General features: G+C 39.1%; 81 protein-coding genes, 1 tRNA gene and 2 pseudogenes (2 of these 84 cut by a window edge). 48 read left to right on the top strand and 36 right to left on the bottom strand.

Features of this window, described 5'->3' with window-relative positions:
- Nucleotides 1-1,079 carry the 5' portion of an aconitate hydratase AcnA gene (gene acnA / locus MCO_RS02335; protein WP_007552365.1) on the bottom strand. Its footprint begins 1,609 nt before the window's first position, so 1,079 of the gene's 2,688 nt are visible here — the first part of the coding sequence; the start codon lies at nt 1,077-1,079; the stop codon falls past the left edge of the window.
- A gap of 298 nt (nt 1,080-1,377) precedes the next feature.
- On the opposite strand from acnA, the gene ccmA reads away from it, so the two are divergent.
- The 5 genes from ccmA to MCO_RS02310 are packed head-to-tail and all read left to right on the top strand — an operon-like array spanning nt 1,378 to nt 4,353.
- Nucleotides 1,378-2,004, top strand: coding sequence for a heme ABC exporter ATP-binding protein CcmA (gene ccmA / locus MCO_RS02330; protein ID WP_007552364.1), 627 nt, complete (start codon nt 1,378-1,380; stop codon nt 2,002-2,004).
- Nucleotides 2,001-2,666 (top strand): heme exporter protein CcmB, encoded by a 666-nt coding sequence (ccmB, locus tag MCO_RS02325; RefSeq protein ID WP_007552363.1) that lies wholly within the window; start codon nt 2,001-2,003, stop codon nt 2,664-2,666. Before ccmA ends, ccmB begins: the two co-directional genes overlap by 4 nt.
- 46 nt (nt 2,667-2,712) lie before the next feature.
- A complete protein-coding gene (locus MCO_RS02320; protein WP_040298636.1) occupies nt 2,713-3,492 on the top strand; it encodes a heme ABC transporter permease in 780 nt (259 codons plus the stop codon).
- On the top strand, nt 3,480-3,704 hold the full coding sequence (locus MCO_RS11020; protein WP_007552361.1) for a hypothetical protein: 225 nt from the start codon (nt 3,480-3,482) through the stop codon (nt 3,702-3,704). Before MCO_RS02320 ends, MCO_RS11020 begins: the two co-directional genes overlap by 13 nt.
- Before the next feature lies 1 nt (nt 3,705).
- Nucleotides 3,706-4,353 (top strand): DsbE family thiol:disulfide interchange protein, encoded by a 648-nt coding sequence (locus MCO_RS02310; protein ID WP_007552360.1) that lies wholly within the window; start codon nt 3,706-3,708, stop codon nt 4,351-4,353.
- A gap of 589 nt (nt 4,354-4,942) precedes the next feature.
- Here the strand turns inward: MCO_RS02310 and MCO_RS02295 are convergent.
- Complete coding sequence (locus tag MCO_RS02295; RefSeq protein ID WP_007552359.1) at nt 4,943-5,470, bottom strand: GcrA family cell cycle regulator; 528 nt, start codon at nt 5,468-5,470, stop codon at nt 4,943-4,945.
- A 483-nt stretch (nt 5,471-5,953) separates the two neighbouring features.
- Between MCO_RS02295 and MCO_RS02290 the strand changes: the two genes are divergently transcribed.
- From MCO_RS02290 to MCO_RS02280, 3 genes and pseudogenes are all read left to right on the top strand, one after another.
- A complete protein-coding gene (locus MCO_RS02290; protein WP_007552357.1) occupies nt 5,954-7,162 on the top strand; it encodes an aspartate aminotransferase family protein in 1,209 nt (402 codons plus the stop codon).
- Between the two features lie 2 nt (nt 7,163-7,164).
- Nucleotides 7,165-8,068, top strand: a pseudogene (locus tag MCO_RS02285) (ornithine carbamoyltransferase).
- Between the two features lie 33 nt (nt 8,069-8,101).
- Nucleotides 8,102-9,112, top strand: coding sequence for an Hsp33 family molecular chaperone (locus tag MCO_RS02280; protein ID WP_007552354.1), 1,011 nt, complete (start codon nt 8,102-8,104; stop codon nt 9,110-9,112).
- A 701-nt stretch (nt 9,113-9,813) separates the two neighbouring features.
- On the opposite strand, the gene MCO_RS02275 is transcribed toward MCO_RS02280, so the two are convergent.
- The gene (locus MCO_RS02275) at nt 9,814-10,404 is read right to left on the bottom strand and encodes a Smr/MutS family protein (protein ID WP_007552353.1); all 591 of its coding nucleotides are present in this window, start codon (nt 10,402-10,404) and stop codon (nt 9,814-9,816) included.
- A 57-nt stretch (nt 10,405-10,461) separates the two neighbouring features.
- Nucleotides 10,462-11,154: a Tim44/TimA family putative adaptor protein gene (locus MCO_RS02270; protein WP_007552352.1), complete on the bottom strand. Its 693-nt coding sequence runs from the start codon at nt 11,152-11,154 to the stop codon at nt 10,462-10,464.
- A gap of 203 nt (nt 11,155-11,357) precedes the next feature.
- On the opposite strand from MCO_RS02270, the gene MCO_RS02265 reads away from it, so the two are divergent.
- Both MCO_RS02265 and secB read left to right on the top strand, forming a co-directional pair.
- Nucleotides 11,358-11,864 carry an FxsA family protein gene (locus tag MCO_RS02265; RefSeq protein ID WP_007552351.1) on the top strand — a complete coding sequence of 169 codons (507 nt, stop codon included), beginning with the start codon at nt 11,358-11,360 and terminating at the stop codon, nt 11,862-11,864.
- A 146-nt stretch (nt 11,865-12,010) separates the two neighbouring features.
- Nucleotides 12,011-12,493: a protein-export chaperone SecB gene (gene secB, locus MCO_RS02260; protein WP_007552350.1), complete on the top strand. Its 483-nt coding sequence runs from the start codon at nt 12,011-12,013 to the stop codon at nt 12,491-12,493.
- A 52-nt stretch (nt 12,494-12,545) separates the two neighbouring features.
- On the opposite strand, the gene MCO_RS02255 is transcribed toward secB, so the two are convergent.
- Nucleotides 12,546-14,843, bottom strand: coding sequence for an NADP-dependent malic enzyme (locus MCO_RS02255; protein ID WP_040298629.1), 2,298 nt, complete (start codon nt 14,841-14,843; stop codon nt 12,546-12,548).
- 206 nt (nt 14,844-15,049) lie between these two features.
- On the opposite strand from MCO_RS02255, the gene mutS reads away from it, so the two are divergent.
- Nucleotides 15,050-17,794, top strand: coding sequence for a DNA mismatch repair protein MutS (mutS, locus tag MCO_RS02250; RefSeq protein ID WP_007552348.1), 2,745 nt, complete (start codon nt 15,050-15,052; stop codon nt 17,792-17,794).
- Between the two features lie 216 nt (nt 17,795-18,010).
- Here mutS and ilvD read toward each other — a convergent pair whose 3' ends face one another.
- The 3 genes from ilvD to MCO_RS02235 all read right to left on the bottom strand — a co-directional run bounded on the left by ilvD (nt 18,011) and on the right by MCO_RS02235 (nt 21,076).
- Entirely contained in the window at nt 18,011-19,849 is a 1,839-nt protein-coding gene (gene ilvD / locus MCO_RS02245; protein WP_007552347.1) for a dihydroxy-acid dehydratase, read from the bottom strand.
- A 647-nt stretch (nt 19,850-20,496) separates the two neighbouring features.
- Nucleotides 20,497-20,572, bottom strand: a tRNA-Ala gene (locus tag MCO_RS02240).
- A gap of 123 nt (nt 20,573-20,695) precedes the next feature.
- Nucleotides 20,696-21,076: a TIGR02300 family protein gene (locus tag MCO_RS02235; protein ID WP_007552344.1), complete on the bottom strand. Its 381-nt coding sequence runs from the start codon at nt 21,074-21,076 to the stop codon at nt 20,696-20,698.
- A gap of 187 nt (nt 21,077-21,263) precedes the next feature.
- Here MCO_RS02235 and aroA point away from each other — a divergent pair, with 187 nt between their 5' ends.
- The 5 genes and pseudogenes from aroA (at nt 21,264) to pncB (ending at nt 35,308) form a co-directional block, all read left to right on the top strand.
- Nucleotides 21,264-22,592, top strand: coding sequence for a 3-phosphoshikimate 1-carboxyvinyltransferase (gene aroA, locus MCO_RS02230; RefSeq protein WP_007552343.1), 1,329 nt, complete (start codon nt 21,264-21,266; stop codon nt 22,590-22,592).
- Nucleotides 22,589-23,236 (top strand): (d)CMP kinase, encoded by a 648-nt coding sequence (cmk, locus tag MCO_RS02225; RefSeq protein ID WP_007552342.1) that lies wholly within the window; start codon nt 22,589-22,591, stop codon nt 23,234-23,236. Before aroA ends, cmk begins: the two co-directional genes overlap by 4 nt.
- A 133-nt stretch (nt 23,237-23,369) precedes the next feature.
- Nucleotides 23,370-25,069 (top strand): annotated as a pseudogene (gene rpsA, locus MCO_RS02220) (30S ribosomal protein S1).
- A gap of 235 nt (nt 25,070-25,304) precedes the next feature.
- Nucleotides 25,305-33,881 (top strand): GH36-type glycosyl hydrolase domain-containing protein, encoded by an 8,577-nt coding sequence (locus MCO_RS02215; RefSeq protein ID WP_007552340.1) that lies wholly within the window; start codon nt 25,305-25,307, stop codon nt 33,879-33,881.
- 122 nt (nt 33,882-34,003) lie between these two features.
- Entirely contained in the window at nt 34,004-35,308 is a 1,305-nt protein-coding gene (gene pncB / locus MCO_RS02210) for a nicotinate phosphoribosyltransferase (protein ID WP_007552339.1), read from the top strand.
- A 385-nt stretch (nt 35,309-35,693) separates the two neighbouring features.
- On the opposite strand, the gene MCO_RS02205 is transcribed toward pncB, so the two are convergent.
- From MCO_RS02205 to nth, 10 genes are all read right to left on the bottom strand, one after another.
- Nucleotides 35,694-36,080, bottom strand: a complete 387-nt coding sequence (locus tag MCO_RS02205) for a YbaN family protein (protein ID WP_007552337.1) — start codon at nt 36,078-36,080, stop codon at nt 35,694-35,696.
- Between the two features lie 397 nt (nt 36,081-36,477).
- Nucleotides 36,478-37,383 carry a metal ABC transporter permease gene (locus MCO_RS02200; protein ID WP_007552335.1) on the bottom strand — a complete coding sequence of 302 codons (906 nt, stop codon included), beginning with the start codon at nt 37,381-37,383 and terminating at the stop codon, nt 36,478-36,480.
- The gene (locus MCO_RS02195; RefSeq protein ID WP_007552334.1) at nt 37,380-38,246 is read right to left on the bottom strand and encodes a metal ABC transporter permease; all 867 of its coding nucleotides are present in this window, start codon (nt 38,244-38,246) and stop codon (nt 37,380-37,382) included. The genes MCO_RS02200 and MCO_RS02195 overlap by 4 nt, the downstream gene beginning before the upstream one ends.
- Nucleotides 38,243-39,073 (bottom strand): manganese/iron ABC transporter ATP-binding protein, encoded by an 831-nt coding sequence (locus MCO_RS02190; protein WP_007552333.1) that lies wholly within the window; start codon nt 39,071-39,073, stop codon nt 38,243-38,245. Before MCO_RS02190 ends, MCO_RS02195 begins: the two co-directional genes overlap by 4 nt.
- Nucleotides 39,070-39,978, bottom strand: coding sequence for a metal ABC transporter substrate-binding protein (locus tag MCO_RS02185; RefSeq protein ID WP_007552332.1), 909 nt, complete (start codon nt 39,976-39,978; stop codon nt 39,070-39,072). The genes MCO_RS02190 and MCO_RS02185 overlap by 4 nt, the downstream gene beginning before the upstream one ends.
- A 270-nt stretch (nt 39,979-40,248) precedes the next feature.
- Complete coding sequence (pheT, locus tag MCO_RS02180; protein ID WP_007552331.1) at nt 40,249-42,663, bottom strand: phenylalanine--tRNA ligase subunit beta; 2,415 nt, start codon at nt 42,661-42,663, stop codon at nt 40,249-40,251.
- Nucleotides 42,664-42,705: 42 nt separating this feature from the next.
- Nucleotides 42,706-43,779, bottom strand: a complete 1,074-nt coding sequence (gene pheS, locus MCO_RS02175; RefSeq protein WP_007552330.1) for a phenylalanine--tRNA ligase subunit alpha — start codon at nt 43,777-43,779, stop codon at nt 42,706-42,708.
- Nucleotides 43,780-43,873: 94 nt separating this feature from the next.
- Entirely contained in the window at nt 43,874-44,275 is a 402-nt protein-coding gene (gene rplT, locus MCO_RS02170; protein ID WP_007552329.1) for a 50S ribosomal protein L20, read from the bottom strand.
- A 33-nt stretch (nt 44,276-44,308) separates the two neighbouring features.
- On the bottom strand, nt 44,309-44,512 hold the full coding sequence (gene rpmI / locus MCO_RS02165) for a 50S ribosomal protein L35 (protein ID WP_007552328.1): 204 nt from the start codon (nt 44,510-44,512) through the stop codon (nt 44,309-44,311).
- Between the two features lie 164 nt (nt 44,513-44,676).
- Entirely contained in the window at nt 44,677-45,417 is a 741-nt protein-coding gene (gene nth / locus MCO_RS02160) for an endonuclease III (RefSeq protein ID WP_007552327.1), read from the bottom strand.
- A gap of 121 nt (nt 45,418-45,538) precedes the next feature.
- On the opposite strand from nth, the gene MCO_RS02155 reads away from it, so the two are divergent.
- Entirely contained in the window at nt 45,539-45,967 is a 429-nt protein-coding gene (locus MCO_RS02155; protein WP_007552325.1) for an Hsp20 family protein, read from the top strand.
- A 29-nt stretch (nt 45,968-45,996) separates the two neighbouring features.
- The gene (locus MCO_RS02150; protein WP_007552323.1) at nt 45,997-46,248 is read left to right on the top strand and encodes a DUF1150 family protein; all 252 of its coding nucleotides are present in this window, start codon (nt 45,997-45,999) and stop codon (nt 46,246-46,248) included.
- Between the two features lie 513 nt (nt 46,249-46,761).
- Here MCO_RS02150 and MCO_RS02145 read toward each other — a convergent pair.
- Both MCO_RS02145 and MCO_RS02140 read right to left on the bottom strand, forming a co-directional pair.
- Nucleotides 46,762-47,346, bottom strand: a complete 585-nt coding sequence (locus tag MCO_RS02145; protein WP_007552321.1) for a hypothetical protein — start codon at nt 47,344-47,346, stop codon at nt 46,762-46,764.
- 97 nt (nt 47,347-47,443) lie between these two features.
- Nucleotides 47,444-48,628 carry a DNA recombination protein RmuC gene (locus MCO_RS02140; protein ID WP_007552320.1) on the bottom strand — a complete coding sequence of 395 codons (1,185 nt, stop codon included), beginning with the start codon at nt 48,626-48,628 and terminating at the stop codon, nt 47,444-47,446.
- A 90-nt stretch (nt 48,629-48,718) separates the two neighbouring features.
- Here MCO_RS02140 and def point away from each other — a divergent pair, with 90 nt between their 5' ends.
- Genes def through truA form a run of 3 tightly spaced genes read left to right on the top strand, consistent with a single transcriptional unit; the run spans nt 48,719 to nt 50,923 of the window.
- Nucleotides 48,719-49,249: a peptide deformylase gene (def, locus tag MCO_RS02135; protein ID WP_007552319.1), complete on the top strand. Its 531-nt coding sequence runs from the start codon at nt 48,719-48,721 to the stop codon at nt 49,247-49,249.
- A complete protein-coding gene (gene fmt, locus MCO_RS02130; protein ID WP_007552318.1) occupies nt 49,249-50,178 on the top strand; it encodes a methionyl-tRNA formyltransferase in 930 nt (309 codons plus the stop codon). Before def ends, fmt begins: the two co-directional genes overlap by 1 nt.
- A 1-nt stretch (nt 50,179) precedes the next feature.
- Nucleotides 50,180-50,923 (top strand): tRNA pseudouridine(38-40) synthase TruA, encoded by a 744-nt coding sequence (gene truA / locus MCO_RS02125; RefSeq protein ID WP_007552317.1) that lies wholly within the window; start codon nt 50,180-50,182, stop codon nt 50,921-50,923.
- A 32-nt stretch (nt 50,924-50,955) separates the two neighbouring features.
- On the opposite strand, the gene MCO_RS02120 is transcribed toward truA, so the two are convergent.
- On the bottom strand, nt 50,956-51,819 hold the full coding sequence (locus tag MCO_RS02120; RefSeq protein WP_007552316.1) for an LOG family protein: 864 nt from the start codon (nt 51,817-51,819) through the stop codon (nt 50,956-50,958).
- Nucleotides 51,820-51,923: 104 nt separating this feature from the next.
- Here MCO_RS02120 and dapD point away from each other — a divergent pair, with 104 nt between their 5' ends.
- A complete protein-coding gene (gene dapD, locus MCO_RS02115; protein ID WP_007552315.1) occupies nt 51,924-52,772 on the top strand; it encodes a 2,3,4,5-tetrahydropyridine-2,6-dicarboxylate N-succinyltransferase in 849 nt (282 codons plus the stop codon).
- Nucleotides 52,773-52,848: 76 nt separating this feature from the next.
- Here the strand turns inward: dapD and lepA are convergent, their stop codons facing one another.
- From lepA to dnaK, 5 genes are all read right to left on the bottom strand, one after another.
- A complete protein-coding gene (gene lepA, locus MCO_RS02110) occupies nt 52,849-54,654 on the bottom strand; it encodes a translation elongation factor 4 (RefSeq protein WP_007552314.1) in 1,806 nt (601 codons plus the stop codon).
- 437 nt (nt 54,655-55,091) lie between these two features.
- Entirely contained in the window at nt 55,092-56,000 is a 909-nt protein-coding gene (locus MCO_RS02105; protein ID WP_007552312.1) for a DMT family transporter, read from the bottom strand.
- A gap of 34 nt (nt 56,001-56,034) precedes the next feature.
- On the bottom strand, nt 56,035-56,940 hold the full coding sequence (gene argB / locus MCO_RS02100; RefSeq protein WP_007552310.1) for an acetylglutamate kinase: 906 nt from the start codon (nt 56,938-56,940) through the stop codon (nt 56,035-56,037).
- 925 nt (nt 56,941-57,865) lie between these two features.
- Nucleotides 57,866-59,014: a molecular chaperone DnaJ gene (gene dnaJ / locus MCO_RS02095; RefSeq protein ID WP_007552309.1), complete on the bottom strand. Its 1,149-nt coding sequence runs from the start codon at nt 59,012-59,014 to the stop codon at nt 57,866-57,868.
- A 159-nt stretch (nt 59,015-59,173) separates the two neighbouring features.
- Complete coding sequence (gene dnaK, locus MCO_RS02090; RefSeq protein ID WP_007552308.1) at nt 59,174-61,066, bottom strand: molecular chaperone DnaK; 1,893 nt, start codon at nt 61,064-61,066, stop codon at nt 59,174-59,176.
- Nucleotides 61,067-61,755: 689 nt separating this feature from the next.
- Between dnaK and MCO_RS02085 the strand changes: the two genes are divergently transcribed.
- Nucleotides 61,756-62,310 (top strand): copper chaperone PCu(A)C, encoded by a 555-nt coding sequence (locus MCO_RS02085; RefSeq protein WP_007552307.1) that lies wholly within the window; start codon nt 61,756-61,758, stop codon nt 62,308-62,310.
- A 150-nt stretch (nt 62,311-62,460) separates the two neighbouring features.
- On the opposite strand, the gene lysM is transcribed toward MCO_RS02085, so the two are convergent.
- The gene (lysM, locus tag MCO_RS02080) at nt 62,461-62,916 is read right to left on the bottom strand and encodes a peptidoglycan-binding protein LysM (protein ID WP_007552306.1); all 456 of its coding nucleotides are present in this window, start codon (nt 62,914-62,916) and stop codon (nt 62,461-62,463) included.
- 374 nt (nt 62,917-63,290) lie between these two features.
- On the opposite strand from lysM, the gene MCO_RS02070 reads away from it, so the two are divergent.
- From MCO_RS02070 to thpR, 6 genes are all read left to right on the top strand, one after another.
- Nucleotides 63,291-64,013: a response regulator transcription factor gene (locus MCO_RS02070; protein WP_007552305.1), complete on the top strand. Its 723-nt coding sequence runs from the start codon at nt 63,291-63,293 to the stop codon at nt 64,011-64,013.
- 39 nt (nt 64,014-64,052) lie between these two features.
- Nucleotides 64,053-65,837 carry a sensor histidine kinase gene (locus MCO_RS02065; protein WP_007552304.1) on the top strand — a complete coding sequence of 595 codons (1,785 nt, stop codon included), beginning with the start codon at nt 64,053-64,055 and terminating at the stop codon, nt 65,835-65,837.
- 23 nt (nt 65,838-65,860) lie between these two features.
- Nucleotides 65,861-66,325 (top strand): HPr kinase/phosphatase C-terminal domain-containing protein, encoded by a 465-nt coding sequence (locus MCO_RS02060; RefSeq protein ID WP_007552303.1) that lies wholly within the window; start codon nt 65,861-65,863, stop codon nt 66,323-66,325.
- A 132-nt stretch (nt 66,326-66,457) separates the two neighbouring features.
- Nucleotides 66,458-66,847: a PTS sugar transporter subunit IIA gene (locus tag MCO_RS02055; protein WP_007552302.1), complete on the top strand. Its 390-nt coding sequence runs from the start codon at nt 66,458-66,460 to the stop codon at nt 66,845-66,847.
- A gap of 25 nt (nt 66,848-66,872) precedes the next feature.
- Nucleotides 66,873-67,166 carry an HPr family phosphocarrier protein gene (locus MCO_RS02050; RefSeq protein ID WP_040298666.1) on the top strand — a complete coding sequence of 98 codons (294 nt, stop codon included), beginning with the start codon at nt 66,873-66,875 and terminating at the stop codon, nt 67,164-67,166.
- Between the two features lie 637 nt (nt 67,167-67,803).
- Nucleotides 67,804-68,343 (top strand): RNA 2',3'-cyclic phosphodiesterase, encoded by a 540-nt coding sequence (thpR, locus tag MCO_RS02045; protein WP_007552298.1) that lies wholly within the window; start codon nt 67,804-67,806, stop codon nt 68,341-68,343.
- A 108-nt stretch (nt 68,344-68,451) separates the two neighbouring features.
- Here the strand turns inward: thpR and grpE are convergent, their stop codons facing one another.
- Nucleotides 68,452-69,114, bottom strand: a complete 663-nt coding sequence (grpE, locus tag MCO_RS02040) for a nucleotide exchange factor GrpE (RefSeq protein ID WP_007552297.1) — start codon at nt 69,112-69,114, stop codon at nt 68,452-68,454.
- Between the two features lie 124 nt (nt 69,115-69,238).
- A complete protein-coding gene (hrcA, locus tag MCO_RS02035) occupies nt 69,239-70,309 on the bottom strand; it encodes a heat-inducible transcriptional repressor HrcA (RefSeq protein ID WP_007552296.1) in 1,071 nt (356 codons plus the stop codon).
- A 314-nt stretch (nt 70,310-70,623) separates the two neighbouring features.
- Here hrcA and MCO_RS02030 point away from each other — a divergent pair, with 314 nt between their 5' ends.
- Nucleotides 70,624-71,271, top strand: coding sequence for a non-canonical purine NTP pyrophosphatase (locus tag MCO_RS02030; RefSeq protein ID WP_007552295.1), 648 nt, complete (start codon nt 70,624-70,626; stop codon nt 71,269-71,271).
- Nucleotides 71,268-72,467 carry a radical SAM family heme chaperone HemW gene (gene hemW / locus MCO_RS02025; RefSeq protein ID WP_007552294.1) on the top strand — a complete coding sequence of 400 codons (1,200 nt, stop codon included), beginning with the start codon at nt 71,268-71,270 and terminating at the stop codon, nt 72,465-72,467. Before MCO_RS02030 ends, hemW begins: the two co-directional genes overlap by 4 nt.
- Before the next feature lie 101 nt (nt 72,468-72,568).
- Here hemW and dapE read toward each other — a convergent pair whose 3' ends face one another.
- The 3 genes from dapE to MCO_RS02010 all read right to left on the bottom strand — a co-directional run bounded on the left by dapE (nt 72,569) and on the right by MCO_RS02010 (nt 75,516).
- Nucleotides 72,569-73,741, bottom strand: a complete 1,173-nt coding sequence (gene dapE, locus MCO_RS02020) for a succinyl-diaminopimelate desuccinylase (RefSeq protein ID WP_007552293.1) — start codon at nt 73,739-73,741, stop codon at nt 72,569-72,571.
- 215 nt (nt 73,742-73,956) lie between these two features.
- On the bottom strand, nt 73,957-74,703 hold the full coding sequence (locus MCO_RS02015; protein WP_007552292.1) for a M48 family metallopeptidase: 747 nt from the start codon (nt 74,701-74,703) through the stop codon (nt 73,957-73,959).
- A 33-nt stretch (nt 74,704-74,736) separates the two neighbouring features.
- Nucleotides 74,737-75,516 carry a carboxylesterase gene (locus tag MCO_RS02010; protein WP_007552291.1) on the bottom strand — a complete coding sequence of 260 codons (780 nt, stop codon included), beginning with the start codon at nt 75,514-75,516 and terminating at the stop codon, nt 74,737-74,739.
- 193 nt (nt 75,517-75,709) lie between these two features.
- Here MCO_RS02010 and infC point away from each other — a divergent pair, with 193 nt between their 5' ends.
- Both infC and MCO_RS02000 read left to right on the top strand, forming a co-directional pair.
- Nucleotides 75,710-76,228 carry a translation initiation factor IF-3 gene (gene infC, locus MCO_RS02005; RefSeq protein WP_040298621.1) on the top strand — a complete coding sequence of 173 codons (519 nt, stop codon included), beginning with the start codon at nt 75,710-75,712 and terminating at the stop codon, nt 76,226-76,228.
- Between the two features lie 222 nt (nt 76,229-76,450).
- Nucleotides 76,451-78,217 carry an ABC transporter ATP-binding protein gene (locus MCO_RS02000; RefSeq protein WP_007552288.1) on the top strand — a complete coding sequence of 589 codons (1,767 nt, stop codon included), beginning with the start codon at nt 76,451-76,453 and terminating at the stop codon, nt 78,215-78,217.
- A gap of 1,279 nt (nt 78,218-79,496) precedes the next feature.
- On the opposite strand, the gene MCO_RS01995 is transcribed toward MCO_RS02000, so the two are convergent.
- Together MCO_RS01995 and MCO_RS01990 are read right to left on the bottom strand one after the other, a co-directional pair.
- A complete protein-coding gene (locus MCO_RS01995) occupies nt 79,497-84,146 on the bottom strand; it encodes a translocation/assembly module TamB domain-containing protein (protein ID WP_007552285.1) in 4,650 nt (1,549 codons plus the stop codon).
- Nucleotides 84,146-86,104, bottom strand: a complete 1,959-nt coding sequence (locus tag MCO_RS01990; protein ID WP_007552283.1) for an autotransporter assembly complex family protein — start codon at nt 86,102-86,104, stop codon at nt 84,146-84,148. Before MCO_RS01990 ends, MCO_RS01995 begins: the two co-directional genes overlap by 1 nt.
- A 410-nt stretch (nt 86,105-86,514) precedes the next feature.
- On the opposite strand from MCO_RS01990, the gene MCO_RS01985 reads away from it, so the two are divergent.
- Nucleotides 86,515-88,047: a YifB family Mg chelatase-like AAA ATPase gene (locus MCO_RS01985; RefSeq protein WP_007552282.1), complete on the top strand. Its 1,533-nt coding sequence runs from the start codon at nt 86,515-86,517 to the stop codon at nt 88,045-88,047.
- Between the two features lie 12 nt (nt 88,048-88,059).
- Here the strand turns inward: MCO_RS01985 and MCO_RS01980 are convergent, their stop codons facing one another.
- Nucleotides 88,060-89,022: a transporter substrate-binding domain-containing protein gene (locus MCO_RS01980; RefSeq protein ID WP_007552281.1), complete on the bottom strand. Its 963-nt coding sequence runs from the start codon at nt 89,020-89,022 to the stop codon at nt 88,060-88,062.
- Between the two features lie 532 nt (nt 89,023-89,554).
- On the opposite strand from MCO_RS01980, the gene gyrB reads away from it, so the two are divergent.
- The 14 genes from gyrB (at nt 89,555) to trxA (ending at nt 114,739) form a co-directional block, all read left to right on the top strand.
- On the top strand, nt 89,555-91,987 hold the full coding sequence (gene gyrB / locus MCO_RS01975) for a DNA topoisomerase (ATP-hydrolyzing) subunit B (protein WP_007552280.1): 2,433 nt from the start codon (nt 89,555-89,557) through the stop codon (nt 91,985-91,987).
- A gap of 121 nt (nt 91,988-92,108) precedes the next feature.
- Complete coding sequence (gene ubiE / locus MCO_RS01970; protein WP_040298662.1) at nt 92,109-92,891, top strand: bifunctional demethylmenaquinone methyltransferase/2-methoxy-6-polyprenyl-1,4-benzoquinol methylase UbiE; 783 nt, start codon at nt 92,109-92,111, stop codon at nt 92,889-92,891.
- Nucleotides 92,892-92,893: 2 nt separating this feature from the next.
- Nucleotides 92,894-94,480 (top strand): 2-polyprenylphenol 6-hydroxylase, encoded by a 1,587-nt coding sequence (gene ubiB, locus MCO_RS01965; protein WP_007552278.1) that lies wholly within the window; start codon nt 92,894-92,896, stop codon nt 94,478-94,480.
- 69 nt (nt 94,481-94,549) lie between these two features.
- Nucleotides 94,550-95,947, top strand: coding sequence for a bifunctional phosphopantothenoylcysteine decarboxylase/phosphopantothenate--cysteine ligase CoaBC (gene coaBC, locus MCO_RS01960; protein ID WP_007552277.1), 1,398 nt, complete (start codon nt 94,550-94,552; stop codon nt 95,945-95,947).
- A 706-nt stretch (nt 95,948-96,653) separates the two neighbouring features.
- Nucleotides 96,654-97,373, top strand: coding sequence for a sulfate transporter family protein (locus tag MCO_RS01955; protein WP_040298660.1), 720 nt, complete (start codon nt 96,654-96,656; stop codon nt 97,371-97,373).
- A gap of 564 nt (nt 97,374-97,937) precedes the next feature.
- A complete protein-coding gene (accD, locus tag MCO_RS01950; RefSeq protein ID WP_007552274.1) occupies nt 97,938-98,858 on the top strand; it encodes an acetyl-CoA carboxylase, carboxyltransferase subunit beta in 921 nt (306 codons plus the stop codon).
- Between the two features lie 4 nt (nt 98,859-98,862).
- On the top strand, nt 98,863-100,182 hold the full coding sequence (locus MCO_RS01945; RefSeq protein WP_007552272.1) for a folylpolyglutamate synthase/dihydrofolate synthase family protein: 1,320 nt from the start codon (nt 98,863-98,865) through the stop codon (nt 100,180-100,182).
- 43 nt (nt 100,183-100,225) lie between these two features.
- The gene (locus MCO_RS01940; protein WP_007552271.1) at nt 100,226-101,224 is read left to right on the top strand and encodes a complex I NDUFA9 subunit family protein; all 999 of its coding nucleotides are present in this window, start codon (nt 100,226-100,228) and stop codon (nt 101,222-101,224) included.
- A gap of 776 nt (nt 101,225-102,000) precedes the next feature.
- Nucleotides 102,001-103,398 carry an adenosylhomocysteinase gene (gene ahcY / locus MCO_RS01935; RefSeq protein ID WP_007552270.1) on the top strand — a complete coding sequence of 466 codons (1,398 nt, stop codon included), beginning with the start codon at nt 102,001-102,003 and terminating at the stop codon, nt 103,396-103,398.
- Between the two features lie 39 nt (nt 103,399-103,437).
- Nucleotides 103,438-105,903: an ATP-binding protein gene (locus MCO_RS01930; protein WP_007552269.1), complete on the top strand. Its 2,466-nt coding sequence runs from the start codon at nt 103,438-103,440 to the stop codon at nt 105,901-105,903.
- Nucleotides 105,904-105,956: 53 nt separating this feature from the next.
- The gene (locus MCO_RS01925) at nt 105,957-107,447 is read left to right on the top strand and encodes a bifunctional tRNA (adenosine(37)-N6)-threonylcarbamoyltransferase complex ATPase subunit type 1 TsaE/phosphotransferase (RefSeq protein WP_007552268.1); all 1,491 of its coding nucleotides are present in this window, start codon (nt 105,957-105,959) and stop codon (nt 107,445-107,447) included.
- Between the two features lie 279 nt (nt 107,448-107,726).
- A complete protein-coding gene (gene addB / locus MCO_RS01920) occupies nt 107,727-110,849 on the top strand; it encodes a double-strand break repair protein AddB (RefSeq protein ID WP_007552266.1) in 3,123 nt (1,040 codons plus the stop codon).
- On the top strand, nt 110,846-114,322 hold the full coding sequence (gene addA / locus MCO_RS01915) for a double-strand break repair helicase AddA (RefSeq protein WP_007552264.1): 3,477 nt from the start codon (nt 110,846-110,848) through the stop codon (nt 114,320-114,322). Before addB ends, addA begins: the two co-directional genes overlap by 4 nt.
- 93 nt (nt 114,323-114,415) lie before the next feature.
- Entirely contained in the window at nt 114,416-114,739 is a 324-nt protein-coding gene (gene trxA / locus MCO_RS01910) for a thioredoxin (RefSeq protein ID WP_007552262.1), read from the top strand.
- An 80-nt stretch (nt 114,740-114,819) separates the two neighbouring features.
- Here trxA and MCO_RS01905 read toward each other — a convergent pair whose 3' ends face one another.
- Nucleotides 114,820-115,343: the end of a peptide chain release factor 3 gene (locus tag MCO_RS01905; protein WP_007552261.1), read on the bottom strand. 1,054 nt of this gene lie beyond the right edge of the window; 524 of the gene's 1,578 nt are visible here — the last part of the coding sequence; the start codon falls outside the window, past its right edge — the gene reads right to left on this strand; it ends in the stop codon at nt 114,820-114,822.

The raw sequence follows: 115,343 nt of genomic DNA, 5'->3' as shown, positions 1-115,343 counted from the left end.
GGATTGGCTATTGCTTCATCATGCCACATCCCTTGTGCTTTGGAATAAGCTTCCACTAAAGCTATCCGATTTTCATCGCGCCCTGTCATATTGAGATAACGCACTGTTTCCTTATCAATTGGAAAAAAACCACATGTTGCACCATATTCAGGGGCCATATTAGCAATCGTCGCCCGATCAGCAAGCGTCATGTGCTCTAGACCAGGGCCAAAAAACTCAACAAATTTACCGACAACACCCTTCTTACGTAGAATTTGCGTCACCATCAATACTAAATCGGTAGCCGTTACACCTTCTTTAAGCTTACCTGTTAAACGGAAGCCAATCACTTCAGGCAACAACATAGAAACGGGCTGTCCTAACATTGCTGCTTCTGCTTCAATACCACCAACACCCCAACCTAAAACACCCAAACCATTCACCATAGTTGTATGCGAATCGGTTCCCACACAAGTATCAGGATAAGCCGTCTGATGTCCTCCTTCATTCTTTATCCACACGCACTGCGCTAAATATTCTAGGTTAACTTGGTGGCAAATCCCTGTTCCTGGAGGTACAACGCGAAAATTTTGAAACGCTTGCTGCCCCCACTTAAGGAAACGATAACGTTCACCATTGCGTTCATATTCATGCCTAACATTTTCTTTAAAAGCCATAGGACTGCCAAAATCATCAACGATAATTGAGTGGTCAATGATAAGATCAACGGGAATAAGAGGATTGATTTTTTCAGCGTTCCCTCCAAGTTTGACCATAGCATCGCGCATCGCAGAAAGATCAACAACCGCAGGGACACCAGTAAAATCTTGCATAAGAACGCGCGCAGGGCGGTAGGCAATTTCCGCACCAGCACTGCCTTTGTCATTTAACCACTTAGCAACGTTTAAAATATCCTCTTTCTTAACTGTACGACCATCTTCAAACCGTAATAAATTTTCAAGAATCACTTTCATCGAAAACGGCAAACGAGAAACACCTTGAAGTCCATTCTTCTCCGCCTCGATCAAACTATAATAAGTATATTCTTTGCCACCAACATCTAAAGCTCTGCGACAATTAAAGCTATCAATTTGAGTCACAACTGACCACCCTCATATTACAAACCATCCAATTTCCCAGAACGAATAATACAAACTACGAGTCAAGGTCGTAGCTTGAGTGCAAACGTAATCACCCCTGCCATCCATCTCCCTCTCTACCTTTTCATCGGCAAATTCGGAAATCGGTGCTAAAAACTATTCCACACCAGATCTTGATGTTCCACATGCCTTATAGAACTATTTCTAGAACTATTCTAGGTACAAATGCATAAAAAACGTGTTTTTTATCCTATAATGCAATAAAGATTATAGCAACAAAAGCAAAACAGGTAAGCACATGGTGTTATCGGGCAAAGATTTAGCGGCTCATCGAAACGAAGAAGTGCTATTCCAAGGTCTTTCTTTTTGTTTATTTCCACAGCAACTTATGACAATCACAGGCCCAAATGGAATCGGAAAATCTACATTACTGCGAATCATTGTCGGTCTTCTTGAAGCTGCCGAAGGTGTTGTAAGTCTTAAAGACCAAGAACAAACATACCCCGTAGCAACTGCATGCCATTATCTTGGTCCACAAAATGCTATGAAACCTCTGTTATCTGTCATAGATAATTTGCAATTTTGGTCAGCATTTTATGGACAACATCTACGCTATCCGCGTGAAGCTCTTGCCGACGTAGGTCTTTCTAATCTTGAACACTTACCCTTCAATGTTCTGTCAACCGGTCAAAAAAAACGTGTAGCCATTGCCCGTCTTTTACTCTCCTATCGTCCTATTTGGATTTTAGATGAACCAATATCGGGAGTTGATATTCATGCTCAAACTCTCCTTGCCAATATTTTTCAGCACCATCTAAATCAAGGAGGCATGATTATCGCTGCAACCCATAATCCTCTTGGCATTCCAGAAAACCATAAAATCGCCCTAGAAAAATTCTTACCTCCCTTGGAGATAAGTAAATGAAAGCACTATTCTGGCGTGATCTTAAATTAATCTTGGCACCACAAGCTTCTTCCTTAACAGGACTTTTGTTTTTCATTGCTGTTATTATGATAACTCCCTTTGCCATTGGGCCAAATCCTAAAATTCTTACACAAATAGGCCCAGGCATATTATGGTTTGGAGCCCTTTTCGCAGGACTGCTTAATCTTAATAAACTTTTTCAAACCGATCGTGATGATGGAAATCTTGATCAATTCATACTTTCCGGACAAAGGCAAAGTTTCACACTGATTGTCTTTACCAAATGCCTTGCCCATTGGGTAGGAACAATGCTGCCCCTTATTTTTGCTACTCCTATTTTAGGATTCATGCTCCATTTAAATGCAACAATAACTTTTACAACAACACTCACCCTCTTATGCGGAACACCTGCTATTATTTTTATCGGCGCTATAGGAGCTGCTCTTGCAACGTCATTGTTACACAGTACTCTTCTCATTTTTATCATCATCTTGCCGTGGGTCATTCCAATCATGATTTTTGGTGTTTCAGCTGCGACAGCCCCTACAAACCCAAATGTTTCTTTTCTCACTTCCTTGACTCTTCTTATCGCTTTTTCACTTCTTTTAAGTCTTTTTAGCTCTTTTGTTGCTGCTATAACGCTCAAGCTTTTATCAGAATAATAAAAGGTAATTGCCGCACAGTAAAACTCTGCCTATTATAAATCTCATGAATAAAACATCTCACATACATAAAACGAGGTCACTCTCAACAAGTTTAACCCGTTTCATGAAAATAAGCGGCACGGTTTTGCCTTGGTTAACCGGTATAACATTGTGCCTTCTTATCTTAGGGCTTATTTTGATTATGTATTCTCCTGATGACTATCAGCAGGGTAGCACCGTCAAGATTATGTATATTCATGTACCATTCGCGTGGTTGTCTACATTTTGTTATATCATAATAAGTACTGCTGCTTTAGGAAATCTGATTTGGAGATATCATCTTGCTAATGTAGCACTCAAATGTGGAGCACCTATTGGAGCAATTTTTACTGCCTTATCCCTAGTGACAGGCGCGCTTTGGGGGCGCCCGACATGGGGAACATGGTGGGTATGGGATGCACGGCTAACATCAGTTCTGATCTTGTTTTTTATTTACCTTGCTATTGTCATGCTCGCTCGCGCTTTTGATAACCACGAAAAAGCTGCACGCGCTACAGCAATTCTTACACTCGTTGGACTTGTGAATATCCCCATTATCAAATTTTCTGTTAATTGGTGGAATACACTGCACCAAAAAGCATCACTTTTACGTTCAGGAGGACCAACAATCGACCGTGCTATGTTATGGCCTCTCATAACAATGATATTTTGTTTTAGCTTTATGTTTATTTTGCTTTATTTGATGGCTATGCGCAACGAAATCAATAATCGCCATATACAAATACTTCAGATAAAAAGGGCCCGTGACGCACAACATAAGGACTCTTCATCATGCTCGACTTAGATAGCATTTACAGTGGATTTTTAGGAAATCTCTCTCAGCGAATTGATTTTTTCCTTGGTACTCTTCGCCACGAACAAATTGTTATTTTGAGCTACATGCTTTCCGCAATTTCCCTCCTCTGTTTTATTGGATACACACTTCTCAAAGGTATATACCAAAAAAAAATCCTACAACAGTTGAACAAAAAAGAGATCTTTCGAAAAGAAAAATAAAATGAAAATCACCCCGCAAAAATCTAAAAAAAACATATCTTTGTCCATCGTGTTTAGTCTTTTTGGACCATTTGTGTGTTTTCTTCTTCTCATTGTGCTCTTTTTCTATTTTATAGACAACAAACACCCTAATGATACTCTTCTTCTCCCAAACACATTTGAAAAGTCCGCTCCCCAAATCAGTCTTCCCCTCCTTGGTAATGAAAAGCATCTTCTCAACTCGGAACAATTTAAAGGGCGTGTAACACTGGTTAATTTTTGGGGATCTTGGTGCCACTCCTGTCGCGAAGAGCATCCACTTCTTATGAAGATTGCACAAGATCAACGTTTTGATCTTATTGGCATTAATTATAAGGATAGCAAAGAAAATGCCCGACGCTTTCTGAACAGTTTTGGTAATCCTTTTAAATTTATTGGCTTTGATGTTTCAGGGCATACAGCCATTAACTGGGGAGTGTATGGACCACCAGAAACCTTTCTTCTGAATACAGAAAGCATCATTATTGCTAAATATGTTGGCCCTTTAACATGGCAAATTTATCAGAAAAAAATCCTGCCAAAAATCGAACAAGCTATCATGACAAAAGAAACATCAAACGGCAATGCATTCATCCATAAAGACAATTTATCATTTTCCCATATTGAATGAAAATACTGTTAAATTTTCTCACTTCAACGCGTCTTATGATGAATCCTCAAAAATGTTTACTTGCACGTCACAAAATGCAAAAGTAAGTCCAACATTGGAAGTTAGTAGTATGGTGGTGCTAGCCCATACCTTCACAAGCATAAAAATGTTCGTATCCCATAGATCTTGCATTATCCCATTCTCACGACCAATGAGATTGAGGGAAAGAAAAAAGATCTCTTTAAAACAAGTACGTAAATAAATGAACAAGTGGTGCGCTATTCTTCATGAAGCCACAATCCTATTAAGGAACGCAAAAAACAAAAACGTGAAGCTCTATATAACCTCCATTAAGAATATCGTTCTGGATGCTTTGGAAATCCATAAAGTTAAATTAAAAAAGACAGTGAAAGTGGATAACTGTTGGCACCTTTACGGCACATAATCATGTAATGATACGAAAGAATAACACGTGAATGAGCGCTTTTACAGAAAGAATTTCTCACATTCATTCAAACCCCATCTTCACAAACTTCTCTCTCTCAGCAGCTTATATATTTAATGATAAAGCATAATAGAAGGCAATACGAGATTACATTGCAAACATTTATTATACTCTTATCCGCCGTCTTTCAGATATTGGCTGAAATGCTATTTTAGCATGAAAAGCACAATAAGGACTATTTTCACCAGAATCGGCACCACAAAAATGAAAATCCGCTGCCAAAGGATCACCAACTGGCCATCTACATGTATTTTCACTCAATTGCAAAAGATTAAGCTGACGTGATATAGGTACAACTACGCTTGACTTCGCGGACACATCAATCTCTGTCACATCCTCCGCTATAAACTCCGTCTTTAAAGCTGTTTCTCCCTCACTGCAAGATGTAACATCCGTTGGCAATATCGTCGGTGTAGTACGACGTACACGCGAAGATGATGGGGTAGCTGGTGTCTTTTGCGCACGCGTCACTCCTTGTGCTGTCTTACCGCGTCCCGGTAACTTTAACCGATGTACTTTACCGATTACAGCATTCCTACTAACCCCACCTAATTGAGCTGCAATCTGACTTGCACTTAAACCCTCACTCCAAAACTTCTTAAGAAGCTCAACGCGTTCACATGTCCAACCCATATCAGCACTCCATTCTGATCACCTCATTGAGAGGCCTCCATTGCATCTTCAAATGTTTGAAGAATATCTCCAACCAGTTGAATAAAAAAATTATAACTCTACTCGAGCACAAAAAAAATCCACTCAGCCTATGGAATTTACAAACCGAACCACAATCCCATTTGTTGATTTAAACTACAATACGCACTGACTCCCTGACAAGAGCCTTTTTCTCTTGAAGAGTCTATTTAGAATGTTTTCCCCAACTTGCGAATTCATCATAGATTAAATTATTGTATTTGCTTAAGACTTTTTCCTACAAATGTTTCTTGCAGAACCTTTATTGACTTTTTACCAATCCTTGCAACGGTGATCTATCATGTAGGAGTGGTAATTGATTGTAATGAAACGCTGAGCGCGCTATACTTTGAAGATACGACATTTTTTACTTGCAGCATTTTTTGTTTATTGTATAGCAACGTTTAAAATATAAAGGAAATCATGATGAGCGTTACTGCTATACAGTCACTTTATAAGTGTTTTGCTCGACGTAATTTGCATTTCAAACAAGGCAATGGTGTATGGCTTATTTCCGATAAAGGAGAGCGTTATCTTGATTTAACATCTGGCATTGCTGTCAATGCATTAGGGTATGCGCATCCAAAACTTGTCGAGACCCTTAAAATACAAGCTGAAAAACTTTGGCACATTTCCAACCTTTTTCAATCACCCGAACAAGAGGCTCTTGCTGCACGGCTTTGTGCAAATAGCTTTGCTGATAAGGTCTTTTTCTGCAATTCTGGCGCTGAAGCATTAGAATGTGCATTCAAAACTGCTCGTCGCACTCATTATGCATCTGGTCAACCAACACGCATTGAAATTATTACTTTTGAAGGTGCATTTCATGGACGCACACTTGCAACACTTGCTGCTACGGGGCACGAAAAATATCTTGAGGGTTTTGGTCCCAAAACTGGTGGATTTATTCAAGTTCCTTTTTGTGATAAAAGCGCTTTACGTAATGCTATCAATAAAAACACCGCAGCTATCCTTATTGAACCCATTCAGGGCGAAGGAGGAATACGAACGGTCTCTCATGAAACTTTAAGATTTTTGCGCAAAATATGCGATGATAATAATCTATTATTAATTTTGGATGAAGTTCAAACGGGTATTGGACGAACGGGAAAATTTTTTGCTTATGAGTGGAGTGATATCACACCTGATATTCTTACCCTTGCAAAAGGGCTAGGTGGTGGATTTCCATTGGGAGCTTGTCTTGCAACAGATAAAGCTGCAAAAAGTATGATACTAGGAACCCATGGCTCAACATTTGGCGGTAATCTTCTTGGGATGGCTGTAGGCAACAGTGTTCTTGATATCATATTAGAACCAGGCTTTCTTCATCATGTTCAACATATGGGGGATAAGCTAAAAAGTGGACTTTCGACCATTCTCAATGCCTATCCTGATATTATCTGTGCAATTCAGGGGGTGGGCCTTATGGTAGGCATTCAGTGCGTCGTTCCCTCAGATGTTGTCGTCAGTGCCTTGGAAAGGGAATATGTTCTAAGTGTTGCTGCCAATAACAATGTAGTGCGTTTATTGCCTCCCCTTATTATCAAGGAAGAAGAAATAGATGAAAGCTTGCAGCGTATTGAAAAAGCAATTGCCTATCTTTCGCAAACAAACCCAAAAAGGCAGATATCATAAACATGATAAATGCTCTTCGCCACTTTACCGACTCATCTGTTTTAATCCCACCAATAGCACGCACACTTATTGACCATGCTAAAACCCTCAAAGCATCTTTCAATACAGGAAAAATTCAAAACCTTTCGTTAGTAAAACACGAGCAATGATTTTTGAAAAACCGTCCACACGAACCCGTGTTTCATTTTATATCGGTATGCGTTAGCTTTGTGGGAACACGATCATGTTAACAAGCTCAGAAATGCAGTTCTGTTATAGCTAAACTATCACCGACACAGCATGTATATTATCACGTTTTATGAATATTATCATAATACGCACAACAGCACATTACCGGATGCTCGAATTAGCACAGTATGCCTAGATTCTTACTACTCATGCTCCCACAGATGATGCACATCTTTGCCAAATTCTAGCAGATATCCTAACCTATAAAGAACATCGTGGACCAATCACCGGCAAAACATTTGCTTGGATGAGAGATGACAATAACTCTCTTTAATTTTTACTTACACCTTGCTACATGAAAAGGCAATGAACCACAAGAAAAGTATGTTAACTTGGCACGCGAACGCAGAGCTAATATTACGTTCACAAACAATCCTCAAGAAGCTGCCAAAGATGTTGATTGCATTATAACCAACACATACTCTCCCATGGGGCGAGAATTTCGCGCCTGTAGTCATTTTATTTTCCAGCCTCCAAGTTAATGAAGCTTTAATGAAATTAGCTAAACCCTACGCCCTCTTTATGCATTGTCTATCTCCTCATCGTAGTGAAGAAGTCGTAGATTCTGTGACCAATGGACCGCTTTCTGTTGTTTTCGACGAAGCTGAAAATCGTCTTCATGCTCAAAAAGCAATTTTTTCTTGGTGTTTACAAGATGCATTTTTCTCTCCACAATAGCCTGCCAAAACAAATCATATAAAAGGCGAAGATATGAGTGAAGAAGGTAAAAAAACTAAAAATGAAGACTCTCTCAACAATATCTGCTTGAGTGGGGATGATGTTGTTATTCCCTTTCAAGTCGAAGAACTTGATATCCGTGGGCGTGCCGTACAACTTGGAGAAACTTTAAATTCTATTCTCACAAGACATCAATATCCTGAACCAGTTTCTTACCTTCTAGCAGAAGCTTTAATTTTAACCGTTCTTCTTGGAACCTCTCTGAAACTTAAGGGAAAATTTATTTTACAAACCCATACCAACGGGCCGGTTAATATGTTAGTGTGTGATTTCTCTCCTCCTTCTAGTCTACGCGGTTATGCTCGTTTTGATAAAGAACTGTTAGCACAAGCAATAGCTAATGATCAAATATCTTCAGAAACTCTCTTGGGAAGAGGTACTTTAGCCTTTACCATCAACCAAGGTGCACACACACAACCCTATCAGGGGATAGTTGCATTAGAGGGAGAAAATTTACAAGAAGCTTCCCATACCTATTTTGATCAATCGGAACAAATTCCTACCGATATTCATTTGGCAGTTGCTGTATTAATCAATCGAGACCAACAAGGAAAACCAAAGAAAAGCTGGCGGGCAGGAGGTATTTTGGCCCAACTTTTACCTCAAGAATCGTCTCATCATAAAGCATATGAACCCGATAAAAAACGAGAAGAAATCAAAACGTATGATCGGCTTGAAAACCAATGGCTAGAAGCCAAAGCACTGATGGCTACCATTGAGAGTGCAGAATTGACAGATCCCCAAGTCGGCAGTAAACAGCTATTGTTCCGTCTTTTTCATGAACAAGGTGTTAGAGTTTTTAATCCTTTTTCTCTTGTAGATCAGTGCTCTTGTTCACGCGAAAAAATTAAAGAAATACTGGAAGTCTTTCCCACTGATGAACATAACAAAATGGTTAAAAATAAATATATTTCAGTTACATGTGAGTTTTGTTCAACAACGTATCGTTTTAAACCGCAAGAATTTTCTGAAACAAAAATGTGACCCAATATTCCTTACAAAAAAGAAAATGTTGATTGCAGCTAAAACCCTTTTTATTATATAATTGAAACTTAGTAACAGTTAACATCAACCGTTAAAACATTTTGTGTATCTCGCTCTTTTATTGCCTACACAATCATACGCTTGTTCAAATCAGTATTCATACTATATGCTGTTTACAAAAATAGCTCTTATGAACTCGTCTTCATGCGATAACAGGTACAGTACCATAGATAGTAAATACAATGAGAACGCTAGTCTGTTATTTTATAAACAGAAGAATGGTAGTGATACATCTTTGTTATCGTACATACCCCAAAGAAAAAAGCGAAGACAAAATATTGTGATTTTGATGACATACATAACACCCTAAAATCCCAATATGCTGCTATGCTAGCCAAAATAATCAAAAATAAAGCTAGCAAACAAACGTTTAATTGCTTAAGAAAAAACGGAATCTTTCAAAACCCCTGTAGTACTTTGGATAATCTTGATACGATTATTTATTCTACAAATGTTTTCTGGTGATAACAGCAATCCTCTTATAAAATGACTTAAGTAGAATTGCTGTCTGTAAAAATTGGACGCAATGGCGCAAATATCATGATACAACTTTGCGCTCTCACATCCTCCTAAGACAATATAGCTTGCAAAATACTATAGCTGATAAAATCAATATTAAATCCGAAATGGACAAAATAATATCATCCCTCTTTTCTTGGTAAAAAACGGCGCAACCAAATATAAAGTGCACCTCCCCCACCATGCTGGCGAGCCGCTTGCTCAAATGCATGAACATAATACCGGAAAGCCGGTGTTGTTAACCAATGAGGAACAAACTTATACAAAGCACCATCGCTCCCAAGAGATTTTCCTTTTCCTGTAATTACAAGTACATAACGTAATCCACTCTGCTGAGATGATTGGAGAAACTTTTTTAAGAAAAAATAAGCTTCTTCTTGCCCATACCCATGAAGATCAAGACGCGCCTCAAGTGGATAATGACCTTTGGCAATTTTACGATGTACAATATGATCAAAGAAACGGATATTATGTGCTTGTGCAACCGTTCCCTTTTCTCTTTTAATCTCTGTCGATCCCTGTTGGTCTCTCTGCAACAATGAAAAGATTGGGGTTACTGGCTGTTTTTTACTGTCAATATTTACAATACCTTTTGCAGCAGAAGAATGAAGCTTATCATGAAGCGGAATTGTAGTACGACAAACCATCTCCCATAAAAGACGATCTTGTGAAATTAATAAATCCCTTTTTTGTCTCCATTCATCCGTAGACATTTCAATCTTCAATCTCTTGTAAATCTTATTTATATGATCTTATGAAAAAAAGAGATTTTAATTCTCATCTTCTGTTGCCAAAAGTTTCCAGTTTGGATCCGACGATAAGCTATTGCGGACAAAAGTCCAAACATCCCTAATTTCTACAATAGCATCAGGATCACCGTCTATACACTCTCCTTGCTCATTATAGGTTACAGAAATCATTTCACTGATAATCCGCACAGTCAAAAATTCGTCCTTGTCTTGTATTGCTGCTGAGACAAACTCGATCTTATTAATTCCAACAAAAGTAAATTGGATTCTTTCATTGTTGTTTTCGCGTTTTTCAATGGCAGCACAAAAACTCTCAAAAATATCCTGAGAAAGTAGCCTTTTAAGTTGGTCGCGATCACCTTTAGCAAAAGCTGTTACGATCATTTCATAAGCAATTTGAGCACCTTTTATAAAAAACTGAGGAGAAAAATGAGGATCAATTTTGTAAAGCGCCCGCAAACCTTCATTCAGTGCACTTCCTTCTGGTGAAATAGCGTCAATTTCGCTAAAATCGCTCTTCTGTGAAGAGCCTTGATGAGGGAACGAAACAATATTTTCAACCGTTTCTGTCTCAATCTGTTTTTTAGAACGACGTGAATAAGGATCAAGGGGAGGCTTTTCAAAACCAATCCGTTTTCCTAATACATTACGGAGTTGCACAAAAACGACAACCATAATAACAAGAGCTATGACAAATATGAAGTCAAATTCCATGGGAGCTGTCAATCTCCAAACTTAAACTGATCTGTAATAAACATCGCTGTCAATATCATTTATTAATAAACATGTAAAATAGGGAATCTACTATTCAAATATTTTTATAGCATCTTATGTATTTTTATAGCCTTTATTCAGGTATGTTTAAAAGAATAGCTCTTATAATTTTCTACCCTAAAAATTGAGAAGGGAATTTTTATGTGATAAACTCTTACCCTATAAATCCTCGCTTTTTTATCATTATTCTCCTCAGCGTTCTCTTGATTGAAATCGCTGGTTTTATCTTTGTCGGAAAAGAAATTGGAATTCTAGCAACTCTGAGTTTGGTTGTTTTCACAACAATCGCTGGAGTTATTTTGCTGCGAACTCAAGGCGTTAGCATTTTAAAAAATATACAACGTGAAATTATTCAAGGGCATACAGTAGAGAATAATATCATCAATGATGCCTTCATCATTCTTAGTGCGATTTTGCTTATCCTTCCCGGCTTTATAAGTGATATTTTGGGAATATTACTTCTTATTAAGCCCATCCGTTCTACTATCTGGCATTTCTTTTCATCATTTAGAAACAAAATAAACACCCATACTAAAAATAAAACCAATGCTCAAAATGATTCTGAAAAAATAATTGATCTTAAAGCAGAAGATTACAAAATCTATGATACCACAGAATCTCCATGGCGTAAAAATGATGACAATCATTGAAATGCCTAAAAAATCTGTAATGGACGTAAAAAATAATCAAGACAAGGGAAGCATTCCTTGCAACCTTTTGTAAGGCATGATAACCACCTTGATTTTTAGGTCTAAAATAGAAATATACATAATTAATAAAATGAGAGGTTTGTAGTATGGCCGAAAGTGAAGTAAACAACTGTGGTGGAGAGCCAGTTTTTGCTGTATTAACTCAATATTTGAAAGATTTCTCATTTGAGAACCCAAAGGCTCCTCGTTCACTACGTCCACGTGATAAGGCACCACAAATTGATATCAATATTAATGTCAATGCTAATCCAATTGGTGATGACAATTATGATGTTGTTTTATCCCTCTCCGTCAAAGCCAATGATGACGCTGAAACGTTGTTTCATGTGGAACTGATTTACGGTGGTGTTTTTCATATTCAAAATATTCCACAAGAACATGTTATGCCTCTTGTTTTTATTGAATGTCCGCGCCTTTTGTTTCCATTTGCTCGGCAAATCATCTCTGATGCTACCCAAAATGGTGGTTTTCCACCTCTGTGGATTGATCCGATTGATTTTGCAGCATTATTTCAAAAGCGTATTGCTGAAGAACAAAAAGACAATCAGAGTCACGCACAATCATCTTAAAAATTTGTTTTTCATTATCAAAAAGGCCCTGAAATATCAGAGGCCTTTATTTTTATAACTTTTTCGCATGATAAGCCGCTAGCATTGCGATATTGACAACATCCGTATCGTTTCCACTAAACGGTACAATTTGAACAGATTTTTCCAATCCAATCAAAATAGGCCCAATAATGGTTGCTTCACCAAGCTCTTGCAACATTTTGCTAGCAATGGAAGAGGCATGATATCCAGGCATTACCAAAATATTAGCTGGTTCCGTTAACCCCATAAAGGGATATTGCTGCATCAATTTCAAATTGAGCGCTACATCTGCACTTATTTCTCCATCAAATTCAAAATTAACTTTGCGTTTATGCAACACGTTAACAGCATCCTGAATTTGCTGCGTAACTTGTCCTTTCATATAACCAAAAGTAGAAAATGCTACAAATGCTACTCTTGGTTGATATCCAAATTCTCTAACAAAAGAAGCTGTCTGTTCTGCTATATCAGCAAGTTCTTCAGCGTTAGGAGCCTCATAAATAGCCGTATCGGCAATAAACACTGCTCTGCCACGGCAAATAGCCATTGAAATACCAATCAACCGTTCCTTTGGTTTCTCATCAATCACTCGGCGTAGATCAATCAATGCTGTTTCATAATTGCGCGTCACCCCTGTAACCATTGCATCAGCATCCCCTAATGCTACCATACACGCAGCAAAATAATTGCGATCATTATTGACACGGCGATGACAATCACGCAATAACCAACCTTGGCGTTGCATCTTTTTATAAAGATAATTCGCATAAGCGTCCGTGCGACAAGAAAGCTTAGCGTTCATAATAGAAATACCTTCACGCTCAAGATCAATGCCAGCAATAGCAGCAGTTTCTCTCACTTGTTCTTCACGACCAATCAAAATTGCTTGTCCTAGTTTTTGATGAACATAAGAAACAGCTGCCCGCATTACTTGCTCTTCTTCTCCTTCTGCAAAGACAATTTGTTTGGGCGCTTGACGAACATGATTATAAACTCCACGCATCACAGAAGAAGTGGGATCACGTCTTGCCCTCAAATCACGCTCATAAGCCTCTAAATCATCAATATGTTTTTGCGCAACACCGCTTTCCATTGCCGCTTTTGCCACTGCCATTGAAACAACCGTGAACAAGCGCGGATCAAAAGGAACAGGGATGATATAATTTGGACCAAATTTTAACCGCTTTCCACGATAAGCCTCCGCAACACTGTCAGGTACTTCCTCATGAGCTAAGCCCGCAAGTGCCCTTGCTGCAGCAATCTTCATATCTTCATTGATAACCGTCGCACGCACATCAAGCGCACCACGAAATATATAGGGAAAACAAAGAACATTATTAATCTGGTTTGGATAATCTGAACGACCTGTTGCTACAATGGCATCACCACGCACTTTCATAACTTCTTCTGGCGTAATTTCTGGATCAGGGTTAGCCATAGCAAAAATGATCGGTTGTGGTGCCATCGACTTTACCATTTCAGGAGTAATAGCGCCTTTAGCAGAAACCCCGAAAAACATGTCAGCGCCTTCCATTGCCTCAGCAAGTGTACGCTTATCTGTTCGAATGGCATGAGCAGACTTCCACTGATTCATTCTCTCTTCACGACCTTCATAGACAACACCCTTCGTATCACATAAAATAATATTTTCAGGTCGAAATCCCATCACCTTAATCAGTTCAATACAAGCAATCCCAGCAGCACCAGCGCCATTACAAACTAACCGAGTATTTTGCATATCGCGCCCCGTTAAAGATAAGGCATTGAGCACACCGGCAGCCACAATAATCGCTGTACCGTGTTGATCATCGTGAAAAACAGGAATATTCATAACTTCACGTAAGCGGCTTTCAATCATAAAACACTCTGGTGCTTTAATGTCTTCAAGATTGATACCACCAAAAGAGGGCTCCAAATGACGCACTAAATTGATAAAACTCTCTGGATCATTAGTATCAACTTCCAGATCAATAGAATCAATATCTGCAAAGCGTTTAAAAAGCACTGCTTTGCCTTCCATCACCGGCTTAGATGCAAGCGCACCTAAATTGCCCAAACCCAAGATAGCTGTTCCATTTGAAATAACAGCAACAAGATTGCCTTTTGCCGTATAGTCATAAGCCAACACTGGATTTTGCGCAATTGCTTTAACCGGAACAGCAACACCTGGCGAATAAGCAAGTGCTAAATCATGCTGCGTTGCCATAGGTTTGGTAGCAATAATTTCGAGCTTTCCAGGCTGACCACGACTATGAAAATCAAGGGCTTCTTGCTCACTGGCATTATAAACCATTTGAGGCATTTTCTGATCCTGCTCTCTTTTTTTCATCTCACTTAATTTTCTCCAAAAACAGTGTAAATTCTGCTTGATAATACATATCATTATACGATTTTAAAATTTGATTCATATGCCATAAATCACTATGCTTGCTTTAATGAACCTGTTCATGCGTTCAATTGAGAGATAATGAAGATAAACATTGAAGTAAACAAAAAATGGCGTCAAAGCCTCACTTGAAAAAACGAGCGCGTAAAATGGATAAGAAAACTAACCATAAAAACAATTTAATCCCACAACCTACGTCCTCATCTGCTCCCCACCAAGAGCGTCTCACACCTATGATGGAGCAATATATAGAAATCAAAGCAGTTAATAGCGATTCTCTTCTCTTTTATAGGATGGGTGATTTCTATGAACTATTTTTTAATGATGCGGTTGAAGCTGCTCAAACTTTAGGAATCACACTCACAACACGTGGCAAACATTTGGGTGAAGATATTCCTATGTGCGGTGTACCCGTTCACGCTGCAGATGATTACTTGCAAAAATTGATCGCCTGCGGTTATCGTGTTGCTGTTTGTGAACAAACAGAAGATCCTGCAGAAGCAAAAAAACGTGGTTCAAAATCCGTTGTTCGACGCAATGTGGTTCGCCTTGTCACCCCTGGAACTATAACAGAAGAAAAGCTTCTTGATCCAACGCGTGCAAATTATCTGATGACACTTGCCCGTATCAAAACCAGTGACGGAGAAGATTTTGCCCTTTCTTGGATTGATATCTCAACAGGTATATTTCGTGTAACAGAAAGCCGCCATGAAAAACTTTTGACAGACATTATGCGTGTGGACCCACAAGAAATCATTGTTGCTGACTCTTTTTTTCATGATAAATCCCACAAGTCACTTTTTAATGTTCTCGATCGCATTGTTTCACCTCAACCCGCTAATCTCTTTGATACAATTACCGCTGAACGTGATATTTGCAGTTATTTTAAACTCTTAACCCTTGAGGGTGTTGCCGATTATTCACGCACCGAACTCTCCGCTATTGCCGCTGCTATTCGTTATATCGAAAAAACGCAAATCACGCATCGCCCTCCTCTCATGCGCCCTGAACGCCAAAATGAAAGCGCTACTCTTTTCATTGATGCAGCAACTAGGCTGAGTCTTGAGCTTATCCGAACCACATCAGGTCAACGAGATGGAAGCTTACTAAAAGCTATTGATCGTACTGTAACAGGTGGTGGATCACGCCTTCTCGTCGATCGCCTCATTGCTCCTCTCACCACACCTTCAGCTATTGAGTATCGTCTAGATTCGATCTCCTTTTTTCTACGCAATACATCCCTTGCAGAAGCTGTAAAGCTCATTTTAAAAGGGGGGACAGATATGCCACGCGCAGTTTCTCGGTTAGCTCTTGGACGGGGAGGTCCTCGTGATATGGCCGCAATACTACGCGGTTTTGAAATCATTCGTGAACTTCATCAGCTTCTTAACGATGCATTGCTTCCTCAAGAAATAAGCGACGTACAGCAGGTTTTCTCTCACTTACCTACTGCTTTGCACTTTCATTTAGAACAAGCACTAGCCGATGATCTTCCATTGCTTAAACGTGATGGTGGTTTTATTCGTCCTAAGTATCATAAAGAACTGGATGAAATGCGTGCTTTACGTGATGAATCTCGTCGTGTCATTGCTGAACTTCAGGCACAATATGCCCAAGAAACAGATATTAAAACACTCAAAATCAAGCACAACAACATCCTAGGCTACTTTATTGAAGTAACCAGCATACAAGCTCCTGCGCTTACAAACAGTCCACAAGCAAAAGCCCGTTTTATCCATAGGCAAACGATGGCAAACGCTATGCGCTTTACCACAACAGAGCTCGCTGACCTTGAAAGCCGTATCGCTCACGCTGCCAACCACGCATTAACAATTGAATTGGAAATCTTTGATATCCTTGTTAATGAAATTATTGAACAGGTTGATTTCATCCGTAAAGCTGCTGAAGCTCTTGCTGTTTTGGATGTATCTGTGGCGTTAGCACATCTCGCTGAAGAACAGGGATATTGTCGTCCTGTAATTGATCATTCACTTACCTTTCATATTACCGCTGGGCGCCATCCTGTCGTCGAGCAAGCATTACGAAAGCAAGCAGTAGAACCTTTTGTTGCCAACAATTGTGATCTCTCCCCCCAAGAAGGTCATCAATATGCGGCAATTTGGCTTTTGACAGGTCCAAATATGGGAGGAAAATCAACTTTTTTACGGCAAAATGCTCTCATAGCCATTATGGCGCAAATGGGCTCCTTTGTCCCTGCAACTTCAGCCCACATCGGTGTTGTTGACCGCTTATTTAGTCGTGTTGGTGCTTCTGATGATCTTGCACGGGGGCGTTCAACCTTCATGATGGAAATGGTCGAAACAGCAACGATTCTTAATCATGCAAGTCACCATTCCCTCGTTATTCTTGATGAAATTGGACGAGGAACATCAACTTTTGATGGACTTTCCATTGCTTGGGCAGCTGTTGAATATCTTCATGAAGTTAACCATTGTCGTGCTATTCTCGCCACACATTTTCATGAAATGACGGCCCTCACCCAAAAACTTAATCGTCTTCATAATGTAACCATGAAAGTCAAAAATTGGGATGGTGATGTGGTTTTTCTTCACGAAGTCACGCCAGGAGCTGCTGATCGATCCTACGGCGTACAAGTGGCAAAACTTGCTGGACTTCCCGCGGAAGTTATTACTCGTGCTACAAATGTTCTGCACCAATTAGAACAAAGCGAAATGGCTGAAAAAGGACATAAATTAATTGACGACTTACCTCTGTTTTCTCTTAAAACAGTATCTTCTATAAATGAAAAAACACACAGACATTGCATAATTCATGAAGCTTTAGAAAATATTCATCCCGATGAACTTTCTCCTAAGCAAGCTTTAGAAGCACTTTATTGCCTTAAACAACTTGAGAAAAATACTTCCCTATAGGAAATCTTAAACAAAACACTTTTTCATAATTATTCTTCACGCATAGCGATCATTCATAGTATTATTTTTATTTCTTTTTATACCAAATGTATCTTGGTAAGCATAATGCATAGACAACAAAAGCCTATGCATGGTATTTCTTAAGATCAATTCTTGGCTCTCAGATAAAAAAATCTCTAAAAACCCTAGCTTTCACAAAATGAACTCTGCATCTCATCAAACATTACGAACTGCTCCCTTAGCAGCAGACGTCGTCATAGCTGCATATGCTTTGAGAGCCTTTGAGATTTTACGCTTACGCTCTTCAACTGGTTGCCAAGCTGCTTGTTTTTTTGCTTCCATTTTGCCATGACGATGCATCATCTCAACGTCATCGACTACCATGTGAATGGTACGATTAGGAATATCTATTTCTATAATATCTCCCTCTTCTACCAAAGCAATTGCTCCTCCTTCAGCAGCTTCTGGTGAAACATGTCCTATCGAGAGCCCTGAAGTTCCCCCCGAAAAACGACCATCCGTTATAAGTGCACAAACTTTTTCTAATCCTTTAGATTTGAGATAGCTCGTGGGATAGAGCATTTCTTGCATTCCAGGACCACCACGTGGACCTTCATAACGAATTACAACAATATCACCTGATTTAATTTTATTATTCAAAATCGCTGAAACAGCTGAATCTTGACTTTCAAAAATTCTTGCTGGACCTTTAAAAGTTAAAATTGATTGATCAACACCTGCTGTTTTTACAATACAGCCATCTTTTGCAAGATTTCCATAAAGAACTGCCAATCCTCCATCTTGCGAATACGCATGTTCGTTATCGCGAATCACACCTTTTTCACGATCAAGATCTAGAGTTTCATAGCGGCAAAATTGACTAAAAGCTGTCTGGGTTAGAATCCCTCCTGGAGCTGCACAATAAAATTCATGAATCGCTGGTTCATTGGTTTGCTTCACATCCCAACGACTGAGAGCTTCTTTCATCGTTTTTGCGTGCACCGTATAAGCAGATGTATCGATAAGTTCAGCTGCATCTAATTCTCCTAAAAGTCCCATAATACCACCAGCGCGGTGTACATCTTCCATATGAACATTCGCTATAGAAGGTGCAACTTTGCATAAAACGGGAACACGGCGCGAAAGGCGATCAATATCCGTCATAGTAAAATCCACCTCACCTTCTTGTGCCGCAGCTAAAATATGCAAAACAGTATTGGTTGACCCTCCCATAGCAATATCCACAGTCATTGCATTTTCAAAAGCTTTACGCGAAGCAATAGAACGCGGCAAAACTGTTTCATCGCCTTTTTCATAATAACGCTTGGCCAATGTAACAATCTGTCGTCCAGCTTCTTCAAAAAGCATACGACGATATGTATGTGTTGCTAGCATTGTTCCATTTCCTGGAAGAGAAAGCCCTAATGCCTCGGTCAGACAATTCATAGAATTAGCAGTAAACATTCCTGAGCAAGAACCACATGTAGGACAAGCAGCACGTTCCATTTCAGCAACTTCTTCTTCCGAATTATGCTCTGAAGCAGCTGCAATCATAGCATCAACTAAATCAACCGTAAGATTTTGGTTTTTCCATTTAATCTTACCCGCTTCCATAGGACCACCTGAAACAAAGATTGTTGGAATATTCAGGCGTAAAGAAGCCATTAACATGCCAGGCGTAATCTTGTCACAATTGGAAATACAGACAAGAGCATCAGCACAATGGGCATTGACCATATATTCAACAGAATCAGCAATAATTTCACGGGAAGGCAGAGAATAAAGCATTCCATCATGTCCCATGGCAATTCCATCATCTACAGCAATTGTGTTAAATTCCTTCGCGACACCACCAGCAACAGCTATTTCTTGTGCCACTAGTTGCCCAAGATCTTTTAAATGGACATGCCCTGGTACAAATTGTGTAAAAGAATTAGCAATCGCAATAATGGGCTTACCAAAATCAGTCTCTTTCATCCCTGTTGCACGCCAGAGACTGCGAGCCCCTGCCATATTTCGCCCATGAGTCGATATTCTTGAACGGTAAGAAGGCATTATTTTTTTCCCCTCAAATAATTCCATTTTCTCTGTTGTGCTGCAAGCCAGTCTTAAAGACAAGAACTCTTACGTGAAAAAGAGAAAAATGCCTCTATCGGGATAATTAAATCACAAAATTAAAGCTACGCATAGACCCATTCGAGAGTCATTGTTCATAATACAATAAGGACCTCCAATAATATTGTTTTTAAGAAAAATGATCTCTATCATTTGTAGAATTGCGAATACCTGCCTCTTGGCTGTATAAACCTTTAAGAGTGAAGCAATGTTGAAATAGGCATTTACCTAGTCATGGGAAAGGTTGGTTCATCCTATAACACAACCTTTATCGGTGATAACTTTCTAATCTAAAAGCTTTTTATTTTCTATACTTTTATCACGAATGCTAAACAGCTCGTGTTTTTGTATACACCGGAAGAATATCACCAACATGTTTTTTCGTTTTTATTACAATAAATCCTATGAATATTATAAACGAACAAACATAGTGAACAATTTTGAAGAAACGCCTTATGAAATCATTGAAAAATACAAGTAGAAGTTACATTGAAACAATTTCTATTGAAAGCATCATTCTTCTCAATCAGAGTACAAAGTGTTTTTATAAATTGCCACTGCTTTATTAACCAAATTTTTTATCTTTTTGGTGGAGCTAAGCGGGATCGAACCGCTGACCTCTTGCATGCCATGCAAGCGCTCTCCCAGCTGAGCTATAGCCCCACATAAAGACAGATTTCTTCCCTGAAAGAATAGCAAAAAACATTAGAGAAATTTTGTAGAACGATAAAAATCGAAGATCAAGAAGATTTTGCATTCAATGAAAAGAATGCCCTCTCGCTCTTTTTAAGAATCATCATTGTTAGAAACACCACCTCCAAGAATATCGGCAACGTCATCATCCTCATCGTCTTCGTCGTGAGACAAAAACGTATCATCGTCATCACCGAGATCCACATCACTATCTTCCAAATCAGGAAGATCATCATCTTTAGAATCGTCACCATCCTCTTCAAGAAGCATAAAGGCAGATTTTTCAAGTGCTGTATCAAGCTCTTCCGTATCAACTTCTTCTTCACTACTTGCTTCAGCTGCTGCAACCTCAAAATAAGAACGCGGATAAGAAATTCCTGTATAAGGCGACACAATAGGGTCGCGATTAAGATCATAAAACTTCTTTCCCGTTTCTGGATCAATACGCTTAGTTCCAAGATCCTGTTTTGCCATAAACCATGCCTCTTTGTTTAATTGTAATTCCATGAAAAGATAAATTTCATGGTGCTTAATCAAAAAATAATGTCTTTGTCAAAGATAAAAACATAGTGCCACATGGATTTCTTCATGACGCCTTTTAAAGCATGTGCTAAAAGGAGCGTAATTTAACAAAACGCAGACAAGATTAAATAGAATTTCTATGCAAAAAGCAATACCCATAACTGCCTATAAATCTGCCAGTCTTTCTGGTAAAATTAAAATACCAGGAGATAAATCAATCTCCCATCGATCTCTTATATTGGGAGGGTTAGCAAGTGGTGAAACACACATTCATGGACTTCTTGAAAGTGATGACGTTCTCAATACAGCTGCTGCTATGCAAGCTATAGGCGCTTGTATTATTAGGAAAAACGGTCTCTGGGTCATTCGTGGAACAGGAAATGGTTGCCTTTTAGAAGCACAAAGCCCTTTAGATTTTGGGAACTCTGGAACAGGTGCACGCCTCGTTATGGGAATGGTGGGCCCTTATCATATGAAAACAACCTTTGTCGGTGATACCTCTCTCTCCAAACGCCCTATGGGGCGTATTCTCGATCCACTGCGTTTAATGGGTGTTGAAATCGAAGCAACATATGGCAACTGTCTCCCTTTAACGCTTTATGGACCCAAAATGGCTAACCCGATTCGCTATCGTCTACCAATGGCTTCCGCCCAAGTTAAATCAGCAATCCTCCTTGCTGGACTCAATGCCGCCGGCACTACAACTGTTATCGAGCCCACTCTCACACGAGATCATACAGAAAAAATGTTAAAAGCTTTTGGTGCTGAACTTGAGATAGAAACAGATGCTGAAGGTACGCGTTTTATTCATCTTAATGGCCAACCACACCTTACTGGACAAATTCTTGATATCCCAGGTGATCCCTCTTCTGCGGCTTTTCCGCTTATTGCCGCCCTCCTTGTGGAAGACTCTGATATCACCATTGAAAATGTTCTTATAAACGACTCTCGAATGGGGCTTATCAAAACCTTATGGGAAATGGGAGCTCAAATTGAGCTTTTGAACCAACGCCAAACAGGTGGAGAAGATGTTGCTGATCTGCTAGTACGATCATCAATGCTAAAAGGTGTAACTGTGCCTAAAGAACGCGCTCCGTCAATGATTGATGAATATCCCGCTTTAGCGGTAGCCGCAGCTTTTTCTGAAGGCAAAACAGTCATGCTAGGAATTGAAGAATTACGCGTTAAAGAATCAGATCGACTATCTGCACTTGCGCAAGGGCTAAAAATGAATCATGTAGAATGCGAAGAAGGTAAAGATTTTCTCATTGTTCACGGAAAAAACTCCGCAAAAGGACTAGGTGGTGGACACGTCACCACGCATCTTGATCACAGAATTGCTATGTGTTTTCTTGTCTTTGGGCTGGCATCAGAAAAACCCGTTACTATTGATGATAAACAGATGATCGCTACCAGCTTTCCAGAATTTATCCCTTTCATAAAACGACTTGGGGGGAAAATCGCTTGAAACCTTTTGTTATTGCAATTGATGGACCGGCAGCTTCAGGGAAAGGAACATTAGCACGAAAAATTGCTACACATTATCTTCTTCGTCATCTCGATACTGGTCTTACTTATCGCGGTGTTGCCCAAGCACTTCTACAACAAAAATTGGCTCTCGATGATGAAAAAAGTGCTCTTGCTTGTGCCGCAGAACTTGATTTTAATACTTTAAATCCAGCCCTTCTTTCTTCTCATGAACTTGGTGAAGCTGCTTCAAAAATAGCACTGATCCCTACTGTACGCGAAATTCTTGTCGCTAAACAACGTAACTTTTCTAAAATTTTGCCCGGTAGTGTGCTTGATGGGCGTGATATCGGCACTGTCGTCTGTCCCAATGCCGATATTAAGCTTTATGTTTTAGCCAATGTTCAAACACGTGCAAAACGCCGCTATCAGGAGATTTTAAAAATAGGAGCCAAAGCAGATTATCATAAAATCCTAGCTCAACTTGAACAACGCGACGAGCGCGATATAACCCGTAGACACAGCCCGCTCAAACCAGCAAAAAACGCCCACTTGCTTGATACGTCAGAATTGAGTATAGAAGCAACATTTGCAATTGCATGCACTTTTATTGATCCGATCATAAAAACGCGTATAATTGGATGATGTCGTCAAGGTAATTTCCGGCCAAGCGCTAATCTTTCTTCCTGTATTAAGGAAAAAGGCAGGAAGTTACCGTGTGTTAACACTAACCTAGCGCTTATACCTTTTGCAATTAAGGTATGTATCAGGAGTTCTTATGTCACAATACAATCCTACAACAGCGGATTTCGAAGCTCTTTTAATGGAATCCTTTCAAACCAATGATCTTAATGAAGGATCCGTTGTTAAAGGCCGTGTCATTGCAATCGAAAAAGATATGGCCATTATTGATGCTGGACTTAAAGTCGAAGGACGTATTCCACTCAAAGAATTTGGAGCTAAAGGAAAAGACGGTTCTTTACAAGTTGGTGATGAAGTTGAAGTTTATATTGAGCGCATTGAAAATGCGATGGGTGAAGCTATTTTATCGCGTGAAAAAGCACGGCGTGAAGAGAGCTGGATTCGTTTGGAAGAAAAATTCAATGCCGGTGCACGCGTCGATGGAGTGATCTTTAGCCAAGTAAAAGGAGGATTTACAGTTGATCTCGATGGTGCTGTTGCTTTCTTGCCTCGTAGCCAAGTTGATATTCGCCCCATTCGTGATGTTTCACCTCTCATGCATAATTCTCAATCCTTTGAAATTTTAAAAATGGATCGTCGTCGTGGTAATATTGTTGTCTCACGTCGTACCGTTTTAGAGGAAAGTCGCGCAGAGCAACGTTCAGAAATTGTTCAAAATCTCGAAGAAAACCAAATCGTTGAAGGTGTTGTTAAAAATATTACCGATTATGGTGCCTTTGTTGATCTTGGTGGAATTGATGGTCTCTTACACGTCACCGATATGGCATGGCGGCGTGTTAACCATCCCTCTGAAGTTCTGACAATTGGTCAAACGATTAAAGTCCAAATCATTCGCATCAATCAAGATACACACCGTATCTCTCTTGGCATGAAACAGCTTGAAAGTGATCCTTGGGAAAGCATCAGCGCTCGATATCCGGTTGGTAAAAAAATTACTGGTGCTGTTACCAACATTACTGATTACGGTGGTTTTGTTGAAATCGAGCCAGGAATCGAAGGATTAATCCATGTTTCCGAAATGAGTTGGACAAAGAAAAATATCCACCCAGGAAAACTTCTCTCCACATCACAAGAAGTAGAAGTAGTTGTTCTTGAAATTGATCCATCTAAACGTCGTATTTCTCTTGGCTTGAAGCAAACATTTGAAAATCCATGGGTTGCTTTTGCCAATAAATTTCCTGTTAACTCGCAGATTGAAGGAGAGGTTAAAAATAAAACAGAGTTTGGCCTCTTTATTGGCCTTGAAGGTGATGTTGACGGTATGGTTCATCTCTCTGATCTTGATTGGAATCGTCCTGGTGAACAAGTCATTGATACTTACAATAAAGGTGATATCGTTAAAGCGGTGGTCCTTGATGTTGATGTTGAAAAAGAACGTATTTCTCTTGGAATTAAACAACTTTCCAGCGATAAAGTTGGAGAAGCAGCGGCCTCTGGTGAACTTCGCAAAGGTGCTGTGGTGACATGTGAAGTTACTGCAGTGAATGATAATGGCGTTGATGTAAAATTAATTGACCACAATCTTGAAACAACCATTCGTCGTGCTGACTTGGCTCGTGATCGTGATGAGCAGCGCCCTGAACGTTTCGCAATTGGTCAGAGATTTGATGCCCGCATCACCGTATTCGATAAAAAACACGTAAGCTTTCAGTTTCTATAAAAGCTTTAGAAATTGCAGAAGAAAAGGAAGCTGTTGCTCAATATGGGTCAACAGATTCAGGCGCTTCTCTTGGCGATATTCTTGGTGCAGCTTTGAAAAAACAAGAACAAGATTAATTATTAAAACATTTAAACAGTTGTTAAAATTAAGGTCGCCTGTTTTCGGCGACCTTTTTTGTTTTTCAAAGAAATTGTCTGTTTATTTCTTAAATTGTAGGCTTAAAAAATAGCAAATACTCTCAAAGAAAAGCAAAAAATTCGTTTTTTTTCTTTGAACTGCTCATTATTAAGATAAAGTGTTCACAGCCTATTAAACATAAAGAAACCGCGTAATTGAATAACAAAGAATATTATGGCACGCACAATATCTTTCATGAAATGTTTTTTCTCTCAACAAACAGAACATCTCTATCTTACTGAAACTAACTTTCCTATTCGCTCAACTTATAAACCGCAGAATGAACTTTATAAATTAGGCTATGATATAGCTTCGAAAAGAGAAATCTCGTTTCCTGAATATAAAGGAGAAAATAATTTTCACAAAAGGTTGAAGGAAAATGCCAAACTCATTCTCCACGCCTTTCATACCAGCGATGTTGCCGCTCGTAATGATGAAACTATTGCACCCTCTGCTCAATGGCTCATTGATAATCATTATACCATTGACAAAACTATACAACAACTGCGCCGTGACTTATCCAAGTCCTTCATCAAGAAACTTCCCCTTTATAAACAAAAGGCAGACATACCACGTATTTTTGCTTTAGCTTGGCTTTATATTGCTCACACAGATAGCGAATTTTCACAAGAAACACTCACAGCTATAATCAAGGGATTCCAAAAAATTTGCGCCCTTAAAATTGGTGAGTTATGGGCACTCCCTTCTGTTATGCAAATGCTGTTGATTGAGAATGTTCGTCGTCTTTCATTACGTATTGAACAAACACGGTATATGCGTCATCTCGCGCATAAAGTAGCTGATAAAATTTCTCTCGCAGACAATGAAACAAAATTACACTCTCTTTTTACGCAATATAAACCATTCACTGCCGATTCAACCTTTTCAGCGCATTTATTCTACCGTTTACGTGGTGCATCTATCGATTCAACAACAGCACTCACCTGGCTTGAAAAGCAACTACAGAACCAAAACAGTAGCTTAGAAATTGCAACAACCAATGAACATACCAGACAAGCTTCAGATGGTGTAACCATGGGCAACATTGTCCGTTCCCTTAAAGCCATTGATGGTATTGATTGGACAATATGGTTTGAAACAGTTAGTTCTGTAGACTCTATTTTGCATGAAAACAGTGATTTTTCCGAAATTGATCCTCACTCACGCAATATCTATCGGCAAGTAATTGAGAAAATTGCGCGCTTTTCACCTCTCAATGAGCTGGAAGTTGCACGCAAAGCTGTAGAAATGGCATCTTTTTCCTCTAAAGAGTCCTTTCATTATAATAATCCCTCCGTTGGCTGGTATCTCGTCGATGAAGGACGACATATTCTTGAAAAGGCTTGTGGATACACCCCACCCCTTTTCATAAAATGGACCAAAGTTCTTTATTGTTCAAAAATAAAAATTATTGCAATTCCTGTTTCTCTTTTAACCTTCGCTCTTTTATTTATTGTCTACGCTTTTTTAAAGACATCTGGCACAACACCATGGATAACATTTCTCTTTACCGCATTGGCGCTTTTTCCTGCTATGGATGCAGCTTTTGCTTTCTTTAACACTTTTGTTTCATGGTTTATCCCATCAAAACAGCTCATTGGTTATGAATATAAAGAAGGTATTCCCAAACATGCACGTACAATGGTCGTCGTTCCTACTCTCATCACATCATGCGATTATATTGATGAACAGGTGCGCAATCTTGAAATACACTACCTTTCCAATTCAAAAGGTGCCATCCACTTTGCACTCATCACAGATTGGATAGATTCTTCCTTCGAACAAACGCAAGATGATCTTGATTTATTGCACTATGCACAAAGGAGTATTGATAAACTCAATCACCGTTATCATCGTGATGATATTCCCCTCTTTTTCCTTTTACACCGCCGGCGCCTTTATAATACTAGCGAAAAATGCTGGATGGGATGGGAACGCAAGCGTGGTAAACTTCATGAACTTAATCTGCTATTAAGAGGTGATAAAAACACAAGCTTTTACCCCTCCAATCCACACCTTCCCATGGATTGTCGTTTTGTGATGAGCCTAGATTCAGATACACGTCTCACCCCTGACAGTGTTACAAAACTCGTTGGAAAACTTAACCATCCGCTCAACTATCCCATTTTTGATCCACACAATGGAAAAGTTGTAAAAGGTTATAGCATTTTGCAACCGCGTATTACACCTTCTCTTACAACAGAAAAAGCAACATCAGTTCTACAACGGTTTTTTTCTACAAATCGTGGTATTGATCCTTATGTCTTTGCTGTTTCTGACACTTATCAAGATCTTTTGGGAGAAGGAACTTTCATTGGCAAAGGTCTTTATAATATTGATGCATTTCAACAAGCGCTTAAGGATAAAATTAAAGAAAATACTGTCCTTAGTCACGACCTCTTGGAAGGAGGATATGCACGCACTGCATTAGTAAGTAACGTAGAAGTGATTGAAGATTATCCAACAGCTTATAATGTTGATGTTGCGCGTCATCACCGCTGGATTCGCGGTGATTGGCAACTCTTGCCTTATCTCTTGCCCCCCCATAAAATTAGCTCCATTACGCGTTGGAAAATGCAAGATAATCTGCGCCGTTCTCTTACACCACTTATGTGGTTGATCGCAGCAGTTACAGGATGGTCTCTTTTACCGTTTAAAATAGCAATTATTTGGCAAACATTCTTGCTACTTAGCCTCTTCGTCTCACCAATTTTAGGCGTATTACGAACTTTTGTTCCCTCCAATATTGATTATTCTTTGCGCGAATATCTTCAATTAATTTTGAACAAAAGTATCTTTACGCTAACAAATATATTTCTTAGAACCACGTTTATTGCTCATTCTGCTTATTTTATGACTGATGCAATTGTTCGCACACTTTATCGTATGGGGATTTCAAAACAGCACCTCCTTGAATGGAAAACCTCAACCTCAATCAAAACAATGCCTAATAGTTTGGGTTTCTATATCCTTACAATGTGGCCCACGTCGCTCATTGGTATTCTTGCCATAGCAGTGCCTTTCTCCTTTCATAATCTTACAAGCTTTATTGCTTTACCCTTTGGACTCGCATGGTTTTTTTCACCCTTGATTGCATGGATTGTCAGCCGACCCTCAACATTTGAAGATACTCTTCATATATCTTCAGAGGATAACAAGACACTGCGATGCATTGCACGACGGACATGGCTCTATTATGCAACCTTTGTTAATGCAGAAAACAATTATCTACCACCTGATAATTTTCAAGAAGATCCAGAACCTCTTGTTGCCCGGCGTACATCCCCTACCAATATTGGTGTTTATTTGCTTTCTATTATCGCTGCTCGTGATTTTGGTTGGATTAGTTTTGCAGAGGCTATTACACGAGTTGAATGCACATTAAGCTCTCTTGAAAAAATGGAAAAATTCCGTGGTCATTTCTACAATTGGTATGAAACGGATACACTCAAACCTCTCTTGCCAATTTATGTATCAACGGTTGATTCAGGAAATCTTGCTGGCCATTTGGTGACACTCTCTTCAGCCTTGAGTGAATGGTTTGAAAAACCTCATATTTTTTTTCAAAGTGATCGAGCAGGCTTACGTGATGTTAATGCTATTCTTGAAGAAACTGTCAAAGAGATTTCAGATAATCGATATATTTCACATTCCTTACGTCAACGAATCGAAGAACACATCACCAATTTTCACCGCTCTATCAATGTTTTCAGCAAAAAACCAGATACGACTACTTTCCATACCACTAACCTTTCTCTCTCAGCCCTTAATATTTTATCCTTAATAGAAGAGCTCGATCAAAAAATCCAAACAACAGAATCCGCTCGTGCACTCTCTTGGGCTAAATGTCTCGTAGAAACCTGTGAAGCCCATCATCATGACGCTACTGGTAACTATAACAGCGAAAAACTACGTAAAACATTAAACGCTTTAGCTGTAAAGTCACGACAAATAGCCTTTGATATGAAATTTGACTTTTTAGAACAATCTAAAAGGCATCTTTTGTCCATTGGATATCGTGTTCAGGAAAACGAACTCGATGAAAGTTGTTATGACCTGCTGGCTTCAGAAGCACGCCTCGCAAGCCTTTTTGCCATTGCGAAAGGCGATATAAAAATTAAACATTGGTTCCATCTTGGCCGACTCCTCGTCCCCATTGGTTGGAAGGGAGCGCTCTTATCATGGTCTGGTTCCATGTTCGAATATCTCATGCCGTCTCTCGTTATGTGCGAACCTTTGGGGTCTCTTTTAGAGCAAACTAATAGGCTTATTATTCGTCATCAAATACAATATGCCCATAAACGGAGATTACCTTGGGGTATTTCAGAGGCTGCGTTTAATGCTCGCGATCACTTAATGAATTACCAATATGCTAATTTTGGTGATCCAAACCTCGGACTCCAACGTGGTCTCTCACGCAATGCTGTTATTGCCCCCTACGCTAGCCTTTTAGCAGCACAATACGTGCCTCGCCAAGCTGTAACTAATTTAAAACGGCTGCGTGATCTTGGTGCTTTAGGTACATACGGTTATTATGACTCTGTTGACTTCACCCCTTCACGCGTGCAAACAGGAAAAAAATACGCTGTTGTGCGTAATTATTATGCGCACCATCATGGTATGTCCATTCTTGCTATTAACAATGTTATTTTTCAAGGGCGGATGCGTGATCGTTTTCACCGTGATCCAATCATTGAAGCTGTACAATTATTATTACAGGAAAAAGCTCCGCATCAAATTCCCATTATTCATACCAAAGTTATGAAACACATGCGCAGTAACCCTCGGGAATTTGATGACGTCCCTTTGCGTATCATCACTAACCCGCTGCTCAAACCACGTACAACTTTGCTCTTATCCAATGGTTTTTACTCTATAATGTTGACAGCCAATGGTTCTGGTTACAGCCGTTGGCACAATTATGCAATTACGCGCTTTATTCCTGATGCTACAGAAGATCAACAAGGCACTTTATTTTTCCTCCGTGATACATATAGTGGACGTTGGTGGTCTGTTACCAGTGAACCAACACGCGTTGTTGAAGAAGAAGCGATTTGCATTTTTTCAGATGAGAAAGCTGAATACACAAAAATGGTTGATGGTATCAAATCAACACTTGAATGTCTTGTTACATCTGAAGGATGCGGCGAGGGCAGACGTATTCAACTTATGAATATAACAAACGAAGATCGCCTTATTGAAGTAACCTCTTATGGCGAACTAGCACTTGCAACAATGGATACGGACTGCGCCCATCCTGTTTTTTCTCGGATGTTTATAGAAACGGAAATTACTGAGGAACGAAGAACAATTTTTGCAAAAAGACGTAAACGTTCGCCCAGTGACCCTGAGATTCATATTGCCCATTTTGTTACAGATACAACAGGTACTATCCAAGAAACAGAAGCTGAAACTGATCGCTCCCTATTTATTGGTCGTGGGCGATCCATTCATCGACCTGCTGCATTTGATCAAAACGCCCGTTTTAACAATAGTCAAGGTTGTGTTCTTGATCCAATCATCTCTCTCCGATGCCATATAAAAATCCCAGCACATGAAAAAGCAGAACTTATTTTTTGGACTTTTGCTGCCAATACAAAAGAAGCACTGCACAATCATATTCATCATTATCGACAACCTAATATATTCCAGCAAGAATTTTCAATGGCATGGACACGTTCACAAGTCTCGCTGTATCAGAGTAACATCAATCTTAGAGAAGCTATTACATATCAAAAATATGCAACACCGCTTATCTATCCCAACCCCAAATGGGGTCTTTCTCCAAAAATATTAGCGAAAACTCTTGGTAAACAATCTGATCTTTGGCCAATGTCTCTTTCAGGAGACTACCCTATCTGTCTTCTTAGATTAGATAATAAGGGAGACATAACTGTCTTGCGCGAACTGCTTAAAGCACATGAATATTGGTGCATGCGCGGGCTTATTGTTGATCTGGTCATTCTCAATGAACAGGCATGTTCTTATATACAAGATACGCAACGTGCTGTTGAATGGGTATGCGAATCTTATCGCCACCACACGTATAACACAGATGAACGCCAACATATTTTCACGCTTCAACGTAATCAAATGAATGAACAGAGCCTTAAGACACTTCTTGCATCAGCACGCATCATTTTTGATGCCCAAAATGGCTCTTTGTCTGAACAACTCAAGCGACTTGATGGGAGTGATCTTGATCTGGCAATCCATAATAGCCATCAAGAATCCCATTATCAATTAAACTACAAAAAGTGCAACGAGAGAAAACAAGTTTCGATACAAACTAAACAAAGCCTTTTTGCTTCCATTGGTCTTATCAGTTATCAAAAAGATTCTATTCTCTCTGTTGATGGACAAGACCTACAATATTGGAATGGTTATGGCGGGTTTGACCAGCATAACTATTATGTGATACGTCTTCATGGACACACCACCACACCACATCCATGGATTAATGTTATTTCTAACCACAATTTTGGTTTCCACGTTTCTGCTGAAGGTGCACTTTTTACTTGGGCAAACAATAGCCGCGATTATCAATTAACCCCTTGGAGTAATGATCCCATTTCTAACCGTCCAGGGGAAGCAATTTACTTGGTAGACCGCTTATCTTTAAAACGTTTCTCACCCGTTTCTGCTGTTGAATGTGATGAAAATGTTATCTATGAAGCTTGCCATGGTTTTGGATTCTCAACCTTTAAATCCACACATTCAGAAATCAAATTAGAACTTACCCACACACTTGATCAAGAAAAATCTGTTCGCCTTTCACGTCTCATCCTTAAAAATGAGGGAAAAAAACCACGATATTTGCGTCTTTACAATTATGTTGAATGGGTGTTGGGCAATGTCCGTACAAAATATGCACCCTTTATCCTCGCCTCTTATGATTCCAAACGTGGTGCACATTTTATTCAAAATCCTTATCATATTGAAAAATCTCAACACGTAGCGTTTTTATCCGCATCCGAAATACCATCTAGCTCCACCACCAATCGCGCTGAGTTTATCGGTTCAACAGGAACAGTTATACATCCTCACGCAATCCGTAAAGCTGGAGCCCTTTCAAATACAGTTGAAACAGGATGTGATCCTTGTTCAGCATTAGCTTATGATATTGATCTTCTCCCAGGGCAAACGAAAGAAATCACTTTCTATCTTGGCAGCGCGGAAAATAGACAAGAGGCTGAAAAATTACTAGACAAAATACATGCGCGTGATTTTGAAATTCTGCTCACACAACAAAAACAACAATGGAGCGATTTTGTTTCTCCCCTCCAAGTAAAAACACCTGATCCCTCTTTTGATATTATGGTCAATCATTGGCTCCCTTATCAAATCTACGCTTGTCGCATGATGGCGCGCGCAGCTTTTTATCAAGCCAGTGGTGCATTTGGCTTTCGCGACCAATTGCAAGATAGCTTGTCTTTGTTATTGCTAGAATCGAACCTAGCACGTGAACAATTGTTAAATGCTGCGGCGCATCAATTTCTTGAAGGAGATGTACAGCATTGGTGGTTCCCTCACACAAATGCAGGTGTTCGCACACATATTTCTGATGATATCGTCTGGCTTGCTTATGGAACAGCTCTTTATGTCAACACGACTGGTGACTACGCATTTCTCGATACTCCAATCGCTTTCATTGAAGGAGCTGCTCTCAACGATGGACAACATGATGCTTATTTTCAACCCACACAATCCTCAAAAATTGCAACGGTTTATGAACATTGTGCTTTAGCTTTAGATCTTGCCATCAAGCGCTGTGGACAACATGGACTTCCTCTTATTCTCGGCGGTGATTGGAATGATGGCATGAATTTAGTAGGCATTGAAGGAAAAGGCGAAAGCACTTGGTTAGGGTGGTTTCTTGGAACCACACTACAAGAATTCATCCCCCTTGCTAAAATCCGTGGTGATAACAACCATATGCAAGCATGGAGTACACACCTTGAACGTTTGACGAACGCTCTAGAAGACCACTGTTGGGATGGTGCTTGGTATCGACGAGGTTATTTTGATGATGGGACCCCTCTTGGCTCTAAAATGAATGATGAATGCCAAATTGATACTATTGCTCAATCTTGGGCTGTCATTTCTCAAATGGCATCTCTTGAACGTCAAAAACAAGCAATGGCATCCATGCTTGAACATCTGTGTGATGAAGACGGCGGCCTTATACGTCTTTTCTGGCCACCTTTTAATAGAAGTATTCTCGAACCTGGTTATATTAAAGGCTATCCTCCTGGAATACGAGAAAATGGTGGTCAATACACACATGGAGCTATTTGGAGCATTTTAGCGCTTGCTGAAATGGGTGAAAGAGACAAAGCCTATAATTTGTTCTCTATGATCAATCCCATTACTCATGGGCAAAATCCTGAAACTTATCGTGTTGAACCTTATGTTATGTCCGCAGATATTTACGCTACCCAACCACATCGTGGACAAGGTGGTTGGACATGGTATACAGGCTCAGCAGGCTGGTTCTACCGTGCCGCGATACAAAGCATTCTTGGGATTAATCGTAAAGCTAATCTATTATTTTTACGTCCTAATTTACCTTCCTTATGGCCAGAATATGAAGTAAAAATGAAATTTCATGATGCTGTTTATACCATTAAAGTAAAATGGGGATCTGAAAATACGCTCAGTGTTAATGATAAAAAATATGCTAATGTTCATGCAGAAATAAAGTTAAAAAAAACAGGAAAACATGAAATTATACGTACTGTTAAATCTTAAAAATAGAAAAGTGAAGAGAATTTTTTATTCTTGCCCAAAACTATAGAATTGTTACCATTCCTATATTGGTCGTGTTGATGTATAGTAACTTTAGATTCTACAATACTGAAAGAAAGAGGGTTATGAATCATCCAGATATTGCGAGACGTGTTTATAATCATACTTGGAAGCTTGATCCTATCATTCGTTCACTTTTGGATACGGATTTTTATAAACTTCTTATGGTACAGATGATTTGGGGGCTTTATCCCAATGTCAATGTTACTTTCTCCCTCATAAATCGTACCAAAACAATACGTCTTGCCGATGATATTGATGAGGGTGAGTTGCGTGCTCAACTTGATCACGCCCTCGGTTTGCGCTTTACAAAAAAAGAAATGATCTGGCTTGCTGGTAATACATTTTATGGACGTAAACAAATTTTCGAGCCAGATTTTCTTCATTGGCTTGAGAACTTTCAACTACCAGAGTATGAACTTATCCGCAAAGATGGCCAATATATCCTCCATTTTCATGGTTTGTGGTCCCATAGCTCCATGTGGGAAATCCCCGCACTTGCTATTATCAGTGAATTACGTTCACGTGCTGCTATGAAAAAACTAGATCGTTTTGCTCTTGATATACTTTATGCACGTGCTAAAGCAAAAATATGGAGTAAAGTTGAACGTCTCAAAAAATTGCCTGATATTAAAATATCTGACTTTGGTACAAGGCGTCGTCATTCTTTTCTATGGCAACGCTGGTGCGTTGAAGCATTAAAAGAAGGTATTGGCAATTCTTTTACGGGGACTTCCAATGTTCTTCTTGCCATGGATACAGATTTAGAAGCCCTTGGAACCAATGCACATGAATTGCCCATGGTCATTGCTGCTCTCGCTAATAATGATAACGAATTGTGTAAAGCACCTTATAAAGTTTTGCAAGATTGGAACCGTTATTATGGTGGAAATCTTCTCATTGTTTTGCCTGATACCTTTGGTACAGAAGCATTTTTACGCAATGCACCAGATTGGGTCGCGGATTGGACGGGTTTCAGACCTGACAGTGCTCCACCTGTTGAAGGTAGCGAACGCATTATCCAATGGTGGAAAGAAAAAGGGAAAGATCCACGTGAAAAGTTATTGATTTTTTCTGATGCCCTTGATGTCAATACAATTGAAAAAACCTATCATCATTTCCATGGGAGAGTGCGTATGATTTTTGGATGGGGAACAGATCTTACCAATGATTTTGCAGACTGTGCACCCCAAGAAATTGCAACCTTTGATGCTCTTCCCCTTGTTTGTAAAGCCACTCATGTCAATGGTCGACCAGCCGTAAAACTCTCAGATAATCCTGAAAAAACCATCGGTAATCCGCAAGAAGTAGAACGTTATCTTAATTTTTTTGGTAATGAAAAACATGTAGCTACACCTATAAAAATTTAATTATAAGCTTATTTGTATAAAATTAAAGACAAACGGCTATAAAATCGATTGCTGATGGATACCACTTTGCTGATGCGGACTCTTTTCGCATTAACAAAATAGCGTAGTATTACTCTGTGAATGTAATCTATAATTGCTTATCAAAGTGATTTTACGAGCATACTTTATTAAGGTGTTCGCACATAGTCCTCTCTGTTCATAAAATTGTTTCATGAATATATTATTCTGTCTCATGAATCCTCTATAAGGCTTATTATCTCATATACATCCTTGATATGGAAACTTTAACCCTAAATTTGAGGATAGAAAGTCTCTGGCAATAACTCTAACGCACCAGCAAAGATAAAAAGAAAATTTGATTCATAAAGCCTTTCATTATCTGTCATTATGAAGATGGACGCGTCACAATATAAATGGCAATCAACAATAAAACAGCCGCCACTAATAAAGCAAACCACCAAGCAGGATGTAGCATCACCAAAAATGATAAAAAGCCTCCCACCATACTCACCACCGCAAAAACTTTAACAAATGGTGGAATAGCTTTCTTTTCTTCCCATTGCTTAATAGGCGGACCGAAAACGCGGTGATTATTCAACCAATGATGAAAACGTGGTGATGAACGCGCAAAACACCATGAAGCAACTAATAAAAAGGGGACAGTTGGCATAATAGGGAGCACTATGCCGATGATACCCAATATAACCATTACCCAACCCACTATAGACGTGAAAATGCGCAAAGAGTGAGATGTAGTAAAATCTTTTTTCATCTTCTAGCACCATTTTCCTCTACGAAAAGTCATCATATATTTTCTCTGCTTTTTACATGCCTTGGTATATAATCACTTCTCAATACCATTTCATTTATAAGCGTATTTCTCGATGATAACTCCTTATCAAGGCATAGAGCAACTTACGCAATATGATAATCATTTCAAAAGTTTCAAGAAAGCAAAATAAATTGTTAAGAAATAAAAAATAAAAAGGCTGCAGAATAAATCAATGCAGCCTCTTAATTATAAATGCAGTGTTGGGGGGAGAATACATACTGCATCCATCTGCTAGACATTAGGAGGAAAACGACCTAGCAGCACGTTTTTTAGTTAAAACAAGCTTGAGAGACAATAGACAAAAACGCATATCTGCTATGCACAGACTTTGTTACACTTAAATTTCCTGAACTGTAACTCGGCGAAAAAAGGTCGACATAAAAATAGTGATAAAAATCAAAGTTAAAATCAACACAATCGTGGAAGCAGAATCAGAACCAAAAAATAAGCTTAGATAAACTCCTAAAAAACCAGAAAAAGCCGCAACAAGTATAGAGATCACCAACATAAAAGAAAAACGCTTTGTGATAAGATAAGCTATTGCTCCAGGTGCTATCAGTAAAGAAATAACGAGAACAATTCCAACAGCCTTCAAAGCTGCAACAATCGTGAGAGAAATCATTGTTAAAAGAGTATAGTGGAGTACTGATATTCGCAACCCCATTGCACGACCTTGAACTGAATCGAAAATATATAGCATAAAATCGCGCCATTTTGCCCCTAGAATACAAGTGACAATAGCAGAAATTATCGCTGTTTGGGTAATATCAAGCCAGTTAACACCCAAGAGATTACCAAATAGAATATGATTCAAATCTAAGCTACTATAAATAGCCGTTGCCAAAACAAGCCCCAAACCAAACATTGATGAAAAAACAACACCCATCACAGTATCCTGTTTGATGCGGCTATTTCTTCCTAAGAAACCTGTTGTAAGAGTACAAACCATACCTGCAACAAAAGCACCACAAGTAATCAAGGTCATTGTAACATTCTCTGGACGTACATGCTGAAACCAAGCAAATGGCAAAGAAGACAAAAATGTTATCATCCACGGTGTTGCCATATAACCCGCAACGACACCTGGAAAAACTGCATGAGAAATTGCATCTCCTAAAAGCGCCCATCCTTTCAAAATAAGAAAACAAGAAAGCATCGCCATTGGAACAGAAAGGATTATGACAATAAGCATGCCTTTAAGCATAAAAGAAAACTGAAAAGGAAGTAGCAATTGATCAATCATGATAACATCACACCTTTTTTTGCCGCATTTATACGTAGGCGCGCAGCAATAAAACCATGTTTAGGAGCAAAAATAAAAGCTAAAATAAACAGAAATGCTTGAAAAAGTACAACAACACCACCCGTTTGCGCATTCAAAAAATAACTCACATAAACACCTAATACACTTGTGAATGTCCCAATTATAACTGCAATAATCAAAACGTTCACAAAACGGTCACTTAAAAGATAAGCTGTTGCTCCAGGCGTCACCACAAGACAAATAACCAAAAACGCCCCAACTGTTTGCATGGCAGCAACAGTACAAGCGGCAAGCAATGTAAAAAAGAGAATCTTTAAAAATTTTACGTTTAATCCAATAGCACGCGCGTGAGTCTCATCGAATAAAGAAACAAGGAGATCCTTCCATTTCACAAGCAATATAAGCAAAGAAAAAAAACCAATAAAAGCCAATTGTATAATATCTGATGAGCTGACAGCTAAAATATTTCCCAAAACGATCGTATCAATATTAACTGCCATTGGTTTTAATGATTTAAGAAACAAGCCAAAAGCAAAAAAGGAAGAAAAAATGAGACCAATAATAGTATCTTCTTTCAGCTTTGTCCGGTGATTAAAAAAGAGCATCGCTGCCGCAGCAAGCCCACCAGAAAAAAAAGCACCAAGAGAAAAAGGTAGTCCTAAAAGGTAAGCTCCTGCTACTCCAGGAACAATCGAATGAGAAAGTGCATCACCAATCAGTGACCAACCTTTTAACATCAAAAAAGCAGAAAGAAAGGCACAAACACACCCAACTAATCCAGAAACCCACATTGCGTTAACCATATATTGGTAACTTAGCGGTTCAAGCAACCAAGATATCATGCAACGTGCTCCACTTTTTCAATATTTTCGAGAACTACAGATTGTTTTCCCGACGTGAAAATATTATTTTTTTTTGCATCTTGAAGATTAAAAATATGATGGTGTAAAGCACCACCAAAAGTCTTCTCAAGATTTTCCTTTGTAAAGACAGTTTCAGTTAATCCAGAAGCCAAAACTGTTCCCTTTACTAAAACAGTGTGATCACAAAATTCACGAACAGAACCTAAATTATGGGTAGAAACTAATATCACAGCTCCTTCTTCACGCAGGTCTTGTAACAAAGCAATAATTTTGTCTTCCGTTGTGACATCAACCCCTGTAAACGGTTCATCTAACAAAATAGCTTTTGCCTGCTGCGCAAGGGCACGCGCCAAAAAAACACGCTTTTTCTGCCCACCAGAAAGTTCACCAATTTGACGTTTGGCAAATGCTAACATATCGACGCGTTCTAATGCGATACGGACAGCTTCATAATCCCGTTCCCGTGCATAACGAAAAAAATTCATGTGACCATACCGCCCCATCAAAACAACATCTTCAACGAGAACAGGAAAATTCCAATCAACATCTTCACTCTGAGGAACATAAGCAATAAGATTTTGTTTTAAAGCCGTATCAACAGGCAAACCAAAAATGCGAATTTTTCCTTTGGATGGTCGTACAAAACCCATAATAGCTTTAAATAATGTTGACTTACCTGATCCATTAACGCCAATCAACGCTGTAATGGAACCTGTTGGACTCTCAAAATTCACGTCGCGCAAAGCTGTATGTCCATTACGATAAGTGACTGTTACCTCTTGAGCAAATATTCCAGATTCTGTCATTGACCCTTTACCCCATCTAATAAGGCATTGCTAATACGCCCACTTGTGACACGTAATAAATCAATATAGGTTGGTACCTCACCATTTTTTTCACTCAGAGAATCAACATACAAAACACCGCCGTATTTAGCCCCTGTCTCTCTCGCAACCTGTTTAGCAGGCGCAGGGGAAATAGTGCTCTCAGAAAAAACTGCTTGTATATTGTGTTTGCGAACCATATCAATAACATGCTTAACTTGCTGTGGCGTTCCTTGCTGATCAGCATTAATTGGCCATAGATAGAGTTCTTTCAGATCAAAATCACGTGCCAAATAGCTAAATGCGCCCTCACTCGTTACAAGCCAACGCTTGTCTTGCGGTACTAATTCCAATTCAGCCTTGATTGGATCAATCGTTGCGCGAATCTTCTGCTTATAAATTTCGGCATTTTCTTTATAAATAGCAGCATTCTCGGGATCGTGCTTTACAAAAGCGTCGCGAATATTATCGACGTAAATCAAAGCAGAGGTTGGCGACATCCACGCATGAGGGTTTGGCTTACCACTGAAAGGCCCCTCACCAATTTTAATCGGCACAATGCCTTTTGAAACAACAACACTTGGAACATCCTTGATATTTTGAAAAAACTTTTCAAACCAAAGTTCCAATTCTAACCCATTCCACAACACAAGATTTGCATCTTGCGCCCGCATAAGATCACGAGGGGTAGGTTGATATTCGTGAATTTCAGCACCTGGTTTGGTGATTGATTCAACATCAGCTGCATCACCTGCTACATTGCGCGCCATATCAGCAATGATCGTGAATGTCGTAACAGCTTTAAATTTGTCAGCGCTAAAAGCGAAATTGGGTGTAAAAAAAACAACACTCCCCCACAATATGGTAAAAAGTATTTTTACGTTCATTGAGCCTCTCTTTATTGCTAATAATTTGCATTATCATTTATGAATAACAGTTATCCTTGACATTTGCAATGAAGGATTCTGACAAAAAATAACTTTTCAAGTTGTTTAAAAACATTCTTTCACACTTAAAAAAACTGATGATTTAAAGAAAATCTGCTTTGTATGGAAAATTTCTTTCAAGAAACTTCATAAACAATGAATGCCAGAAAAATAAGGGAGCGCTTTTGAGTGCTTACTCTTTATAAAATAATCTGATAGAAGAGAAGAAAACTAACAGCGTAAACATGCACCTGTTACCTTAGTGACATTTTCCACCACTTTCAAAGCAAGCTCTTCTAGATCTTCATCCGTTAAAGTCCGTTCAATGGGTTGAATAGTGACTTCAATCGCAACAGATTTTTTATCTTTACCAAGGCTTGAATCTTCAAAAAGATCAAAAACCTGCACTGAATGAATAAGTTTTTTATTCGCTCCACTTGCAGCACGTACGATAAGAGAGGAGGAAACCGTTTTATCAACAACAAATGCAAAATCACGCCGCACCATTTGAAAAGGTGATAGTTTCAATGGAGAACGACTTTTGGTTACCTTTTTCTTTGAATCTGGGATCTTATCAAGAAAAATTTCAAAACCACAGACAGGACCACTTACATCTAACTTTTCCAATGTGACAGGATGAAAAACACCAAAAAAACCAAGAATAATCTTTGATCCAAGCTTCATAACCCCTGAACGACCAGGATGATACCAATTAGGTGCTCCAACTTCAATTTGAATCTTGCCTATATCCATACCGCACGCTTCTAAAACAGCCATTGCATCGGCTTTGGCATCAAAAACATCAACTGTTGCAGCATTACCGTGCCAAAAACGCCCTGCCCCTTCAAATCGTTCTGTTCCTCGACGAATTCCACCAGCAACACATTGCTGTTTATCAGGTGTATCACCTTCATAGATGCTGGAAACCTCAAACAAAGCAAGATCTGGAAAACCATGATCAGCATTTCGCTGTGCTGCCATCAGCAAACTAGGTAAAAGAGAAGGACGCATCACCGACATATCAGCAGAAATAGGATTTACTAATTTAAGCTGTTCTTGACCACCACCAAAAGCAAAAGCCTGACTTTCAGAAATAAAAGACCACGTCACGGCTTCCTTCATGCCACGATATGCTAAAGCTAAACGCGCAATACGTGAATGAACCTGTGCATTTGTCAAAACTGAACCTTTTCCCACTGTAAAATCTGCTAACGGAATAGGTTTAATTTTATCCAACCCATAAATTCTCATTACCTCTTCTACTAAATCAGCTTTATCAGCAATATCAGGACGCCATGTTGGTACTTTAATGGTAACTACATTTCCTTTCCCTTCAATACGAAATCCAAGCTGCATCAAAATAGTAATGGCTTGTTCACGCTCTATTTCTAAGTTTGTCAAACGCTTCATTTCAGAAAAAGGAAAGGCGATTTGTTTGGTTTCTGGTTGCTGATAACCAATGACCTTCGTCTTGGATACCTCACCACCACAAAGGTGTAAGGCTAATTCTGTTGCAATCTCAAGCCCTGTTTCCATAAAAGCCGGATCAACACCCCGCTCAAACCGATAACGCGCATCACTGATAAGCCCTAATGCACGTCCCGTCTGCGCAATACTCTTTGAATCCCAAAGCGCCGACTCAATGATAACGCGACAGGTCTTCTCATCACAGCTCGTTCTTTCACCACCCATAATACCGGCAATCGAAACAACTCCCTCTTCATCTGCAATGACACAATCTTTGACACCCAAATCATAGACTTTTCCATTAAGTGCTTGAAGTTGTTCACCTTCACGACCACAACGCACACTCAAATTCCCTTTAATCTTATCCGCATCAAAAACATGAAGCGGACGACCAAGATCAAAGCTTATGTAATTGGTCATATCAACCAACGCATTAATAGGTCTCAAACCAATTGCACTCAAACGCTGCTGCATCCATTGTGGTGACGCACCATTTTGAACATTGCGTATTTCACGCCAAGCAAAACCTGAACATAGCAATAAGCCTTGCGAAAACTCTAAAGAAACATGAAGCGGTGTTTCAAAAGAAGCATCAAATTGTGGCAACGATAATTCTTTTAATCGCCCAATTCCAGCAGCAGCTAAATCACGCGCGATACCACGAACACCCGTGCAATCAGAACGATTGGGAGTCAAACCAATATCAATGACTGGATCATCTAAACCTGCATAAGCAACGAATGAACCTCCTATAGGTGCATCCTCTGGAAGTTCGATAATCCCATCATGCTCACTTGATAATTCAAGCTCTGCTTGTGAACACATCATCCCAAAACTTTTAACCCCGCGAATTTTTCCTACAGACAAGGTCACATCAAGTCCTGGCACATAAGTGCCTGGCAATGCAAGAACACCAACAAGTCCAGCACGTGCATTTGGCGCCCCACAAACAATTTGCATAGGCATACCAGACCCCGTGTCTACTGATAAAATCTGTAATTTATCTGCGTCAGGATGTTTTGTTGCTGTTAAAACTTTTGCAATCACAAAACCTTTTAAAGAAGAACGGTCATCAACATGATCAACCTCAAGACCGATAGCGGTTAGTTTATCGCAAATTTCATTCAAAGATGCATCTGTCTCTAAGTGATCTTTCAACCAAGACAATGTCAATTTCATTTTAAAACCTCACATCAAAGCTATGATAAGATCACACATTATTTAAAGCAGGAAAAAAGCAGGCATATCAAAGCAACGAAAGCCATAATGATCTAGCCAACGCAGATCAGCATCAAAAAAAGCTCGCAAATCAGGCATACCGTATTTCAACATGGCAATGCGATCAATGCCCATTCCCCACGCAAATCCCTGATATTCATCGGGATCTAAACCAACATTCTTTAATACATGAGGATGAACCATTCCACATCCCAAAATTTCCAGCCAATCCTGTCCTTCACCGAATTTTACTTCTGAACCAGAACGATCACACTGGATATCCACTTCCATAGATGGTTCCGTAAAAGGAAAAAAAGAGGGACGAAAACGCATCTTCACAGATGAAACTTCAAAAAAAGCTTTACAAAAAGTCTCATGAAGCCACATCATATGTGCAATGTTAGAGGTTTTATCAATCACAAGACCTTCTACTTGATGAAACATTGGTGAATGAGTTGCATCTGAATCCATACGGTAAGTTTTTCCAGGAATAATGATACGTATGGGTGCTTTTTGTTTTTCCATCGTACGAATTTGCACGGGTGATGTATGGGTGCGCAATAATTTGCGCTCTCCTGTTTTACCGACATCAAAAAAGAAAGTATCATGCATTTCGCGTGCTGGATGTCCTTCAGGAAAATTCAATGCCGTAAAATTGTAATAATCTGTTTCAATATCTGGTCCTTCTGCAAGTGAAAAACCCATATTTGTGTAAATAGCTATAATTTCTTCAATCACCTGTGAGATAGGATGGATACGCCCCCGTTCTATAGGTGAAGAACGAACAGGTAAGGTTACATCAACCGTTTCGCTAGAAAGGCGAGCATCCATTGCTTGTCTCTTAAGAAGATCACGCCTTTGCATCCATAACTCTAAAACACGATTTTTTAACCCATTAAGAGCTGGCCCCATTTTATGGCGTTCTTCAGCGCTCATCTTTCCTAATGTTTTTAATTTTTCAGAGATGCTCCCTTTTTTGCCTAACGCCGCAATACGCACTGCTTCAAGTGCCTGTTCATTATCCGCTGCTTCTAAAGCTAAACAAATTTCTTGTTCCAGATGCTCAACATCGCTCATCTTTTTGCCTATTTTTTTAATAAAAAAAACCCGCACTCGTAAAAACCAGTACGGGACCCTGAATAAATGAATGCTTTAAGAGAACACGACTGGCTTACTTGACAGCGCCTTCAAAAGCATTAGGCGTCGTGTCTTTTAAATATTCCAAAGCCTTCTTTGCACAAACTACTAAAGTAGAAAAAGCTTCTGCTTCGTGAACTGCTATATCTGAAAGAACTTTACGATCAACCTCAACACCAGCCTTTGATAAACCATCAATAAAGCGCGCATAAGTTAAACCTTCTGCACGAACAGCGGCATTAATTCTCTGAATCCACAAAGCACGGAAAGTACGTTTTCTATTCTTGCGATCACGATAAGCGTACTGCTTTGAACGATCAACCGCTGCTTTAGCTGCACGAATAGTATTTTTGCGCCGGCCGTAAAAACCTTCAGCCTGTTTCAGAACTTTTTTGTGCTTAGCATGCGCTGTCGCACCCCTTTTTACACGTGCCATGTAATAATCTCCTAAAAATCAAAAGCGTAAAGTTTAAACACCATTTGGCAAATAATACTGAATGACTTTTTTAGCATCTTGTTCGCTCAAAACCATCGTTCCACGGGCATCACGAATAAATTTATTTGAACGCTTAATCATGCCGTGACGTTTGCCAGCAGCTGTTACTTTAACTTTGCCTGACGCAGTGATTTTAAACCGCTTCTTAGCGGACGACTTGGTCTTCATCTTGGGCATTTTGCTACTCCATACAATTTTATTTATTCAAGTGGACCTATTCACTCAAGCGAAACAACGGCGGAACAACGCTTGAATAAGCATTTAAACAGCCACGGCATGCCCTGCCGGGCGGTTCTAACAGCGTTTTCATAAGCTAGTATACACAAAATAGCAAGACCATATCAAAAAAAAATCGGAGACCCATTGCCTTGAACTTCAACCAAAGGTGCTGGAATTGCATTTGTTTTGATGGCTGCTTTACACAGATCAGCAATAATACATTGCGTACATTGTGCTTTACGCGCTTGGCAAATATAACGCCCATGTAAAATAAGCCAATGATGCGCATGACGAAGATAATGCACCGGTATAATCTTTAGTAACTTTTCTTCAACAATCTCTGGTGTTTTGCCAAATGCTAAACCAAGACGGTTTCCAAGCCGAAAAATATGCGTATCTACCGCCAATGTAGGCTGATCAAAAGCAACATTCAAAACAACATTAGCCGTTTTACGCCCTACTCCAGGAAGTGCCATAAGTGCTTCACGTTTATCAGGCACTTGACCACCATAGTGATCAATTAAAAAATTGCAAAGTGCATAAACATTACGCGCTTTTGCACGCCAAAGACCAATTGTACGAATATGACGTGCAATTTCTTCTTCTCCTAATGCAACCATTTTTTCCGGTTGATCAGCGAGGCGAAATAATTCTTTTGTCGCTTTATTCACACTCGTATCTGTAGCCTGAGCTGAAAGAACAACCGCAACTAAAAGAGTAAAAACATTGGTATAGATAAGATCACTCTTAGGAGTGGGACGTTGAATAGAAAAACGACGAAATATTTCTTCAATTTCGTCTTTGCTATACAATATTTTAACAGATTTTCGTGTCTGTGATAACTTTATTTTTCTTTGAATCATTGAACTCTCTTATCTTCTCTCTTGAAGTTATCATCCACACTCGCCATATTGAGAGAGATGTAGCGAGCACTTTGTTATAGAGCTTGGTTTAAGTAGAGTCGCTTTGAAGAGGACACTCACAATGACACATGTGACGCCTTTCTCCAATCCCTTTCTTTTAGGATTTGAAACTATAGAAAAAGCATTGCGACGTATTGGTAAAGCTGATGAGGCTTATCCGGCCTATAATATTGAACGTTTGCACAAAAACGACGACACAAACCATATACGCATAACTTTGGCTGTTGCTGGATTTAAAGTCAATAACCTCAATATCTTGCTTGACAACAATCAACTAATCATTCATGGTAAACAAGCGGATAGTCAAAATCATGAGTATTTATATCGCGGTATAGCGGCACGTCAATTTCAACGCATCTTTGTTCTCGCTGAGGGAATGCATGTTACAAATGCTGAGTTGAAAAATGGTCTCTTATCAATTAATCTGCATCAACCGAAATCAAAAAAGCAAACAGTACAGATTCCGATCAATTGTAGTAGCGGTGAGTAATAAACATTAAAGCGTAAAGGAGTAGTGAAATGGGAGAGCACAAACAGAACCTGCCGTTGCAAGATACAACTCACTCCGATACGGGGCAAATTGCTTATTTAAAAAAGGTTTGTACAGATGATTTGGCTAAAAACTTTCCAGATCTTCCACCAATGACCCCAGGCATTACAATATGGGCTCTCTTTGGTGAAACAGGCTATCCAATCATTTTATCCGATGAGCGTGCTATCGCTCTTGCAGGAGCCAATGAGCATGAACTGAAAATTGTAACTCTGCACTAAATTGTTGCACAAAAAATAATGAAAGCATCTACTCTATTAGTCTTGTATGAGAAAGCACGACGAACGATAAGCCTTTTTATGAATAAATTGGAAATAAATCATTCCGGTTTCGGAAATATCGTAATTTTTTTAACCAAAAAGCGCGGTTATGTTTAACTTCTTACTATCCTCTTACAGACTATCAATCTTTTGGATGATGCTATCTGTTTTTTCTTTGATATTCTGCTGTCTTGTTTTTACTAAGAAGGAATCTTTGTTGATTAATATTCTTTGAATTTATTCTGTTATCGACATTTATCTTGAACTTTTTACCTTCTAATATTGCATTTCTTTATTAACAAAGGCTTTGATAAAAAATACTCCCATGATATTCTTAAATACATTGAAAGCGTTTTTTGTCATCTGGATTTATTCAACCCGTGTAACCAGAAAAACTACATTCGTTCGTTCCAGACATAATAAATTCCGTATTTAAGTCTATACCAATCTAATCCCTGTTGCGAATATCCTCCTTTAACGCCACCCACATGCCTTTAATTGTTGTTCATATTGTTTAGACATTTTTGTCATACGCTGTGCCGCTCGGACAAGCGCTGCACTTACATACCCTCTACTACGCGCATAAGCACCATGTCCCATATGATAATTTAAATAAAGGCTATATGCATCATCAAACCTCACACCGTTGCGTTGAACACTTTGGCGATGGTACCAAGCAACAAAATCAGCGGCATCTGCAAAATTAGTCCGCCATGCAAAAGTCCGTCCCGTAGAGCGGAGATACATTGCCCATGTACTATCAAGTGCCTGAGAATAACCATATGCTGTCGATCTACGTTTCCATGGAATAAAACCAAAAAGTTTGGTGCGTGGAGGACGTGCATTGTGACGAAAATTCGATTCCATCCTAATGGTTGCAAGAATAATAGGCATAGGAATCCCATAGCGCATTTCTGCGCGTTTAGAAGCTTTTCCCCAATTATCAAAAAAACCATTTTTTTGCGCTAAAATGGCGCAAGCATTGTTTGTATAAATCGGAGAGGTTGTTGCACATCCCTCTAGTAGAAACACCAATGCCCCCCAAAAAAAGCTCCGCATATTCTCTTTTCCTCTCATTAGGAAACTAATGCGATTATGGATACTAAAAAATTATTACTAATCAATAAAGAATCTTGTAATTACTGGGAGCCTTATTTTACTCCTCATCTACCAAATGCAATGTTTGAGATTGAATAGAAGTTGTCATTTTCGTTGGCTCAAAGCTATTCTCTTTTAACTCAAAAGTTTCAATGCGATTAGCTCGTTTCATAATTTTGGAAGATGATATTAAAATTCCCTCTATATCTTCACCCGCTTTGTAAAAATGCTTCTGTAACGCGCGAACACGCGTATCCATTCGTCCAAAATCCTCCATTAACTTTGCCACTTCCGACTGAATCAAGTGAGCTTGTTCACGCATCCGCGCATCCTTCATAATGGTTTGTACAACCTGAACAGATAACATCAACAAAGATGGTGATACAATAATCACATGGGATCGATTGGCTTTTTGTACCAATGGCTCAAAATCTTCATAAATTGTTGCAAAAATCGATTCCGAGGGCACAAAGAGAAAAGCAGTGTCGTGTGTTTCTCCCGGAATTAAATATTTTTGTGCAATATCGCGAATATGAACTTCCATGTCGGTACGGAATTGGCGTTCTGCTTCCTGACGTTCTTGCGCTGATGTTGCTTTACGCATGGCATTCCAAGCCTCTAAAGGAAATTTTGCATCAATCACAAGAGAAGGTGCCTTATTCGGCATATGAATAAGACAATCTGGGCGCTTTCCATTAGAGAGAACTGCCTGAAAAGCATAAGCATTTGTTGGTAGGGCATCGGCAATAATTGCTTCCATCCTCCCCTGACCAAAAGTGCCACGTGTCTGCTTATTGCTTAAAATAGCCTGCAACTGAACAACCTGCCCTGTAAGCGACTGAATATTATTTTGCGCCGCATCAATCACCGCTAAACGTTCTTGCAAACGAGCCAAATTTTCATAAGTAGATTTGGTCTGCACCTGAAGCGTTTGACCCAAATTGGTTGTCATCCCATTGAGTTGCTCACTGAGTGACTTATTCAATTCAGCCTGCCTTTGCCCAAAAATTTCTGCCATAGTCTGCATTCGCCCTTGCATTTCAGCTTGTGTTTTTAGCAATGTAGCCATCTGCATTTGTGCCTCACGAGCACGTTCAGCAGTTTCATTTTCCCAAAGTGCCTTTCTCCGATGAGAATGTATCAGCATAAAAAACACCAAACAAATGAGTATCAATAAAAGTAGAGCACTCAATTTAGCAAAAGACTCATCTGCAAGCGTAAAAAGAAAAAACGAATCAAACATACCAAGTAATATAATGCTCTTATCATAAAAAAGCGCAAGAATTCGTTATTCAATATTGACCCATAACAAACCATTGATTAATTTGTACTTATGTCACTTAACTCTTTAATTATTTTACCTGATCCAATTTTACGGGAAGTCTCCAAACCCGTAGAGCATGTCGATTCAACTCTTCAGAAGCTTGCTGATGATATGTTGGACATAATGTATGAGGCCCAAGGCGTTGGTCTTGCTGCTATCCAAATTGGTGTACCGCTGCGTATGTTGGTCATAGATGTCTCTGGAGATGATATCCAAAAAAATCCGCTTGTTATTATTAACCCAAAAATCTTATGGCTTTCTGATGAGCGTAATATTTATAAAGAAGGCTGCCTCTCTATTCCTGAATATTATGCGGAAGTTGAACGTCCCAAACGCCTTTGTGTTCGCTATCAAGATCGACAAGGAAAACAAACAGAAATTGAGGCTGATGATCTCCTAGCGACTTGCTTACAACACGAAATTGACCATTTGAACGGCTGCCTTTTTATAGATCATATTTCAAAAATCAAACGTGATATGGTGATACGAAAATTTAAAAAACGAGCAAAAGAAAAAAACGCACAGGAAGCAGTTTTGTAATGGCATTACGGTTAAGTTTTATGGGAACACCTGATTTTTCTGTTCCTATTTTACATGCTTTGTTGAATGCGGGACATGATATTGTAGCTGTTTACAGCCAACCCCCTCGCCCAGCAGGACGTCGTGGTCTTAAACCGATCCCCTCACCTGTTCAAAATGCCGCACAAGAAAAATGCATCCCTGTGTTCACTCCTCAAACGTTAAAAACAGGTGAACAACAAGCCCAACTTACAGCACTTTGTGTTGATGCTGTTGTTGTTGTCGCCTATGGGCTCCTCTTACCGAAAGCTATTCTTGAAACACCACGTTTTGGTTGTTTTAATGCCCATGCTTCACTCTTACCACGTTGGCGTGGCGCTGCTCCTATTCAGCGTGCAATTATGGCTGGTGATAAAAAAACAGGGATGATGATTATGAAAATGGATGAAGGACTTGATACAGGACCTATTGCTCTCTCCCACTCCATCCCTATCACCGATAACATGACGACCTGTGAACTTTCAGACAAACTTTCACATATAGGTGCAGAACTTATGGTAAAAGCTCTGTCAGCTCTTGAAAAAGGACAGCTTAAACTTACCCCACAATCAGAAGAAGGCATAACCTATGCCTCTAAAATCAAAAAGGAAGAGACTCGGATCGATTGGACAAAACCAGCAGAACTTATTCATAGGTATATTCGTGCACTTTTTCCCTCTCCTAGTTGCTGGTGCAACATGAATATCGGTGGACGAGAAGAGCGCGTAAAAATTCTTGGAAGTCGCTTAACAATGGGTCCTTCTCTTGAAATTGGTCGGATAGAACCAAATTCTTTGATTGTCCACTGCGGAAAGGGACGTTTAGAAATAACTCATCTCCAAAGATCTGGTGGTAAAATTCTTGATAGCGCCACATTTTTGCGAGGCGCTCATATTTCTGCTGTTTTTTAATATGCCACGTTTTAAACTCACCCTTGAATATGATGGCTCAAATTACGCTGGCTGGCAACGCCAAACAGAACTCCACACCATACAAGGGGCTCTTGAACAAGCTATTTTTCATTTTTGTGGACAACAATTAACCATTACGACAGCTGGTCGAACTGATGCAGGTGTGCACGCTACGGGGCAAGTTGCACATGTTGATTTTGAAAAAAATTGGCACACGCACACTGTACGTGATGCACTCAATGCGTATTTACAAAAACAAGGAGAAGATATTTCGATCTTAAATGTACAAAATGTCCCCGATAACTTTGATGCACGATTTTCCGCAGTTAAACGCCATTATCTTTTTAAAATCCTTAATCGCCGCTCACCACCAGCTCTAAACGCCAAGCGCGTGTGGTGGTTGCCAAAACCCCTCAATGCTGAAGCCATGCATGAAGCTGCCCAAAAACTTGTAGGACAACACGATTTTACCACTTTCCGCTCAGCCCATTGCCAAGCAAAAAGCCCCATTCGTACCCTTGAACGCCTTGATGTGCAAAGAGAAGGAGAGGAGATTTTCCTCTATGCACAAGCCCGTTCTTTTCTTCATCATCAAATTCGTTCATTTGCAGGAAGCCTCATGGAAGTTGGTATCGGTCGCTGGACAGCACGAGATCTTGAAGCGGCTCTTCATGCTAAAGACCGTAAACGTTGTGGTGTCGTTGCACCACCTTCAGGGCTTTATTTGACCAAAGTGGAATATTAATCATCCTGCAAAAGTTACTTCTTCAATAGCAATTAAGGAAGCTTATAAAAAGAACGAATTTCTTCAAAAGCTTCCGCTGCTGTATTGACAAATGTCATCAGTGTGAGGTCATCAGGAGAGATCGTACCTTGTGCTGATAAATAATCAAAATTAATAACATTGTTCCAAAATTCTTTGCCAAACATCAAAATTGGAACCTGTTTCATCCGTCCTGTTTGCATTAAAGTTAAAGTTTCAAATAACTCATCTAGGGTACCAAACCCTCCTGGAAAAATAGCTAACGCCTTCGCCCGCATTAAAAAATGCATTTTACGCATCCCTAAATAATGAAAATTAAAACATAAATGCGGAGTTACATAAGAATTAGGCATTTGCTCATGTGGTAAAACAACATTTAAGCCAACCGTTGGTGCACCAACATCAGCGGCACCACGATTTCCTGCTTCCATTACCCCTGGTCCTCCCCCCGTGATAACCACAAACTCACGATACTGTGTCGTGGCAGAATAGCATGAACACAAACGCGCAAATTCCCTTGCTTCATCGTAATAATGTGACATAGCATGTAAATTTTTCTTTTGCGTTTCATTTTTTGCCGACCACGCTGCTTGTCCAGATTCGGGAATACGCGCACCACCAAATAAAACAATTGTTGATTGAATATTATATTCCTGAAGCACTATTTCTGGCTTTAAAAACTCAAGACCAATGCGTTGTGAGCGTAACTCAGGACGCATCATAAACTCTTGGTCGATATACGCCAAACGATAAGTAGGCGAATGCATTTGTACTGAATCAGGAACTTCATGCATCTGTTGTAGAGCATCTTTTACATGGAGAAGTGGCACCCAATTCTTTTGTTCTTTTTCTCTTTTTTCTTTGTCAGCCTTTTTCATGCCTTGTCCTATTTCCTCATCGTTTTATTGACTAAACACATTTCTTCGCGTAGGTCATAAAAATACATCTTGAAGCTTTCAACTTATTTAACGGAACTTTGATCATGACTTATCTTACACAACTTGAGATGATTATTGAAAAAGCATTTAACGATCGCAATTCTATCACCACTACCACAAAGGGGGAAATTCGTGAGAGTGTTGAACACGCATTAAACCTTCTTGATAAAGGTGAAATCCGCGTAGCGGAACGTCAAAAAAATGGACAATGGCATGTTCACCAATGGTTAAAAAAAGCCGTCCTTCTCTCTTTTCGGCTTAATCCTATGCAAATTATTGCCGGTGGGATAGATGGAACATATTGGTGGGATAAAGTTCCTTCGAAATTTTCTGGTTGGCAAGAAGCTGATTTTAAAAAAGCCGATTTTCGTTCAGTGCCTGGAGCTATTGTACGCCATTCTGCCTATGTTGCTCCCAATGTTATATTGATGCCATCCTTTGTAAATCTTGGTGCCTTTGTCGATGAGGGAACAATGGTTGATACATGGACTACTGTTGGCTCCTGTGCACAAATTGGAAAAAATGTTCATCTTTCTGGTGGTGTCGGTATCGGAGGTGTTTTAGAACCATTGCAAGCAAACCCAACAATTATTGAAGATCATTGCTTTATCGGTGCTCGCTCTGAAGTCGTTGAAGGTTGTATTATTCGTGAAGGTGCAGTTTTAGGGATGGGAGTCTTTATTGGCAAATCTACAAAGATTATTGATCGTACAACAGGCGAAGTTTTTATAGGCGAAGTACCTGCCTATTCTGTTGTAGTTCCAGGCTCTCTTCCTAGCAAACCATTGCCAAACGGTGAAGCAAGTCCAAATCTTTATTGTGCTGTCATAGTGAAACGCGTTGACCAAAAAACACGAGAGAAAACATCTATTAACGATCTTTTGCGTGATTAAAAATACGCTTAAAAAGCCTTAGCCAATCAACAAAATGTAAAAGCACTATCAACGAGGGAGAATAATCTTTTTTTCATTATTTACTCATTTTAAGCGCTTGAATAAAAGCCGATTGCGGAATTTCTACTTTTCCGAATTGGCGCATTCGTTTTTTGCCTTCTTTTTGCTTTTCTAAAAGTTTGCGCTTACGTGTTACATCACCCCCGTAACATTTAGCCGTTACATCTTTACGCAAAGCACGAATTGTTTCACGCGCAATAATCTTACCGCCAATTGCTGCTTGAACCGGAATCTGAAACATATGCTGAGGAATAAGATCTTTTAGTTTTTCGCACATGGAACGCCCGCGCCTTTCCGCAATAGTGCGGTGCACAAGCATCGACAATGCATCAATAGACTCTCCATTCACCAAAATAGACATTTTAACTAAATCGCCTTCTGCATAATTCCTCATCTGATAATCGAAGGAAGCATAACCCTTTGAGATTGATTTTAAACGATCATAAAAATCAAAAACCACCTCATTCAGCGGCAAATCGTATGTTGCCATCGCACGCGCCCCAACATAGGACAAACCAACCTGTATCCCTCGCCGTTCTTGGCAAAGTTCTAAAATTGATCCAAGATAATTATCAGGAGTCATAATTGTAGCCCGAATCCATGGTTCTTCAATGGAAGAAATTTTAACAATATCAGGCATATCTGCTGGGTTGTGTAATTCTTTAACAGAACCATCATTCATATTCATGCGATAAACAACCGAAGGTGCTGTTGCAATTAAATCCAAATTAAACTCACGCTCTAACCGCTCTTGAATAATTTCAAGATGAAGAAGCCCTAAAAAGCCACAACGAAAGCCAAACCCTAAAGCCGCTGATGTTTCCATTTCAAAGGAAAAACTTGCATCATTTAAGCGCAATTTTCCCATTGCTGCACGCAAATCTTCAAAATCAGCTGCATCAATGGGAAAAAGTCCACAAAAAACAACTGGTTGCGCTGGTTTAAACCCAGGTAACGCTTCTGCACAAGAGTGGCGTTCTTCCGTAATGGTATCACCAACCCGTGTATCGGCAACTTCTTTGATAGAGGCCGTTATAAAGCCAATCTCCCCTGGCCCTAATTCATCAACTTGAATCATTTTTGGAGTAAAGACTCCAACCCGTTCAACTGGATATTTTGCTCCTGTACCCATCATGCGAATAGTTTGACCTTTTTTCAATACACCATCAATTACCCGCACCAAAACAATGACACCAAGATATGCATCATACCAACTATCAACCAACATCGCCTTTAAAGGTTCGTTAACATCACCAGTACGTGGAGGTGGCAATTGCATCACAATTGCTTCTAAAACATCAGGAACACCTAAACCCGTTTTTGCTGATATTTCCACTGCCTGAGATGTATCGATACCTATCACATCTTCAATTTGTTCTTTAACACGCTCAGGTTCTGCCGCTGGAAGATCAACCTTATTGAGCACAACAACCAATTCATGAGAATTATCAATAGCTTGATAAACATTCGCCAATGTCTGCGCCTCTACACCTTGGCTCGCATCCACAACCAAAAGTGAACCTTCACAAGCTGCCAATGAACGCGAAACCTCATAAGCAAAATCAACATGACCAGGTGTATCAATAAGATTTAAAATATAGGTTTCACCACTCTTTGCTTTATAGTGCAAACGTACCGTTTGTGCTTTAATAGTAATTCCACGTTCACGCTCAATATCCATGGAATCGAGCACTTGCTCTTTCATCTCACGTGTTTCAAGCCCTCCCGTCATTTGTATCAAACGATCAGCTAAAGTCGACTTTCCATGGTCGATGTGTGCCACGATGGAAAAATTACGGATATAATTACGATCTACTGTCATACGGGCGATTTAGCAAAGAATAGCACAAAACGCAAAGACCAATTACACCTCTTTGAAAACCTTTCAAGAAAATATAAATGGAAAGAGCTTCTCAAAACACAATTTCCTATAACCTAAAAAATGAAGCTTTTGTTTGCTAAACGAAGTATCAATAATTAAAAGTAATGCTATATGCCCGTACGATATTAGAAATGTGTATAAAGTTTAGACTTGTAATAAAATTTACAAAAAGTGTTGTTTTTTATTTGTATACAATAACCTACTTTTTTATCAATTTTACACAAAATAAAAAGACTTACACTCTTTAAAAAATTTCTTCTTTTAAAAGTGAAAAAGCGTAACGAATCTCTTTTAATTTATTTGAAAAAGGAGTAAAAGTCGATCTCTCCAAACAAAATATCACAAAGTAAAATCATGAAAAAAGAGAGAGAAGTTAATCAGCTTTTTCTCACTTTATCTTTTTTCCGCCATTGTGAAGGTTGTAATTCAGCCACGACAATCCCAATCAAGATGAATGCTCCTCCCAATAAAGCTAAAGGGGACAAACGCTCACCAGCTAAACGCCCAACAATGCCAGCCCATACAGGTTCACCTGCGTAAATGAGTGTTGCACGTGTAGGCGAAATAGACTTTTGTGCCCAATTCATCGCCAATTGAATGATAGCACTCATTAATGCCAATCCTAGACCAATACTCAGCCATACCCACGAAAATTCGGGAATGCTTTCACCCATAAAAGGCATACAAAAAAATGATAAAAGACCACTAAAAAATAACTGCATAATCGTTACGCGCCGGCTATCAACCTTATTAGCAAAAATTCCAATGAGTATAACCTCTGCAGCAATTGCTAAAGCACCTAACAAAGTCAGAATTTCACCCTTTGAAAAATCAAACCTTCCCGGCTTTTGTCCAGAAATAAGTACAAGCCCGATAAAAGCGAAAACGATACCGATCCAACAAGCTAAACGAGGTGGCTTTTTAAAAACAATCCATTGCAATATTGGAACTATAGGGACATAAAGCGCTGTAATAAAAGCCGACTGACTACTCATAATGGTTTGCAGCCCTGTAGCTTGCAAAGCGTAACCAAAAAACATTCCCAAACCAATAGCCATCCCAGCAAAAATTTCATAAACAGTTATATCTTTCATAGAGCGCCAAAAAATTGCCCCACACATAAGCGATGCAATAATAAAACGAAATCCCACAAAGAAGAGAGGGCCGCTATAGCGTACCGCTATGTGAATCACTAAAAATGTAATGCCCCACAATATTGTTGCAGTAAATAATGCTAATTCTGGCTTGCTCAATAAAGGATGTTTCAACTGTTTTATATTAATCATGAAAGGTTTTTCTCCTCCAGTTTTTCCGTATATCTTATGGAATAATAAGCGTTCCAGCTCCCTGTTCGGTGAACAGCTCTAGCAGGACAGAATGGGGAGTTTTGCCATTTAAAATGGCAACACCTTCGACACCATTTTGGAGAGCTTTTATACAAGTCTCTACCTTTGGGATCATACCATCTGAAATTGTTCCATTTTTTATAAGATTCTCAGCTTCAGAAATTGTCAATTTCTTTAAAAGTTTACTCTGTTTATCTAAGACACCAGAAACATCTGTCAGAAACAAAAGGCGTTTTGCCTCTAATGCACCGGCAATGGCTCCAGCAAAAATATCAGCATTAATATTATAGGTTTTGCCATCGCGACCTGGCGCTACAGGAGCAAGAACTGGAATCATTTCAGAACATGCCAAAAGATCCAGTAATGTGCGATCAACTTCAACAGGTTCACCAACAAATCCCAAATCTAAAACACGTTCAATATGTGAATCGGGATCAATTATAGTTTTATAAGCTTTTTCGGCAAAAACCATATTGCCATCTTTACCGCATAACCCTATTGCCCATTCACCCTCTGCATTGATAAGAGCAACTATTTCCTTGTTTATGGAGCCTGCCAAAACCATTTCAACCACTTCCACAATCCGCTCATCGGTTACACGCAAACCATTTTCAAACCGCGACTCAATTCCCATTTTCATCAAAATTTCTGCAATCTGAGGACCTCCACCATGAACAACAACGGGATTAATTCCTGATTGCTTCAACAGAGCAATATCACGCGCAAACGCTCGCCCCAAAGCAGGATCACCCATAGCGTGACCACCATACTTCACAACAACCGTTTCATTTTCATATTTTTGCATATAAGGTAAAGCAGACGATAAAAATGCTGCTTGTTTTTCAAAAACATCTGCAACATCGTTTTCAACATCATCCATTAAAAGGGCCTCCTCATCACTTTTTACCCTTTTTTAGTAGAGTTTAGAAAAAGTGAAAACAAATTTCAAAATAAGTTTTACTCTATCCGTTCCCCTAAAAGACACTTAATTTTTCTTTAAATTACGATCAAAGTAATAATGAGATAATAAAAAAGTAACTTCTTTTAAAAATTCGCATCGAAAAATTAATCAAAATAAGCGTACAAAATATCATTTCTTTATGATTTTATGTATAAAATTAGGAAGCAGAATTTAGAAGAACTGCTAAGCTATGCCGTACATTCAACTCATTATCTTTACTCTATTGAGCTTTAACAATGAATGTGGATGTATACAACCATTGATTTTATAAGACGAAAACAAGAATTCTTTATAGTGGTGAAATTAATCTCTAATACAAGAAATGACTCAACCGTAGATATACCAAATATGCTAAAGTCTTAACCTAGAAATTCATCTTTTTCACAATAATTAGAAATTAAAAAACACCACTCGAATGCTCTACCTCGTAGCAGCATAATCCAACTTTGTAATCTTATCAGACCATACAAATTTTCCTGAAACAACGCATGAAACTATGAAAATATTATAGTCATTTAAAGAAATCCCAATTCATTCAAATTCTGCTATATGTATTAACTAAGCCTTTGCTACCCCATCGGTTCCTATCTTTCACCAAGTGATTTTACAGTTTTAATTTAAAAGAAAAATGAATTACAAGACTCAAAGCAAAGTATATTTTTAGTGAAAAAACTATAAAATACCTTATGCTCTCTGGTAATAAAAAACTATAAAAAATATCCAATCTGGGCTCAAACAAAAACAAGAAGAATCTCCACTTTTTTCTAACGAGTGTGATGCAATAAAAAATTCAATTAAAATAATCTTTCAAGTGGCGTTTCCATACCTTAATTCTGTTGAGCATTTAATCATTTCGACCAGAAATATTCTCAAAAAACTCCTTCATCCGCGAAAAAAAACCGTGTGATTGCGGTGAATTCTCATGATTTGAAAGCTTTTCAAACTTTTGCAACAATTCGCGCTGCTCTTGTGTTAATTTCTGCGGTGTTTCAATAGCGATATGAATATAAAGGTCACCCCTTGCCTGCTGACGACGCAACATGGGCATACCTTTGCCTTTAAGGCGGAACTGACATCCATTTTGTGTCCCCTCTGGAATCTTAACACGTGCCTTGACACCATCAAGATCGGAAACTTCAAACTCTCCTCCTAAAGCCGCTGTTACCATTGAAATAGGAACGCGACAGTGAAGATCTGCCCCTTCTCGCTGAAAAAATTCATGTGGTTTAATGGAAAGAAAAATATAAAGATCGCCGCTAGGACCACCACGAATGCCAGAATCTCCTTCCCCAGAAAGGCGAATACGCGTACCATCTTCAATGCCAGCTGGAATATTCACGCTTAATGAACGCTTTTTTTCCATTCGTTTCGTCCCCTGACATTTTGGGCATGGATCCGTAATCGTTTCACCACGTCCATGACATGCAGGGCATGTTCGCTCAATAGAAAAAAAACCTTGGGCAGCACGCACACGACCAGCCCCATGACAAGTTCCACAAACTTGAGGCTTAGAGCCCTTTTTTGCACCCGATCCTTCACAGGCATCACAAGTAACAGAACTGGGAATATTAATTTGCGCAGTTTTTCCTGAAAATGCCTCTTCCAAAGTCACTTCCATATTATAACTCAGATCTGCACCACGCTCGCGACCATCACTACGCTTACGGTGTGCGCCTCCCATAATTTCGCCAAAAAAATCTTCAAAAATGTCCGAAAATCCGCCACCCGCAGCAAAACCACTAAAGGGATTTGCTCCTTCTCGGCCGTTATTTTCAAAAGCTGCATGACCAAATCGATCATAAGCAGCGCGTTTTTGAGGGTCTTTGAGAACTTCATAAGCTTCGCCGATTTCTTTAAATTTTCGCTCTGCCTCTTTATCCCCTGCGTTGCGATCAGGATGATATTGCATCGCTAACCTACGAAACGCAGATTTCAGCTTTTTATCATCACATTCGCGAGTTACGCCAAGAATTTCATAATAATCAACCTTCATCATGTATTCCTGATAATTTTTTGTTATCCATCTTAATGGATAATACTTGTTTTCAATTTATATTTTTAGTCACAAAGTTGCAACTCATCTCAAATAACAAAGCCCAGCCTTATATCCCAAAGGCTGGGTTTATTAATTTAATCAATACATTTGCTTACACTATTTCTTCTTGTCATTAATTTCTTCAAAATCAGCATCGACAACATCATCATCCTTGGTATCTGTTTCAGTGTTATCTGTTGCTGCTTGTGAAGCTTCATACATTGCCTGTCCAAGCTTCATGCTGACTTCTGCCAACTTCTGCATTTTTGCTGTCACTTCTTCAGTATCACTGCCATCAAGTGCAGACTTCAAATCAGATATCGCAGTTTCAATTTGTTCCTTTTCTTCAGTTGATACCTTGTCGCCATATTCATTCAATGATTTTTCAGTCGAATGGATAAGAGATTCCGCCTGATTTTTAGTCTCCACACCTTCACGGCGCTTTTTGTCCTCAGCCGCATGCTCTTCCGCATCTTTTACCATTTTTTCTATGTCAGCATCACTTAAACCACCTGATGCTTGAATACGAATTTGATGTTCTTTACCGGTTCCTTTATCCTTAGCCGACACATTCACAATACCATTCGCATCAATATCAAAAGTAACCTCAATCTGAGGCATACCACGCGGTGCTGGTGGAATACCAACGAGATCAAATTGAGCCAACAACTTGTTATCGTTAGCCATTTCGCGTTCACCTTGGAAAACACGAATAGTCACGGCATTTTGGTTATCATCAGCTGTTGAAAAAACTTGCGATTTTTTCGTTGGGATAGTTGTATTGCGTTCGATGAGACGTGTAAAAACTCCACCCAATGTTTCAATACCTAAAGATAAAGGTGTTACATCCAAGAGCAATACGTCTTTTACATCACCTTGCAATACCCCTCCTTGAATGGCAGCTCCCATTGCCACAACTTCATCAGGATTAACACCTTTGTGTGGATCTTTGCCAAAAAAGCTCTGCACAACCTCTTGAATCTTGGGCATACGTGTCATACCACCCACTAAAACAACCTCGTCAATCTCACCTGCTTTCAATCCTGCATCTTTCAATGCGGCTTTACATGGTTCAATAGTGCGCTGAACCAAATCATCAACGAGAGATTCAAATTTCGCCCGAGTCAATTTCATCGTTAAGTGCTTGGGGCCAGATTGATCTGCCGTAATAAATGGCAAATTGATTTCTGTTTGCTGTGAAGAAGAAAGTTCAATCTTTGCTTTTTCTGCTGCTTCTTTTAAGCGCTGCAATGCTAGTTTATCATTTTTCAGATCAATCCCTTGTTCTTTCTTGAATTCATCGGCAAAATAACCAACCAAGCGCATGTCAAAATCTTCACCACCTAAAAATGTATCTCCATTGGTTGACTTAACTTCAAAAACACCATCACCGATCTCAAGTACAGAAATATCAAATGTACCGCCACCGAGGTCGTAAACAGCAATAGTTTTTCCATCTTTTTTATCCAAACCATATGCTAAAGCAGCAGCTGTTGGCTCATTGATAATCCGCAAAACTTCAAGTCCAGCAATTTTGCCCGCATCTTTAGTAGCTTGACGTTGCGCATCATTGAAATACGCAGGAACCGTAATAACTGCCTGTTCAACTTTTTCACCAAGATAAGACTCAGCGGTTTCTTTCATCTTTTGCAAAATCATAGCTGAAATTTGTGATGGAGAATATTTCTTACCCGCTTCTTCAACCCACGCATCACCATTGTCACCTTTAACAATTTTATAAGGCACAAGCGCTTTATCTTTTTCAACCATAGGATCATCAAAACGACGACCAATCAAGCGCTTAACTGCAAAAACTGTTCCTTCAGGATTCGTAACCGCTTGCCGTTTAGCAGGTTGCCCAACAAGCCGCTCGCCTCCATCAGTAAAGGCAACAACCGAAGGGGTTGTCCGCGCTCCTTCTGAATTTTCAATAACCTTTGCGCTTTTGCCATCCATAACAGCGACACAAGAGTTAGTTGTCCCCAAATCAATACCAATTACTTTTGCCATATTATAATCTCCATTCAGCAAGCTCCCTCAACCTTCATCAAGCATCTTTCCAAGAAAGCTCCTCATAACACTTAAAGCCTGCATCTCACTTCAAGCTACACAAACAATAAACTGCAAGTCGCAACAAGCCTTTCTGTTTTGTATATAAGAACAGGCTCTTATCGCTACAAGAGAATAATGAGAACATTCTAAAAATAAAATTTTTCTTTTAAAAGAGGTGCTCTAACTTACGCATAAATGCTATTTTTATTAAGGAGGAAGGCATCGGAGCATATTTTTCCTACAATGCTTATAATCCTTTCCTAGCTAAATCTTTAATGACCGCCATATCATACGATCAATAACATTATCTATACCATTCAACCTCATCTTGCTAAGCACATAGTTCGTGAGGATATTATCTGTCCCTTTTCTCTTAACAATTCTGCCTCTAACAAACCTAATTATTCACTCTTATTTGCAAACTATATTTTGAATGCGTCCAATATAACCTTTTTTACCTGTATACTAAAAAGGATGCCTCCTTCGCCTTTCATACTGTTACCTCAAACCTTATCGTCTTCCTACAAAACTAAGAGACCTATATCTCCTATCTTTATTTGTATAATTCTGGCAATTCTCTCTTTTATTTTGAAAAAAAACTCTGCTAGAAATATATAAAAGTGAATATCACAAAGGAGGGTAAATCAATGATGATATTTATCGTTGGAAGCATAAAAGATCTCGTGTCTAAATATCCAGTTCTCGCACAATATCCACTCAAAAAACTTATCAAAAACGCAATGTGGGCTTTTCTCTTTGCTTTCATAGCCCTACCTGCAACCGCTCAACAATATCAAGTTGGAGATATAGAAATCCTTCACCCTTGGACGCGCGCAACGCCCAAAGGCGTAAAAACTGGCAGTGGTTATCTCTACATCATTAATCACGGTAGTACTCCAGATCGTTTGGTTTCTGTTTCAACAAAAGGGGTACAGACAACAGAAATCCACTCTATGGCAGTCGTTAACGATATCATGAAGATGGAAAAAATGCACAATGGCATTGAAATTCCAGGCAATGGTGAAATCACCCTTAAACCTGGGGGTGATCATATTATGTTCACGGGGCTTGCACAACCATTCAAGTTAGGTGACAAAATCAGCGCAAAATTGACGTTTGAGAAAGCAGGAACTATTGACGTTGATTTTTCTGTAAACCCTATAGGAGGAAGATCGTCTTCTAAATCAGCTCCTACGAACTAAGCTATTTTGTTGTCTTTATCACCATTCAATGCACATTTCAATATAACTCAATACAATAAAAAGAAGCGTGAAAATTTTCTTCACGCTTTCTTATTTTTTAGTATCACGGAGTGTACTGTAAAAAAAATTAAAAAACTATCCTGCGCTTGATTAAACGCGGTCAATTTTAGGAATGCGCAAAACTTGTCCAGGATAAATTTTATCAGGTGATTTCAGCATCGGCTTATTGGCTTCAAAAATAAGCATGTTTTTATCGCCTTGCCCTTTTCCATAGACTTCTTCAGCAATTTTCCAAAGATTATCACCAGATTTAACTTCATAAAAGTGAGAAATTTTCGTAGGTGTAGTATCTGTAATCTTTAACTGGTCAACATCAACAGAAGAGATGCCCTGCGAATTGCCAACAACCAAAAGTGCTTTTTCAAGAGTTTCTCTATCTGGAACTTCACCACTCAAAACAGCTTTACCGTTTTCAATTTGGATATTTACTTTTCCCGCGTCCAGTTGGAAATTATCAAATGCAGCCTTAAAATCCTTTTCTTCTGGCTCATGATCACCAATACCAAATTTCTCACCAACCGTTTTAATAAAATTAAAAAATCCCATTATGTCCTCCTTGTGTGCAGTGTACGCAAATTTTTGCGCATATGTCAGCACACTCTTTTCTTTGCTCTTAAAACAGATAGGCAAATTTCCTAAACTTCAACAATCAAAAGCAAACCTGTTCAATTCTGGGACAAAGACAGCAACAAATTTTGATAAAAAATGCCTTTATGAAAATTTTCTCTCAAGCAAAGGGATCTTAACATGTGCAAAAACATTATGAAATTACAAAGATAAAACAATCTTTTACCGTAAAAATGAAAGGTTTTTTACTCTGCTACAATTTGTATCACATTTGTTTTGCAAAAAAAATGTGAACTCCCATATAAATAGTGTGAGTAGTTTGCTACCACAGCAATAGAAAGGTCTAAGAAGCCATGAAAGATACACCAACAATCACGCAAACGATTGTACTTGTTGATGATGACCGCAACATTTTGACATCTTTATCTTTTGCGCTTGAGACAGAAGGCTATCGGGTTGAAAGTTATACAGATGGAGCATCTGCACTCAAGGGTCTAACTCTTCATCCCCCACACTTAGCTATTTTTGATATTAAAATGCCCCGAATGGATGGAATGGAGCTCTTGCGCCGACTGCGACAGAAGTCTGATATTCCAGTTATTTTTCTTACGTCTAAAGATGATGAAATCGATGAGCTATTCGGTCTCAAAATGGGAGCTGACGATTTTATTACCAAACCTTTCTCTCAACGTCTTCTCATTGAGCGTGTGAAAGCTATTTTGCGCCGTTCTAACGCGCGTAACCAGCCGCTTGCAACAGGAGCTTCTCCCACCTCTTCTCTTAAACGTGGAGATCTTGTGATGGATCAGGAGCGCCACACCTGTACATGGAAAGATAAACCTGTTATCCTTACTGTCACAGAGTTTCTGATTCTACAGACCTTAGCACAAAGACCAGGAGTTGTAAAAAGTCGTGATGCTTTGATGGATGCCGCATACAGTGATCAAGTCTATGTAGATGACCGCACCATCGATAGTCACATTAAACGTCTGCGAAAAAAGTTTAAACAAGTGGATGATGATTTTGCAATGATTGAAACACTTTATGGTGTAGGCTATCGTTTCCACGAAGTATGAAGCTCTTTTGTCGCACAAGTTTGAACAGCGATCAAATCGATGACAAAAAATACTCAACTGGAAACTCTGCAAAAAACAGCACCAAATGGTATCCTTTCAACGCCGTTTCCCATGCTTGCCCATTTGCATCTTCGAATACAGCGCCTTCTCAGACAATTGCTTTTTTCTAGTCTTACACGCCGCATTGTTATATTAAATATTGCTGCCCTTGCTGTTCTGGTTACAGGTATTTTATACCTTAATCAATTTCGTGATGGTTTAATTGAAGCGAAAATCGAAAGTTTATTTACTCAAGGAAAAATTATCGCTGGAGCCATTGCCGCTTCTGCAACGGTAGATACAAATTCTATTCTCATTGATCCCCAAAAACTTTTGGAATTACAAGCTGGAGAAAGTGTTACCCCCACACCACAATCAACAGACTCTTGGGACTTTCCCATAAATCCTGAACAAGTTGCCCCTCTTTTACGACGCCTTATCACACCCAAAACAACGAGAGCGCGTATTTATGATCGTGATGCCACTCTCCTTCTTGATTCGCGCGCTCTTTATTCAAGTGGTGAAGTTTTTAGCTATGACTTACCACCACTTAAAACTGAACAAAATACATGGGAACGCCTCTCTTCATGGTTTTCAAACACATTTTACGGCAGTGGTGTTGCTCTTGATAGAGAACAAACAAAAAACAATGCTATTGCTTACCCAGAAGTATACCGAGCATTAAATGGGACTCTTTCTACTACCCAACGACGCAACAGACAAGGTCAATTAATCGTTTCTGTTGCTGTACCTGTTCAACGCTACCGTGCAGTAGTAGGGGCACTTCTTCTTTCTACCACCGGTTCAGATATTGACAACATTGTAAAGGGAGAAAGATTGGTCATTTTTAAAGTCTTTGCCGTTGTAGGCAGTGTGCTTTTGGTACTTTCTTTATTTTTAGCTCACACGATTGCGCATCCCTTAAGCAAATTATCTGCCTCTGCTAACCGTGTGCGCAATGGCAATAATAAGCGCGTAGAAATTCCTGATTTTTCAATGCGTGAAGATGAAATTGGTCATCTTTCTACTTCTATTCGTGATATGACAAATGCCCTTTATATGCGCATTGAAGCCATTGAACGTTTTGCTGCTGATGTAAGCCACGAATTAAAAAATCCGCTTACCTCATTACGGAGTGCTGTTGAAACACTTCCACTAGCTAAAAATGAAGAAGCACAGGAGCAATTGTTTGAAATTATTCAACATGATGTGTGTCGTCTAGACCGTTTAATTACTGATATTTCTGATGCCTCTAGACTAGACGCAGAACTTGCTCGCGAAACCGCACAAATTGTTGATATGACACTGCTCTTGGAAAGTCTTGTTCATGCTGTTCAGGAAGTATACCGTAATACGCAAACCATTGATATAAGCCTTAATGTTGTCCCACTTCCTCATGGAAAAGCCTATCTTGTGTTGGGACACGAACTCCGTTTAGGGCAAGTTATTTCCAATCTCATTGAAAACGCACGCTCCTTCATCCCCCATAATAGTGGTAAAATTTGTATAACTATGAAAAGTCATGGTTCAACCCTCATTTTAACTATAGAAGACAACGGACCCGGTATTCGTTCAGATAATATTGAACGCATTTTTGAACGTTTCTACACTGATCGACCAAACGAAGATACTTTTGGACAAAACTCAGGACTTGGCCTATCTATTAGTCGGCAAATCATCGAAGCCCATAATGGGACAATTACAGCAGAAAATATTGTTGACCCCAAACTTGGAAATAGTAAAACTGGAGCACGTTTTATTATTATGCTTCCCTTCGCTAAATAAATCGTTTATCCAAAGCAAAAAGCATGAAAACAGAAAGTGAATTACTGCATGCAAATTGTCTTCAGCTCGGAGGAAAGGGGCTGTTGATTATAGGCCCATCGGGTTCAGGAAAATCAACCCTTACCCTTTCTTTGATCGACCGTGCTGAGTGGTCAAAACGTGAAGCAAAACTTATCAGTGACGATTACACTGAGCTCCGTGTGGAAAATGGAAAACTTCACGGATATACACCAGAAGGTTTACAAGGAGGCATTGAAATCCGCGGTGCGGGACTCTATGCGATAGAGTTTGAAAAACAAACAATTATCGATTGTGTTATTCTTCTTGGTCCTGAATATGAACGCTTTTCCATAAATAAAACTTTTCAATTTGCAAATTTACGCATTCCTCTTTTAAAACTTCCTAGCCTTCATGAAGCCGATTGTACAGCCATTTGTCAGGCTATTGAAGCATTCTTTTTTAGAAAAGTATGGCGTAAATCTGTCTGATTTTTTCTAAAAATAAAAAAATCATTATTTTTGCCTTTTTTTTGCAAATTTTTCTTGGCAGCAGAACAAAGCCTTGTAAAATGTCTTTTCCACCAATATGGTCGGGTCTTTAGTTAACAGGAGTTTGTGTAAATGATTGGACTCGTGCTTGTAACGCACGGTGAGCTGGCTGTCGAATTTCTACATGCTGTAGAGCATGTTGTTGGAACACAAGAAAAATTTGCAACAATATGCGTCTATCCCGATGATGACATAGATCAGCGCCGAGGTGATATTATAGCGGCAGTTTCCTCTACAGATACAAACCATGGTGTAATCATATTAACAGATGTGTTCGGTGGAACGCCGTCAAATATGGCTATTTCTGCTGTTGAAAAAGGACGCGTTGAAATGATTGCGGGTGTTAATCTCCCCATGCTCATTAAACTGATATCTATTCGTCAATGTCCTGATATTTCATTATCAGAAGCTTTAAGAATAGCACAAGAAGCAGGGCGTAAATATATTAATGTACCAGTATAATTTTATAGCGGATAATGAAACACTGATGCTTTCTAAAGATACTCTCCCCTGTATAAGCCGTCATTTTAATATCTGTAATAAACGTGGATTACATGCGCGTGCTTCCGCAAAGTTTGTACAAACTGTTGACAATTTTAACGCCATTGTTGAAGTTGAAAAAGATGGAAAAATCGTTGGCGGTTCATCTATTATGGGACTTATGATGTTAGCAGCCTCCCCTGGTTGTAACCTTACTATCCGTGTATCAGGACCAGAAGCAACTGACGCTCTCGATGCTCTTGAAAAACTTATCAATAATAAATTTGGAGAAGAAAACTAAAGCTTCTCACAAAAAAGGAATGATGGTTATCTTTGAAATAAGGCGAGACTTCTTCTATTATTGTATTGATTGGTTTCCCCATTTTTTCTTAAAAATATCTGCATTCATGTCGATGATAGATTAGGTGTATAATTATTCATAAACATAATCCGTGTTGTGTACAATGTTTGTGTGTAACTTCTCTTCCAAACAATATTTGATCAATTTGAATGTTTATCGTGTATTATAGTTATTATTACGACTTAACACATATGCCTAAATATTTACTACAGAAAAGAGAAACATTCACCTTTTGCCAAATATGCCAACTTTTAAGCTATTTTAGACAAATATAAAGATAAACACATAAATCAGAAATTTATCAACTTTCCTTATCTTAGACTGTATTTACGGTGTTTATAATGAAAACGCAAGCAATCCTCCACTGCACATCTTTGTATTAAAAAGTATGCAAATATGGTTTTTGTTTGCATCATAACCACTCTTTTAGATTCATAAGATTTATGCATTTAATTATTATAGACATTTTTTAGACATTATTTTTTTGCATCATCGCCTTATACTTAGCGGTACAGGCTTTGTGCTTGTTGTTCGCCATTGCGTTTGTGGTGGCATCTTTTCACTGTAAGGAAATATCATGAACCGTCTGTTTTGTGCTCTTCAAATTCCTCAACAAACAACAGAAGCACTCATATCGCTGCAAAATGGCTTACCACAAGCGCAGTGGATCAATCCGCAGAACTTTCACGTCACTTTGTCTTTTTTTGGTGAAATTGAAAGCTCCCTAACAGATGAAATTGTGCGTGCTTTTGACACAATAAAGCTCTCTCCTTTTATGCTGCAAGCAAGAGGTTTTGAGGTTTTTGGTTCAGAAAATGCTCCGCATTCCCTTGTTGTTCGTATTGAGCCTTGTGAAACTCTCAGTCTTCTACATGAAAAGATTCAATGTATTCGGAGCAGCCTGCACTTAACACCTGATGAAAAACAATTTACTCCGCATATTACTCTTGCGAGATTGCTTGATATTAAACCTGATGATCTTCCTTCTTATTTGTCTTCTCGAGGTAGTTTTTTGTTCCCTCCTTTTAAGGTCGATCATTTTGTTCTATTGTTATCACCGTCTCCTTCAAGCGACGCTCCGTACATTGTAAAAAGAAGCTGGGCACTTCAAGAATAAAAGGATGTTTCTAACATCCTTTAGAACTCTCTTTGATAGAATGCCTTACGGGTGTAGCATTGCATGCAGTACTGCACCTTTGCGCGGTGGGTATATTTTTGATGCATTTTAAGCTGAATCAGATTTAACAGAAGCTTCTTTTGCTCCACCTTTGGCTACACCTACTATAGCTGGACGCAAAACACGTTCACCGATAATGTAACCTGCCTGAACAACTTGTTGAACAGTGTTATCTGGAACATCAGAGTTAGGAATTTCAAACATTGCTTGGTGAAAGTGAGGATCAAATTTTTGCCCTTCTGGATGAATTTTCTGCACTCCGTGACGTTCCAACGCTGCTATCATTGCACGCTCAGTCATCTCAACTCCCTCCGCTAATGTTTTCAAACCAGCATCACTCTCCTTTGCCCCTTCTGGAATAGCCTCTAAAGCACGATTGAGGTTATCAGAAACAGATAACATGTCACGCGCAAAATTGGCAATTGAATAAGCCTTCGCATCCGCCATATCACGTGCAGTACGACGTCGAAGGTTTTCCATATCTGCAGCAAGACGTAAAAGCTGGTCTTTCAGGTCTTTATTTTCGTTCTGCAAAGCAGCTAAAGGATCTATAAACTCATTTTCCTCTTTTGAAATCTCTGCGCGAGCTTCGGCTTCGCGCGTTTTTAAAAACTCATCTGCTGCTTGTTTAAGTGCATCACGATCAGTTGGATTTTTCAAATCGCGATTTTCAAATGAAGCGTCAGTAAATTTGTTTTTTTCTTCAGACATAAAAATTCCATTCCTTCATAAGATTTGTTATTCTCGATATCGAAATTCTGCAGGCAAAAATCAAGGGGTATTTACGCATCTTAATACAATGAATATTTATAATATAAATGTTCACCTAAATGTTTTAACGCAACAGTTGTGATATAAGTTGAGCCGTATAATCAACCATGGGCACAATCCTAGCATAATTAAGCCGCGTGGGTCCAATAACACCTAAAGCACCAATAACTCTTTGCTTTGAATCACGATAAGGTGCCACCACTAAAGAAGAACCAGAAAGCGAAAACAATTTGTTTTCTGAACCAATAAAGATACGAACTCCTGAACCTTCATCCGTTAAATCAAGAAGCTGTGCCATACTTTCACGCGTTTCAAGATCATCAAACAGATGTCGTAACCGCTCCAAATCTTCTTCTGCTTTTACATCTTCAAGCAAATTACTGCGCCCGCGAACAATAAGGTGTATTTTATGATCAGCACCTTCTCCTCCCCAAAGAGCTAACCCTGTTTCAACAAGATGATGAGACAAATGATCAAGCGCAGCCCGCGTTTCTGAGCATAAACGTGCAATTTCTTCTTTAGCTTCACTCAATGTACGCCCCTGAATATGAGCATTGAGAAAATTCGTTGCCTCTGTCAATTGTGCATGGGTAACACCTTCCGGTAAATGAACAACACGATTCTCAACCTCCCCTTGTTGGGTTACTAAAACTGCAAGAGCTTGCGCTCCATCAAGACGTACGAATTCAATATGCTTCAACGTCCCTTCATATTTCGTTGCTAGAACAAGCCCCGCTCCACGTGAAAGATCTGAAAGAACGCGACTCGCTTGAACGAGAAAATGTTCTACAGATTGTGCATGACCAGCCTCCTTGACTTGCGTTTCGATACTTTCACGCTCCTCGCTTGGCAAATCACCCGCTTCCATAAATGCATCAACAAAAAATCTTAACCCTGATTGTGTTGGCATTCGCCCCGCAGACACATGCGGTGCATAAATCAACCCAAGATGTTCGAGATCACTCATCACATTGCGAATCGTAGCAGGTGACAATGTCTGTTGCAAAAGCCGCGAAAGATTTCGTGATCCTACAGGTTCACCATCATTAAGATAAGCCTCAACAATATGACGAAAGATATCACGTGAACGCTCATCAAGATATTTTAGTTCATCATCAATAGGTTTGTGCTTCATTACAATTAATTCACTACTCTAAAAATACTTCCTTCTTATATAAGTTTTGCCAAGGTTTGGTCAAACAGTCTAAAGTAGTGCAAAAGCACACTATATATTTATCATAAAAAATGCTACCATTAAAGGAGTACAGCCTTTATGTCTTTGCAATTATTATCCTTATCAAATACAAAAGATTTCATTTAAATAGGATATCAATAAACATGCAAAAAGATCGTGTCTTGTAAAATCTGATAAGATCCCTATCATACGGTCACTTAAGCTAGTTTCCAGCATAAAAATAGTATCCCCCTTTCATTTCTGGAGAAATGTATATGAGAAGCATAGCAACAAAAAAACTCGTCATTGCTACACATAACACCGGAAAATTGCATGAAATTACCGCATTGGTTGCCCCTTTTGGTTTAACAATACAATCCGCAAAAGAGCTCGGATTACCAGAACCAAAAGAAACGGGAACAACATTTGAAGAAAATGCCTACATTAAAGCTTTTGCAGCAGCAAAAAATACAGGACTTCCGGCTCTTTCTGATGATTCTGGCATGGAAGTGGATGCATTGGGTGGTGCACCGGGCGTTTATACAGCTGACCTTGCCCTTCAACCTGATGGCACACGTAATTTTTTAAAAGCTATGCAAAAAGTAGAAGATGAACTCCAAAAAGTTGGAGCACATGAAAAAAGCCAACGGAAAGGCCGATTTATATCAGTCATCTGCATTGCATGGCCCGATGCTTATGCAGATTATTTCCGTGGGTGCGTTGAAGGTACATTCATTTGGCCACCACGTGGAGATAAAGGTTTTGGCTTTGATCCCATTTTTTTACCAGATGGATATGAAAATACCTTTGGTGAAATGTCAACAGAGCAAAAACATGGCTGGAAGCTAAATGATAAAACACCCCTCTCGCATCGCGCGCGTGCTTTCAAGCTTTTCGCAGAAAACCTTTTAACACCCTCATGAATAAAATTTTTGGCATTTATATTCATTGGCCTTTTTGCGCTGCTAAATGTCCTTATTGTGACTTTAATTCGCACGTACGCGTCCATGGTGTTGATCAATCACGCTTTGTAACCGCTTTTGAACGTGAAATAGAAACGCAATACCATAAAATAGGTCCACGTCATATTACCAGTATCTTTATTGGTGGGGGGACGCCCTCTCTTATGACTCCTCAAACTGTTGATGCTTTATTGCAAGCAGTTGCAAAAAAGTGGACGGTCGATGATAAAGCCGAAATCACACTGGAAGCCAACCCATCAAGTGTAGAAGCAGAACGCTTTCACGGATACAGAGCGGCAGGAATTAACCGCTTATCCTTAGGTGTACAAGCACTCAATGACAAGGCATTACGACAACTTGGCCGTCTCCATGATGTAAAACAGGCTCTTCACGCGATTGCTTTGGCGCGGAAAATCTTTCCACGTTTATCTTTTGATCTTATTTATGCCCGCCCCGAGCAAACACTCGAGCAATGGAAAAATGAACTTTTTCAAGCCATTGACTTGGCAGCAGACCATCTTTCTCTTTACCAACTGACTATCGAAGAAGGAACTGCCTTTAAGCGGCTTCACGCCGCAGGAAGACTTATCCTCCCCGCTTCAGAACTCGCAGCAGATCTGTATCATCTTACCCAAGAAATAACTACTACACATGGACTTCCAGCCTATGAGATCTCAAATCACGCAAGTCCCGGTTCCGAATCAGCACACAATCTTCTTTATTGGCGTTATCATGAATACGCAGGCTTTGGTCCAGGGGCACATGGTCGCTTTATAAAGCATCCATTGAACAATTTTTCCGCTTTCTCAAAAACATCTTTATCACACAATGAAAACCATGAACGTTATGTCACAATCAATGAAAGGTATCCTGAACACTGGCTTGAATTGGTAGAAACTACAGGACATGGCTGCGTTGAAACAGAACAATTGACCAGAGAGCAACAGGCAAACGAAATGCTTCTCATGGGATTGCGTCTTTGCGAAGGTTTGAATCTTACACGTTATGAAACCTTAAGCCCCAAGGGTTTACCAATGGAAAAGCTTATCGATTTACAACAACAAGGGCTAGTAGAAATGCTAGGAAATCAGCGCTTAAAAGCGACAAAAAAAGGACGCATCCTTCTTGACCACATTATCAACCAATTAGCAAACTAGCATCTTTATGACTTTAACCTGCGTTCTCATCAATTGCGATATAGCATTCACGGTTTTTAATTTGTGGTAAAAATGTTTTTTAAAAAACAATTGCTTCTTTTTTACGCAAAAAAATCAACAATGAAACGTTCATAAATAACAGTGAGAGTTTCCAGTGCATCAAGATTTACACACTCATCCACCATATGCATCGTTTGCCCCAGTAAACCAAATTCAACCACTGGGCAATAGTCTTTAATAAATCGCGCATCCGAAGTCCCCCCTGAAGTTGAACATTCTGGTATACTTCCTGTTACGCTTTTAATAGCATTTGACAAAGTCTTAACGAGTTTATCATTTTTTGTCAAAAAAACATCTCCCAAACTTGGAATCCATTCCAGATGATAGGAGGGGTATTGATCAGACTTATTTTTTGATTGTATTGAAGAAAGACGCTTTTCAATTTCTGCTATAAGCGTTTCTTTTGTCCAAAGATCGTTGTAGCGTATATTAAAACGGATCATTGTTTGCGCTGGAATAACATTTACCGCTGAATTTCCCGTATCAATAGTTGTTAATTCCAAATTACTTGGTTGAAAATTTTCTGATCCTTGATCTAAAGCAGTTTGCGTCAATGCTTGAATAAGCTTACTTGCTAAAGGTAATGGATTAGCTGCTCGCTCAGGAAAGGCAACATGCCCTTGGCGACCTTTAACCGTGATAATACCAGAGATTGATCCTCGGCGTCCAATCTTTATCACATCACCAACAACTTTTACGCTTGTTGGTTCTCCCACGAGAGCTGCAGTCCATTTTTCACCTTTTTGCTCCGCCCATTTGAGAAGTTTGACCGTACCGTTAATAGCAGGACCTTCTTCATCGCAGGTAATCAGAAAACTTACTGTCCCTTTAATGGAGCGTTTCTCAAGAACTCGAGCCAGCGCTGCAACAAAACAGGCAATCCCACCCTTCATATCAACAGCACCCCGCCCATATAGCTTCCCTTGATCTATTACAGCTTCAAAAGGAGGATGTATCCAGTGTTCTAACACACCTGGTGGCACAACATCAGTATGGCCTGCAAACATAAGATGCGGTCCCTCTCCCCCTATTTTTGCATAAAGATTTTCAACATCTTCTGTATTCTTATCCGAAAAAACAGGACGTTCAATATGAAACCTCATCTTTGCTAGAAATTGTTCCAAAGTTGACAAGGCACCCGCTTCATGAGGTGTAACAGAAGGACAACGAATAAGCGCCTGTAATAGTTGAATTGGATTTGTAAGGACAGGCATAGTGCTCTTCCAATCTAAACTGAGGAGTTACCAGAAATTATTAGGCTGAATTACAAAAAAGATAAAGTAAAAACATTGAAGGCACTCAGCACACTAGGCAGGGGAAGATAATCGTGCTGAGGCTTCAATGGCTTCTTCACCCATGAGTGACTAAGCACACACATAACGGTACACTCAACAAAAAGTTCCATCCCATATTATCTTCTAAGGGCTTTTCATATTTCTAACTTATATGGATGAAAATTGATTGCTTGCAGTATATGACCATTTTTCTTCAACCAAGCACGATACTTTTTACTATCTGGACAAAGCTTTTCACAAAGATCCCAAAATTTTTGTCCGTGATTCATTTCGACAAGATGAGCAACCTCATGCGCGACAACATATTCAACAATTTCTTTTGGTGCCATAATAAGGCGCCAAGAAAAAGAAAGACGCTTGTCTATTGAACAAGATCCCCAACGACTTTTCGTATCTTTATAGCAAACTGACTTCACTTTACGCTCTACTTTACGTGCATAATACGCAACCAATGGTGTTATAGTGAGCGCCGCCTGTTTTTTTAGAATATCAGCAACACGCCTTGGCAAATATTCTAATTGACCATAAACGATAATTTGAGGTTCCTGTCCTGCTTCGCCTACAACAATTTCTGATACCCCACGCCCTTCTTTATGTCCTATGGTATGTGCAACACCCAATACAGGAATCGTTGTACCTTTTTTGAGATAAGCATTTTCGTGAGAAACACATCCACGCGTAAGACGCGTTTCAATCCAAAATCGGTGCTTTTTAATGAAATCTTGAACCGAACAGAGACTTATCGCTGGCGGTGTTGTTACACAAATTTCCTGCCCGCTTGCATCAATACGTAATGTAAGACGGCGCGCGCACTTATGCCTGCGTACGCGTATAGGTACAATACGATCAGAGAAAATAAAATGTTGTTCATAAACGGTCATACATTATGTCTTTATCTTCAATGAACTTGACCCTTATCCTGCATTAATTCTGTCAATTAACGACCTCAATACTGCTTCGAGGCATTCTAAATCCTGCGGACGCGAAAGCCGATGGTCCGCATCACGAATAAGTGTTAATGTTACATCATGTAAAGGCAAATGATCAAGTAAAGTCAGTGTATGCTGATAGGGTATCTCTGTATCTTCCATACCTTGCAAAATATGAACTGGACACCCAATATCAATGCATCCTTTCATAACACAGTTATCTCGCCCATCTTCAATCAGTGTCTTGGTGAAAAGAAACGGCTCCGTATCACCAACAGCAGGTCGCTCAATACATCCTTTTTCTTCCAGAATTTTCCATTCTGCCGGCCCTAATTCTGGTTCCACTAATGTTTGTGTAAAATCAGGAGCCGGCGCAATCAACACCATACCAGCAAGCCTCTTATTTTTCTGCGCTAGCATCGTCGCAAGTTTGAGAGCAATCCACCCCCCCATAGAGGAGCCAATCAAAATTTGTGGTCCTTTACAATAAGTTTCAAAAACCGCTAAACTTTCTTTGACCCAACGCGATATCGTTCCTTGAAAAAAGTCACCCTCTGATTCCCCATGACCTGAATAGTCAAAACGCAAACAAGATAAGTCATTCTTCTGAGCGAAGCTATCAACCATCACCGCTTTGCCCCCCAACATATCGGATTGATAGCCAGAAAGCCAAACCAGACTAGGAGAGCCGCAACCTTTGCGATGGCGCACTGCAAGAGCAGTACCTTCAAACGAAAAAAATTGGCAAGGAATGTTTTGATCCATGATTCTTTTCCTTTATGAACTATTTTCTCTTATAAAAGAAAAATTCCTATCTTCCAAATTCTCTCACAAAGTCATAAATCAAATAATGAAAAAAGCGCGAATTCTTGTTGTTTTTCTGTGTATAATTGTATATTAAATTACATTGTAGATTAATCAAAATTAAGGAGCATAAACCATTCGTAGACCGTTTAAAATAACACCTACTCAAAAAGACGGGCCACGCTCAAATCAGGACATTCGGGTTCCTCGTGTTCAGCTTATCAATGATGAAGGACAACATCAGGGAATTGTTGCAATACAAGAAGCACTTGCTATGGCCGCAGATGCAGGGCTTGATTTAGTTGAAATTGTGCCGAATGCAGAACCGCCCGTGTGTAAAATTATCGATTTGGGCAAATTGAAATATCAAACCCAAAAAAAGGCGGCTGAAACACGTAAAAAGCAAAAAGTCATCGAAATCAAAGAGATTAAGATGCGTCCAAATGTTGATGTCCATGATTATGAGGTCAAGCTCAAAGCTGTTCATCGCTTTATTGGTAATGGTGATAAAGTAAAGATTACTTTGCGTTTTCGTGGTCGTGAAATGGCACACCAAGATCTTGGATTAAAGCTTCTTCAGCGGGTGAAAGAGGATACCTGTGAAATTGCTAAAATCGAATCTGAACCAAAACTCGAAGGCCGTCAAATGATGATGGTGATAGCACCTAAGTAATGTTTCATTGGGATAATATATAAAATATGACTCATCTAGAGTTGAGTATATGGATATGATTTAAAAGTGCCACATATTATTGTTGTGGCACTTTTAAATTGGTAGTTGTTATGCGCCAACCTCTCTCATTAAGAGAATACTCTTTTTATCAAAACGACTAAATGTTTTTAATAAGAGTGCTTCAATCTTGCATGAAACAACAATAAAATGTAGAAGCGCTTCATGGTCAAAAAACAAATTTCTGCTTTTGATAGACATCTGATCATCCGTCTTTTGCGAGAAAATTTTCATAAACATGCGTGTTGGTATGGTGCCGCTGTTTTTTCAATGATCATTATTTCCTGCACAACAGCAGCCAGTGCATGGATTATGCGTGACGTTGTCAATTATATTATTGACGCGCAAAATTTCAGTATGATTGTTTTGATTTCTAGCATCATTGCTTTCATTTTTATCCTCAAAGGGATAGCAACTTTTGCCCAAACTTACTTTTTGAGCAAAGCAGGCAACAGTATTGTTGCTGAACAGCAGCGTAAAATTTACGCACGCCTTATGGAACAGGGAGTCTCTTTTTATCATAATAATGCTTCATCTGATCTTCTTGTGCGTGTAACCCATAATGCTACAGCCGCGCGTAATATCATCGATACAATTATTACAACTTTTGTACGTGATTTGCTTTCCGTTAGTGGCCTATTGCTTGTTATGTTTATTCAAAACTTTACGTTAATCGCCATTACTTTAATAATAGGACCACTGGCTTTTTTAGGAGTTCGAATGGCTTTAAAACGTGTTCGTAGCCTTGCGGAAAAAGAACTCCTTTCTCTTGGTGAAATTATCAAAATTGTACAAGAAAGTTCTATTGGTATTCGTGTTATCAAAGCTTTTTCATTAGAAGAGCTCATGAAAAAACGTATGGATAAAGCCATTTGCGATGTTGAAAAACAAGCAAACACTATTGCAACACTTCAAGCCGTTACAAATCCGATTATGGAAACCCTTGCTGGTGTTACCATTGCGGGTATTATCTGTTTTTCCGGCTACCTTGCAACTCAGCGTACAGGCGTTCAAGGTGAGTTCATGTCCTTTATTGTTGCTTTGCTTCTTGCTTACGAGCCTGCAAAAAGACTCGCAAATGTACGTGTTAAAATTGAAGCTGGCTTGGTCAATATCCGTACGATGTTTGAAATTCTCGACCGTCCTCTTACGGTTATAGAACATGCAAAAGCTAAAGATTTGGATAAAAGACAAGGAACTATCCGTTTCGAAGATGTTTCTTTCGCATATACAGGTAACCAAATGGTGTTGAAAGACATTAATCTAGAAATAGAACCTAGAAAAATGACAGCGTTGATAGGGCCATCTGGTTCGGGGAAATCAACGCTTATAAACCTTATTATGCGCCTTTATGACCCCACAAAGGGACGTATATTTATTAATGATCAAGACATCCGTTATACTACATTTCGCTCCCTTAGAAATCTGATAGCTTATGTAGGACAGGATACTTTTCTTTTCCAAGGAACTGTTAAATACAATATCGAGCTTGGAAAAGCAGGAGCTCACGACAACGACATTATTAAAGCAGCAAAAGCAGCCAATGCTCACGACTTTATTATGGATCTACCAAATGGCTATGATACACAGATAGGCGATAATGGCTGTAATCTTTCAGGTGGACAAAAACAACGACTCGCCATCGCCAGAGCAATGCTTCATGACAGTGAAATTCTGATTCTTGATGAAGCAACAAGTGCATTAGACTCGCATACTGAAGCACAAATTAATGAAGCTCTTCACCATCTCACCAAAGGGCGCACGACTATCACTATTGCCCATAGACTTTCAACGATTGCTCGCGCTCATAAAATTATTGTTATACAAAATGGTCAACTAGTCGAACAAGGTACTCGAAAAGAATTGCTTGCAAAAAAAAACGGTTTTTACAAAACGCTTCATAATATCCAATTCAAAAAGCATAAGCCTTAGTTTCTAGATACTTAAGTAAGTATTTGAGAATAAAAATGGATGAATTCATATTCCTTAAGTGCAGAGATTGGCAAAAAAATTACACTTTATTGAAGACACACTTTTAGGATTTGTATGATAATTGAAAAACTTCCTTATTGTTTTACTGAAGAAATTCATCTTACTTTAAAAATGAGGACTCAATGGCGAGAGTTTCCCCTTTCCTCAAGCAAGTGGAGTCGCATTCATAAACATTATGAATTTTTATAGCAGCAAAAAAATAGACTTCAAATTTTGAAAAAGCTGCTAAGAACTATGATGATAAATCTGAGTGATGCACCTTTGTTTACCAGCCATTTCCATGCTGCCGGTTATTAGATTACGCCATAAATTAACAATAAGCTTAGCATAAAAGGACTCATTGAAGAGAAACCGTTAATTTATTTATAACGAGACTTCCTGCTGTAGCGGACATCTTGGACTATACTTCACGTTTTATTTTCTCGTCTAAGAACTGGAATAATGTTCAGCACCTTAATTTCTTAAAAATAAAATACATATGTCATTGCTGATAAAAGTTATGATCCTAATGCGCTAAAAAACAGGTGAGAAGCAAAACTATATTCCTATCATTCCTTACTGCTTAAATAGGAAAATATTGCATAGCTGTGATGGTCATCATTACAAAAAAGTTACCTTATCGAACGCATCTTTAAGGAAACACAACACATGAGTTTATAATGATAATTCATCGTTTTGCAATTTAAATGAGAGCTCTGAATACTGTAAGATTTCTTCATTTTAAATCCTTATCATGCCGGAAAATTGTTTGCTTGTACATCACAAGACAGATCAACGCGTGGATAAAAAGCTATTTAGGCAAGCAATAAATATATACTTTTCATAAACCGTCTCAATGCAAGAGCAACTGACAAAATTGAGAGCTAGTAAATAGAAAGATGTACTCGCTTGACCCTTGCATTAGTAAAAATGGTGGTGCACTATCGATTTTGCGTTATACTCTTTATCGGTACCAGTGTAGAATGCGATTTGGAGCAACGAGAGATATTAAACAAGCACATGACTAAGCAATATAACAATGTGCTATTTTTCATAAAGAGCGTGCTCCTCGAGAGCGTGAAAACAAAAAACAAATATTTTAGACGTATTCTCTCACGATTTGATAAAAAAGCTTCTTCTTTTATGAGATTACTAATCTAAGTTTTAATCTTCTCCTACTTAGAGATTAGAGAGTTGGGTGCATAACACCTCAGTAATTAGAATTTAAGAGCTTCAGTCCTTAATAGTCTCTTTCATAAAATAAGCCAACACTAGAATTTTTTTCATTTCCTATAGCGCCTTTAGCTTTAAGATTGCGTGAAATGTCTAAATTAATAGTTCCCTTCGTCTTTCCATCCGATCCTGCTTCAAAGCCTAAATAAATATTATTGTGTATATAACGTCCAACACGTAAACCGGTATTACCTTTTTCATCAACGATAACATCAAGATCATCAAGACCTATTTTAGCCCGTAGAGCATTCAATAAAGATGTATTAGAAGCACCTGCAAGATCAGCTGCCGCTGCCGCAAGCTGAGCAATCTGAAATGGTGATAATTCATTAAGAGAGCGATTAAAAATCAAACGTGCCAAAATCTCATCCTGTGGTAAATTCGGTTGTGAAGAAAAATTAATATCAAGATTATCAATTGTCCCACTTACCGTTACTGTGACGCGAATATCACCACTATTATTGTTGGTGACAAAGTAAACCGTAGGATTAAGATTACCGCTAAAACTTGCTTGCCCTTGATCAAAATTAAGATGCTGTGAAAGAATATCAAAACGTCCACGAATCATCCTAAATTCGCCAACTGGATGCACGTCATTCAATGGTCCTGCTAAGTTAATGCGTCCTCCTAGTTCAGTATCTAACCCTCGCCCACGTACAAAAAATTGATTGTGCGCTGTAATACGCATATCTGATAACATAACAGATGAAGATTCTTGAGAGATATCATGGGGTTTGGTAGTGATCTTAACATCAGCACGTTCAAGTGTTTTTTGAATCGGTTTAGTTAAATTCTTATTCTTAATATTAAGGAATTTTGCGTTCCGAAAATGATCAGGGACAAGAACTTCAGCTTTTTCAACAATGATATCACCACCAATAACAAGGTTACTCAAAAAATGACCCGTCATTATCATTTTGCCGGACAACGTTGCAAGAATCATAGAACCATCATTATAATTGGCGTGATCAAGATTAAACACCAAATCTGTCTCTCCATCATGAAAAATACGGCCTGAAGCAGAAATTAATCCCCCCTCAGATGAAGAAGCTGAAGCTTTTTCTATAAAAATATGATCGCCATTCGATTTTCCTTCAATTGTTATATTGTTCAATCCTACATTTGTTTTTGAATCAAAAAAACTACCATCAACTATAGAGAGATCTCCTACCAACTGTGGCTTCCATAATTCACCACTAAGAGTTGCATCAACTTTGGCTGTACCCGTTACATGCGCACCGCGCTTAGCTAATAATAGATCAATAAAAGCAATAGGTATTGTCCCTTTAACATTCAATTTGGCCTCTGAACCATTAAGAGCAACAAGCCCATTTATGGAAAGATCTAAGCCTTTATCTCCAGTTGCTATCATATTCTCAATATGAAAAGTCGATTTTTTGTAAGAACCACTGGTATTCATATTGATCGACATAGGCCCTTTATGCGTCATAGTAGTCAAGTTTTGACTTGAAAGATCAAAACGAGCAGATGGATCTTTCATTGTTCCACTAATATCAACCCTACCAACAATCGTTCCTCCAAGCGCTTGCCCTTCAATAAAACTATTAACCAAATGTGCAGGAAAATCTTGCAAATTAACATGGAGATCAAGCGTATTTTTATCTAAAGATATACGACCTTGTGCTTGTGCTTGTACCCCTTCTCCCGTTAAATTTGCATTCAAAGTAAGGTTTTGATCTACTGTTTTACCTGTAGCAGTAAGCACAAATGGCATTACTTTTTTATCTTGAAGAGCAACCGTTGTTAGCCCTTCACCTTTTATATTATAGGTTACATCAGGTTTTTTAAAAGGACCTCGGATTATAACCTTCCCTGTTAAAGTACCAGCCGCTCCAAGATTGGATTTCCATAAATTGGCTAAAGCAGCAGGAAGCGCATTCATTGTGAGGTACAGATTAAGGGTATCCTGCACATTTCCCGCAAGTATAACTTTGCCTCCATTAATTGCGATTCCTAATTCATTTATTGTTATTCCTTCTTTATCAAAAACAATCGTAGCCGATTTAGGCAATGTCGCGTGAAAATCGTGTTGTTTAACATCTATAGTTTCAATCTGCACTTCTCGTTTTATACCTTCTGGAAATTTCATCGTAACCATACGGCCAGAAAGTTGTGCATTTGTATTATTAGGCAACATCGCTTGAACAGTAAAAGCCGTTTGCCCATCGTTGCCATTGGCATGAGCATTTAGACGATTAACCATCATCAAAGGCGTTTGGATACGCTCTGCATTGATAACTCCCTCAAACTGAGCCATACCAAAAGGATCAAAGACATCTGCTTCGACTTCCAACTTTTTAATTTTATTCTTTGCAAAGCTTAAACGGTCAACATGCGCTTTTAGGATAGCTTTTTGTCTGCCATTTTGTTCGTCAAAAATAAAATCTCCTTTTACTTTTCCACTGCCTTCTTGCAAAAATAATGCAGCAAGCGCTGTAATATCATCAGCGTCAATATGCAAAGCTCCCTTCACACTCCTCCCAAGCTTTTGAGAAAGGTCGCCGGTTATTTTTGCACTTCCTCCTCTTATATCAATATCTTCAAGCATTCGAATCTGATCAGAATCCTTAAAAGAAGCAGATAAATGCAATGGTTTCTCAGAAAAAGTTCCTTCACCCTTTATAGAACCCGTTACAGAAGTGTTCGGCGCTGTATTATCCACCAGAGTTTTTATAGTGAACGTTGTGTTTTTTAGCTTCTTTCCTACTAAAAATGCTTCAGCAACATCAGCACGTGTATTAAGTTTTATAAGGCTATTGCGCCCTCTAGCAGTACTTTGGATTATGAGCGTACCATTTATTCTCGGATCTAATCTGGCGAGATCAGATATTTGAGCGTAGAAATCCATTTTAGCGCTCTCATTTGAAAAATATCCATTAGCTTTTATGTTTGCGTATTGGCTTTTCAAATTTAAATGACGCAAAATTAAACCTGCCGTGTCGTGAACAGCACCACCTGAAAGAGTAAATTTTCCTTTGAATAAACGATCTAAAGGTTCCATGCCTATTTTCAAATTGTCTGTCATCCCTGATAATTCAAGATCAAAAACGCCATCAATTAAACCGATAGTTCCTTTGGCTTTAATATCTGCGCTACCAGAGAGTGATTGTCCACTCAGCAAACTAAAAGGAGCTAGTGTTTGGGCTTTTAAACTAAGGTCGCCTTTAAAAACAAAACGATCCATTTTTCCTTTTAACCAAGCAGAAAACCCCTGACTCGTAACACTAAAATCATGAATCAAAACTGGCTTTTTAGAAACAATATCTGTATCTAGATGCACATGAACTGTTTGTCCTAGACTTTCTCGCAACGTGCTCTCACTTTTTTCAATCCCTTGAAACGTTCCCTTAACCTGAATACCAACATGACGAGAAGCTGCATTATCAAGATTTTCGCTCACCCCCCCCATATCAAAAATCGCATTACGAATATGAATATTTTTATTGCTCAAATGATGTACAACAAGCCGGCCATTCCAAGATTGTTGCCCTTCACGGCCATAATCAATATTTAAAGCAAGATTATCTACACGCATTGGGGATTTTGACGTTGTTAAATGAGTAGCATCATTTTCCTTATCAAGAGCCATTTTGCCATCAACAAAAAGCCGCCGCAAAAATCCATCTGTTGTTATTTCAGCATTAGCCAAAATATTCATTGTTTTACTCTGAATCACCATATGATCAAGATGCTTCACACCGTCTTTTGTCATCCTTGCCTCTGCTTTCAATGTTACATCAGATTCAAAAAAGCTACGATATTGTGGAGGCATTAAAGGACCAAGTGTGCCTACCAGTTTAGTAGAAAAACTGTGCCCTTCTGCAACACTTGCAAGAATAACATTGCCATCCAAAATAGGACGGTGATCGGCTTCTAAAGAAAGACTGACAACTAAATCATCGAAAGTACCATCACCTCTCATGGAGAGATTTAATGCGGGACGCTTTTCAATGTTAAAAATATTTGCCAAAATGCCATTTTGCGATTCATCAACAGAAATATCAATTTTAGCTGTACGATTGCTATCGGATATCTTTGTTAGAATAAAAAAAGATCCCTGTGCATCTAAACGATGAGCTGCTATATTAACATCAAAATCACCATTAGCTAAGGTTAGATTGCCTTTTAAAGACACATCAGCAGAAAAACCAAAAAGATCCTGTTCAAACACCACGTGTTTAGCCGTAAGCGTGTTTATAGAAATGGCAAGTGGCAACTTTGGTAAAGAAAACTTTCCTGCCTCAAGAGAAGCAATAAGAGAAAGATTGTCATGTGGTTTGCGTAAAAACGTAATCTGTTCTGCTGAAAGCTGGTTAATATCTATGCGCCCTCTCATTAACGCTAGGCGGTTCCAGTCCATTTTAGCATTGGTAATTTTAAGCCAAACACCTTTTTTATCACTCACAGTAATAACATCAATCGACGTTTGAGAAGATAGTGCCCCTTGCATATTATGTAAACGAACTTGGCGATTAGGCGCTGAAAGTCCACGTTCAATTAAAGAGATAAACCATGAACGATCATCCACTGTTGCTTCGCTAGAGGATGAATTGCCTCTCTGGGCAAAAACAAAAGTGCTCACCAAAAAAAATAAAAGACAAAATAAGAAAGCCGATAAACGCACACTTTTTTTCATTAAAACGCTTGTCCTATACCCACATAAAAACCAATACGAGGATCACCTTTTTCCCGCTTAAGAGGAAAAGCTAAATCAATGCGTAAAGGACCAAGACCTGTCATATAGCGACCTCCAATACCCGCTCCCCATTTCATTTTTTGAGAAAAATCAACAAACACTTTTTCTCCTACAAGACCTCCATCAAGAAAACCGACAACTCCTATCTTATCATTTAAAGAAAAACGTAATTCTGCTGCCCCCTCAACAAGTGACCGCCCGCCAACAACAGCATCATTTTCTGTTTTGATACCAATATTGCGATAAGCATAACCGCGAACGGAACCACCACCACCAGCAAAAAAGAGCGTATCAGAAGGTATTTGTGCTGTATCACTCCCAAGAATTGTACCAAATTTTGCCCGAGCCGCAAAAATAAAACGATCATTTTTATCCAGTGTCCAATAAGAACGACCTTCCACAGTCGTCTTTGTCACAAAATTACTAAAACGCATTTCATAAAAAGGTTCAACAATCACTTCACCATACAAACCTTTTGTCGCATTAAACTTATTATTACGACTATCATAAATCAAACCACTCGGTAATCCGATTGTTGTAAAATTACGGCTCCCAAAATAAATATCACGTGAATAACCATTAGAAACTTCTACAGCAACTTGTCCTGATAGATTACTATTAAAGATATGCGTTATACCCAACTTTCCTTTGATGGCTTTTGTCGTGTAATTGTCTAGAACATCTTGCTGTATTTTCAGTTCTGCCATAAAGTCAGTATCAGGAGTGAATATACTAGGCTTTAAAAATGTGCCGCCGAAAAGATAATCAAAATTTTTCAGATTATATGCTTTCTCCCTGTTCCTGCTAATACCGCTTATTTTAGTCTCAACTTTGAGGCGTTCTGCATGACCAAAAAGATTGTTATGCATCCAATAAGCTTCAAAACCAGCACCATCTAATGTTGAATAGCTACCACCAACACCGAAACGGCGTAGTTTACGTTCTTCTAAAACAAGCGCAAGCGGTAAACTCCCATCAGGGTTAATTGTATCAGCCTCACGTATATCCACAGCACGAAAAACATTAAGTCGTGCAAGCCTTTCATTTGCTTTGGCTAATGCATAAGAATCATATTTTTGGCCTATCTTCAACCCTGTCATCCATGCAATGTAGGCTGAATCCACACTTGGCTTCTTACTAACATTACGTACAGTTAAAGGGCCGTAATAAGCTTTTTGTCCAGGATCAACAGTAATCTGCGCATCAATAAGACGGGCTGCATGATCAGCGACCACTTCACTTTTCATAACTTTAGCTTTAGCATAACCCTGTCTACGCCACCCTTCAATCGCCCATCTTTCTGCTTTCAAAATGGTTTCAGATTTGGCAACAGCCCCAACCTGATAACCTAATTCTTCAATTGTGGGCACTCTATTAGTTTCATATTTCACAAATGGAGCAACTTTATCTATATCTGCAACATTAAAAACATATTGTGGACCAGCATCAATGGTAATAACAACATTGGATTGTGCTGGAAGTTGAGTCATAGGACTCAAATCAGCAGCTTCTAAACCATTAATCTTAATACTGATCACACCACCGTAGCGTCCATCAGCATAAAGAGCAGAAAGAATTGCCTGATAATCTGAACGCGCTTTAGCCAACAAGCCAGAAGAACTGGATGCCTTATCTTGATCAACAACGAGAGAAGATACAGCCTTAACTATCTTAACGCCTTCTGATGGAGTACCTAACGGTGTAACAATATCAACTTTATAAAATTTTTCCGTACCACTGATATGAGAAAAAGAATTTGTTTTTTTTTGACCAAAAAGAGGTATGCCGAAAAACTCAAATGCCGCAAGTTGCTGCGGAAACGCACAGACGAAGCATAAAACTATAAATACACTGCGTATGGTTCCTGATTTAAAAAAAACTCTCGTCTGATATACCATTAAATCAGATACCTTCAATATGCTTTACATCACTTTGTACTATAAATAACATTGAACAAGAAAACTAAATATACCTATTCTGGATATTTCATACGTTTGATCACAGCAAATAACATTCTTTTCTTGCAATGCATAACGCCTCCCCTCCTTATATTCATAAAACCTTGCACTACTGTGTAATATAAGCAGCCTCTCTCCCTTTTTCCTAGCATATTCATTTAGTTCATTATAAATGTTTTATTTAACCACATATAATAATGGTTAAATTTGTACAAATTACTCTCCATGGTTGCATTCAGAAAACTTGCACCTCTATATAGATCTCTCACTCAAAAAAACCATAGAAACACTTCTTGATTTTTATGTGCAAATATGATTTTCTTCTCTAGGTAAAAAGGGGGGGCAGACTGATGATCGCGCATGTTACAACTGTTGCTTTTCGTGGTCTAGAAGCAGTACCTGTTGATGTACAGGTTATGATTTCTCCCGGTAAAATAGGAATGGCTATTGTTGGATTAGCCGATAAAGCAATCGCAGAAAGTCGTGAACGCGTACAAGCAGCTCTCCATGCTTGTGGACTTTCTATGCCTAACAAACGGGTTACGATTAATCTTGCACCAGCTGATCTGCCTAAAGAGGGATCACACTATGATTTACCAATAGCTGTAGGCTTAATGCTTGCTATGGGGCTTCTTCCTCCTGAAGTTGCGCAAGACTACATCATTCTAGGCGAATTATCGCTGGATGGTTCTATCACCGCCGTTAATGGTGTTTTACCAGCTGCAATGACAGCTTTATCGTGTGATAAAGGGCTCATTTGTCCCCATTCATGTGGATCTGAAGCAGCATGGGCAAATGCAGAGATGAATATTCTCGCCCCCGAAACCCTTCTTACTATAGTCAATCATTTTAAAGGAACTCAAATTCAAAAACGTCCACAACCCCGCCAATATACTATACAAACTGAACTTCCAGACCTTTGTGAAATTAAAGGACAGAAAACCGCCAAACGTGCATTAGAAGTTTGCGCAGCTGGACGACATAACCTTTTGTTTGTAGGTCCTCCTGGTGCTGGAAAATCTATGTTAGCCCAACGTTTACCTTCCATTTTGCCACCTCTTGATAGCCGTGAGCTTTTAGATGTTTCTCTGATTGCTTCCATCACAGGAGAAACAGTCCATAATACCATTTCACTTCACTGTCCCTTTCGTGCTCCGCATCACTCTGCTTCCATGGCAGCAATGATCGGTGGTGGATTGAAAGGACGACCAGGAGAAGTTTCACTTGCACATAATGGCGTTTTATTCCTTGATGAATTACCTGAATTTTCTCCACAAGTCCTCGATTCTCTTCGTCAACCTTTAGAGAGCGGAGAATGCGTTATCGCCCGCGCAAACCACCATATCAGTTATCCTGCCCGCATCCAACTCATTGCCGCGATGAATCCTTGTCGATGTGGTATGGCAGGCGAAAAAGACTATGTTTGCGCGAAAGGAATACGCTGTCAAATCGATTATCAATCCCGTATTTCTGGTCCTCTGCTCGACCGAATTGATTTACGAATTGATGTTCCTGCTTTAACGGCTATGGATCTTATGCAACCAGAACAATCAGAAAAAAGTTGCGATATCGCAAAACGAGTCGCACGGTGCCGTGCGATTCAAGCCAAACGTTTTGTTAAACTGGGACTTGATCATATTCGCACCAACGGTGATTGCCCCGCTAAAATCATCGAAGAAATTGCCATTCCTGACCAAAACGCAGCTAAACTCTTACGAGATGTGAGTGAAAAAATGCACCTTTCTGCACGTGCTTATCATCGCATTCTCAAAGTTGCACGCACCATTGCTGACCTCAACGAAGCAGACCATCTTTCACGCTATCATCTCGCAGAAGCTATTTCCTACCGACTCGGCACTGAAAAACTAACAGCTCTTACTTAAGGAAAGTATTCATCAATAAAAACTGATGGGAAAATAACGCAGATAAAGCTCTGCAAGCTTGCCATCATCTTCTAAAGATTTCAAAGCATAATTGAGTATATCAACCAATTTTTCGTTTTTTTTTGCAACAGCAAGACGCATTCCTTGCCCTAATAACTGTGGAGCCATATACGCTCCTCCAATAAAATGGCAGCAATTAATAGATTTTGCATCATTTAGCCATAAAGATAAAGCAAATCCATCATCAAAAATAAGATCAATTCTATGGTCTTGTAGCGCTTTATAGAGCTCTTCCCTATTATTAAATCCCTGTCCTTTGGCTTTAGGAAAATAACTCTGAAACAGCTTTTCATGAGCACTGTTGAATAAAAATCCACTGTTTAAATGTGCTAGTCTATCACTGATTGGCTCATCAAGCTTCACAAGTCGAGATGCAACAAATCGAGCCGGAAAGCGCAAATAAGACTTTGTAAAAAGAAGATCTTGACGTGTTTTGATTGTTTCTTTTAAACCAGCGATAATCACTTCTGCGCCACCATTTTTTACATGGTCCACGAGCTCTTTCCAAGGAACAACTTCTACCTCACAAAATTTTTCAAGCTCTAATTTCGAGCAAATAGCACGCAACAAATCAAGATTATAGCCTGCAAGATGTCCTGTTTTGTCAAGAAAGTTAAAAGGAGGAAAATCAAAAGTTGTTACAAAACGCAAACGAATTATATTCGTCGTATCAGGTTGTACAAAATGTTCATGCGAATCAAAAAAAGAAGGCAGTTCTTTAACCGTTTCAGCCTTTGCAAAAGAGGCAAATAAAAATCCCCATGCTACAAATAACGATCCAATAAGAGTATTAAATATATTCTTGGGAAGAAAATTCTGTAAGCGCAGTTGAAGGTGTTTTGCATATATAGATTTCTTTATGTTCAAAATCTTCACCCCATTTTGCAAAATTAAAATGCAACTCTTCTCAGACATAATATCTAACGCACTTAACTGAAATATCTGCTATTTTAATGAAGGAAAATTCTTAGTATTCTGTAAAACAGTTAAAAAACTTAACAGCTTCCATATATTTCCAGAATATATTGATAATATTAAAGCTTTAGCGCAAACTTATTCCAAATGAATTCTAAAAATACAAGAATCGATAAAACTAGCTTGACAGGTAATTTCATTCACTACAACAAAGGAAAGGGATAATATTCCAATTTTTGCATGAACTGTCACACTCAAGTAACTAAATTTCTCCTAAAACATTAATACCTTGTAGAAGATAAACTTTATAAGATCGATTATTTGTGTCTTTGCCTCAAAATGCAACGCAGTAATACACATTGTTTATGTGTGCAAAAATCATTCTCTCTAATATCTGTGCTGACAGATGTTGAATATAAATCCGATATACGGTAAATATTTAACTGGTTATTCCATAAATAACTAGCCAGAACATTAAGCTTAGAAAAAGCTAATGAAATATTGCAAATCGAATACAGAAATGGATTAACTTATGAGTGATGAAATCACCTCACCGAAACAGAGTGATGACTACGGCGCCGCTTCCATCAAAGTTCTCAAAGGTCTTGATGCTGTACGAAAACGTCCTGGCATGTATATTGGTGACACCGATGATGGTTCAGGATTGCATCATATGGTCTATGAGGTCGTGGATAATGCTATCGATGAAGCTTTAGCTGGTCATGCTACTCTTGTAAACGTCACACTCCATGCTGATGGTTCTTGTTCTGTTCGCGATAATGGTCGTGGAATTCCAACAGATATCCATCCCACAGAAGGCATTTCAGCAGCTGAAGTTATCATGACCCAGCTTCATGCAGGTGGAAAATTTGATCAAAATTCTTACAAAGTCTCGGGTGGATTACACGGTGTTGGTGTTTCTGTTGTTAATGCTCTATCCGTTTGGTTGCGGATGCAAATCAGGCGCAATGGCAAAATTCATGAAATGTCGTTTACGCATGGAGTTGCCGATTCTCCCCTAAAAATTGTTGGTGATTGCGATGCAGAAAGTGGAACAGAAATCAGATTTTTGCCAAGCTCTGAAACCTTTACTATGGTTGAATTTGATTTTGAAACTTTGGAACGTCGCTTGCGCGAACTCGCTTTTTTAAATTCTGGTATACATATTCTTCTTGTTGACGAACGTCATGCTGATATTCAATCCATTGAATTGCACTATGATGGTGGATTAATTGAATTTGTCAAGTACATTGACCAAACGAAAAAATCGCTGCTTGACATTCCTATTTACATTACAAGTGAAAAGGATGGAATGAGCGTTGATGTTGCCCTATGGTGGAATGATTCCTACCATGAGAAAGTTTTGTGTTTTACAAATAATATTCCTCAGCGTGATGGTGGAACCCATTTAATAGGCTTTCGTAGCGCTTTAACGCGTCAAATTAATGGTTATGCTGAATCTTCAGGCATTGCAAAAAAAGAAAAAGTTAACTTAACTGGTGATGACTGCCGTGAAGGACTCACAGCTATTCTTTCCGTCAAAGTTCCTGATCCAAAATTTTCCTCACAGACAAAGGATAAATTAGTTTCTTCTGAAGTACGCCCTATTGTTGAAAATTTGGTGAATGAGGGTCTTTCAGCATGGCTGGAAGAGCATCCTAATGAAGCAAAGCTTATCATCAGTAAAGTAGTGGAAGCTGCGACAGCCCGTGAAGCAGCACGCAAGGCACGTGAACTAACAAGACGAAAAGGAGCTCTTGATATCACTTCTCTGCCAGGAAAACTTGCTGATTGCCAAGAACGTGATCCAGCAAAATCTGAAATCTTTATTGTCGAGGGAGATTCGGCTGGAGGTTCAGCAAAAAGTGGACGTTCACGTCAAAATCAAGCAATTTTGCCCTTGCGTGGTAAAATTCTTAATGTAGAACGGGCGCGTTTTGACCGAATGCTCTCATCTGATATGATCGGGACACTCATTACCGCCCTTGGTACATCCATCGGTAAAGATGAATTTTCACCAGATAAATTGCGTTACCATAAAATCATCATTATGACAGATGCGGATGTTGATGGTGCACATATCCGTACCCTCCTTCTCACCTTCTTTTTTAGACAAATGCCCGAATTGATTGAGCGCGGGCACCTTTATATTGCTCAACCCCCTCTTTATAAAGTATCGCGAGGAAAGTCTTCTCAATATATCAAAAATGAAGCAGCATTTGAGGAATTTTTAATTGATACTGGACTAGAAGAAGCAACATTAGAATTGTCAACAGGCGAGATTTGTGCTGGTGCTGATTTGCGCAAACTTGCTGAAGATGCTCGCGTGTTCCGCCAACTTTTAAATGGTCTTCATACACGCTATGACCGCACAATTGTTGAACAAGCCGCTATTGCAGGAATTTTTAATTCTGAAGCCCTTTCAACACCAGAAAAAGCCCAAAAAACAGCAGATAAAGTGGCAAGCCGTCTTGATTTAATTGCTGATGATATGGAACGTGGTTGGAGTGGTTATAATGCATCAAATGGAGGGTTATGTTTTGAGCGCATTTTACGTGGAGTTAAAGAAATTATTACCCTTGATGCGGGACTTATTAATTCAGCAGATGCACGTCAAATTGATCGTGTCTCCCAAAATTTCATAGAAGTTTATAATTTTCCACCTCTCTTGCACCGTAAAGATAAGTCAGAGCGCATTTTTGGACCGATTAGCCTTTTAGAGAGTATTTTTATAAATGGTAAAAAAGGCATTACTCTCCAGCGTTATAAAGGCCTTGGAGAAATGAATGCTGAACAACTTTGGGAAACAACCCTTGATCCTGATGGTCGCTCTCTTTTACAAGTCAAAATCAATGATGCAACCGATGCCGATTCACTCTTTTCCCGTTTAATGGGGGATGAAGTTGAACCTCGACGGGCTTTTATTCAAGACAATGCTTTAAGCGTTGCCAATCTTGATATCTAAAGGTAGTTTTTTGTTTCTGGCTGTATAAACGTCACAGTTTTATATATTATTTTTTCGTATTTGAACATTTTTTATACTTCACTTCATTTACGATAAAAGAAAAATAAGGAAGGTCATGTATATGACAGCTGAAACAGAACGCTTAGGAGCCAAAGGTGGTATGGAGAACTCTTTTGGCTTTACAAGAGTTGATGCAGCACAAAAACAATCTATGGTTGATGGTGTGTTTCACTCTGTTGCTGAAAACTATGATAAGATGAATGATATCTTATCGTTAGGGCTACACCGTGTGTGGAAAAATTCTATGGTTGCATGGCTCTCTCCACCTGCACTTTCCAATTGGAAGGTTCTTGATGTAGCTGGCGGTACTGGTGATATCGCTTTTCGAATTCTTAATGCTTCACGCCAAAAAGCCCATGTTACAGTGCTTGATATTAACGGCTCAATGCTCAGTATCGGAAAAAAGCGCGCACAAAAAAATGGACTCACCCCTCTAATCAATTTTGTTGAATCTAACGCAGAACATCTGCCTTTTGAAGATCAAAGTTTTGACGCTTATACTATTGCCTTTGGAATTCGCAACGTGCCTTACATTGATAAAGCCCTTAGAGAAGCTTTTCGTGTTTTAAAACCGAGTGGGCGTTTCTTATGTTTAGAATTTTCAAATGTCGAGATGCCACTGCTTGACAAAATTTATGATCTTTGGTCTTTCCATGCTATCCCTAAGCTTGGTCAATTCATCGCAAATGATGGCGATGCTTATCGTTATTTAGTTGAATCTATTCGTAAATTTCCTAAGCAAGATGATTTTGCCCATATGATAAATCGTGCAGGATTTTCGCGAGTATCCTACCGCAATCTCACAGGTGCAATCGCAGCGTTGCATTCAGGTTGGAAAATTTAAAAATGGTGCAAATTTCCACTTACTTTCAGTTAATGCGTGCGGGATGGGTTTTAGCACGTGAAGGTGTTTTGAGTGCTCTGCCTCACGATGATCTTCGAGGATTTCCGGCATTATGTCATCATATAGCAGGTGTGATAGCACGCCGAAAAACAAAAAAAAAGCGGCGATCTGAAAATATTTCCGATGCCATCAATAGGCTTGGTCCCTCTTACATAAAACTTGGCCAATTTCTTGCTACCAGACCTGACATTGTTGGACGTGATATTGCAGAAGATTTGGCACAGCTACAAGATCGTGTCCAAACATTTTCTTGCACTGCTGCTATTGCACAAATTGAAAGTTCACTTGGTCGATCTCTTGATGATTTATTTGTAAATTTTTATCCACCCATCGCTGCCGCTTCTATTGCCCAAGTCCATCCAGCTGAATACAATGATGGAACCGGTCATAAAAAAAAATGTGCTGTTAAAGTCATCCGCCCCAATATCAGGACGCGTTTTACTAAAGACCTTAGAAGCTTTTATCTCATTGCCCATTTACAAGAACGTTATATACCAGCTTCTCGAAGGCTACGCCCTGTTTGTGTAGTTGACACTTTAGCACAAACCACACGTATTGAAATGGACCTACGGTTAGAAGCAGCTGCCATATCAGAAATGGCTGAGAATATTCAACGTGATACAGGATTTCGAGTTCCACAAATTGACTGGGAGAGAACAGGACGCAATGTTTTAACAATGGAATGGATTGATGGTATAAGAATATCCGAGATTTCTGCCCTCAAAGAGGCTGGTTTTAATTTAGAAGCGCTCGCAATTACGCTTATTCAATCTTTCCTTCGTCATACATTGCGTGATGGCTTTTTTCACGCTGATATGCACCCTGGTAATTTATTTGTAGACCCAAAAGGGTGTATTGTTGCTGTTGATTTGGGAATTACAGGACGTCTTGGAAAAAAAGAAAAGCATTTTCTTGCTGAAATCCTCTACGGCTTTATTACGCGTGATTACCATCGGGTGGCGCGTGCTCATTTTGAAGCAGGATATGTGCCTTCACATCACAATATTGAGAGCTTTGCTCAAGCCAATCGTGCCATTGGTGAACCAATTCACGGGCAATCAGCGCAAAGCATTTCCATGGCTAAGCTGCTCACCTTATTGTTTGAAGTCACTGAATTGTTTGATATGCAAACACGTCCTGAACTTTTACTGTTACAAAAGACTATGGTTGTCGTTGAAGGTGTCGCACGCACATTAGACCCTCATTTTAACATGTGGAAAGCTTCTGAACCGGTTGTCAGAGAATGGATTGGCAAAAATTTAGGACCCGTGGGGCTGGCAAAAGATTTTAGTGAAGGAGCGCAATCACTCCTTTCACTAGCACGCAAAACACCGCAATTGATACAAAATTTTCAACGTATGGAAGAAGACCTCAACAACATGAGAAAAACAGGTCTTAATCTTTCTCCCACCACTCTTAAACAACTTGCTGTCGAACAAAGTCGCACCAGCCGTTATGGCCGTTATAGTCTATTTATCATTGCGCTTTGTTGTGTTTGTCTCACTTTTTACCTTTTTCATCTTTTTTAATCTGCTTAATATGCTAAAAAATACTAATAATGAAATCATTGCGATCAATTCACTTCTTGGATGTATCTTATGGCTAGTATTACCATTCGTAATCTTTCACCCGAAGTTAAAGAATCTTTGCGCATACGTGCTGCAAAAAATGGTGTTTCTATGGAAGAGGAAGCCCGCCGCCTTTTAAGCAATCCTTCCACCCCAACTACATGCCTCTCTCAAGCAAGTGCTGCTGAAGAGCAATCATTGCAATCAAAATCACTTCTCCTTATTATTGGTGGTGGTATCGCAGCTTATAAAACACTTGATTTGATTCGCCGTTTGCAAGAACGGGGTGCGCACTTGAACATTATTATGACAAAAGCAGCGCAAAAATTTATTACCCCTTTAGCAGCTGAAGCTTTAAGCGGTTATACTGTGTATAGTGATTTGTTTTCACGCGAAGAAGAATATGATATTGGTCATATCCGATTAGCACGTAATGCTGACCTCATTATTTTAGCGCCTGCTACAGCCAATCGTATTGCAAAAATAGCCAACGGTATAGGAGATGATCTGGCTAATTGTGTGCTTTTAGCAGCACAATGCCCACTCTTGATTGCACCAGCCATGAATCCCACGATGTGGACACATCCAGCAACGGTTCGCAATATTGCACAACTGCGCACAGATGGTGTTCATATAGTAGGACCAGAAATTGGAAAAATGGCTGAACGCGATGAAACAGGCTGTGGACGCATGAGTGAACCCTTAACCATTGTAGCTGCAATAGAAACTCTTTTGGGTGTGCAAGAAAAACCACTTGCTGGTCGCCATTTCATTGTTACTTCTGGCCCTACCCATGAACCAATTGATCCCGTACGTTACCTTGCTAATCGCTCTTCAGGCAAACAAGGTCATGCTATTGCGATAGCTCTTATGTATCTGGGTGCTAAAGTGACACTTATTTGTGGACCAGTTAATCTTGCCGATCCACGAGGAGTTAAAGCTATTCATGTTGAAACAGCACATCAAATGTTACAAGCCGTTCAGGCTGCCTTGCCTGCTGATGGTGCACTTTTTGTCGCCGCCGTTTGCGACTGGCGCAGCCAAACACAATCTTCATACAAGATTAAAAAGAGCAATCATAAACTACAACCTTCCTTGCAGATGGTTGAAAATCCTGACATTTTGGCAACAATTGGACACGCTCAAAACCGTCCCCCACTGGTGATTGGTTTCGCTGCTGAAACCTGTGATATTATTGCAAATGCGCAAAAAAAATGCATCGAAAAAAGAGCAGATTTTATCCTTGCTAATGATATTTCTCTTCAAGCTGATGGCACAAGCGTTATGGGTTCTGATACAAATCAAGTTTATCTCGTTAGTAAAGAAAATGTTGAACAGTGGCCGCGCATGAGTAAACAACAAATAGCGCAAAAATTAGCAAAGATTATTGTGTCATTTTTCGGCACTCATACCCCTATTCATCAATAAGAGAAAGATGCCCTGTTTCAAATAAAAATTTTTCAGACATCAAATCATCAAATACTTAAAAAGTGCAACACAAAACAAAAATGAAACTCACTTATCAGATCAGGTGAAATATCCGTACGTATAATTCTCACTAAGAAAACAAACACCTTAACAATCCCTTTTTCTTGAAAGAGTGAAAATTTTTATGTATTTTGATCTGTTTATAAAATAGTGGGATTAGTTGTTTTTATTGCTACCTGCGTGTGCTGTTCATTTTGTGAGCCTCGCGGAAAAATTCTATCGTGGTTTTCTACAATGCTTAACATCCTCCAAGCTCTAAAGGACAAAGACTCCTAACCACTACCTGCTTATCATTAAGTTGGTTTTTTCAGACGATTTTCGTCTGCTGACCACTTATGTGATTGGTTTCATAAGCTCTTATGTATAATTCCCAACCTGAATATTCTGTACTGTTTTGTACCTCTATACGTGGTTGATCAAAAAAATGAACTCCGACATAAACAATTTTGCATTTTTAAATATACATGAATGCGCCTTACGCCGCACTGCAAAAAATGTTCTACAGCATTACAGATAAAAAATGCCATCTTTTGGCAGTTTATCTCTCATCAACAAAATTATATGCTTTATAAAATTAAGTGCATATGTAAAGTACTTTTCAATCTACTCTTGTTTTCACTTTTTTTCTCTTATTTATTTAGTTGCTATGATTTTTACTGCTGCTTATCGCGCTTTACAACGTCTTCTTACCCCACAATATCGCACTATGATATTGAAAGCTTTAGGAATTACTGTTTTTGTGCTTATCATTCTATGGTTATGTGTGCATCAACTTTTTGTATCCTACTTTTGGCCTTGGATTGCTTATTTTTTTCCCAGTTTACCAAGTTGGGCAGGATGGTTGGGATTGGGCATGCTTATCATTTTTAATCTTGGCTTGGCTTTGCTGATGGCTTTTTTGATCGCTCCAATCACAGCTATGATTGGTGGTTTTTTTATTGATTCTGCTGCTGAAATTATTGAAAAAGAAGATTATCCAAACGAGCCTATTGGACATTCTCTATTGTTTGGGCGTTCTCTCATTCTCTCCTTTAAATTTGTTATTTTAAGCCTTTTCGGTAATGGAATCGCTCTTCTTTTGTTTTTTGTGCCAGGTATCAATTTGATTGCCTTTTATGTTATTAACGGCTACTTGCTTGGCCGTGAATACTTTGTGTTTGCTGCTTATCGTTTTCGATCCGAACAAGAAGCGCATGCTTTTTTACACACCCATTACACAACAGTTTTTGGTGCAGGATTGTTGATTGCGCTTTTTGTTTCAATTCCCATTCTTAATTTAGCGACACCACTTTTCGCTGCCGCCTTTATGACGCACTTACACAAGATGCTTTCCCTCAAGATCACCGTATGCATCACACAAAAATAGTAGTACTTACTTAAAACCCAACAAAGTTCATGAGTAAAAAGAAGTCTTGAACTTGCTTTGTACTTTTAAAAACCGCTCCCATTCTTCTCATCAGAGGAACTCCTTGAAAAAAATCTTTCTCAGGTGCTGGTATTTGTTAACATACACATTATCGTATTCGTTTGTTTTTATGGGTTATTATAGCCTTATTGGTATTCTATTATAAGGTTTCTTTGCTTCAAGGCACTTGGATTAACGGTTAATCGAATATTGGTTTTCATCAGAAGCAAATGAAGGATTCGCAGACCTATAGAGAAAGTGGATTTTGATATCAAAGCAAACAAACAAATAGTGTAAGTTATAAATCTGTTGAGAGGCTTTTTGTAAGGAGTACTCTTCATGCAAATAATTACCTGTGATATTGGAATAAAAAATTAAAAGACAATCAAGTTAGAGCTATACGTATACTGGTAAAAGTATTAAATAGATTTGTTTATTCAGATGGCAAAACGAGTCTGACTACTGAAGTCCTATATTTTTCAAATCGTGCAAAAAGTGCATAATGTTTAAAGAGAGGCTATAAAGATGAACTGGATTACAAATTATGTTCGTCCTAAAATTAACTCTATATTGGGGCGCCGTGAAATTCCAGAGAATCTATGGATTAAAGATCCTATCAGTGGCGAAATGGTCTTCCATAAAGATCTGGAAGTGAACCAATATGTAGTTCCTACTTCTGGATATCATATGCGCATCAGCGCTAAAAATCGTCTCATGCATTTTTTTGATGATGGCGTTTATACGCCTCTTGAAAATCCAAAAGTTGTAACAGACCCTTTAAAGTTTCGCGATGAAAAACGCTATATTGACCGGTTAAAAGATTATCGTTCTAAACTTGGTGTTGATGACAATATTTTAAGTGCACGAGGAACTATAGAGGGCTTACCGATTATAGCGACCGTTCAGGACTTCGCTTTTATGGGTGGTTCTCTTGGCATGGCTTCAGGGGAAGCTATCATAAAAGCTTTTGATACCGCGATTGCTGAAAAACGCCCTTTAGTCCTTTTTGCTGCTTCTGGTGGTGCACGCATGCAAGAAGGAACACTTTCATTGATGCAAATGCCTCGTACAACCGTAGCCATTGAAATGATGAAAGATGCAAAACTCCCCTATATTGTGGTTCTTACTAATCCAACCACCGGTGGTGTTACTGCTTCTTATGCCATGCTTGGTGATATTCACATTGCCGAACCCGGTGCTATGATCGGTTTTGCGGGACCACGTGTCATTCAACAAACCATACGTGAAACCTTACCAGAAGGTTTTCAAAGCAGTGAATATCTGCTCGAACATGGCATGATCGATATGGTTGTATCGCGTTTAAAAATGAAAGCGACCATTGCACGCCTTTTACGCTTGATGATGAAATATCCTGCTGCTGTTAACCCTTCCAATCCATCCTCAACAAATTCTCAAATATCGGTTTCTACAACAAAAGTAGCTTAAGTGCATGGAGAAAAGCCAAGTACAAAGGATGGTAGACGATTTACTGAAAAACTATCCAAAAAAATTTGATCTTTCTTTAGAACGTATTCTTCACCTTTTAGAACGTCTAGGTAATCCACATTTAAAGCTTGCACCTGTTATTCACATTGCTGGTACAAATGGCAAAGGATCTGCTTCAGCTATTTGTCGCGCTCTTCTGGAAAGCGCAGGCTACCGCGTTCATGTCTATAGTTCACCTCATCTGGTAAACTGGAATGAACGCTGTCGGCTAGGCCAAATAGGAGGTGGACAACTGGTCGCAGAGACCCAATTGGCTGAGACACTTCGTGAAGTTATAAAAGTGAATCGTGACAAACCGATTACTGTTTTTGAAATTTTTACAGCAGCTGCCTTTATGTTATTTAGCACATATCCAGCTGATGTAGTGATTCTAGAAGTTGGGTTAGGAGGGCGTTTTGATGCTACAAATGTGATTAATAAACCAGCCGTATCTCTTATTATGCCCATTGACTATGATCATGAGGCTTTTCTTGGAAAGACAATTGCACAAATCGCTTTTCAAAAAGGGGGAATTATCAAACCAGCTGTTCCAGTGGTTATCGGTAAGCAAGATCATGATGAAACGCTTTCACTTTTAACAACCCTTGCGGATAAAAATAAAGCACCTTATTTCCTGTTTGATCAAGATTATCAAAGCTACACAGAATATGGACGTATGGTATTTCAAAATAGTCAAGGTCTTATGGATCTACCACTTCCTAACCTTATCGGAGCTCACCAAATTGCTAATACGGGTGCCTCTCTTAAAGCAGTGTATCAAGCAGGTTTTCAACTTTCAGAACAAGCAATAAACCATGCTTTGCAAAATATTTACTGGCCAGCACGGATGCAACATCTCACCCATGGAAACTTGGTTGATCAGCTGTCCCCTAATATTGATGTATGGTTAGATGGTGGTCATAATCCCGCTGCTGGAAAAGTTGTTGCGGCAGAGTTTACTCAATGGAGAAAAAAAACAAATCGTCCTCTCATTATGATTGCTGGTATGCTCAATACTAAAGACGCTGTAGGTTATTTCCGTCCTCTAGCAAAACTCGTAGATAAAGTCTATACGATCCCATTAACTGACAACAACGCTAGTATTTGTCCAACGATTTTAGCTGAATCTGCACGGAAAGTAGGACTTTTTGCTACCCCTCAAGCTCATCTACAAGATGTCTTACATAAAATTAATTCAGAGCATAAAGATGCAATTGTCTTTATTGGTGGTTCCCTTTACCTTGCCGGCGATATTTTACGTGACAACAAAACACCACCATGTTAGGAGTTGATTATTCATAGAGCTTTGAAAGATTGACCTTTTAATCATGCAACTTGATTTTGCACTTTATCAACATCCTAAACTTATTACTGTTTTCGGCGGCTCTGGATTTGTGGGGCGGCATGTTGTTGAAACTTTAACCAAGCGGGGTTATCGCGTTCGCATTGCTGTTCGTTGTCCGCAAAAAGCTTATTACATGCTCCAAATAGGAGAAGTGGGACAAACCCAAATGCTTAAAACCGATATCAAGCATCGCGCCTCTGTTGCACGCGCATTGCTTGGAGCAGATGGTGCAGTGTTTCTTCCTGGTAGCTTAGCGCAAACAAATCAGTCAAACTTTCAAAAAATACAAACTGAAGGTACGCAAAATGTTTCTGAATTAGCAGCAAAAGCCGGCATTCCACTTATTTACATGTCAACACTTGTTGCCAATCAACGTGCTTCATGTCTTTATGCACGTGTCAAATTTATGGGTGAACAAATCGTTCAAAATAAGCATCCTCAAGCGATTATTATGCGCCCATCTGTTATCTTTGGACCAGAGGATTGTTTCTTTAATACCTTAGCAGACTTATCACGTTTTTTACCAATCATGCCCCTTTTTGGTGGTGGACAAAGTAAATTGCAACCCGTGTATGTAGGTGATATCGCGGAATTTGTTGTACGCGCTTTAGAGGAGCATGTTACCTTTGGAAAAATCTATGATCTTGGTGGCCCACAAATTATGACATTCCAAAATGTCCTTAAAAGTATATTTCAAATTATTCATCGCAAAAAGACAACTCTACCCATGCCTCTTTTTACCGGACTGTTGATTGGAAATCTTTTGGGAATTATCGGTAAATTACCCTTCGTGCCCACATTGTTAACGGCCGATCAAATACGTTTCCTACAAATAGATAATGTTGTCTCTCAAGCAGCGATAGAAAACGGATACACTTTAGAGGGAGTAGGAATTGTCCCCAGAGCAATGGCTGCACTCTTACCTAGTTATCTCTGGCGATTTCGTCCACATGGCCAATTTTCCAAAAATTTTCCAGCTTAGTGTATATGCCTAAAATTATTTAATATATTGATTTATAATGATAATTTATTGTTTTTCTATACTGAAATGTGTACACAGAAGATAGTTAATATTTTCTCGAATCATCGCTTTCTGAATCAGAAAAAACACTCACTTGTATACATAACAAGAAAAAGCCAAGACTAAATATGCACGCTATAAAACCGCCTTAATACAGGAGCAAATGTGACAGAGGAAGTCAAAAATATGATAATAGTTCTGGCTTGTTATTTTACAAGTATAAGTTAAAGGAGATGATATCCAATGCATTTTGCATTATACCATTATAGGTAGTGCTAAAAAATGAAATCAAGAGCAATGAGATATGTTTCTTTAAAACAAATACGCGAATGAACAGCACAACGACATGCTATTCTTCATGAGTGTATATATTTTTCACATCTGAATTAATTTCTTACTCCGCAAAAGAGAGTACAGCTATATTGAAAAAATAGATATGTCTCTCTTTCTTTTCAGAATGCCGAATCTGATAGCTGTTCTCTTTGTCACCTTATCCTCTTAACAGTTAAAAAATGAACGAATACCGGTAAACTTTGTTCATTAAGAAAACCTTGCATGTGCTTTTTGTAGCCTGCTGGTATCAGCATTGCGCAATAAATAAAGCGTGTTTATTGTATAAAATTTCTGAGAATTTAAAAATTTTTTCTAAGTAAAAAAAACCTTTCTATTCACTTCACTTGCATTTTTTTTTAATTTCTCCTACCGTCTTGCAAAAACTGATTTTAAAGGAATAACGAATGGCAACTCTAGATTATGTTGTCAAAGATATCGCGCTTGCTGCCTATGGGCGTAAAGAACTTGATATTGCTGAAACTGAAATGCCTGGTTTAATGGCTTGCCGTGAAGAGTTTTCTTCTAGCCAGCCTTTGTGTGGAGCACGTATTTCTGGTTCATTGCACATGACAATTCAAACAGCTGTTTTGATTGAGACATTAAAAGCGATCGGTGCCGATATACGCTGGAGTTCTAGCAATATTTTTTCCACGCAAGACCACGCAGCAGCGGCTATTGCAGCCACAGGTACTCCTGTTTTCGCAGTTAAAGGTGAAACACTGGAAGAATATTGGACTTATATAGATGCAATTTTCCAATGGCCTGATGGCAATCCCTCCAATCTTATCTTAGATGATGGATCTGATGCTACACACTATATTTTGATGGGATGCTGTGCAGAAGAAAATAAAGATATTCTATCTCACCCAAAAACAGAAGAAGAGGGGATTTTTTTCAAACAAATCCAAAAACGTATGGATGCTACACCAGGATTTTTCATACGCCAGCGTGCAGCAATCAAAGGTGTAAGCGAAGAAACAACAACGGGTGTACAACGCCTTTATCAATTGCAAAATGAAGGGCTTTTGCCTTTCCCAGCCATTAACGTCAATGATAGTGTCACTAAATCAAAATTTGATAATAAATATGGATGTAAAGAATCACTAGTAGACGGCATTCGACGTGCAACAGACGTTATGATAGCTGGTAAGATTGCCATTGTCTGTGGTTATGGTGATGTGGGTAAAGGTTCAGCAGCCTCTCTTTCAGGTGCTGGTGCTCGCGTTAAAGTAACAGAAATTGATCCCATCTGCGCCCTTCAAGCAGCTATGGATGGCTATGAAGTTGTTAACTTAGATGATGCCGCCTCCAGTGCTGATATTATCATCACAACAACGGGCAATAAAGATATTGTACGATTAGATCATATGCGACAAGTTAAAGATATGTGCATCCTTGGAAACATTGGCCATTTTGATAACGAAATCCAAGTAGCAGCTCTTAGAAATTTGCCATGGATGAATATTAAGCCACAAGTTGATATGATCACTTTTCCTGATGGGAAACGCATTATTTTGCTCTCTGAAGGGCGTTTACTTAACCTCGGTAATGCTACTGGACATCCTTCTTTTGTCATGTCAGCTTCATTTACCAATCAAGTTTTAGCGCAAATTGAACTCTTTACCCGTTCAGAACATTACAAAAATGAAGTAGCTGTTTTGCCAAAGCACCTTGATGAAAAAGTTGCGCGTCTTCACCTTGATCGGTTAGGAATAAAATTAAGCGTTTTATCAGAAGAACAGGCCGCTTATATTGGAGTTACACCACAAGGACCCTATAAACCAAATCATTACCGTTATTAAAACGTTTCCCTCAGTTAAAAGAAAAAAGGAAAACGCACCGTGCTCAACTTTGGTGATATTACCCCCAAAGAAAAAGCTCAAAAAATGATCCGAGTCTGTACTCATCTCTTTTGCTTTTTTTTCCTTTTTTCTCCAACGTGCGCTGTTGCTCTGTCATTGGAAATGCATCTACCACCTACCTTCACTTTGCCAGATGGACCATGGCTTCTTTTAGCGCTCTGCGGAGGAATTTCTTGTGCCTTACTCCTTATGTGTATGGCTATTATTATGCGCGTAAAAAAAGCTTCACAAAAGCCTTTGAAGGTATTTCAAGCAGACTGTTCTGAAAAACTTCGATATTATGAGTGGCTTTTAGAAGAAACTGGACAATCTCTTCTTATTTGGGAAAATCCAACGGCTTCACCCCGTGTAGTTGGTAATATTCCCGTATTACAAAAAGCAGGAATTCATCAGGAAGACTTTCAGCATTTTAACTTATGGCTTGAAGAAAACTCAAGCCGAGAACTTGACTACGCATTAACGCAATTGCGTTACAACTCTCACCCTTTTGAACTTTCCATCACCACCACAAACAATATGCTGTTACAAGTTACAGGGATAATCGCCGGAACAGCAGCCATTGCACGCTTTCAAGATATTTCAACACAACAGAGCGAAAATGCTCGTTTACAGAAAGATATAGCCACAATTCTCACCGAACTGAGAATACAGCGCAATCTTCTTGATCGTATACAAGAACCTGTATGGATACGAGATTGTGAGGGGAAGGTTTGCTTTATCAATCGCGCCTTTAAAGAAATGACAAACTTTAGAGAAAGCAACAATGAAGTCATTGATCTTTTTAATGAAACAACACAACCTAAAACAGATGAAATAGAAACGATTTTTCAAGAGCACGTTCATACCGTCATTGATGGGGAACGGCACTGTTTTTACCTCACACGGATTACAACAGAAGAAGGAATGGCAGCTTTTGCCCGTGATGACAGCGCATATGAAAATCTTGCCAATGAACTGAGGCGCGTTCTTCAAAGCCATTGTGAGACACTTGATCAAATCTCAACAGCTGTAGCCATTTTTGATACAAATCAAAAATTAAAATTTTGTAATCAGGCTTTTAAAATTTTATGGCCGTTGGAGAGTTCTTTTCTAGAAAGTAAACCAAGCCATACATTGCTTCTTGAACACTTGCGTGAAAAAGGACTCCTTGCGGAACATCCTGATTGGCGCGCGTGGAAAGAAGAACTTTTTAAAGCCTATCGGCAAACAGAATCGAATCAACAAATTTGGAATCTTCCTGACGGGCGCACGGTATGTGTTATTTCCAGTCCTCATCCACAAGGAGGCGTCACTTGGCTTTACGAAAATCTCACAGAAAAAATTGATCTTGAACGACGCTATAACACACTCATTAAAATACAAGGCGAAACACTTGATAAACTTTCAGAAGGAGTCGTGGTTTTTGGCACTGATGGGCGTCTGCGTTTATCGAATCCAGCTTTGTCTAAATTATGGTCTCTTCCCTATAATTTATCGGTAGAAGGTACCCATATCACACAATTACAAAGCCATTGTTCAGCTCTATGCACGGGGTCAGAATGGGATCAATTTGCCAAATTTATTACAGGTTTTGCTGAAAAACGTGACACATATTCAGGTCGTATGGATCTCAAAAATGAAATGATTATTGACTACACATTGGTCCCACTCCCCAATGGGCAAACGATGCTCACTTTCGTTAATGTTACGGACACCGTCCATGTTGCGCGTGCTCTTCAAGAAAAAAATGAAGCCTTAGAAAGTGCTGATCGTTTGCGTAATGAATTTGTCCAACATGTTTCCTATGAATTACGCACACCTCTTACCAATATTATAGGGTTTTCCGATATTTTACGTGATCAAATTTTTGGCTCTATCAATGAACGTCAAAAAGAATATCTTGGGCACATTCATTCAGAATCAGGCACTCTTTTGAATATTGTTAATGATATTCTTGATCTTGCAACCCTTGATGCTGGTATCATGGAGTTGGACATACAGCCGGTTAATATTGCCAATGCTATGATACACGCAGTAGCACGTGTAGAAGAGCGCCTTAACGGACGCCATATTACACTTCTACAACAAATTTCTCCCTCTTTAAATTTTATTTTTGCTGATGCCACACGTTTGCATCAAATCTTTGTTAATGTTCTGAGTAACGCGATTAATTTCGCAGCAGAAGCAAGCACAATTGAATTTTGTGTTGATGAACAAGATAATAACGTCGTCTTTAGTGTCCACAATGAGGGATCTGATATTCCTGAAGATATTCTTGATCGCATTTTCAAACGTTTTTCTTCTTATTCACATCATGGTGGACGTGCAGGAGCAGGTCTTGGACTTTCCCTTGTCAAAAGCTTTGTTGAACTCCATGGTGGTCACGTTGAAATTCTCACAGGAACGGGACAAGGAACAACGGTTAAATGTTTTTTTCCAATTCCTAAAGGAGACAAAGTTTTTTAATCTCGTTCTTTATCATTACATAATTTTTTCTCGTTCATTTTATGGAACTCACAATGCATTTTAATTTTTTTCTTGAAAATGAAGAAGCAACCAAGTTTTTCGCGCAAGATCTAGCCCTCGCTTTAAAGCTAGGTGATATTGTAACGCTGCAAGGTGATCTTGGAACAGGAAAATCAACCATCGCACGAGAAATCATTTATACACTTGCCAACGACAATACTCTAGATGTTCCAAGTCCTACTTTCACTCTTGTTCAAAGCTATCAGCTTCCACAATTTGATGTTCTTCATGTTGATCTTTATCGTCTTTCTATGGAAGAAGAAATTGATGAATTAGGACTTCATGAAGAACGTGAACAAAGAATTTTACTCATTGAATGGCCAGAAAAAGGGGCTGATATTTTAGGGCCTGCTACCTTTGCAATTACTTTACAGCATGAAGGCTGTGGGCGTCGTGTGATTCTTAAATCAGCACAACATTCTATTGAGCGTCTACAGAGATCTTTTGCAATTCGCACATTTTTAAAAGCCCATAACCGTAGTCATATTCATCGCCGTTTTTTAGCTGGAGATGCCTCTGCTCGCACCTATGAACTTTTGGATGATGGAAACTATCAAGAAGTTCTTATGAATGCGCCAATCATGCAAATGGAACAAAATACAGATCTCTCTTACGTAACAATGACACGCCTTGCAAAAGATATCCGTCAATTTATAGGAATTAATCAACTAATTTTGGACAATGGATTTTCTGCTCCCCATATCTTTGTTGAAGATTTTGAAAAGGGGCTTTTGATTCTAGAAGATTTGGGGCGTGCAAGGATTTTAGATCAAACTGGCAATCCTTTGGAAGAACGTTATATCGCCTGTAGTGAATTACTGGCTACCTTTCACCAAAAATCATGGCCTTCTGAAAAGCAATTTGCAACATTTTCGCTTCAAATTCCCTCTTATGATTGTCAAGCACTAAAAACAGAACTCTCCTTATTGCTAGACTGGTATTTTCCCTTCCAAACACAAAAAACCTTGAATCAAGAACAGCGTAAAGCCTTTTTTGCGTGTTGGCAGCCCTATCTCGTTAGTCTCACTAAAGGAGAAAACACCTTTGTCATGCGTGATTATCATTCCCCTAATATTCTTTGGCGCGCACATAAAGAGGGATTTTCCCGTATTGGTCTGATTGATTTTCAAGATGGTTTAATCGGTTCAACAGCCTATGATCTTGTCTCTTTAGCACAAGACGCACGCCTGTTTATTCCACCAACACTCGAAGCGAAAATTCTTGATGCCTATTGTAATGCACGTCATCAAGCATCACGACCTTTTAATGAAGATGAATTACGTAAGCTTTACGTTTTTGCAGGCGTTCAACGAGTTTCAAGAATTTTAGGACTTTTTGTACGTCTCCACCAACGAGATGGAAAATCATCTTATCTTAAACACCTGCCCCATTTGCAGGATTATCTTGCCCGCAATCTCTCACACCCAATGCTTGCACCTTTACAAAGTTTTTATCAAGAAATGGGGCTCATTTCAAAAGCATAATAGAATTTCACACATTGACTTTTTCAAAATACTCTTCATACAAGCAATTTACTTTTGTTAAAGAAAGTGGGGATAAGTATATGCCCGCGACTATTCTCTTTTTCCAAATCTTTGATGAGAATTAACAGATATTATCTACTTAACTGGCTGCTTAATTTAAATTAAAAAATCTACCGCACAAGCGTAGCTTTTTAGTTTTTCCCTGCATAAAAATTGTATACAGTGGGAACAATCAAAAAATCAATAAAATGGAATATTTACTATCCAAAATGAGACCATATGACCTATAAACCGCGTGTTTTTTCTATTTCTTCAGGAACTGCTTTTTTACCACATTTTGTTGATGCCCTGCTCTCTGGTGTTCTTATTGATAACTTTGCACCAAATGGAGATATTCAGGCTGCTCTTGCTGATACTCTTATTTACGTACCGACACGCCGTGCTGCGCGCGCTTTACGTACAGCCTTTGTTGAAAGAAGTGCTACACAATCAACTTTCTTGCCTACCATACGCGCTCTAGGAGATCTAGATGGAGATAGTTTCTTTTTTGTTGAAAACTATACCTGTACCCTAAATCTTCCGATTGGAGAAAGTGAACGCCTTCTGCTTTTAGCACGCCTTATTCGTCCTTGGCGTGAAAATTTACCTGCTCATTTGCGTGCTATGTTTGAGGCAGAAGACGTGCTTATTCCTGCTCATACTGCTGATTCAATTTGGCTTGCTCAAGATTTAGCACATTTGATGGATGAAATTGAAACAGAATCAGCAGATTGGTCAAAACTTAAAGATATTGCTCCTGATATGGTAGCCGAATGGTGGCAAATAACTCTCGATTTCCTTACTATTGTCACACAAAGCTGGCCGCAAATCTTACAGGAGAGACAACGAAGTAATCCAGCTGAATGGCGTAATCAAGCACTCAAAATGCACGCCGAGACTTTACACCACACAAAACCTAATAAACCTATACTTGCAGCTGGTGTTTCAGGGTCCATTCCTGCAGTTTCTCATCTTTTAAGGGTAATTGCCTCTCTTCCCAAAGGTGCTGTTGTTCTTCCTGGGCTTGATTTTCATATGGATGAAGAACAATGGGAAGCATTAGATACAATCAATAAAGAAAAAACAACTTGTGATTTTTCCGATTATGAAACGAATGCTTTTAGCCATCCTCAATATCATTTAAAAAAACTTCTCTCTCTCATGAAATGTCATCGCATTCATGTTCGCGAAATCGGTCAACAAAGTGCAATAACGAAAAAACGTATGGCTCTTTTATCAGAAGCCCTCCGACCAGCCTCTACAACAGATCGATGGGTACAAATTGTCCGCGATGATTATGAAAATCTTTGTGCAAATTGGTCCTTCATTGAAACTATAAACGAGCGAGAAGAAGCTCTTGCTATTGCTGTTGCTTTACGCAATGCCATTGAAGAACCTCAAAAAAACGCAGCTCTTATTACAAATGATCGTAATTTAGCACGTCGTGTCTCCGTTGAATTACAGCGATTTGGAATTGAAGCAAATGATTCAGGAGGAATACCATTAGCACAAACGCTACCTTCAACTCTGTTACGGCTTATTTTAGAAAATGTGTTTCAGCCTAGTGATCCAATTGCTTTTCTTTCTCTTCTCAAACATCCACTTATAACACTCAAACAAAATCGTCATCGCTTACGCGAAATGGCAGAAAATTTTGAACTCTTTGTTCTTCGAGGCAGTACTGGACGTATTCATCTTCGCAAATGTGACCAATTTATTGAAAAATGGATAAAAACATGTTCCAAGAATACTTCTGATGACTGCACTCTTGATCAACAAAAGAGTGAAGAAGCACATCTGCTTTGTCAGCTTTTGGTTAAAGCCGTTGAACCTTTAGCATCTCTCATGGAACAGGAGAAGGAATGCAGCATCAATGAAGCCGCAATAGCGACTGTTGAAGTTTTTGAAAATTTTGGGCGTGATGAAAACGATTCTCTTGCTCATCTTTATCAACATGAAGTGGGACAAGCATTATCAACTTTTTTGCGTGAATTGGTGAGTGATCAATCAGGACTAAAATTTCATCTTTGCGAATGGCCCGCTATGTTTTCAGCGCTTATAGCAACCCGCTCGGTCACACCTTCCCCTGGGGGACATCCACGCTTATTCATCTGGGGCACTTTGGAATCACGTCTGCAAACGGTTGATACAGTGGTCATCGGTGGTCTCAATGAAGGATCATGGCCTATAACAACCCATAATGATGCTTTTTTATCGCGGCCAATGAAAATGATGTTAACTCTTGAACCACCAGAACAGCATATTGGGCTTTCTGCACATGATTTTCAATGGGCCATGGGAATGAATAAAGTAGTGATGAGCCGAGCACTACGGGTTAATCATGTTCCTTCACTCCCTTCACGCTGGCTACAACGCTTAGAAACTGTCATAGGAAAACAAGTCTGGAAACAAATCCGTGCACGGGGTGAAAAGGTGCTCCATTGGGCAAAAATGCTTGACAATACAAACATGGTTGCTTGTGCGACACGTCCTTGCCCTGTACCACCCCTTAAGATGCGTCCACGTCATTTTTCTGTTACCGAAATAGCAACGTTGCGCTATGATCCTTACGCCATTTATGCAAAAAAAATCTTGCATCTCAAACCGCTTAAAGCACTCACCTATGACCCTTGCGCAGCTGAACGCGGAACGCTTTATCACGCTATTCTTGCTGCTTTTTGCACACAAATAAAAAATCCAAAAGCTGCAAATGCATTAGATGTCCTCCTAACTCTTGGACGTAAAGAATTTGATAAACTTAATTTGCCTGCCGATGTTGAAACAATCTGGTGGACAAATTTTGAAAATCTTGCTCCTTTCATTCTCCAATGGGAACGAAGTTTGGAACCTCGAGAACGATATGCTGAAGTGGTATCGCAAAAAATACCCATAGATACAACAGGCGTAACCCTTTCAGGACGCGCTGATCGTATTGATGTATTGCCAAACAAAACGGTTGAAATTATTGATTTTAAAACCACTACACCACCCTCATCAAAACAAGTTCGTGATTTATTATTTCCACAATTAGCACTGGAAACAGCTTTGTTAATGAAAGGAGCCTTTACAGATTTTCAAAATCTTACCCCCTCAAATCTATTTTACATCCCCCTCAATGGAAAAGGTGAAATAACACCTAAATCAATTTTCTCAAAAAAAGGAGAAAAAGAGCACCAAAGTATCATTAGTCTCGGTGAAAAAGCATGGGAACATCTTATCGCATTAATCGAGTATTATAAAAATCCACAACAAGGCTATCTTTCGCACGCAGTCCCCATGATAAAACAATATGAAAGTGACTATGACCATCTGGCACGCTTATGGGAATGGTCAAATGGATTTCACGAAGGGGATCAGTCATGACTCTTTTTTCTATTCCTGAGGCAGCCCTTGATGCACAAGCAACGGCAACACACCCAAAAACAAATGTGTGGGTTTCTGCAAATGCAGGCTCTGGAAAAACTCATGTTCTAACCGAGCGCGTTATTCGTTTGCTTTTAAACGGTACTCCTCCAGCACGTATTTTATGCCTCACTTATACGAGAGCTGCCGCCGCTGTTATGCAATCGCGGATTTTTCGTACACTCTCCAGCTGGAATGAATGCGATGATGTACAGCTTAAAGAAATCTTATCGCAGCTTGAAAACAAACCTATCAATGCAACAAAAATAACCTATGCACGTCAACTCTTTGCTCGTGCCCTAGAAACACCTGGTGGCTTGAAAATACAAACTATTCATGCGTTTTGCGAATCTCTCTTGCATCAATTTATGCTGGAAGCCAATATTGCTGGACATTTCGAACTCATAGATGATGTCAACCGCAAAAAATTACTACAAGAAGCCCGCTGCCAACTTTTAAAGCATAATGATGCACAACCCGCTTTGAAACAGCTGCTTACGGTTATCAGTGAACACACTTTTAACCAATTGCTGTATGAAGCAACTGAAAAGCAACATAAACTATCTGGTTTTTTGTCTTCTCTTCTGTCTGAAAATGGAGAAGAAAAATTGCGTGCACTGTTTAATTTAGCACCCGATGAAACAAACAAATGGTTGCTGAAAAAAATTCAACAGACTGCTTGCCTGCCTCTTTATGCTCTTACACATTGCCAAACTTATGGCAACCAACACATCAAGGATATGATCGCGAAATTTTCCCAATTAGCAGAAGCCCATGATGATACAACCATTATCAACATTATTTCCGATATCTATTTTACAACGAAAAATGATCCCCGTAGTTTTTCACGTTTATCTCGTAAAAAATCAGATGAAATTTGGCCCTTTGTTCAACAAATGCTTGAAGATAAACAAAGCAAACTTTCTGTTCTTTTAGAAAAATATCAATGCTTAAAAATTGTTACACTCAATATGGCTGCTTTTCAGCTTTGTTCCATGTATCTCAAAATCTATGCGAATTTAAAAAAAGCCAATGGTTTCTTAGATTTTGATGATCTCATTGAACGCACGCTCCATTTGTTACAGCGTAAAGGTGCAAGCCAATGGGTCCACTATAAACTTGATAATGGTCTTGATCATATTCTGCTTGATGAAGCACAAGATACCAATCCCGAACAATGGCAAATTATTCAATTTTTGGCACAAGAATTTTTCACGGGTTATAGTCAACGCACGAATATACGTACTCTTTTTGCTGTTGGAGATGAAAAACAATCCATTTATTCTTTTCAAGGCGCTGCTCCAGAAAATTTTGCTGCAAATGGAAGGATGATTCAAAAAAAAGCAGAACAAGCAAAACAGAAATTTGAAAAAGTACAACTGAATTATTCTTTTCGTTCCACAGCCGATGTTCTTAAAAGCGTTGATCTTGTCTTTGAAACGCCAGAAAATTATAAAGGGCTTTCAGCAGAAAATACAAAAACGGTACACGAAGCTATTCGTGTTCATAGCCCAGGTGAAGTTATTTTATGGGATGCCATTTCTAAAGAAACAAACGAATTTCCTGATGATTGGCATATAACTGTTGATCATTTAGACACACCTGCTGTACGTTTAGCAGAGAAAGTTGCTGAAACAATTGCAGGCTGGTTGCACAATGGAGAAATGCTTCCAGCAAAAGGGCGTTTGTTGCGTGCCAGTGATATTATGGTCTTGGTTCGTAAGCGTGATCAATTTGCCTTAGCGCTTTCTCGCGCCCTTAAACAACGCAATATTCCTGTTGCTGGAGCTGACCGTTTACAGCTTACAACACATATGAGTGTGCGTGATTTAATGGCACTTGGACGTTTTGTTTTACAACCACAAGATGATTTGTCTCTTGCTTGTGTTTTAAAAAGTCCACTCTTTGCGCTTAGCGAAGAGGAACTTTATCAACTTGCCGCTTACCGTACAGGTTCTCTTTGGAAAAGCCTTTGTGAACAAGCATCATCGCATATCCCTTTTAAGGATATTTTTGAAAACTTGAGTAAATATCGTACTTTAGTGGACAAAATACCAGTTTTTGAATTCTATAGCCATATCTTAAACAATGATAAGGGACGACAAAAGATTCTAGCGCGCTTAGGATCGGAAGCAAATGACGTGCTTGATGCTTTTATGGATTACACACTCACGATTCAAAAAACGGGGTTACCAGGATTACAAGCTTTTTTGGAAATATTAAGTGTAAGTGAACCAGAAATTAAACGTGAGTTTGACCAAAACCATGAAGAAATTCGTATCATGACTGTTCATGCTGCGAAAGGACTGGAAGCTGCCGTTGTGTTTTTGGTTGATCCCGGTAGTGCAATTTGGCATTCTCAACATACCCCTCACTTGCTTAAAGTTCCCTTGAACAATACACATTTGAGTGACAAACAAGCTTTTGTCTGGCGTCCTAATGCAGAATTCGATACAGCACTCTCTAAACAAGCAATTTCGCGTTTAAAAGAGCGTGCAGAAGAAGAATATAGGCGTCTTCTCTATGTAGGAATGACACGCGCTGAAGATCGATTGTTTGTTTGCGGATATAGCAGCAAGAGAAACGCCCCTCATACATGGCTACAATTGGTAAAGAAGGCTCTTAAACCACATGCAGTTCCCATCAAAGGTCCCGCAGAAGATATTGCAGCTTGGCGTTATTGCATAACAGATTCTTCTTTTATCCCAATAAATCAAGAAACCTCTTGTGTTGAGTGCCAAGTACTTCCACCCCTACCGGATTTTTTCTCCTATAAAGTCTCAGCAGAACCGGCGTTACCAAAACCGTTGAGGCCCTCTGTTGCTAGTCTTTCCATTGAGGCTGATACCGAGATTTCTGCCAATTCAAAATATCTTACCATCTCGCCTGTGTTAGGGGAAGCAAATACCAACAGAGTTTTTTTTATTGAATATGGTAATATTGTTCACCGATTGTTGCAATATTTGCCAAATTGCCCTCCCGAAAAACGTCGAGATTATGCCCAACACTATCTCAACACCAAAGCCTCTCATTGGCAGGAATCCCAAAAAGAAAAAGCACTTTGTCATGTGTGGAAAATTTTAAATCATTCATATCTCAAGCCCCTCTTTTCTGACAATTCACACGCTGAAGTGTCCTTAATGGGCACTGTCAAAATTCGTGGAAAAGAACAGGCAATTTCCGGTCAAATTGACCGCCTATGTATCACAAAAAATAGCATTATTTTTGTTGATTTTAAAACAGGAATCCCACCAGAAAACGAAGCTGCTATCGCCCCACATTATTTACTACAAATGGCTCTTTACCGAAAATTGCTGCAAGCTATTCATCCCGATAAAGAAATCCAAGCTTTCCTTGTTTACAGTAAAGAAGCAAAAATTTTCAAACTTCCTCCGGAAAAACTCGATGAACTTCTTGATGAAATTGCCTTATAAGCTAAGGAACTTTTCTTATAATTTATCTTTGCAATAACTTGATATGAAGTGCCATCATACCAATGTATAAAAATGGATATAAAGGATAAAATAATGACCTGTATAAAAATTGATAAGAGCAATTTTGAAAGTGAAGTCCTCACCTCTTCTATCCCTGTTGTAGTTGATTTTTGGGCAGAATGGTGTGGTCCTTGCAAAATGATTGCTCCGATTTTGGATGAAATTTCAACAGAAATGCAAGATCAGATCAAAATTGCCAAAGTAAATATTGATGAAAACCCAGAATTGGCGACCCAATACGGAGTACGGTCGATTCCTACCCTATTGATGTTCAAAAATGGAAATGTCTCATCGAATATGGTGGGCGCTGCTCCTAAAGGACGTGTTTTTGAATGGATCAAAGATGGTCTTCGTTAAGCCCATTTACAGTAACCTTTTTCCAAAGGAGAGAGTTTTACCTCTCCTTTGTGTTTACTTTTTATAACAGAAGCTTTTGTTTATTCAGAGCGTACTTGATAATCTTTAAAAGTTGCAAATTTTATTTTTGGCGCCCGTTCTGCTTCATAATTCAATGAAAAATGATTTTCTGCCAAAAAAACTGGATCACCATCCAAATCATGCGCAATCGCAGGGTGGTGATTGGTAAGAAATTTTTGCAGATCATCTTTCGTTTCTGCTGAAATCCAACGACATACATTAAAACGCGCTGATTCAAAGCTCACCGGTAAAGAATATTCTACCTTAAGTCGTTCCGTTAAAACATCAATTTGCAAAGCACCAATGACCCCAACAAGAGCAGGTGACCCATCATCAGGAATAAATAATTGCACGACACCTTCTTCAGCCATTTGCTGTAAAGCTTCTTTGAGCTTTTTTGCTTTCATCGGATCACCCAAACAAACACGACGTAAAATTTCCGGTGCAAAATTGGGTACACCTTTAAAAAGAATCTCTTCTCCTTCAGTCAAGGTATCACCAATCCGCAGCGTTCCATGGTTTGGAAGACCAACTATATCACCGG

This window comes from Bartonella sp. DB5-6 (assembly GCF_000278115.1).
GTDB lineage: Bacteria > Pseudomonadota > Alphaproteobacteria > Rhizobiales > Rhizobiaceae > Bartonella > Bartonella refiksaydamii.
The sequence above is the reverse complement of the archived record's forward strand: the minus strand, read 5'-3'. Positions and strand labels throughout refer to the sequence as shown.

What these genes read in the sequence shown, in the direction of transcription:
- mutS (WP_007552348.1), top strand. Translation starts at nt 15,050, where the DNA reads ATGGATAAGAAAACTAACCATAAAAACAATTTAATCCCACAACCTACG.
- ccmA (WP_007552364.1), top strand. Translation starts at nt 1,378, where the DNA reads ATGGTGTTATCGGGCAAAGATTTAGCGGCTCATCGAAACGAAGAAGTG.
- MCO_RS02290 (WP_007552357.1), top strand. Translation starts at nt 5,954, where the DNA reads ATGAGCGTTACTGCTATACAGTCACTTTATAAGTGTTTTGCTCGACGT.
- addA (WP_007552264.1), top strand. Translation starts at nt 110,846, where the DNA reads ATGACTCTTTTTTCTATTCCTGAGGCAGCCCTTGATGCACAAGCAACG.
- MCO_RS02185 (WP_007552332.1), bottom strand. Translation starts at nt 39,978, where the DNA reads ATGAACGTAAAAATACTTTTTACCATATTGTGGGGGAGTGTTGTTTTT.
- pheT (WP_007552331.1), bottom strand. Translation starts at nt 42,663, where the DNA reads ATGAAATTGACATTGTCTTGGTTGAAAGATCACTTAGAGACAGATGCA.
- MCO_RS02065 (WP_007552304.1), top strand. Translation starts at nt 64,053, where the DNA reads ATGACAAAAAATACTCAACTGGAAACTCTGCAAAAAACAGCACCAAAT.
- pncB (WP_007552339.1), top strand. Translation starts at nt 34,004, where the DNA reads ATGAATCATCCAGATATTGCGAGACGTGTTTATAATCATACTTGGAAG.
- grpE (WP_007552297.1), bottom strand. Translation starts at nt 69,114, where the DNA reads ATGTCTGAAGAAAAAAACAAATTTACTGACGCTTCATTTGAAAATCGC.
- MCO_RS02235 (WP_007552344.1), bottom strand. Translation starts at nt 21,076, where the DNA reads ATGGCAAAACAGGATCTTGGAACTAAGCGTATTGATCCAGAAACGGGA.
- hrcA (WP_007552296.1), bottom strand. Translation starts at nt 70,309, where the DNA reads ATGAAGCACAAACCTATTGATGATGAACTAAAATATCTTGATGAGCGT.
- addB (WP_007552266.1), top strand. Translation starts at nt 107,727, where the DNA reads ATGACCTATAAACCGCGTGTTTTTTCTATTTCTTCAGGAACTGCTTTT.
- MCO_RS02190 (WP_007552333.1), bottom strand. Translation starts at nt 39,073, where the DNA reads ATGACAGAATCTGGAATATTTGCTCAAGAGGTAACAGTCACTTATCGT.
- nth (WP_007552327.1), bottom strand. Translation starts at nt 45,417, where the DNA reads ATGATTCAAAGAAAAATAAAGTTATCACAGACACGAAAATCTGTTAAA.
- MCO_RS02120 (WP_007552316.1), bottom strand. Translation starts at nt 51,819, where the DNA reads ATGAAAAAGGCTGACAAAGAAAAAAGAGAAAAAGAACAAAAGAATTGG.
- MCO_RS02155 (WP_007552325.1), top strand. Translation starts at nt 45,539, where the DNA reads ATGACACATGTGACGCCTTTCTCCAATCCCTTTCTTTTAGGATTTGAA.
- MCO_RS02270 (WP_007552352.1), bottom strand. Translation starts at nt 11,154, where the DNA reads ATGGAATTTGACTTCATATTTGTCATAGCTCTTGTTATTATGGTTGTC.
- ubiB (WP_007552278.1), top strand. Translation starts at nt 92,894, where the DNA reads ATGGTGCAAATTTCCACTTACTTTCAGTTAATGCGTGCGGGATGGGTT.
- dnaK (WP_007552308.1), bottom strand. Translation starts at nt 61,066, where the DNA reads ATGGCAAAAGTAATTGGTATTGATTTGGGGACAACTAACTCTTGTGTC.
- MCO_RS01990 (WP_007552283.1), bottom strand. Translation starts at nt 86,104, where the DNA reads ATGGTATATCAGACGAGAGTTTTTTTTAAATCAGGAACCATACGCAGT.
- truA (WP_007552317.1), top strand. Translation starts at nt 50,180, where the DNA reads ATGCCACGTTTTAAACTCACCCTTGAATATGATGGCTCAAATTACGCT.
- MCO_RS02320 (WP_040298636.1), top strand. Translation starts at nt 2,713, where the DNA reads ATGAATAAAACATCTCACATACATAAAACGAGGTCACTCTCAACAAGT.
- MCO_RS02150 (WP_007552323.1), top strand. Translation starts at nt 45,997, where the DNA reads ATGGGAGAGCACAAACAGAACCTGCCGTTGCAAGATACAACTCACTCC.
- dnaJ (WP_007552309.1), bottom strand. Translation starts at nt 59,014, where the DNA reads ATGAAGGTTGATTATTATGAAATTCTTGGCGTAACTCGCGAATGTGAT.
- MCO_RS02310 (WP_007552360.1), top strand. Translation starts at nt 3,706, where the DNA reads ATGAAAATCACCCCGCAAAAATCTAAAAAAAACATATCTTTGTCCATC.
- lepA (WP_007552314.1), bottom strand. Translation starts at nt 54,654, where the DNA reads ATGACAGTAGATCGTAATTATATCCGTAATTTTTCCATCGTGGCACAC.
- MCO_RS02085 (WP_007552307.1), top strand. Translation starts at nt 61,756, where the DNA reads ATGATGATATTTATCGTTGGAAGCATAAAAGATCTCGTGTCTAAATAT.
- MCO_RS01995 (WP_007552285.1), bottom strand. Translation starts at nt 84,146, where the DNA reads ATGAAAAAAAGTGTGCGTTTATCGGCTTTCTTATTTTGTCTTTTATTT.
- MCO_RS02215 (WP_007552340.1), top strand. Translation starts at nt 25,305, where the DNA reads ATGGCACGCACAATATCTTTCATGAAATGTTTTTTCTCTCAACAAACA.
- MCO_RS02295 (WP_007552359.1), bottom strand. Translation starts at nt 5,470, where the DNA reads ATGGGTTGGACATGTGAACGCGTTGAGCTTCTTAAGAAGTTTTGGAGT.
- MCO_RS01940 (WP_007552271.1), top strand. Translation starts at nt 100,226, where the DNA reads ATGCAACTTGATTTTGCACTTTATCAACATCCTAAACTTATTACTGTT.
- MCO_RS02105 (WP_007552312.1), bottom strand. Translation starts at nt 56,000, where the DNA reads ATGATTAATATAAAACAGTTGAAACATCCTTTATTGAGCAAGCCAGAA.
- accD (WP_007552274.1), top strand. Translation starts at nt 97,938, where the DNA reads ATGAACTGGATTACAAATTATGTTCGTCCTAAAATTAACTCTATATTG.
- MCO_RS02050 (WP_040298666.1), top strand. Translation starts at nt 66,873, where the DNA reads ATGCTTTCTAAAGATACTCTCCCCTGTATAAGCCGTCATTTTAATATC.
- ahcY (WP_007552270.1), top strand. Translation starts at nt 102,001, where the DNA reads ATGGCAACTCTAGATTATGTTGTCAAAGATATCGCGCTTGCTGCCTAT.
- MCO_RS02055 (WP_007552302.1), top strand. Translation starts at nt 66,458, where the DNA reads ATGATTGGACTCGTGCTTGTAACGCACGGTGAGCTGGCTGTCGAATTT.
- argB (WP_007552310.1), bottom strand. Translation starts at nt 56,940, where the DNA reads ATGGATGATGTTGAAAACGATGTTGCAGATGTTTTTGAAAAACAAGCA.
- lysM (WP_007552306.1), bottom strand. Translation starts at nt 62,916, where the DNA reads ATGGGATTTTTTAATTTTATTAAAACGGTTGGTGAGAAATTTGGTATT.
- secB (WP_007552350.1), top strand. Translation starts at nt 12,011, where the DNA reads ATGGCCGAAAGTGAAGTAAACAACTGTGGTGGAGAGCCAGTTTTTGCT.
- def (WP_007552319.1), top strand. Translation starts at nt 48,719, where the DNA reads ATGTCACTTAACTCTTTAATTATTTTACCTGATCCAATTTTACGGGAA.
- MCO_RS01980 (WP_007552281.1), bottom strand. Translation starts at nt 89,022, where the DNA reads ATGTCTGAGAAGAGTTGCATTTTAATTTTGCAAAATGGGGTGAAGATT.
- MCO_RS02140 (WP_007552320.1), bottom strand. Translation starts at nt 48,628, where the DNA reads ATGTTTGATTCGTTTTTTCTTTTTACGCTTGCAGATGAGTCTTTTGCT.
- aroA (WP_007552343.1), top strand. Translation starts at nt 21,264, where the DNA reads ATGCAAAAAGCAATACCCATAACTGCCTATAAATCTGCCAGTCTTTCT.
- MCO_RS02205 (WP_007552337.1), bottom strand. Translation starts at nt 36,080, where the DNA reads ATGAAAAAAGATTTTACTACATCTCACTCTTTGCGCATTTTCACGTCT.
- pheS (WP_007552330.1), bottom strand. Translation starts at nt 43,779, where the DNA reads ATGAGCGATGTTGAGCATCTGGAACAAGAAATTTGTTTAGCTTTAGAA.
- MCO_RS02200 (WP_007552335.1), bottom strand. Translation starts at nt 37,383, where the DNA reads ATGATTGATCAATTGCTACTTCCTTTTCAGTTTTCTTTTATGCTTAAA.
- MCO_RS02195 (WP_007552334.1), bottom strand. Translation starts at nt 38,246, where the DNA reads ATGATATCTTGGTTGCTTGAACCGCTAAGTTACCAATATATGGTTAAC.
- ccmB (WP_007552363.1), top strand. Translation starts at nt 2,001, where the DNA reads ATGAAAGCACTATTCTGGCGTGATCTTAAATTAATCTTGGCACCACAA.
- ilvD (WP_007552347.1), bottom strand. Translation starts at nt 19,849, where the DNA reads ATGCCTTCTTACCGTTCAAGAATATCGACTCATGGGCGAAATATGGCA.
- ubiE (WP_040298662.1), top strand. Translation starts at nt 92,109, where the DNA reads ATGACAGCTGAAACAGAACGCTTAGGAGCCAAAGGTGGTATGGAGAAC.
- MCO_RS02070 (WP_007552305.1), top strand. Translation starts at nt 63,291, where the DNA reads ATGAAAGATACACCAACAATCACGCAAACGATTGTACTTGTTGATGAT.
- trxA (WP_007552262.1), top strand. Translation starts at nt 114,416, where the DNA reads ATGACCTGTATAAAAATTGATAAGAGCAATTTTGAAAGTGAAGTCCTC.
- MCO_RS02010 (WP_007552291.1), bottom strand. Translation starts at nt 75,516, where the DNA reads ATGGATCAAAACATTCCTTGCCAATTTTTTTCGTTTGAAGGTACTGCT.
- MCO_RS02145 (WP_007552321.1), bottom strand. Translation starts at nt 47,346, where the DNA reads ATGCGGAGCTTTTTTTGGGGGGCATTGGTGTTTCTACTAGAGGGATGT.
- dapD (WP_007552315.1), top strand. Translation starts at nt 51,924, where the DNA reads ATGACTTATCTTACACAACTTGAGATGATTATTGAAAAAGCATTTAAC.
- MCO_RS01925 (WP_007552268.1), top strand. Translation starts at nt 105,957, where the DNA reads ATGCATTTTAATTTTTTTCTTGAAAATGAAGAAGCAACCAAGTTTTTC.
- coaBC (WP_007552277.1), top strand. Translation starts at nt 94,550, where the DNA reads ATGGCTAGTATTACCATTCGTAATCTTTCACCCGAAGTTAAAGAATCT.
- fmt (WP_007552318.1), top strand. Translation starts at nt 49,249, where the DNA reads ATGGCATTACGGTTAAGTTTTATGGGAACACCTGATTTTTCTGTTCCT.
- hemW (WP_007552294.1), top strand. Translation starts at nt 71,268, where the DNA reads ATGAATAAAATTTTTGGCATTTATATTCATTGGCCTTTTTGCGCTGCT.
- MCO_RS02015 (WP_007552292.1), bottom strand. Translation starts at nt 74,703, where the DNA reads ATGACCGTTTATGAACAACATTTTATTTTCTCTGATCGTATTGTACCT.
- MCO_RS02280 (WP_007552354.1), top strand. Translation starts at nt 8,102, where the DNA reads ATGAGTGAAGAAGGTAAAAAAACTAAAAATGAAGACTCTCTCAACAAT.
- thpR (WP_007552298.1), top strand. Translation starts at nt 67,804, where the DNA reads ATGAACCGTCTGTTTTGTGCTCTTCAAATTCCTCAACAAACAACAGAA.
- MCO_RS02000 (WP_007552288.1), top strand. Translation starts at nt 76,451, where the DNA reads ATGGTCAAAAAACAAATTTCTGCTTTTGATAGACATCTGATCATCCGT.
- MCO_RS02255 (WP_040298629.1), bottom strand. Translation starts at nt 14,843, where the DNA reads ATGAAAAAAAGAGAGCAGGATCAGAAAATGCCTCAAATGGTTTATAAT.
- MCO_RS02030 (WP_007552295.1), top strand. Translation starts at nt 70,624, where the DNA reads ATGAGAAGCATAGCAACAAAAAAACTCGTCATTGCTACACATAACACC.
- MCO_RS01945 (WP_007552272.1), top strand. Translation starts at nt 98,863, where the DNA reads ATGGAGAAAAGCCAAGTACAAAGGATGGTAGACGATTTACTGAAAAAC.
- rplT (WP_007552329.1), bottom strand. Translation starts at nt 44,275, where the DNA reads ATGGCACGTGTAAAAAGGGGTGCGACAGCGCATGCTAAGCACAAAAAA.
- gyrB (WP_007552280.1), top strand. Translation starts at nt 89,555, where the DNA reads ATGAGTGATGAAATCACCTCACCGAAACAGAGTGATGACTACGGCGCC.
- MCO_RS02060 (WP_007552303.1), top strand. Translation starts at nt 65,861, where the DNA reads ATGAAAACAGAAAGTGAATTACTGCATGCAAATTGTCTTCAGCTCGGA.
- MCO_RS11020 (WP_007552361.1), top strand. Translation starts at nt 3,480, where the DNA reads ATGCTCGACTTAGATAGCATTTACAGTGGATTTTTAGGAAATCTCTCT.
- rpmI (WP_007552328.1), bottom strand. Translation starts at nt 44,512, where the DNA reads ATGCCCAAGATGAAGACCAAGTCGTCCGCTAAGAAGCGGTTTAAAATC.
- MCO_RS02275 (WP_007552353.1), bottom strand. Translation starts at nt 10,404, where the DNA reads ATGTCTACGGATGAATGGAGACAAAAAAGGGATTTATTAATTTCACAA.
- MCO_RS01985 (WP_007552282.1), top strand. Translation starts at nt 86,515, where the DNA reads ATGATCGCGCATGTTACAACTGTTGCTTTTCGTGGTCTAGAAGCAGTA.
- MCO_RS01955 (WP_040298660.1), top strand. Translation starts at nt 96,654, where the DNA reads ATGATTTTTACTGCTGCTTATCGCGCTTTACAACGTCTTCTTACCCCA.
- dapE (WP_007552293.1), bottom strand. Translation starts at nt 73,741, where the DNA reads ATGCCTGTCCTTACAAATCCAATTCAACTATTACAGGCGCTTATTCGT.